The sequence below is a fragment of the Blastopirellula marina DSM 3645 genome (assembly GCF_000153105.1).
In the GTDB taxonomy this organism is placed as follows: Bacteria; Planctomycetota; Planctomycetia; order Pirellulales; family Pirellulaceae; genus Blastopirellula; species Blastopirellula marina.
This window is the reverse complement of record NZ_CH672376.1, coordinates 1,743,146-1,839,951: the sequence shown is the minus strand read 5'-3', so window position 1 is coordinate 1,839,951 and position 96,806 is coordinate 1,743,146. Positions and strand designations below refer to the sequence as shown.

Below are 96,806 nucleotides of genomic sequence, written 5' to 3'. Positions count from 1 at the left end.
GCTCTAGCCCTTGAGCGAGCGTGCGAAGAAACGCCTCGTAGTCTTCCGCTTTGCGAAAGATCGCCTGTCGGGCGTTCCCGCGATTCAGGGTGTGATAGATGGCGCCTGCTTCATCGGCACGTTTTTGGCGAGGCATTTATCGAGTCTCAGCAGTGGAAAAAGGTAGACTGGTTGAGAGGATGATAAGCGATTTGAAGGGGGATTGAAAGAGAAATGACCCCCGTCCCCTTTTCTTAGCCGTCCCCTTTTCTTAGCCGTCCCCTTTTCTTAGCCGTCCCCTTTTCTTAGCCGTCCCCTTTTCTTAGCCGTCCCCTTTTCTTAGCCGTCCCCTTTTCTTAGCCGTCCCCTTTTCTTAGCCGTCCCCTTTTCTTAGCCGTCCCCTTTTCTTAGCCGTCCCCTTTTCTTAGCCGTCCCCTTTTCTTAGCCGTCCCCTTTTCTTAGCCGTCCCCTTTTCTTAGCCGTCCCCTTTTCTTAGCCGTCCCCTTTTCTTAGCCGTCCCCTTTTCTTAGCCGTCCCCTTTTCTTAGCCGTCCCCTTTTCTTAGCCGTCCCCTTTTCTTAGCCGTCCCCTTTTCTTAGCCGTCCCCTTTTCTTAGCCGTCCCCTTTTCTTAGCCGTCCCCTTTTCTTAGCCGTCCCCTTTTCTTAGCCGTCCCCTTTTCTTAGCCGTCCCCTTTTCTTAGCCCGACCTAACGACTGACGGTTTCGTAATTGCCGGTGGCGTCTACTACCTCTTGAATAGGGAATAGTTCAGTGTTCATTCACTATCATTCGCTCTACGCAGGGATCATAGCATATGCGATTCTATTGCTGTTAGGTGTGCCGGTCTTCGTAGGTGTATTGGGGATCGCTGTTTCTCTTGGAACCGAATACGAACAACTGAAGGTGCGGCTCAAGAAAAATGACCGTGCATACACATTTGCAGTCGCGAGTTTTCTACAGGCTTCGGCACTTTTTCTCGCCTATGCAATTTTGTACGCCATCATTTATGGGAGGGCATCCATGATGTAGACAGCACTGATCTCACGGCTATCGCGCACTCTCTAGTTCTGCAGCAGTGGTTTCAATTTTCGTCGAATTCAATGGCGATCCCCGCGACAAACGGCTCGTCCGGGGGCGAAAAAGGGGACGGGGGCGAATGGCACGAGATTAATTCTAAGCGGCTGTAGCATAACGGTTTCGGGGCGTTTGCATTAGCTTGTATTCCTTAGGCCGTCGCTTGAGTTCTCGCGGTTCGTTGCGGTCGGGACGGTTGCCGACTTCGAGCTGGCGGATCGTTTGCAGGAGGTTGCTCCACTGAGGGTCTCGCTGTTTGGGATTCCAGCGGAGCGCGGCGGCGAATTCTTCGACGGCTTGCAGCGCGCCGTTGAAGCTCAGACGCCAAGGGGGCAACTGGAACTTCAGCGCCGTCGCCAGCATCGCGGCACGCACCAGGTTGTAGCCGATCATGTGGCAGTGCAGTTCTTTGCGAACCATCGCTGGACTCTTGCAACGGAGGTGATCCATCTGCATCTGGATTTTCAAACTGCGGATATGCAGTTCCGCTTGCCAGCGGCGACGATACAAATCGGCCAGATCTTCCGCCGGATAAACGTCGCCTTGCAACAGCGTCGTCGCCAACGTGATTCGACGCGTACGAAAGCCTCGCTGCGTCACTTCATATCGCAAGTGACGAACGAGAATCGACGATGGATATTGGTCGTATTCGTCCGTCGTCATCCACGTCGGACGCTGCGGCTTGGCATAGCCCACGATCTGATCACAGTCGCCTTGTCGCAGTCCTCGACGAAAGTCGATTTTGCGACGATGATGCGCGCGAGCCACGATGTCGATCCCGCGCAGATCCGATAAAGCGAGCAACCAGAAACTGGCGTAGTACCGATCGGCGAGCACGATTTCTCCCGAGTGAAACTGCGACAAGAGCGTTCGTAAGAGCGACGTCTCGCCCGTCTCTTTCCCTGCGTAACGCCCCATCGCAAACATCGTCGCCGCTCCTGTCGCCAGTGAAAAAACTTGCACGATCCGCGCCAAGGGAAAGCCGCACCCAGGCTTCTGGTTTTCAATTTGCGGAAAGGCGGTTTGATTCGCTCGCGTGTCGGCCATCGTGACGGTCGTACCGTCGACGATGATTACTTCGCGCCCCTGGAATCGCCAATCGCCGAGGCCCGCTTCGTCGCACTTTCGCGCCGTCCAAGCGAGCAGCCGTTGGAACAACGCAATCGGCAAACGTCGCCGCGCTTGGCAGTATGAAGTCGTATCGCCGCTGCAGCGCGACAACCCCTGCGCCATGCGCCAGGCGTTGAGCCGCGTCACGACTTGCTGACAACTATGATCGGCGGATAGCGTCTGCATCACGAACATCCAAACGACGATCATCGGCGAATAAATGCGCTCGCGAAACGAGAAGCCGATTTCGTGACAGATCGCGGCGACAACGCCGCTGGGGAGCAAGAGCTCGCTGGATAAGTTTGAAACGTCACGGAACTTGCTTTGTACATCCTGCGGCGAAGCGTTAAAATGATCGGACACGGCGGGGCCTCCTGAAACGGCGATTGTTACACCACCAATTCAGCGAAGCTCCGCCGTCTTTTTCAATCATCTTGCTTAAATTGCAGTGATGACCACTTGCTGTCGCAAGATCTTGCGACAGCAACTTCCGCCGATTACCGCATGCTGGGGCGGAGGCTTTAAGCTCGTGCCATTCCCCCCCGTCCTCTTTTCTTCGTTATGGTTTTGGTCGACCGCATTGAACTGCTTAACCGCAGGCCGCATCAAGACTTATTTCTTAGAAAGGGAAATCGTTACCGGCGTTGAGTGCCATTCGCGCCTGTACCGAGAATGCTCATTTCGATCGCTCTTATTCCGGTCTCAACACTTGAGCTAGTTCTAGTACGATCTCCTGGGACATGAAGTCGTATCGTTTCAACTTGCGGACGGCATCAAGTCTCGCTTGAAGGATATTCCGAACACCGGCAGTAACGTTCAGCGGATCGGAATTTTTCCGCAATCGATTCAGTAAGTACGCCTGCCCTGATTTTCGAGACGAAAGGAGCGTTAGCATCCGCATGCCGTGGGCTGGATTCGGAGCACGAAGAACGTGCTCCCGATACCACAACTCTATTTCCAGGGTCGGGATCATGTCGATCTGATCCAGCCGCACAAGCGTGTCGGTTGCGACTTGCGATTGAATCGTTTCAACCCGATAGTTTTGCACGATTTTTTGACAAGCCGTCAAATGTTCGGTTTGACAGGGCCATTGCCACCGAGCTCGAAAGATCGCTTCAACAAACGGATCCTCAAATTCTTGCGCAAACTCACCCCCTTCCGCATCGAAAGGTGGATGGCCCAATTCGGCAAGTTTGGCAAGAAATCCAATTCGTTGACCAGGGCTCCTCGCAAAGATGTCGGCGGCAGCGAGCTCCCTAGCCCGTTGCACCAATTGGTACATCTCGATGGGAGAGGTCACTCGTTCCGCCTCTTGCCAAAGGATCGCCTCGTCGTCGATACCCAGCAGTTCGCCGCGGCGGCGGTAGCGTTCGTCGATGACCCATGACAGCCGTCCATACATTTCTTCGAAGCAGTCCGCAAAGCCCTCGACGTTTCCGACTTCCCAAATTTCGCTTGGATAGCGAGCCGCCAGGCGAAATTTTAGGCGCTCATCCGCCGATTCATAAGTCTGCGCAAGTTCTGCAGAAGCGTCATACTGGGGGTTCGTGGATAGGCCAATGATTTCCGCAAATCGATGCGATTGCTCCTCCCCCTCACTTCCTGATAACGGAGCCTGCCGCCAATCGAATTCACCTTCAGCTATTTTGCAACTCTCACCTAGCCTCTTCTCGATTACATTCGCCGGCAAAGATGCAAATGCACGAAGCTTCTCCGAGGGGCTCAGCGAAAATCGATTCCAACATAAACAAAGCCCCAACTGAGGATCCGACATCGCGACCTCCGAAAGATCCGTACCAAGTCGCAATGCGTCATTCGGGGTTCTAAGGCGTATCCGGATCGGACATTCGTTCGCCATGCGTGCAGAAAATGTCAAACACTCGCCATCCCATCGAACATTCTTAGATTCGAAATCCCAATTGCGTCTCACGAGGCTGGATAGATCAAAATGGATCTCACCGGCATCGGCCAGCGGAGTTCCTGCGATTTGGTGCTCACCGGTCAGCTCACTGCCATCGACTTTCATCGCCCAATATGCGTTCGCCTGAATCCATGTTCCGTCATTGCTAAGCAGGAATCCCTTGTCGTCAAACACGCCAATTTTGATTGAGCCCGTTTTGTCGGCACTAACAACCGACCGATGTTCGGGCGACCACTCGACTACACTACGCAGCAAATCAGATGGCTGACGGGTCGCCGCACCGTGCCCTAATAGGCGTCGCTGAAAACGGCCGCTCTTCGTTAGCGCAGAACCGAATACGATATCTGCGTCGGTAATGGCTTTTAGAAACGCTCCAGGCCTCTCCGGAAGCAGGTTCAGACCTGATCCCTTAGACACGCGAGCGTAGATCATCGGCCCTGATTCAGCAGGAGTTGGCTGTGCGTACAGCAGCGACGGAAGCAAAGCAACGGATAGCAATAGATAGATATGTTCCTTCATGTCTTATCCCCTCTCAATGCCACTTATCTCAACAGGAAAAACTGAAAAAAACTGTCTTTTGTCTTGTCGCCACTCCCAAGGTCCTTCGAGAATCCAAAGGTAATGTCAGCTCCTACCGTACCAATTCCAGTCTCCTTGCTGTATTCTAAATCCCCCTTAAGCCCGATTTTTCCAACGCTTCCTAACGAAATATCATTTACAGTAACTTCGCCGGATCCCTTTAATCCATTTTGATCGAAGCTACCGAGTTTGAACTTAACCTGAGATGCTATCACAAGATCTGTAAAGTCGGCAGGGAGACTGGGATTCTGATTCCCACTTGTCACCAAGGATCGAAGATCAAAAAATATTGATGTCAGTTTGTTGTTTTGATTGCCGCCAATTAAGTTCAAGACATCCGCAGGATTTCCCCAGCTAACTTCAAATCGCTCTTCCACGGCCTCTTTGAATGCCTGTAGTTCTATTATGCCATCGTTTAATTGGCTGAAGAAAAGGGGTCGCTGAAGAAAAGGGGTCGGGGGTCATTGTTTTCATGCCGGGTGCTTTCGAGTGCTATCGCGGATAAGAAAAGCCCCAAAAAAGACCCCCGTCACCTTTGATCGTTTGCGTCACCTTTGATCGTTTGCGTCACCTTTGATCGTTTGCGTCACCTTTGATCGTTTGCGTCACCTTTGATCGTTTGCGTCACCTTTGATCGTTTGCGTCACCTTTGATCGTTTGCGTCACCTTTGATCGTTTGCGTCACCTTTGATCGTTTGCGTCACCTTTGATCGTTTGCGTCACCTTTGATCGTTTGCGTCACCTTTGATCGTTTGCGTCACCTTTGATCGTTTGCGTCACCTTTGATCGTTTGCGTCACCTTTGATCGTTTGGAGCGGCGGTCGCATCCGGCAGCGACGCTTCGTTGGCTTGTGAGCTGGACATGCTCTTTGCCAGAGTGGCTTGCATCGCTTCGTCGATGCTATAGCCATCGTTGATGAAACGAGTGCGCAGCCCCATTTCGTTTTCATGCAAGTCGCTGACCGATTCGTCGTCATTCCAGAGCGTGTCGGTAGTTCCGGCCGCATCGTACTGATGATAGGCCGTATCGAGTCCGTCGTATTCGCTCACCAGGTCGCCGAACTCATCGTTGGTCGACGAATACTGGTGCTGCACGTCGTCATCGTCGTCGGTCTCTTGCAGCAATCGCTCGAAGTCATAGATGAACTTCTTGATGTCGCTGGGAGTCTCCTTGGCGGTGCGCCGGCCTTGGGCGTTGTAGGTGAACGTGACAAGCCCCGCGGTCGGTTCGGCGCCGATCAGGCGGCCGTCAAGGTTCGCAAAGACGCGATAAGAGCATGGCGCCGGGGCTCATCATAGAAGTCGTTCACAATTCTCTTGAAGCACAGGCTCGGAGTTCTTTGCTAGATCAATTTCGAGAATGTCGCTTAACCATTTGCGAAATGGCGTTCCATGATATCCAGCTATTTCACGCCCCCTGCCTGCGAACGTCGTGACGCTCACATCGTTTTCAAAGGCCCCCCTGTGGTTTACGCTTCCATGATTTCGAGGCGGCCAAGGAAGTCGTCAAATGATTCGGCGATCTGATACACGTTTTGAAACATTATCTCTGGCGGTCTGGGCACACCGAAATCTTCTTCATAGTCGTCCTCGTCAAGCGGTTCGTTCGCCTGGTCCCAATAAAAAACGGCTCCCATTTCGTTTCCTTTGATGCCAAGGCAAATCTGACCTGCTCCACCATCGTCGCCTATTGGGATAAGACTATCGGGCATTCGGCCAGCGAAGAACAGAATCCTTACTCGAAGACCATAAGGGTCACTCTCATCCATTTCACTACCATACAGTGCATCCACCATTCCTCTGCCGTCATTAGAAATATGTGAGGGCAGATGGGTCAACGATCGGTATACGATATAGGGGTTGTCGGGCGATTGTCCATTAAACGTACACGCACCATAAGTGGACAAGAACTTACGGTAGCAATCAGGAAGACGGTTTCCAATCTGCCTCTCGATAGCGATGATGCCAGATTCATTCATTGGACACAGTTCGTTTCCAAAAATAGGCCTGACTCCACCAAGTCGCTCAAATATTTGCTGCACGTTCATCGTGATCCCTCCAAACTATTGACTCCGCAAGTCAAAGGCACCGCCCATGTGCCGCACACCGTGAATAGGTGGAATGGCACTTGGGTTCCCATGCAATTCCCACGGAATTAACTGGATGTCATTTCCTCCTGCATGGTGCGGGCTGAGTCTTTCAGTCCGCAACCAGTCTTTTACCTGCTGTGGCGTCCATCCCTTGTCCTCTGCAATCGTTCTTATCATCTTTGGTATGTCCGTCTGGTGGACACCTTTAAGGGGTTCTTTCGACGCGAAGTTGCCCTTCGACCACTGTGAAAAATCTGGCCTCCCTTGATGGAACGGTATCACATCACTAGGTTTCAAACCGAGCACGGGTGCCATGGCCACGGCCTTGCGTGGCCATGCGTGCGTCTGGCAATTAAGTAAGCGACCAAAACTCACGAATTTTTGCCCATTCCTGCATCATAAAACGGTAGTGATCAAACTACCTGTGCGCCCATTCATGGCCACGCAAGGACGTGGCATGCATCCGGGGCCCCCTCCTTCCGGCTCGCCTCGATTTGATAACAGCACGTTACCAATCCCTTGATGCGGACGTTTTTCGTGATAGTGCTCGACGTACTCACGAACGGGGGGACGGAAAAGGGGACGGTCTTTTTCGGGATTTATCCTATCCCAATCGCCCTCAATGTTCCCGGCATGAAAACAATGACCCCCGTCCTTTCTCGTCCCCTTTGTTTCTTCCAATCGTCGTTTTAGGAAGCCGGTTCCGCCGTGTGTGATCAGTTTAAAGCGTCACCTCAGGAAGTACAAAACTCGGGTGGCGTTGCGTGGTAATGACGGTCCATCGATAGCCGCGGACGCGGCCTGAGTCTCGCCCAAAATTGTCTCTAGACAATACGCACGGCTTTGGGGTCGATTGGGGGATGACCATTTTGCAGCGGTCGGTGATGGCGGTCGCGGCGGGGACTGCTGCGCGGTTGGGGTGACGCTGCACTTACTGAGTAACGTTGCCCGCCGCTTGCGGATGGATGCCCAGATCTGGCGATCCAACCCTAAAGGGTCCGCTCCCCCAAAACGGTCTGGTCCGGTTCACCTAGTCGCTCAGAAAAATAAACGAAGCAGTCCAGTCCACATTGTGAAACTAATCACGAAGGCGGAGAAAGCCCGGATGTCGCAGGAAGCACGCGTTAACGTAGAGGCAGTCCGGGAGGGGGAATCGTGGCCCTATTTCCCTGGGACGCCGCCTTGGGCGATGAATAAAAATGTCGCGGTCCGGTCCAACGTTGTCCGATCCGATCCGATCCGATCCGATCCGATCCGATCCGATCCGATCCTGTCCGATCCTGTCCAGTCCTGTCCTGTCCTGTCCTGTCCTGTCCTGTCCAGTCCAGTCCTGTCCAGTCCAGTCCTGTCCTGTCCCAACTTATCCGTTACTAGGAATGGAGGCCGCATACCCTCGGCTTGCGCACTCGGGCTAGTGTTGAATTGGTTCCACTCGATCGATCAGAAAAAAATGGAAGCGGTCCTGTCCTGTCCTGTCCCAACTTATCCGTTACTAGGAATGGAGGCCGCATACCCTCGGCTTGCGCACTCGGGCTAGTGTTGGATTGGTTCCACTCGATCGATCAGAAAAAAATGGAAGCGGTCCGGTCCGGTCCCATTCGGTCTGGTCTTGGCCGTTTGGGCTGGGGGACCGGAGTTTCGTCATTGATTCGTCAGCCACTAGACCGACGATTCGGCCAGCGTCGGGCGTTTTGTTCCCATGACCTCCAACCGGACCAGCGAATCTCGCTGATCCAACGGCGCCGACATAATGCGACGGATCGTCTCTTGATCGTCGGCCGACGGCAAACCCCATTCCGGACGATGATCGAACAACGTGGTCGCCGCCAGCGCTTGCAGGCGATCGTCGAGCACATCGAAATGATCGAGCGTCACCAACGACGGATGGACCACGCCGCACGCACGGCTCAGCCGCAGCAGTTCTTTGCGCAGCGTCGCGACATAATTGGCCACGCGGAACGATTTGAGCGTCGGATCGAGCCCTCGTTTCAGCCACCAGTTTTGCGTCGCGACGCCTGAAGGACAGTGCCCCGTATGGCAGCGCTGCGCCTGGATGCAGCCGATCGCCAACATCGCTTCGCGAGCGACCGAAATAATGTCGCAGCCAAGCGCCATCGCAAACAAACCTGTTTCTGGAAAGCCCAGCTTGCCGGAACCGTTGAACACCACATGGTGATGCAAGTCGAACTTGACAAACTCGCGATAAACTCGGCCAAAGCCGATCTTGAACGGCAAAGCGACATGATCGGCGAAGACCAGCGGCGCGGCGCCGGTTCCCCCTTCACCGCCATCAATCGTGATAAAGTCGACGCCGCGATGCGTGCGGGCCATCGACTCGGCCAGGTCGGTCCAGAAGTGAAGTTCTCCCACCGCCGACTTGATGCCGATCGGCACGCCGGACGCGTCGGCCAACTTCTCGATAAAATCAAGCATTTCGTCGACGTTGCGGAACGCGGTATGGTTGGATGGACTGGCGCAGTCGCGACCTTGCGGAATCCCACGGATACGAGAGATCTCGGCGGTGATCTTGGCCGATGGCAAAAAGCCGCCGACGCCAGGCTTAGCGCCTTGGCTCAGTTTGATCTCCACAGCGCGAACCGGATTGGCCGCGACCACTTCTTTGAACATGCCGAGATCAAAATTGCCGTGCGAGTCGCGACAGCCAAAGTAGCCGGTCCCGACCTGCATTATCAGATCGCCGCCGCGCTGATGATAAGGACTGATGCCCCCTTCGCCGGTATTGTGCAAACAGCCGGCCAGTTTGCTGCCGATGTTCAACGCTTCGACCGCCGGTCCGCTCAACGAGCCGAAGCTCATGCCGGAGACATTGACCACGCTCTTGGGACGAAACGCAAAGCGGCGCCCACGATAGGCGCCCATCACTTTGGCGCACGGGATCCGGAATTCTTGATCGAACTCTTTCTCACCGGGGTGAGGATCGTGGATCGGAAACGCAGCATGCTTGATGATCAGATGGTTCGGCGACGACTCAAGATCGTCATCGGTGCCGAAGCCGAAGTAGTTGTTTTCTCGCTTCGAAGAAGCGTAAACCCACGTTCGTTGATCACGACTGAATGGACGCTCTTCGTTATTGCTGGTTACGATGTATTGACGCAACTCGGGCCCGATCGCTTCGAGCCAATAGCGGAAGTGGCCGATGATCGGAAAGTTTTTCAAAATGGCATGCTTGGTCTGCCACAGATCGTGCACCGTCACAATCGCGGCGACGGCGACGATCACGCCTAGAACAATGAGGGTCCACATTTTTCCCTAGCCTCTTCTTTCGCCCTGCAGCGACGAAAATCACTGCCCTGCAACACCTTACAATTATACGACGTCGCCCAGCGGCGTTTGTTCGTCGAATTTGCGAATCTGCGGCATCTACAGCCGAATTCGTCTCCCTAACCGTCCCAAACGGTAAGATATCCGGCAATAGCACTTCGTCACGGCTAGTTACCTATTTGTCGCGAGGCTCCGCCGCTTGATCCGCCCCCGCACGCCACCCCGATCCGAAACGGACCTAGAGCCGGACTTACCACCGCCGCGATTCACGCTTCGCAGCTTGGGGATTGTCTTTGTGCTGTTGGGAGCGGCCTTCTTGCTGATGAAATGGGTCAGCCCAGTCGCTTCCGCCGGACTCCTACTACTAGCGATCTCTGTATTCGCGCATATCGCCGGCAACTATATCGGCACGCGGCTTCAACGAAAGCGGATCGCGCCGACAGAATCGGCGCCGCTCCCCAGCGAAGATCCGCTGACCGCCGACGAATTCGCTCCGCGCATGCAATTGGGAGAAACGACGCACATCAATCGGATCGGCTATGGAGTGACGATCGCGATGGCCGTTCTGGGCGCAATCTTAGGCGTGATCGCCGGCAGCTATTGGGCGCCACGCGAGATCTGGTTTCCCGCGGTCTTCGCCGTCTGTCTGGCCAGCGGCGCAGCGCTCGGCGGGATCGGGGGTTTTACGATCTTTCATTTCGCCTGGCAGCTCTTTCAGAGTTGGCGCCAGGCGATGCGACATTCGCGGTCAGCGTCCAAGCGACGCTAATGCTACTCGGTAACGCCGTAACCTTCGGGCGCTTCGACCTTGTGCACGACGACGATGTACTCGGCCGACTGCATGATGCCGCCGCCGGTCACAAAGACGACGCGATCATTCGGCTTGAGCAAACCGGCCTCAAAGCCCCACTTGTCGACAAAGCGGCGCAACTGGATGCCGTTGTGCACCGGAGCTCCGTCGATCGGAATGATGCCCCAGTAAAGCGACATCCGACGCAAAGCGGCCTTCGAGTCGCTAACGCCGATCGTCGCAATGCAATCGCGAATCTTCGCTTTGGTCAGCGCGGTGCCGCCGGTGCGGGTCGCCATCACCATCAACTTGGCGTTTAGCAGGTCGGCGGTTCGCGTGGCGCCGGAGACAACCGCCTGCGTCACGGGATGGACCAGGCCGATCTCTTCGCCGCGAATCGCATTGGACAAATCCTCGCACAGCATCTTTTCGGTCGCCAACATGATGCGATTCATCATCTTGATGACCACGATCGGGTGCTCGCCGACCGCAGTCTCTTGAGACAACATGCAAGCGTCGGCGCCATCGAGGATCGCGTTCGCTACGTCGGTCGCTTCGGCACGCGTTGGACGCGAGTTTTTGGTCATGCTGTCGAGCATCTGCGTCGCGACAATCACCGGACGGCCGATTCGCGTGCAGGTTTTGACGATCAGCTTTTGCGCGGCGGCGACTTCGGCCACGTCGATTTCGACGCCGAGATCGCCGCGAGCGACCATCACGCCGTTGGAGACTTCGACGATTTCTTCAAGGTTGTCGAGCGCTTCACGCTTTTCAATCTTGGCGATCACCATCGCCCGCGATTCGTGCGCTTGCAGCAGATCTTTCAGTTGTCGAATGTCATCCGCTTCGCGGACGAAACTCAGACTGACGTAATCGAGATCGGTTTCGGCGGCCCAACGAATATGGTCGCGATCACGCGGCGTGATCGTTTCAACTCCCAGCTTGGTCCCCGGCAGGTTGATCCCCTGACGGCTGCGCAAGATGCCGCCGGCGACCACCACGCAGGTGACCGAATCTTCCGTCTTCTCGACCACTTCCATCGTGATCGTACCGTCGGCCAGCATCACGTTATCGCCCACTTTGACTTCGTCAATAAGCGGTTCGTAGTTGCTGACCAACTCGTTTGGTTCGGTAGCGACGTCGCCGCGAATAAAGCGGTACATCTGCTCTTCGACGCAGTAGATCGGATCCTGCACCAACGTGCCGAGACGAATCTTCGGGCCAGAAAGGTCGGCCAGCGTCGCGACCGGGCGTTTTAGACGTTCGCTGATTTCGCGAATCGTCGTCGCAACGCGAGAGTGTTCGTCTAATTCGCCGTGGGCAAGGTTGAGGCGAAAGACGTCGACTCCGGCCAGAATCATTTGTTCCAGCATCTCGGGCGTATTACACGCGGGGCCAACCGTCGCCACAATTTTGGTGCGGGCACGCTGGGGAAGTAAGCGGGCTGCGGACATATCGCCGACCTTCAAAATGCAAAATCGTGTTCTACCAATTCGATGTACTCTAGTTCATTCCTTAGAAAGTGACGACTAGGGATAGCGACGGTTCCTGCCCCCATAACTACCGTCTTTGCTAGTCAACTGGCGTAAATTACCACCTCTCCGCTGTTAACGGAATTTAGGCATTCATTGTCCCTAGTTAACGCGTCGCGTTTCTCCATCGCTCATGCCCGTTTGGGGGGAATGATTGTTCATGAAAAAGGCTTCACGTACCCGAGAAGTTGAATTGCGGTTATTTGGTTTTTTTCGCTGACAATTGCCTCGAATCCCCCCACAAAAACTGGATTGGAAGTTTTTGAGCGGGTACACTTAGCACATCAACGCCGCAAAGGCGTAAACAATTGAGAAGTATTTACCACTGATGCGGACACCTGCCTTCGTCACGCCTGCTCCGACGAGTCCGCACCCAATCTTTGTTCGCTCTAGGAGAGACGCCCAGTGAGTCAAGCGAATCATTCCGACCGCCGCCAGTTTCTGAAAACCGGCGCCATCGCCGCCGCCGGCGTTGCGGTTCCTTACTACTTTGCTGGCGCAAACGCTCAAGCGGACGAGCCGAAAAACGAGTCGGCTAATGATCGACTGACCATCGGCTGCATCGGCACCGGTTCGCGCTGGGGCGCCGTTGGGCCGAACGCGATGAAATTGGGCGATGTCGCCATCGTTTGCGATGTCGACGCCAACCACGCCGAGCAAGGGCGTAAGCGTTGCGAAGACGCGAACAAGCAAAAAGGACGCGAGCGAAAAGTTGACGTCGTCGAAGATTATCGCAAGGTCTTGGACCGCAAAGATATAGATATCGTGACGATCGTCACGCCCGACCACTGGCACTCGAAAATCGCGATCGAAGCGATGAAGGCCGGCAAAGACGTCTATTGCGAAAAGCCGCTAACGCTGACGATCGACGAAGGGAAGAAGATCTGCAAGGTCGCCAAAGAGACCGGTCGCGTGTTCCAGGTCGGCACCCAGCAACGCAGCGAAATGGGCCAGCTCTTCCTGAAAGCGGTCGCGCTGATCAATCAAGGTCGTATCGGCGACATTCAAAAGATCCACGTCGCGATCGGCGGCGCGCCTGATAGCGGCCCGATCCCAGTCGCGGAAGTGCCGAAACAGCTCAACTGGGAAATGTGGCTCGGTCAGGCCCCGCTCGTCGACTATCGCTTCAAGGGAAAAGGAAACGGCAATTCCCGTTGTCATTACGAATTCCGTTGGTGGTACGAATACTCTGGCGGCAAAATGACCGACTGGGGCGCTCATCACATTGACATCGCCCAATGGGGTCTCGATCAACAAAATGTCGGCGGCCCGGTCAGTCTCGAACCGATCATGGTCCAGTTTCCGACTCCCTTCCAAGACGGCATGCCGACGCAAGACGATCGCTACAACACGGCGACCAAGTTCCATGTTCGCGCGATGTACCCCGGGGATATCGAAGTCAACATCCGTGACGAATGCAACGAACTCGGGTTTGGCAACGGCATCCTGTTTGAGGGAACCAAAGGCCGCTTCATGGTCAACCGCGGCAAGTTGGTGGGCGGTCCGGTCGAAGAACTGAAAGACAATCCGCTTCCCGCTGACGCGATCCAAAAGATTTACAAAGGGATGACCCCAGCGAGCGGCAACGCTCACATGGCCAACTTCTTTGAATGCGTCAAACTGCGGAAAGACCCGATCTCCGACGTCTACTCGCACCATCGCGCGATGACGACCTGCCATCTGGCCAACATCGCGTTGCGTCTAGATCGCACGGTGAAATGGGACGAAAAATCAGAGCAAATTGTCGGCGACGACGACGCCAACCGTTGGTTGAGTCGCGAAGCCCGCAAAGGATACGAAGTCACTGCGTAGTGAGAGAACGCCCCGTTCTCGCAACACCCCGGGCCTCGGTTGGGCAATTGCCTGCCGAGGCTTTTTCGTTATCATCGCGAAGGATTTCTCTTTTCTCCTTGGGCGAAACGCGGCCGGATGACCTATTGGAACGAAAAAGTGGCGCTGGTGACCGGCGCCTCACGCGGACTGGGACTAGCGATCGCGCGGCGACTCGTCCGTCAAGGAGCGACGGTCATCCTCACCGCGCGCGATCCAGCCGATTTGGCCGCCGCCGCCGAGTCGCTGAAAGGTCTCTCCGGCGCAGCGATTCCGATGGCGGCGGATGTGACCTCGGATGACGATGTCAAACGGCTCGAGAAAGAAATCGAGTCACGTTTCGGCCGACTCGATTTGCTGGTCAACAACGTCGGGATCTCGTCGCGCGGCAAATTGCTAGAGACGCAACTGGCCGACTTTCGCCGCCAATGGGAACTGAACGTGATGACGGCGATTCGTTGCGTTCAAGCCTTTGCCCCCATGATCACAAAGCGCAAAGGACACATCGTCAACATCGGCTCGTTGGCCTCCAAAAGCGCCGCTCGTTTTATTGGTCCTTACGCGACCACCAAATTTGCGCTGGCCGGTTTTACCCAGCAACTTCGGCTGGAACTTGCCGACCAAGGGGTCCACGTCCTGCTGGTTTGCCCCGGTCCAATCGCTCGCGAGGATGCGGGCGCACGCTACGACGATCAGGCCAGCGAGTTGCCTGCCGAAACGCGTCAGCCAGGCGCCGGCGTCAAACTGAAAGCAATCGATCCCGCCCAACTGGCGACCGCGATATTGCAGGGCTGCGAGCGCCGCCAGGCCGAGCTCGTCATGCCCTGGAAGGCGCGGGTGCTGTTCGCCGTTGCGCAAGTATCTCCGCGATGGGGAGATTGGTTGCAGGCGAAGTTTTCATCACGCCGCTCGCGCACGTAAGCGAACTCAACATGCAACCAATTGGCGCCCAATTGTAAAATATCTTCGGCCGGCGAAATTCCAGTCGGTTGAACGCCGCTAGTCAACGCTTTATGATGCTCACTTTCTCTCTATTGATTTGATCGAATAAGAGGGGCTGTGAATACGCGGTTTACTATTCGCAGGCCTTCTTCCCTAGCCACTCCATCTCCCATAAAGAACCGTCATGGCAGCGTTTCCCGAAGTCGACAAGATTCAATACGAAGGCCCCGAGTCGAAGAACCCCTTGGCCTTCCGCTGGTACAATCCGGACGAAGTGGTCGAAGGCAAAACGATGCGCGACCACATGCGGTTCAGCGTCGTCTATTGGCACACGTTCCGCGGCTCCGGCGCCGATCCGTTTGGTCCCGGCACGGCGGTGCGACCTTGGGATGACGGCAGCAACTCACAGGAAAACGCCGTCAAGCGCGTGAGCGTCGCCTTTGAGTTCATCGAAAAGTTGGGCGCTCCGTACTACGCGTTTCATGATCGCGACGTTTCGCCGGAAGGCGCTTCGCTGAGCGAAACCAACAAGATCTTTGACGCGGTCGCCGCCGCCCTAAAAGCAGAGCAAGAGCGGACCGGCATTAAGCTGTTGTGGGGAACGGCCAATCTGTTTAGCCATCCCCGTTTTATGCACGGCGCCGCGACCAGCTGCAACGCCGACGCGTTCGCTTTTGGCGCTTCGCAAGTCAAAAAGTGCTTGGAAGTAACCAAGGAGTTGGGAGGCGAGAACTATGTCTTCTGGGGCGGTCGCGAAGGTTATCAAAACCTGCTGAACACCGACATGAAGCGTGAGCTGGACCACCTGGCGAAATTCTTTCACCTAGCGGTCGACTACGCCAAAGAGATCGGCTTTACCGGACAGTTCCTCATCGAACCAAAGCCGAAAGAACCGACCAAGCATCAGTACGATTTCGATTCGGCCAACTGCTTGGCCTTTCTCAAGTCGTATGATCTCGACAAGCACTTTAAGCTAAACCTAGAAACCAACCATGCGACGCTCGCTTCGCATACGATGCAGCACGAGCTGGAGTACGCCGGCATGAACGGCATCCTTGGTTCGATCGACGCCAACACCGGCGACCTGCTGTTGGGCTGGGATACCGATCAGTTCCCGACCAACTACTATCTGACGGCCGAAGTAATGCTGTCGATCTTGAAGTATGGCGGCCTTGGCTCTGGCGGCGTCAACTTCGACGCCAAAGTGCGTCGCGAAAGCTTTGAGCCGATCGATCTCTTTTATGCTCATATCGGCGGCATGGACGCGTTCGCCAAGGGGCTGAAAATCGCGGCCGCGATTCGAGCCGACGGCGAGTTCGAAAAGTTCACCAAGCAGCGCTACGGCAGCTGGGACAGCGGCGTCGGCGCCGAGATCGAAGCCGGCAAGCACGATCTGAAGTCGCTAGAAAAGTATATGCTGGCCAAGGGAGAAGCCGCGGCTAACGTCAGCGGACGTCAAGAGTTTCTTGAGAACCTATTCAACCGCTATATGTAGACCGTCGCTGCAACCAGCGAGCAGGGAAATCGCCGCCAGCGGGAATACGCTGGCGGCCTCTTTTTGCGTTACGCTAGAACAAATCCAAGCGCCGTGCGCCGCAAGCAGAATTATCGTTTCAAAGAGCGAATAATCTCGCTGGACGACAAGACCAACGCCAGTTCGCCGCCGCCCAACTGGGCGACACCGCCGATCGCGCGGACATCAGGCAAGATGTCCTGCAGGCTGTTGACCACCACTTTTCGTTTGCCAACGACCTGATCGATCATCAGACAGGCGTCCCCTTGCTTGCTAGTCAGCAGCACCGCCGACAATCGCTCGCTCTTCTGCCGCGACTCGTGCGGAATGTCGAGCATTTCGGCCAGTGAAATCGCTGCATAGGTTGTACCGCGAAGCGTCACCACCGGCGCTCCGCCGGCGGTTTTCAGCTCTTCGTATGGCAGATCGAGCACTTCACGAACGGCGTCGAACGGCACGACGAAGCGTTCTTCCCCTTCGTGGATTAACAGTCCATCAATCACCAGCACGGCCTGACGAATCGGAATCTCAATCGTAAAACTCGTGCCGACGCCCAACGTCGACTCGACGCGGATCTCGCCGCCGTTCTCTTGCACCATCGTGCGGACCACATCCATGCCGACGCCGCGTCCGGAGATTTCGGTCACTTGCTCGGCCGTGGAAAGACCGGGATGGAAGATCAGCTCGATCGCTTCTTGATCCGACATTCGCTCGGCATACGACTCGCTGATCGCGCCGCTTTGGACCGCTTTGCGGCGCAAACGATCGGGGTCTATTCCGCGTCCGTCGTCGCGGATCGAGATCAGCACATGCGTACGGGTCGCCTCGGCGGAGAGCCAAAGATTGCCGACTTCGTTCAAACCGCGCGCCTTGCGATCAGCCGGTAATTCCAACGCGTGATCAGCGACGTTTCGAATCATGTGCGTGAGCGGCGCATCCAGTTCTTCCAGCAGCGACTTGTCGACTTCTAAATCTTCGCCGGCGAGCTGAACGTCTAGTTTTTTATCCAAGCTGTTGGCCAACGTGCGAGCCATCCGCGGGAACTTGGAGAACATTCCGCGAATCGGTACGCGTCGCAGCGATACGACGCTCTTCTGCAAGCGGTTGGCTTGCAGATTGAACGAAATATTGACTTGCCGTAACTCTTCAACCAGCTCGCGGAGCTCACGAGAACTCGTCATCCGGCTTTGAATGTCTTTCAACCGTTCACAAGTGATGAACAAGCTGGAAACGTCATCCAAAAAGTTATCGATGCTTTCCTCGTTGACGCGCAGGAAGCGGGTCTTCTTGGCGTTGGCGCCTTTCTTCTGAGCGGCGTCCTCGTCGTCGTGTTCCGGCGCTTCGGCGGAGTGAGCTATCGCCGGCGACGGCGTATCGGGCTCTGGCGGCGCTTGCAGCTTCAGCGCTTCTAGCGCCGGTGAGAGTTGCTCCCAAATGATGCTTAACAGCATTCCGTCGACGCCGATCCCGCTGTCGTAAATTGCCTTGAAGTTACGACCGGCGTCTTCGAGCGTCGCCTGCAACGCCGAATCTGATGCGTTGCGAGCACACGACTTCAATTCGGATAGCAATTCCATCAAAGCCGTCGAACGATCATCGTCAAACGATTCAGTTTCACTCTGGATGAACAATTCGATTAGCTTGCGAATCGAACACGTCAATTCGACGTCGCCGAGCGTAAATTCCAACGGAAGCAATTCAGCCGGCGTAGAAACCTGTTTTGTTGATTCAGCGGGCGCCGAGAGTTGCCCCAATTCGCGAATTCGATCGGCCCAGTGGAGCGATTCCGGAAATCCGGCTGCCGACATTTCGTCAGCCATCTCCAGCAATTCGGCGATCAGCGCGTCGCCTGCGGCGTCTTCATCAGCGCCTTTGGTTTTCGAGAGTACGGCGACCTGCTCCAACAGCTTTAGGTCCGCTTCGCTGAGAGTCTCTTCGTGCGTTTGATTTTCAACCGCATGCAGCAATTGGTCGAGCGAATCGATCCCTTCAATCAGCGTGCGACAGAGTTCTTCGGTCAGCGGCGTCCTTTGGTTGCGTACTTCGTCGAGCGCGTTTTCTAGAGAGTGGGCGAATTTTTTTATCGCCGTCAAACTGAAGAAGCCGGCGTTGCCTTTGATGGAATGGACAGTTCGGAATACCGAATGGACTGCTTCTACATTATTCGAATCCGTTTTGAATGCGTTAAGCAGTCCCGGCAATTCCTGAATGGCATGCACCGACTCGTCGATGAATCCCACTAGAAGTTCGTTGTTGGCGTCGTGTTCGCTCATAATGATTCAGCTTTACCGCTGCGCTGCCCGCGCATCAGGAATTGTTTTAGGTCAATTGCCGCTGTTTCAGTTCATGCAACGCATTCCACCAACGTAACTGCTTTTCGAAGGCGGCTTCGAGCACTTCCACTAATGGGTCAAACTCTACAACGGGCTTAAATAGACATGACTCGGCGCCGTAACGCATCGAATCCAGTACGGTGGATAACGTCACCAGACCGGTCAGCATAACGACCTGAATGCCTCCATCGTATTGTTTGATGTCCTGTAGCAAGTCAAGTCCATTGATACGCGGCATCTCGATATCGAGGATGCAAACGCGAATCGAGCTGTCGAGCAAAGTTTTCATCGCTTTCTCTGGTTGATCCAGAGAAATCATCTCGAAACCAGCACTCGATAATTGCCGGCCGACCAGCCGCAATATCTGCGGATCGTCATCGACATGCAAAACTTTCTTGTTCATTCCGGTCATACGCTCCCGAGAATTGCGATTCCGACATCCGGCAGCCAGATCGCTTTTCACCTACCGCTGAAGACCGTCCCTGCGACGGATTCTCTTGGTAGGCGAGACATGTAAGCGTAGGGAACGATTTGGAGCGCGGCGGCGAAACAGCCGAAAATTCGATTTTCCGCTAGACTTATGCCGTCACAACAGGCCCGAATTCACCTTGCGGACGTCACGGCCGTCACAATCGCGCTAACCAACCTGAATCCCGCGGGCCGCGAGATCTTCCCGCAGTCGATCAGCGCCGATAAACAGCACTGCGTCCAGTCCGCACTCCAGCGCGCCGGCGACGTTCTCGGGACGATCGTCGACAAAGAAAATCGACTCCGACGCGACTCCGGCTTGGTCGATCGCCGCACGATAGATGCCTGGATCCGGCTTCATCGACTTCGCTTCGTAGCTCAACACGTAATGCTGAAAGCATTCGTGCAAAAAAGCATAACGGCCAGCGCTGCAAAAATCCCAATGACACGCGCACGTGTTCGACAAGATCCCCAACCGGCGCCCTTGCCCATGCAGAGACTGGGCGATTTCGATCACCGGGTGATTGAGTTCAAAAATGTCGCTCGCGGCCCAGGCCAACTTGTCCTCGCTGGGCGAGCGGCCAGTCTGCTGACAGAAGTAGGCATGAAATTCGGCCGTGTTGATCTCGCCGGTCTCGTAGCGAACCTGCATGCCGCTAAAGAAGACGACGTCGCGCACCTGCTCGACCGGCGCATCGGCGACCTGGGCCATCTGCCGACAGGCCCGGTCATGGTCGAAATACAAGAGGACGTTCCCCAAGTCGAAATAGAAAAACTCGATCGGCTGCGAGCTCATAGTTTTTTCAATTGCAACTTGCGATACGACGCTTCGGCCGCCGGACCAGAGTGAATCTGCAAACCGATAATCCCGGTTCGGGCAATCGCATCATCGGCTTCGGTGTAGTCGACGGTCTGCAAATCGTTGACCCAGATCTGAATCTTGGCGCCCTGGCAACGAATCTTCAAGCGATTCCATTCGCCGCGCTTCACCGTTTTGGCGACCTCTTCGGCCGGGCCTTCCGCCACAAAAATCTTGCGGCGCGATTCGTCATATAGCGAACCCCAAATCAATCGCACAGGCGTGCTGCCCATGTCGCACTGGTAGCCGATCACCTCGTGATGATTCGGAATCCGCTGACTGCGAAACTGCACGCCGGCGTTGGTTCCCTGACCAACCAGCTTGGCCTCTAAGGTCAACTCAAAGTCGCCGTACTCTTCCTTCGTGCACAGGAACTCATTGTTCGGAATCGCTTTCTCTAATGACCCGGCGACAACCGCTCCGTCGGCAACGTGAAACCACTCGCTCTTTCCTTCCCAGCCTTCCAACGTCTCGCCATCAAAAATCGGCGTAGCATCGGCGGCCGACAGCGAAGCGGCGGATAGCGCTACAAGCAGCAGCGAAAAGCAAAAGCGGGGCATGAGCGGGACTCCGGAAGAAAGTCGGCAAGGCGTAAACTTCCTTCCAGGATAATAGAGCGGCGAGCGGCAAGCTAGAATGCAGCCGCGAATCTTAGAAGAAGGAAACACGCCGTTTTGCTTTGCTTATTCCTTCAAAAAAGAATACGTTACGCTCGAACAATTCACCATCGACAATAACGCCCAAGATTCCTTCACTATCTTCCGGCACTTCGGACGGTTCACGCAGAATCAAAAAATCCGCGCCAGCTTGAGCAACGCCTAAACGTTGTCCTTGAACGTCCAGATACATCTCGACTGTTGCGGATTGTTCGCTCATCCGATAATCCCCCACGTCTAATCCTGAAGTTACGGAAACGACGTTTGGATTCTATCAGGCAGATCTAACGATTTCTTGTTGCCCCCTAGCGCCGCACATCAAACCCACGCATCCGCGGCGCATCATACTGCGCTTGCGGCAAATAATTGGTCGGCTGCGACGGCATCTGGTTGACCGGCGCATTGACCGGCGGCGCCATCGTGTTGTAGGGCTGCACGGGATAGGACGTTGGCGGCGCGGCCTGATAGGCAGGCTGAGGTTGCGCCGGATATCCGTTAGACGGGATGTAGCCCGGCGTCACGCCTGCGGACGCCGCTGGCGGCGCGTTACCAGGCGGCATCATTTGCAGATTGGGATCGGCCAGGTTGATCGACCGCGCGTCGCTGCGCTGCGGCTTCATAAAGACATTCGGCGACGACGGCGGCTGATTGATCCGATAGTCGTAAACGTTAATCGTAAACTCCATTTGTGCCGGCGGCAGTTTCAGATCAATCCGATGCGGCAACGAAACGCCGGTCGTTGGATCAAAGCGATGGGCGGAAGCCAAGGCCGACGCCAACGTGTTGCCTGCTTGATCGTAAACATGCTGCTGCAGCACAAAGCCATAGGTCTTGTCGATGACGGTCGACTTGGTGATCGTCCCGCTCGGACCGCTGATCTGCGTTCGTATTTCGAGGTTTCCGTCTGGCGTGGGATAAGGCCCTTGGTGATTGCCGCCGGGCTCAAAGATCACCAGCCCCATCGCCTGCGAAATCCAAGTTGGTTCGACCGGCAACAACTGCCGCGCGTTGCTGTACTGATACTGGTCGTGCCGGCAATAAACGAGTCCCGGCCAACCGTCGACGGTGGACCATGCCCAGAACTCTTCGTTGTTGCTGCCGAAGTCGAGGACCTGTCCCATCAGGGCCGCTTCGCCGGTCAAGCGAAAATTGAGCGGCGGCGCCATCGAGATATTCGCGCGAATCGCCGGAAAGCCATGCAACGAGATCGTCGCGCCGGTCGTTTCGGCGGTTTGCACGCGGGCCGTGTTGCCGTTGACCTGGGCGATGACTTGTTCCAGCGTCGGCTGCGTGGCGAACGCGATCGGCGCGTTGTTGACCGGCATCGGCCGCAACATCGCGGGACAGCCAGCACCCATCGACATGCAGAGGACGCCGCACCAGAGGAGCAGCCAGAAAGGTTTCGCGTACACGGCTTCCATGCCTTTCGCGGATCGGCTTTACACCGCCGATTCGAGTAGTTGAGCGATTTCGATTTGAATTTCGGCGATCCGCGCCGCACCCGGGTTGGCCACCGGCACTTCATACTGCATCTCGCGCTTCGCGCTAAAGACGACCAGCATCTCCGGCCCCTCCCCTTCTCCGCTCGCATCTTCCAAACGCAAGATCTTGCGGCGGATCATCAGCAGCGCCATCACGTACCGCACATCTTCTTTGGTCGGGTCTTCGGCCAAACTTTCAAAGTAGTCAAGCATCACGTCGCTGGGCGCCCAATCGGGACCGCGTGATTTGCCAGAAGGCAATTCGGACTTCCACCAACCGACGGCTCCTTCTGGCGCTCCTTGCCAGGCTTCGGCTGAATAGTCTTGGCGCACAACCTCGGCGCCATCGCGGACCAAGACCGAATAAAAGGTCTCGCCCGGCGAAAGTTCTCGATCGGTCGCCGCACAACGGCGCGTGCACCGCTGAACATCAAAATCCATCATCGGTAGTCATTGCGCACGAGTGCGCCTGGGCAAAATTTTACAGACCATCACAAGCCGCCCATTTCAGACCGGCGGCAGATAGTACGTGATTCGCCGCCGTCGTTCAATACGCAGTATAGAAGCGGGAGTCGCTTCCTCCAGAACCAATTGCAAATCGGACCGCACGATAGCACTTGGGGCACTTCCCCTCGTAGTGCGTACCTTCCCGATTCTTGTAGATGCGCACATAAGTGCTGCAGCAGGTGAACTGCACGCCTAAAAAGTCGCGGCGTGTCGGCCCCCCCGCCGAAGATCGCGGATTGGGATCACTGCTAAAATCAATCGATTCGCCCGGCATAGCGAGACTCCTCTCCCTCGTTTTCTCCTACCGTAGCGCGAATTCTACCGCTCTCCCGGCCCGCAATCCTAGGTTGATTTGGCCCGAAAACGACCAATCGCCCTCAAAATTCAGCCTCAGAACCTCCCGCTGCGGTTGTCTTAAAGTTCGATGAAGCCCCTCTTTCGGTCGGCGGAATCGACAATTGCCGGTTGACTGAACCTTCTGGCGCAGTTAAAGTCCCTACAGAAGCTTGACTACTTTTGTAGCCCAAAACTAACCAATCAAAAACGATGTCCCGCATTTCGCTATTACCCCTGCTACTACTAACCGGTCACCGGCCGCAGGGGACAGCGTAGACAGCGCTTGCATCAAACGTTTAGCTGGAAACCCCAAGGCCCCCCGAATTGGCCCTGGGGTTTTTTTATTGGATTTACTGCAGATGACGTCCCGTATTCTCCCTGACGTACCGAATTTTGCGAATGGCGGTTGCCTGCTGCTAGCCGCGCCGGCGCCCGGCCGGCCCGCTGATTCGATACATTGTTGAATATCCACCTTCGTCAGGTTTACTTGAGATACCATGTCCGACCAACGCACTATCAAGATTTTTGACACCACGCTTCGCGACGGCGAGCAATCTCCCGGCGCTAGCATGAACTTGCCCGAAAAGATGGAGATCGCCCAGGCGCTTGTCGACCTGGGAGTCGACATCATCGAGGCCGGCTTTCCGATCGCATCCCCCGGCGACTTTGAAGCGGTTCACGAAATCGCCAGCAACATTCGCGGCGCTTCGATCTGCGGTCTGGCGCGCTGCAACGACCGCGACATCGATCGCGCCTGGGAAGCTTTGAAGTCGGCCAAGTCGCCGCGCATCCATGTCTTTCTCGCTACCAGCGCGATCCATCGCGAGTTCAAGCTGAAGATGACGCCGGACGAAATCGTCGAACGCGCCATCTCCGGCGTCGCGCGAGCCGCCGGCTATTGCGACGACGTCGAGTTCTCTCCGGAAGACGCTGCTCGAACCGAGCCTGACTTTTTGTGCCGCGTAGTCGAAGCGGCGATTAAAGCCGGCGCCACCACGGTCAATATTCCCGACACCGTCGGTTACGCGACCCCGTCACACATGGGCCGCGTGATCAGCGACTTGGTCAATCGCGTGCCGAACATCGATCAGGCGGTAATCTCGGTTCACTGCCACAACGATCTCGGTTTGGCGGTCGCCAACAGTTTGGCCGCGGTCGAAGCCGGAGCCGGTCAGATCGAATGCACGATCAACGGCATCGGCGAACGAGCCGGCAACTGCGCCTTGGAAGAGATCGTCATGGCGATGCGAACGCGCAATGACTACTACAATGTCGATTCGCGCATCAATACCGAGCGTCTCGTTCCGACCAGCCGATTGGTGTCGAGCGTCACCGGCATGCAGGTGCAGCGTAACAAAGCGATCGTCGGCCGCAACGCGTTCGCGCATGAGGCCGGCATCCACCAAGATGGCATGCTGAAAGAACCGTCAACCTACGAGATCATGCGTCCCGAGGACGTTGGTTTCGCCAAGACCGACCTGGTGCTCGGCAAACATAGCGGTCGCGCCGCATTGGCCGATCGAGCGCGCAGTCTCGGCTACCACTTGACCGGCGAGCAATTGCAGGTCGTCTTTGAACAGTTCAAAGAGCTGGCCGACAAGAAGAAAGAGATCTACGACGGCGATATTTCGGCCCTGTGCGAACAACAGATCCGCGGCAGCGACTTGACCAGAGAATGGTCGCTCGTCTCGCTGGAAGTTTCGTCCGGCACCAAGCGTCAACCGAACGTGAAGATGACCCTCGCTCACGCCGGCGAAGAACATTCGGCCGAAGTCTCTGAAGGAGACGGGCCTATCGACGCCGCATTCTGGGCCGTCGAGCGCATCACCGGCGTCAAGCTGAACTGCAAAGACTTCCAAGTCCGCAGCGCTACGTTAGGCCGCGACGCCCAAGGAACCGTCACCGTCGACATCGACCACAATGGAACGATCTTCCGCGGCCGCGGCGTATCCACCGACACCGTCGAATCAACCGTCCTGGCGATCCTCGACGCCGTCAATCGCATCTGCTGGAAAACCGCCCAGCCGGCGTAGAAGAAAAGCGGAAACGGGAAAGCGGCGGAAGAGCAATGCATTCTCTTCCGCCGCTGCAGGTATTTTCTTGTTCCGCTTTCCGTCAGCTCGCCACAAACCCCAGATAGTAAAAAACCCAGCCTGTCACCGCGGTCATCGTCATGCCGATCGCCGCGAGCCGGGCCCAAAACTTGTGGGTGTTGCTATAGCTGTTCGGCATCACTGGGCTCGGGAACTTCCCAATCGCCATCACGATCACATAGATCCAAAGCAGCGGCGTTGGAATCGCAAAGGCCAAGTGAATGTACAGACTCGTGTCGACCGTCCCGGACGCGTAATACGGCGACGGTTCGGCCAGTTCGCGCCAGTTCGTGAAAAATCGCATATCAACCTCGAACGCGATCACCGCCAACAGCAGCACGACCCCCAAAATAATTTGCACCCATTTATGCAGGTTGTACATTCGCCGAAAGCGAACGAGTGCAATGCTGACCCCCATGATCACGATCACGCCAAACATCGCCAAAAAGACGAAGTCGAGCATCACCGAACCACGAGTCGGCAGAAATCCATAGTTTTGCGCAAACAGCGATAGCATCCCTGTCGCCCCCAAAAGTGAATGCTTGTGAATGCGGATAGTTTAGCGAGAATTTGCGGCCTCGTAAGCGCCTGCCCGCTTTTCCCTTATCGGCAGTCCCGTGGGAGCGCCACAAACCAATCGCCCCAATCACAGCAGGAACTTCCGCAGCGAAGTTGATTTGCAGCCTATACTTGTGACGATTGCAACCGATCGCCAAAATAACAACTCGACGGAAAAGCGGAGAGCGGAAAGCCGAAAGCGGAAAAGCCCCCCGTAGGGTGCGTCAAGACGCACCTTCGGCGTCGCCCGAATCTCTCTAGTTTTGAAGTTGCACGATTAGAAAATTCAGCAGTCTCTCTCTTCGTAGCCCGAAAAAGTAAACAACTCGAACACTAGCCCGAGGCGCAAGCCGAGGGAAACAGTTCTCACCAACCCCAAACCAACCAACAACTCAAGATTCAGCGCCACCCCCATAGGCGCCCGACCACGGCCGAGTGGCGAAATTGGCAGACGCACAGGACTTAAAATCCTGTGGAGGGTAACCTCCGTGCGGGTTCGATCCCCGCCTCGGCTACTTAGCGACGCTTTCGCAATCACGATTTTCGAGAAACGCCAGACGCTTCGTGCGGCTGGCGTTTTTTTGGTGGGACTGCCCAGTCGCAGAGGTCCGGCGAAATACTTCTCGCATGACTTCCAGCTGACGACCGCAATCTTGCCCTGGGAATCCCAGAAGTAGACATACCGATTGAAGACTCTGGAAAGCAACGCGGCGCTTATCTATCTGGCGATCTAGGATAGCCGGCTTGCGCCTTGTTGATATCCCCATCGCGAAACGTCTTGATCGCGAGCTTCGACAAGTTCATCGCCGCCGAGCTGGAGATCCGATTTTCCTTTTGTCCCGCTACGTTGAGCCGTGAGATTGCAGGGCAGTCTTCGTCGACTTGATGACCAGAATTTCTACCTGGTTGTCGCCGCTTGAGCGGGATGCCGCCGTATCTTGCTTTCGCTCGTCCCTGGGCGCGGATCGTGTGGTGATATACGCCACAACCTAATAGCACTTTGGGCCATTCCAAAATAGCCATTCCTACGGATCTCGCGTAATTGATACATTCACTACAATCCAACGCATGAAGTGGCCACTTCTACTTTTGCCTAACGCAATACCAGTTGTTGAGATTGCGTGACTCCCTCCCAGGTATTCGGTTTTTGGAGAATTAACATGATTCGCACTGTATGCTCACTGTTTGTGGTTGCCCTCGTCATGGTCGCGACCAGCAACGTTCAAGCTGCCGAACCCACCAATGGCAACATTGACAATAGCGCTCTTTCCGCGATGGGCCTGCCCGGCCTGGAAGTGATGAGCGACGCCGAAGGCGAAAAAGTTCGTGGTACGTTCGCGTTGGCTTGGGGACTTGGCGGTGCTTATGTCAACGGCAACCCGGCCGCCGGACAAGGCTCTAACTACCTTGGCGCTGGGTTCTTCGTCGCTGGCGGTAGCGGCAGCAACGGCGCCAGCATCACCAACTTCGTCTTGGGCATTCCGGTCAGCGGCACGACCGTTTCGTCGTTTGGATCGTCGTCCGCCTACGGCTTCTAGTCGACGAAAAGCTTGAAGTTACGAGCGTCTGTGTGTCTGCTCGCAACAAGGCCGCCCTGCGTTTTTCGCATGGCGGCTTTTTTTATAAAGACTGCGGACGCTTGGGAACCAGCGGGGATCAACAGCGACGCATGTCTGTTCCTGGGCGAGTTGAGAATCGACCGCTGGAACAGCTTTCTGCGATGCGACTTTCCCTGCACACGCGGTGACTCCACCATCCGACGAGCGCAGCCAGCGAGTGAATCAACAGGGCGGGCAGGAAAGTTACAGATCAGTATTTAAACGTCTTTTCTGGTGCGGTCCGCAATACCTGATTGTTAAGCCAGCCGCGATTAACTTCGGCCATCGTGATGCCCAGTCGTGATTTCTTGGAGAGAACCTCTCCCCGTTTGGCGACGACCAATACGGCGTTTTCTATCCAGATATCGGCGAACTGCCCTAACGGCATTCGCAGGTTGCCGCGCGCTGGGTCGGCCAGATAGACCCAGCCATTGACGACGCCGCGGACGACGACAAAATGGTTACTCTCTTCCAACTTAAGGGCGACAATCACCGGCAGCTTTACCTTGGTGAGTTCTTCCGGCGTGATGCGTCCGATGGTCGAAAGATAGCCAACCTTGACCGCGGCCATACGCAAGTCGGAAATCGCCAAGCCGTTTTGCACTCGCTCTAGCAATTGCTCTTGCGTTAGATTTTCTTCTAACACGTTCAATATCTTTTGCTCGGTGACTCCGTCTCCCCAATAGTATTGAGAGATGGTCGCCAGAGCGGCCGCTCCGCACGAATAGTCGCGTCGTTGCTTGACGATGTTCTGATCGCGAATATCTCTCCAATTGCGCGCATAAGCATAAAAGCTGCGCTGCGAGTCGCGTACCGGCGGACCCGTTTCAGCGACGACCGATCGAGTTATGATCATGGTCGTCGCGAGCACGCCGAGCAGCAAAGTCGAGCGGAGCGAAGAGGCTAGAACTGTCATCAAATCAACTTCGTTGGAGGTGACTTAGTAGGTCCAAACAATGCCGATTACCGAATCGGGAGCATCCGGCGTCATGCCGATTTCCGCAAACGGTTCAATGATTTTCCCACAGCGATAGGCGGTCATCGCGAACCGCAATCGCAACGGCTCACGCAAAGTGCCCGGCACGCCGACGCCGTTCAAGATGGTCTCTGTTTGGAAGATTCCCAAAAAGGACGTACTGAACGTAATGCGATCGTTCACGGCAAAGCCAACGCCCAGGTTGTAACTAATCTGGTCGCCAAAGAAGATGTCCTGACCGAGAATCGTATCCTCGTATTGATGGCGATAGCCAACCCCGTAGTAGACGATTACCGGATCATAGCGATTGATGCAAAGGAGCTGGATCGACGTGGCCCAGACGCCGTTGCCTAATGAAGCGTCGGTTAGGCCGTTGAACGGAAACTGTCCATCGCCAGTCGGCAAAGTAAGTCCCAGCGAAAGGATCACATCGGGCGAGAGGTGCTGATAGCACCCTTTTCGCAAGTGATAGTTCACCCCTAGCTCGGTATCGCCGATGCCGCCGTTGCTGGTCGATTGATCAAACAATCCCACCGACGAAACTTCGGTATTCGCCCAGCCAAGCGGCGCCGCGATCGAAACTTGCGTCCGTTCCGTAATGCCATAGCGGAATGCGAGTGGTACAAACAGCGATCGCTGGCGGAAGTCGACGCGGGCGACTCCACTGGGAGCCAAGCTGATTGGCGCGTTGTAGTCATTCTTGGCGTAGACCAAACCAACATCCAACTGGTGCTGACCTGGTTTCAACAGGACGCTGGCCGATCGCAAAAACTGGATATTGAAATCCTCCAGCTCTTCACCGTAGCTGGAATCCGCTCCGGGCGGGACAGGCGCAACAGGGTCTTGCAACGCAACCGGCACGGAGGGCGCTGATCCCTCTGATTGCAGCGCCTCTTCAAAGTCAATCGCGACGAAAACCGGCTCGTTCGAGAAATACTGAAAGCCATCTTCCGTCTCGGCAAGTTGTGCGAATACCGGTCGCCCTGTCGAGACGAGTGCAAGCAGCGTCGCCCCGACGAGAAACATCGATTTGTATTGCAACAAGCGTTGCAAAGCTATATACAGCGGGAGCATTGTTAATATCCTTAACCGAAAAGTCCGCTTGGGCTTCGCCTGGCGCCTGCTCCACTTTTGTGCCATGGAGTCGACGTCAAAATCCCAAGCGACTAGGCTGTGACCTCCTCACGATCAACACGACGCACTTCGTCCGGCGGTCCCGTTAGCAGCAGCCGAAAAATCGGCGACTGCTACGGACCGAATTCAGAACCGCTCTAGGACAGGCAGAAAGTCTGCCTGGCCTTGGACGGCGTTAACTTGGGGCCGATGTTACGCGACTACCAAGTAATTCCAGACGAGAGTGCGAAACCAACCAGGTTGATGGAACTTTCCGGCGAAGAAGCCGAAACGTACATGCCTGAGACGCCCGAATCGAAGACGCCGGCTTCGGCGAACGTTTGACCAGAGGTCGAACCCCAGTATTGGTATTCAAACGCACCACGAAGGAAGAATCTCGCATTGCTGCAGGGCAGGCATCGCGACCATTGGGCGCCGGCTTGTAATTCACCGATCCAAATGTCATCGCTTTTGCCGGAGACTGCGCCCGTCGTGAAATTCGCCCCGCCGAACGGCGTACCAACTGCGGCGGCTGCCGACGAGCTCGAGTAAGAGTTGCCCCACAGGCACGACCCTCGCATATTCCAAAACAAATCAATTCCGTAGCAAGTAGGACGTGAGCCGGCGAGGGAGAAGGTAAGACCATCCCCTTCAAACTTGGAGATGCTCGACGAAGCGCCTGAGTACAGAGCGGTCTGGCCGCCGATGATGGTCGGCCGGTCCACTTGGGCGATGAAGTTCATCGCACCCTGGGAATCACGCAACGCATGGCGATAGCCAAACGACGTCGTCACATTCCAGTCGCAATAGCAGAAGTTACGAATCGCTTCGATGTCGAGCGCTTGCATCTGGATCGTATTGGCCGCGTTGAACCCGGTCGTGTCGCCGGTAATCAGTTGCGGCGTAAAGAGGTCCGTGTTGGTGGCGCTGGAATTCAATTCCCAGTAGCGGACCTGTGCTCCCCAACCACAATCGTTGACGAACCCAAGCCACACGCGAGGCGCGGGAACGAGATTCTCGATACCCGAACTGTCTGTCGTAAATGCGTTGTTCGCACCGCTCGCAAGATCCGCGAATTCCCACGTCTGAACGCCGGTGCTTCCGATCGGCGCCAAAAAAGTGGCTTCCACGCCGAACAGAAAATGTCCTCCTCTTGAACCAGAATTCGCACAACACGAATCCAAATCACAGCAACATTCGCTTGCGGGGTTCGAATACTGCGTCATCATCTTGCTCGAGTCGAATTCATCAGCCTGCAACCCGGCGCCTGTAAGCACCAAGCCGCCGACGACGAATGCTCGAAGCATCTCGTACATTTTCATTACTGAGTCCTTTCAACTTTAAAATTGGCGACCGACGCACTAAGCGCGCCATACTGGCGTGCTCCTGGGTAACGAGTGCTATCGGCCGCTCACGGGATTCATTCTGCTGTCGGTAACCAATACGATGGTGCGAATGGTTCGGCAGGAACGAAAACTTCTTCCTCCATGCGATCGCCAGGCAAGTCGGCGGTGACCCGCTTGGTGCAATCAATCATCGACGACAGTTGGACACCCCCATTAGTATCTATTTCCATATAAACGCATCTTTCTTTGGGAAACATGGGGCTTGTAGCGGACTCCGCCACGGCCCTTGTAGGCATATCTCATACTTTTGGATCAACAATCTTTTACTCCACCCATAAAAGGCGATTTCCTCGAGAAAGATGGTATTGACTTGCCGCGCTAGAAGGCTTGTCAACAAGCCAAGAAATCCGGCGAACGGGCCGTCAAGACGACTCGAGAGCTTGAGAAAAACCAGGAAAACCCAGCTCTTTACGACGACAATTTTCGCTCAGAAATAGCGTCTTTGCGTTGGCGAAGTGACGTCGCAGCGCTCGTGTGGCGAGAGCTTCACGACCAGCGAGAGGGCCGCCTCAAAAGCGGCTCGTCGATTCCTAGTCAGAGGAAGCGGTCGGCGACAGTTCAGCAGAAAGCAGGAAATGCGGAATGCATTTTAGAAATGCGGCGAAAATTAAACGGTGTTACAAGGAAGCGGAGATTCGCGACCATTCTCCAGCACCCAATGCACGGCGTGACGAAGAAGTTCCGCTCCGGAATGAAAACCGAGCTTCTTCTTAATCCGTTCCCGATAGGTGTCGATGGTATTGCCGCTCAAGTGAAGCCGTTCGGCAATTTCACGCGACGCCATGCCGAGACCAATCAGCTCGAATATCTCGAGTTCACGGTCGGTCAAAGCGCCAAGCGTCGACGAAAGGTTTTGAGCGCCTCCCTGGGCGGTGATTCGCAGCATCCGCTCCGTAACTTTCGCGCTCACATAGATTTTTCCATCACTTACGCTCCGCAGCCCTTCCAGCAACACCCCGATGGGCTCTCGTTTATTCACATATCCACTTGCGCCGCTTCGCAGTGCCCGCTCGGCGTATAGGTCATCGTCGTAGCCCGATACGACCATCATTTGAATATGCGGATATCGCGACTTGATGTTGCGGATCAGCTCCAATCCGTTGCCGTCATCCAAACAAATGTCGATCAATGCAATATCTGGCGTTTGCTTTTCAAGCAGCTCCAGCGCTTGGTTGACGCCGCTGGCTTCACCGCACACCGAGAACCCGCTCTGATCGCGGAGATGGTACGCCATACCATCTCGGAAAAGGGGCTGACCGTCGACAATTAAGATCTTTTTAGCGGTTCGCTGATGCATGAAAAATCTCTTGTATAGGGCGCCACAACGACCCCACCATCGCTTCAGTTCTCACGCATGGTGAGCCCGGTTGGGATTGAGAAATTTATGGGGAGAGTAATTTCTCAACAAGGTTCCCAAAAATCAATCAAACATCGGAACCCAATTGTCGCCGGACCTACCTGTCTTTCCATCCAAAGCAAACCCCTTTTCAATGCGGCTGCTACCGCAAATACTGCCTGTCTGGGGATCAATGAAACAGCCCGATGGTGGCATCCACTTCAAGCCATGTTATCAGGGTTTTTTCGGCTGTCAAATAGGGCGATTAAGACTAACTCCATGTCACAGATTTCATTCAATTCGTGTGGCGGATTCTACCACAAATTAAGTAGATCCTTATTTTCCGTAAAAAGTAGAACCTGTCTCTGCTTCGATCCAACTTTAATTAATCGACCTTTTGAACGCATGCTATTGTTGCGCAGGTGAAGCGTCCTTCAACCAACACCGAAAGTAACTTAGCCACCATCTAACCCCCCAAAAAAGCTCGCCCACAAATTCACCAATGATCTCGAAGATGTGAGCGAGCACGGAGAGGATGCAACTCGCATCCAACGGCAAGACCAATCGGCACTTACTGTCCGAACTGCCAAGCCATTCAGCATTAATTATCGACCGGTTCAAGACCGCCGATGCAGGGCGACGCACACTATTTTTGCGTGGCGGCGCCCACCACATCGGCGACTTCACATCGGTTTCATCATTCTGCTGAACTGGAAAGAGTCATGTCCGCCTCCATTTTTCCTTCTGATCCAAATGGCGAACCGACGCCCAACAAGTTCGATCGCCCCCTTGCCCGTTCCGCCCACTCGATCGACGACGGGACGCAGTTGGCCGACCTGCTAGAGCAGGAGCGTCAACAAATCGGCCAAGAACTGCATGATATTGTGCAATCAGGATTGATTGGCCTGTCATTCATGACGCAGCGACTGATCGACTCTCTAGCGGCCGAAGCGGCGGACCCGATCGAAGCGAAACGCAACGAATCCTTAAAGGCGATCGCTGTTCAGATCGCCAACGCACTTAAGGAATCGGTCGAACAAGTTCGGCTGATCTCGCATGGGCTGGTCGCTAGGCTAGAGTCCGCCGAATTGCTGCCCCAAGCTTTGGAAGGCTTGGCGAGCCGAACGCATCAACTCTATCAAATGGATTGTCGCTTCGCTTGGGACCAGCGCGGTGAGACCTCCGACATTGATGTCGCAACTCAGCTTTTTCGAATCGCTCAAGAGGCGATAACCAACTGCGTCAAACATAGCGGCAGTGATCGCATTGAGATCTCGCTCGCGCAACAGGACGAAGGCTTGCTGCTGCTTATCCGCGATAACGGGCGCGGTGTCGGCGATTCTCACTCGCGCGCTCCGGGTAGCGGACTTGCCATCATGCAGAATCGGGCGCAGAACATTGGAGCGCAGTTAAGCCTGCAATCTGACGCCAACGGCGCCACTTTGCATTGCTTCTGGCGACCCGCCCAAAGCAGCCCAACCCCCCAACAGTGACATCTTCCGTGTGAACAACAGCTTAGCGCTTCCCCATCGCCCAATTCAACGCCTCCTGCATCAACTGGACTCTTCCTTTTACCCGCAACTTACGACGAATCTTCTCTCGATGGGACTCAATTGTGTGCACGCTTAGATGCAGCTGTTTCGCAATCACGCCTGAAGTCATCCCACGGCCAATCAGCTGAAAAATCTCGAGTTCGCGATTCGAGAGACGCTGCAGCGCGTCAACGGCAGCCGTTGTTTGGGCGGCGACGGCCTGGTGAAGTAGGATTTGCGTCAAGCCAGGACTAAGAAATCGACCGCCGTTCAGAATCGTGCGAATCGCGGTGACGACAAGGTCGTTCGCTTCCTGCTTGTTGATATAGCCCATCGCTCCGGCACGAAGTGCGCGCTCGGCGTACAGCGTTTCCGAATAACAGGAGAGAACCAACGTCTTTACCCTTGGACAGGGTCCAGCGATCTGTTTGATTAACTCAATTCCATTCCCGCACTTTAGCGAAATATCGGCGATCACCAAATCGGGATTCGTTTCCCTGATCAGGCGATACCCTTCGATCTGATTATCGGCTTCACCACAAACCAGCATGTCGGACTGCGTCGAAATTCGATGACTGAGCCCAACTCGAATTAATGGGTGGTCTTCAACAATCAGGATCTTTGCGCACCCCTTGCCCGTCGTCTTCATTGTCGCCCTTTGTCAAATGTTCACACATAGCTGGCCAGCTATATTTGATTCTGGCGGCGCCTTGCAATATTCCTCCATGAACTCGACGCCAGAATCGTCTTTCCGCCAATCTATCGCTCCGCGGAACGCGGATCAACAAATGCCTATTCTTATCATGGTATTCTGACAAACTTACCGGTCACGGATTTCTCAAGTTCGGTAAAGTTTCTGCGTATTTCAGACACGGCACCTCTTGCCTAGCCTGATCCGAGGCCGGCGAGAGTTCGCGGCGACAGTGATGCACGATCTTCCGAGAGCGATTTCATTTTTCCAATAATCAAGACAGGCGCGCAAAACCAGGATGAAACCAGAGCCTTTGATCAGTACGCTGCGCGAACTAAATTTTGGTCCTATTTCCAAAATCTCAATGATCTTCCAGCACCCATTGCATTGCTCGTCGGATCAATTCGGCGCTTGACTTTGCCGAAATTTTACGGCAGAGTCGTTCCCGATGCGTATCGACCGTGTGCACGCTCAAATTCAATTGGCTCGCGATTTCGGCCGAAGTTTGGCCGTGACCGATCATCGTGAAAATTTCACGCTCGCGATTGGTGAGTCGATTTATCGGGTCAGACGGAATCGAAGGAATTACGCCGTCAGATGGAGGAAATTGCCAATCGGTCGCTCCCCACAGCGGAAAACGCTTTCCTTCGAGAATTGCTCGAACCATATCAATTATCTTGTCGATCAACTCCTGCTTATTTAGATAGCCGCACGCACCGGCGCGCAACGAGCGTTCCGCGTACAGCGACTCGTCATAGCCGGAGACAACGAGCGTCTTCGCCTGGGGATCACACGCAAGAATCTGCTTGATCAAATTGATCCCTTGCCCGCTGGCGAGCGAAACGTCCACGATCGTTAAATCAGGTTTTTGCTCCCGAAATAGCGCGAATGCGCCGCTTTCATCGCTCGCTTCGCCGCAAACTTCCAGATCGCAATGCGCGTTCAAAAGGATCGTCAGGCCTTCGCGAACAAGCGGGTGATCGTCAACGATTAAAATCTTCGCAACACTTAACGTGGTGGCCATTGCAGTACGAAACACTTTAGATAGCCCCCGGTCGTTTGCGCGATACCGCATCGCACCTAGGTTTACTCTAATCAAACCTGCAACGCAATTCATGGAAAAAGCGAAACGCCAATCGAGTCAATTTTATGGTGACGTGATTTCTCTACCTAGCGAACAGGATGTCAGACAAAGATTTCCCCGCCTCATCACGCTGCATTCCTGTTTTACCGGCGGCAATGACGGCATGTAAAATACCTGTCCCGCACTGTGCGTTTGATTCTTAGGCCGTCAGTCGCGTAACCTTCGTTCAGGCTCAATCCCCGACTCTGCGACTTGCTTTTCTCTTGCATCGCACTGGCGACGCGCGTCTGCCTACCTAGGCTTCTCTCATCCTTATTGACGGGACCCGCGAGGAGATTTGTTTGCAAATAGGTTTGCTGAAAAGCTTTCCTGTTTCGATTCTCATGCCGATATCGGCAAAACTTCATATCCGGACGGTCCAATAGTAGAGAAACATTGCCCCTGCTCTTTTGGGAGGGTCTTGCCTGTGAATCACAATGGCGTGCTCGGAATCCTGGTTCTTTCCTGGGTCTTGGCGCTTGGATGCGGGTCTTCTGGTCCGCAGTCGCAAGCTGAATTCATCGCCGCCTATCGCGCTGCGCATGCGTCTGGCGATCAGGAAAACGTCTACCGGATGATTGCCTGGATCGACGAAGTTCGGCCCGAATTGGAGGATCCGTACGAAGGAGGCGATCCAGCACGACGGATGACGCGCAAAGCGATCCATTGGTCGCTGATCGACAACTCCACCAACGGCGAGATTCGCTCGATCGACGTGATCGAGACGCCAGAGGAACACGAAAATTCAACGATCGTGCCGCAGCCGCTCTATTGGCTCAACATCACCACGCGGGAAACGAGCAAGAAAAAAGGACCCGGCTTCGACATCCACAACGGCTACGTTCGGCTACCGGTGATTGAGTGGAATGGAGTTCACTATTTTTACGGGTCTCCCCACTACTCGTTAGAATCGCCGATTGAACTCGCCGACTCGAACAGTTCACACGACCGGGTGAAATAGCCGGAGATTCTTGCGGCCGTCAACAGCTTGGCTGGCCTGCTCAACGATAAAAGATCGCCAACCAAACGGTCGGCTCGTCAGGCGTCGTCCAGGCGACGCGATGTTGCTGATGGGCCGGTAGCAGGATGGCCTGGCCCGGGCGAAGCTCCAGCGGGCTCGCTGCTCCTTTGATTTCGAGTCGTGCGGCGCCGGCTAATAGCAAAACCCATTCATGCTCGTCTTGGTCGTACCAAAAGTTGGGCGGCGAAGCGTGCGCGTGCGAAACGATCCGCTCGATCCGTAGCCGCTCGGTTTGCAAGAGCGTCGCGACCAATTCATTGGGCAGGTTCGCCGGCAGGTCGACCAAGAGGTCTGTGATTTGCATTACTTTTCGCCTATTTCGCCCTGGGATCGATTTTGCGTGCCATTGTAGCAATCTGCGGACGGCGCCTGGTTGCGCGGCGTTCAATGCGGATGCGATGCCGCCAAAAATAGCCGACCGATCGTGCGGGATGCTGCTTTACTAAGGGTCTGGACTGCCATAATCGGAATCGGCACGCGCATTGCGGCTTAGTCTCTTCGCTACCTGCTTCCGACACCCTATACGCCTACAGAGTCATAAGCAGCCGTTGGCTGCTGATCTTTGACTTAGCATTTATTTGTACAAAAAGGAGTTCGCCATGACTAACAAGAATGAACGACAACAAGTGATTGATACGCTGCGCGGTTTGATTGATGACATTCGGCATGCGATGCTTGTGACCGCGGACGGCGCCGGACATCTACGTAGTCGTCCGATGTGCACAGCGGGTCACAAATTTGATGGCGATATTTGGTTTGTCACTGTCGCCGATGATCCGAAGGTCGCCGAGTTGACCGCCAATCCGCAGGTCAATGTTTGCTATGGTTCGCCGACGCATGACGACTTTGTCTCTCTTTCGGGTCGCGCAGAAGTGGTGAAAGATCAAAAACGGATCGAAGCGCTTTGGAACGACCACCTGAACGATTGGTTCCCGGATGGAGTAGAAACGCCGAACTTGGCGCTAATTCGGGTCGACGTGCATGAGGCCGAATATTGGAAACATCATTCCCGCGGCGTCCAAGGAATGGTTCGCTCGCTCTTTACGAAGACGAGCTCGAAGTCAGGCGAAGAAGATCACGAGAAGATCGCGTGGGAAGAACACGCGGCGATCTCGTGAATCGCGACGAGCGCCATGCGACGCCGAGGATTAAAGCAAGTGCCGGGAAACACGGTATGAAAGGAGACGAGCGATGAAAGCGATTTCAACCGCTGAACTGCAAAATCTGAAAGAGCGCGGCGAAGCGATAACGTTGATCAATACGTTACCAGCCGAGAGTTTCGCCGAGACGCATATCCCCGATTCGATTAACATTCCGCGCGACCAAGACGATTTCGCCGAAAAGGTGGAACAAGCGGTCGGCGGAAAGAGTCAACCGATTGTGGTTTACTGCGCCAGTGAAGACTGCCCCTCGTCGACCAAAGCGGCGAAGGAACTCGAATCGCAGGGCTTTACTAATGTCAGCGATTACGAAGGAGGCGCCAAGTCGTGGAAGCAGTCAGGCCACGAACTGGCCCACGCCTAACATCGGCTTGCGAATAAATATCAAGAGGCGAAGCGGCGGCGAGAACCACTCGCCGTCGCTTTTTTTTGATGCGCTCTCAGCGGTTTCTCTACTCCGGCTTAACGCCGATCGCGGCTCGGACCGGCATGGACCAGATCTCCATATCCAGTTCTTTTTCGATCGTGAATCCGGCGGCGGCGACAAGCGTCACCACATCAATGGGCTGACAATCGACGATATGAGGAAAGTGCTGGTGCATCCAGATATAGGTCTTTTCGAGGGCGCTCGATTTGTCGCCGGTTTTGACGGTCGCCATCGAAACGACGCCGATCTTGCCGCCGGGCTTTAGCGCTTTTAAAATCTCGCCCAGCACCGACGGAATATCAGACTCGTCGAATAACTCCAGCGTAAAGCTCATAAAGGCCGCATCAAAGCTGTTGGGCGGAAAGTCCAGATTCCGCGCGTCGCCGATATGCAGTTCGATCTGATCGCCGAGATCGGTTTTGGCGATCTTCTTCTCGGCCACCTTTTGCATGCCAGGCGAGATATCGACGCCGATCACTTTGCCGGTCGGTCCGACCAACTTCGCCAAGTCGATCATCGAGTTGCCGGTGCCGAAACCGATTTCTAACACCCGATCGCCAGGCTTTAACCCCAGACCGCTCTGTCCCATCTCGCGGGCCTTGTGCTCGCTAGAATCGGCGATGAAATCGTAGGCGCCGCTAATGCGGTCGTAAAACGATTGATTCGTTTGCTGGTGCTGATCGGGCATCGACAGATCCTTTGGGCAGGGCGAGAACAAGAAACGAGTCTGTGGATCGGAGCGCGACGTTGCGGCGCTTCCGTGCTCGGTTTGATTTTGCCAGACGGCGGCGCAGAAAAAAAGCGGACGGCTCACAGAACGAGCCGCCCGCGGTAGAAACTGAAAGAATCTCCAACCGGTTAGCTATTGGAAATCGTAATGTTGGAAAACTGACTGACGGCGTAACCATCTGCGTCGTCATCACAGATCAACGTCAAGTAATCAAAGTTGCCGGTGAAAAACTTGCCGATCTCAATCGTCCAGGTATTGCCGACGATCGAGATATACGGCGAAGCGTCTGACTTGGCGTTCAACCCCCAGTTTTGCGAACCAGCGGTCTGAAAACTGCGACTGGGATCCGCTGTTCCCAAAGTCGCGTCAGTCGCGAATCCAATCCCATGGATTTCGCCGATCGAATCGCTCTCGAAGGTAAAGGTCAACACGGTCGTCGACGTGATCGTCACGCCGCCGTCCAGCGCCAGCGCCTTCCAGCCGTTTCCTTCGATCCGGATCGTATCGCCGTCGATCCCGACGATGCTAGGCGCAGTGTCCTGACCGCCGCCGAAGCTCATAAGCTCGACGGAAGCCGCCACACCGTTGATCGTCACCGTGGGCGTATAGGTCGCATCAAAGATCTTGATGTTGCTGAAGGTCGCTTTGACCGCATCGGACAGATCGTCGTCGTTGACGATCGTCAAGAAGTCAAATGATCCGGTGAAGTATTGCCCCACCGGAATCTGGAAGACGTCAGCCGTAGCCGGGTCGTTGTCATGATCGACCAGCAACCGATCAATGTTAGTCGCATTGATTCCCCAGTTTTGCGAGCCGGCGACGCGGAACGTTTGACTGGGAGCAATATTCGACGCATCGTTGGCGAAGCCGATCGCATGAATTTCGCCGAGCGTCTCGGCGTCAAATTCAAACTGCAAAATCGTGTTCGCCGTGATCACGATATCTTCCGGCAGGTCGATCTTCTTCCAAGAGTTTCCTTCGATCGTGATCGAATTGGTCTCGCTATCGATCGTCACCTGATTGATCGCGTGATCTTGGCTCGTGCCGTAAGAGGAAACGTCCGCCGTGACATCCGATCCGCCGATGTTGACCGTCGCGGTCGGCACTTCCTCAAACAGACGAATGTTAGAGAACGAGGACTGAGCCGAAGCGTCGACGTCGTCATCGTTGATCAGCACAATCCGCGTAAACGGGTTTTCGGCGGTGCTCGTGTAGAACTGACCGACCGGAATCCGAACCTTGTTGGTCCCCTCGACGCGTAGCGAGGTCACGTCGATTCCCCAATCTTGCGTTCCGGCGATGCGGAACGTCATGCCGGGAGCAATATCATCATCAACATCAAAGCCGATCGCGTGGATCTCTCCTTCGCTCAATAGATCAAAATCAAACTCGAGAATCGTATGCTCCGTGATCACAAATGAGCCGAGCACTTGCTTCCACGTATTGCCGGTCAGCGTCAGCGTAGCGCCATCTTCCGAGACAGCCAAACCATCCGGCGTTTGATCTTGCCCGCTGCCGCCATAGCCGACGACTTGTTCCGGCGTAAAGACCACTGTGGGTGGATCGATCGGCGGATCGACCGGCGTATCAGGGACCTGCGGCAATTGGAACCCAAACCGCCGCGCAAAGATATCGACTTCGTCTCCGTTGACCGTTTCCGTTCCCGAAGTAAACAGGGTGACGATGTCACCGCGGCTATTCATCGACAAGCTCAATTCAACCGCAGCCGAGCCGTTGTAAAGATCGGTCTGTCCAATGATGTCGGTCGCCGCTTTCTGGAAACCTACCCAGCTGCCGTTTTCAACCTGCTTGGCGTACTGCACCAGATAATAACTGGCCAGGACATCGCTATTCAGCAGTTCCTGATAGCCGACCGCAAAGTTGCCATTTTCGTCGATGTCGATGCGTGCGAAACGCTGACGACCGGTAACGCCATTTTGGTCGGTTCCCGTGACCATGATCTCGTTGGCGAAACTAGGAAGCGTCGGCGTAACCGCCGCATTACCCGAAGCAGGCGTCAGCGTCGCCGAACCGAAGCCGGAAAATACCTGCACGACAATTTCTTCTTTATTGTCGTACGCCGGTCTGAATCCAGTCGCGTTTTTGCCGGCCGAAGGAATTCGCCGCGTATACGCGAACGCGACTTCGCCTGCTTCGTTGACCGACACGTCCGGCGAATCATAGCGCACGGTGCTATACAGATCCGGGTTGGTGATCGCAACCTCAATCGCATCGACTGCGACCACGCCGCCCGCTGTGATATCAAAGCGACGATAGCGGATTTGAGCGGAACTCGCGGCCGACCACGCGACGATAAAGCGTCCGCTATTGTCGATGGCAACTTCGTGCCCAGACGCCGACGCTTGATCCGTTCGCACGAGGAAGGTCGAACCGGTTGTCGTCGTTTCGTCAAAGTAGAAATCATCGAAAGCGACGCCGCTCACGACGCTGTTTTGACTCCAAACGGCGACCATTTGTCCAGAGTCATTGATCGCGAAAGTCGGCTCATTCGCTTGCTGATAACCGACGATAACCTGACCGCCGACCAGGGTTCCGTCGGCGTCGATTCGCTGCATCCGAAACGGCGACTGCGTTCCGTCGATCTCTCGCCAACCAACGACCATTTGTCCTGCAGCGTTGCTGACGACCTGAACCGTATCAATCTGATTCGGGCTGGTCGTCAACAAGACTCGCGGTCCCTCGAGAACGCCCACATCGGTACGCGCGGGATTCAATGGGTCGCCGGCCTGAACGCCGGAATAGCGCTGTAAGTAAACCGAATATTCGCCCGGCGTGGCGCTATCGATCCAGACGGCGACATAATCCCCATTTTCGAGAACCGTGATTGAGTCGCCGGTATAGCCAAGTCTCTGTACGCCTGCGCTGCCGTCAACGACAAACGGATCATCCGGGTCCGCAATGGGGGCCGGAAAGAGAGTCGCAGCTGGATCGCCATCCATGACTTCGCGACGTTCCAGAAAATCAATTTGGGGAATAAAACGTTCGGTTCGGCGGCGCTTTGCGTGCGCAGCACTTCCCGAAATGCGTCGCCAAAGCGACACAAGTTGGTGAGGGGACATAGATGTCAACTCCGATCAAAGATAAGGGGGAGGAACAACGATCGGGAAGCGAATGCGGCGAGTAATTCGCGTAATTCACTTAACGAGCCGATCGTAGTCGACTCCAATTCTCACGTCGACATATTCTGTTGCGATTCATCGAATCTTGCGCGAATCCGGCGAAAAGATTCGTTGAATCATTACAGTTCGCGTCCCCGGTCAGAGAAGCAATTTTGATTGCGTTAACTTTGCGTCGCAAACCCTCAAAAGTGCTATAGCGCCACTGTTAGTAAAGCTCGTCCGGCTGAGCCGATTGAAACGGGCGCTGACTCCGAAACAACTGCAGCCGAGTTTCCATCGACAGAAGATCGCCCCCCTGCTGCCGTTGCAGTGCGATCGCCTTTTCGCAAAGCTGCGCCGCTTCGGCGTATTTCCCTTCGGCGGCCAGAATGGTCGCGGCCAAGTCCAGCAGCAGCAATTGCGGACCAAGGCGCGCGATTAACGACTCGGTCAGTTGCTTCGCTTCGGCCAGATTACGTACTTCGTCTGACGCCGCCGCCGCGCGCAGCCAGGCCAGACGCAGCGTAATTTCGAGATCGTCCGGCGACTGCTTCCGCCAATCCTCAAACGCATCGGCGGCTTCGCGCAGCCGACCCTGCTGAAAATAAACAATCCCCAACTCGCGCCGCCAAGGCTGCGACGGCCCTGTCAGCGACACCGCTTTGCCCAACTGCTGCTCGGCGTCATCCAGTTTCCCCAACTCACGCAGAGAAACGCCGGCCATGCCGTGTGCCTGAGGATAGCGATCAGGACGCAGTTGCGTCGCCGCGATCAGCGCTGCGGCGGCGCCGGCGTGTTTCCCTTGCTGTTGCCACAAAGCGCCCAGCCCGATGTGCGCTTCAGCGTCAAGCCGGAGCGTCTCACTGTTCCGAGACTTCCGTTCCGCCAATTCGTCAATCGCGTTTTGAAAGCGCTGTTGCGCTTCCCGAAAATCCCCCGTGCGTGCGGCAATTTCGCCTAGTTCGATATCTATCGCCGCCGTCGATCCGCCGCTCACGGCGATTCGCGCTCGTGAGTTTTCCAAGATTGTGATCGCTGCGGCGGTCCGGCCGTCGTCTTTCAGGATCTTCGCGAGGTTATGATGGGCGCGAACATGATCTGGACGCAGCTCAACGACGCTTCGCCAGACGCTTTCGGCCGAACGATAAACCCGGTTGCGCTGGAGAGTCATCCCCACAAATAAGATCACAACGCTCGCCGTCAGCACGATCGGCAGATAGCGTAGCGACTGCTGTGCGGCGTCGGACGAGCGAAGCCAAAGTTCGTATCCGCCGATGACGCACAACAGCACGATACAGGCCAACGGCAAATACATGCGATATTCAAACGCCGGATCGGCGATCGGCACAAAACTGGACGATGGCGCCAAGACGCAAAAGAACAACAATCCCACGACGCCGATCGGCGGCCAACGCCAGAGCGCGTAAGCGGTCGCGATCAATAGCCCGACAACAAACAGCCCGGTTGCGAAATAGTCGGAAAACTGACGAGCAATCGGCCACTCGTAGTCAAAGCACAGCGGATACGGAAACAAGGCCAAGCGGATGTAATACGTGATGACCTGCGACTCGGTGCAAAGGTACTCCCACCGCGTAACCTGATCCGCGCCAGAGACCGATGTATGGAGCGTCGTGCCTTCCTCAAATGCGGGCTGAAGCTTCACCGTCACATACGCGGTGACGATCACCATGCCCACGTAAGCCCAACCCCGTTTTCGCAACAGCTCGCGCCAACCCGCTGCGAAGATCGCTCGGTCCAGCGCAATCGCCAACAGCGGCGCCGACACGGCGACTTCCTTGGTGCCGACGGCCAGACCGCACATTGCAATCGCGGCCGCAGCCCATCGCCAATCGTTCGCCAAACAACTTCGTACGATGCAGTAGAGCGTCAACAGATAAAAGAGGGCCGCTTGCGATTCATAGCGCTGAATCAGATAAGTAACTCCCATCGTCCCCAGCGGATGAACGGCCCATAGCATAGCGACCACAAACGCCAATTTGGCTGCGACAGCCGCGTACCGTTCTTGAAAGCAGGGCGCCGCAAGCAACCGTCGCACCAGGTCGAACAAGACAAGCGCTGTCGCCAAATGAACGAGAAAATTTCCGACATGAAACGCCTGCGGACCGCCGCCGATCAGCAAATAGTTGAGCGTGAAGGAAAGATTGCCGACCGAGCGAACGCGACCGGCGGCGACCGCGCCGAGTCGACTCCGCAGATTAGCCAAGTCGGGCGCTTGATCCAGTTCTAAATATCGCGCGTCGTCCAGGACGTAACCGCCCGAGTAGCTATTGCCATACGCGATGCAGGTGACGATGGTCAGCAGCAAAGCCAAACCAAGAACTCTCTCCCGAGAGTCGGACGCGTTTTGACTTTCCATCGGTCCCTTGCACAAACGATTCGGCGCTCTGTTCTAGCCTTCTTCGAGCGTCTGCTCTTCAGCGCCGCGACTTGCTTCTTGAATCGCCAGGTAACGGACCAGATCGGTGATCTGGCGTTGTAGGCGAAGATAGCGCGAATAGAAATAGAAGGTCGTCGCCATGAAGATCAAGACGAACGAATAGAGAATGACGTCGGCGCCGCGGCCGATTCCCACAAAACTGGCCAAGCGACCGATTTGATTCGGAAAGAGAATCGCCAGCGCGGCGGCAAACCAAATGACGCCCCGAAACAGTCCCACCATGCGGACCGCTCGCTGCTGACGAATGTTCACCAACTCGTAACAAGCGGCGCCAATGATGAAGGTGATCGCGAGCCACTGAAACGGAGTCAACGCACGAGCCTCCCGAGCAGAAACTGAGCGGCGATTTTTACCGCGGCCGAGTTACTCTGCCCCTTTTCGAGAGTCGCGACGTTATACCGAATCGTAACCGGCACTTCGCTAAACCGCAGCTGAAACTCGCGGATCTGGTCCAAGATTTCCGATGCGTGGGCCATTCGGTTTTGCGTGATGCGAATTGTCTGCGCCGCTTTACGCGACATCGCGCGAAAGCCATTGTGCGTGTCGGTCACCGCGATCTGCGAAAAGAGGCGGGTAAACCAAACCGCTCCTTTCAACATCACATGCCGCGTCCACGGCATATCAATCGTCTTGCCCAAAAAGCGAGAACCCAGCGTAACGTCGACCTCGCCGCGGCGGATCGGTTGGACCAGGCGCAAGATATCGCCGGCGTCATGCTGGCCATCGGCATCGAAGGTGACGATGATCTGAGCATCTTGCCGCAGCGCGAAATCAATTCCGGTTTGCAGCGCGGCTCCTTGCCCCGAGTTGATCAGATGCCGCAGCACCCAAACGGGCGACTCTGCGGCGATCGCCGCCGTATCATCCGCCGAGCCGTCATCGACCACGACGACATTGGGAAACGCGCTGCAGAGCGGTGCGAGCGTTTTGCCGATGCGAGCCGACTCGTTGTAAGCCGGAACGATGATCCAAATCGCCGAATCGTCGATCAAGCGGGAATCGGGCAATGGATGTCTCTTGGTGAGAGAAACGGGAAACTCAGTACGGATCGCCTCATCCTATCGGCCTTTTCTAACTTGGCGATTGTTTCCTTCCGCAGCACGCGGATTCCCTTCATAACTTCTTCGTTTTCAAATCGGTTCTTAACAAAACTGCCGCCGGCGCCATTTTGACACAGTCAAAATTACAGTCAAAAAAAGCCGCCGCTCGCAACTGCAATTCACGACGGCACTTGCGACAAACCCTTAGAAATTGGCACGCCGCTTGCTTTTTATCCAAGCGTCACCAAACGTCGAAGCGATGGTAAGCATGCGGCGAACGAGCGTTCGCCCGCTTCGATCGGTTTTCGTACTTAGGGAAAGAGGAGGAACCAATCATGGTCCGTGCATTAACAATGTATCATCCGCGCAACTTCGCCGACCTGCGCCGAGAGATGGATGGGCTTTTCGGAACGTTGCTCAACGCCGACGCCCAGTCGGCCGTCGCCGCTTGGACGCCGTCCTTGAACGTCGCCGAGACGGAAACGTCCTACGAAGTGTCGGTCGAGATTCCCGGAATGGCCGCCGAGGACGTTCAAGTCGAACTGAAAGAAGGTCTACTGACGATCGCCGGCGAACGGCGACAAGTCGAAGAATCGGACGACAAAAAGTTCCATCGCGTCGAACATACCTATGGCAAGTTCGAGCGCAGCCTGCGTCTGACGTCGCCGGTGGACGAAGATAACGTCACCGCCGAGTATCACCAGGGAATCTTGAACGTCACGATTCCGAAAGCCGAAAAAGTGCGACCACGCAAAATCGAAGTAACGGCCAAGTAAACCAAGCGTGGAGCCGAGAAGAGGCGATCTCTGCGCCGCGACTGTCATCGGTGACAGTCGCGGCTTTTTTTGCGCGTCAACGCGCACCCTAAATTTGGTAACTCAGTAGGCAAAAATTGTCTCTTGACGAAGCGCACGGAATTGCGGTCGATTACACGCCGAGGAAGAACAACCCACGCGTAATCGTTCGTTGGCCAACCGCATCAACGACGCGGCGCTTGGCTGCGCGCTACGAATTCCCATTTCTGAAAGAATCTTGGTAGTTGAAAAAATATCGGTAGCGCGGATAGGGCAAGCGAATTCCAGCCCCCAAGCTCGATCAACATCGCCGCTTGCGCAACCCACCGACCTGGTCGACTAACCCCAAAAAACATGGAGTCCTGTCCAGTCCCATCTGCCAACCCGAAAAAACATGGAGTCCTGTCCAGTCCCATCTGCCAACCCGAAAAAATATGGAGTCCTGTCCAGTCCCATCTGCCAACCCGAAAAAACATGGAGTCCTGTCCGGTCCCATCTGCCAGCTCGAAAAAACATGGAGTCCTGTCCAGTCCCATCTGCCAACCCGAAAAAACATGGAGTCCTGTCCGGTCCCATCTGCCAGCCCGAAAAAATATGGAGTCCTGTCCAGTCCCATCTGCCAACCCGAAAAAATATGGAGTCCTGTCCGGTCCGCTGTGACGAGGGAGCGATAGTGAACGGTGGGAAACCACCGAATCGTTATTGATTAGGCATTGGCGTGGCGCCCATTCCCCATGCTGGCTTTGTGCGCAACTACGGCGTTTGTTGCACCACCGCAGGGGAACTTGAGCCCCGGCACGCGTTGGGCGATACTAGCAGTTCCGCGCCCCTTTGACCTTCGAAAGCAACTCTCCGCATGTCTCAGCCCCTCAATTGGAATAGTCGCCGTTTAACGCGTGGATGGCAAAAAGGGATCACCGCTTTTTATTACGGCTTGGGACTGACCGACGCCGATTTTGACAAACCGCAGATCGGGATCGGCGTGCCGCTGCTGGACGGCAATCTTTGCAACGTCCACGCCTATCAACTGGGCCAAGAGCTGAAAGCAGGCTGCGAGCAAGCGGGACTGATCGGGTTTCCGTTTGGCACGCCGGCCGTTAGCGATAACATCACGCAAGGACATGAAGGGGGCAACGCCAGCCTTCCCTCGCGTAATATGATCGCCAATGCGGCTGAATGCGTCGTCAGCGCCCATGGCTACGACTTTTTGATCGGACTGCACAATTGCGACAAAAACGGGCCCGGCTTCGCCATGGCGTTGGCTCGGCTCAACTATCCCGGGCTGATCGTCAACGGCGGCAGTATTAAACCTGGTTGCCATCTGGGCCGCGACACGTCGATCTTGGATGTCTACGACGCCCAAGCGGCGGCTTCCGTGGGCGCAATGACGGCGGACGAAGCGGATCAGATCTTGCGAACCGCTTGTCCCGGACCCGGCGGGTGCGGCATCGCCGCTTCTTTTAATACTTGGGGAATCGCGATCGAAGCGATCGGGCTAGGGCTTCCCTACTCCAGTTCGATCCCGGCTGAAGATCCGGCCAAACGCGAAGAATGCCGCAGCATCGGCCAAGCAGTCAAGCATCTGCTGACCGAGAACATTCGCCCCCGCGATATTTTGACCAAAAAGGCGTTTGAAAACGCAGCCGCGGTGATCGCCGCCGTGGGCGGCTCGACCAACGGCGTGCTGCACCTGATCGCGCTGGCCAAAGAAGCCGAAGTTGATTTCACATTGCGTGACGTGCAGCGGATTGTCCGCAACACGCCGGTCCTGTGCAGCTTCGCTCCGCGCGGCAAACGCACGATGTACGACCTGCACAAGCTGGGGGGTACGCCGATGCTGCTGAAGTACTTGATCTCGGTCGGCATTGTCGATGGTTCGTGCCTGACCGTCTCGGGCAAGTCATTGGCCGAAAACGTCAACGGCGCGGCCGATGTTCCCGCGGATCAAGACTTGATCGCGACGATCGAAAAGCCGTTCAAAGAATATGCCGACATGCAGATCTGCTTTGGCAACCTGGCGCCCGGCGGCGTGGTCTTCAAAGTATCGAGCATGCGTGACCCAAAATTCAGCGGCAAAGCGATCTGCTTTTCGGAAGCCAAGGATATCGTCAACGCGGTCGAAGCGAATAAGATCACGCCGGGAACCGTGATCGTGCTTCGTTATCTGGGGCCGGTCGCTTCGGGGATGCCGGAAGTGTTGGTCGCGACCGCGGCTTTGGCCGTACCGCATCTGGACGGCAAAGTAGCGTTTCTGTCAGACACGCGCGTCTCTGGCGTATCGCACGGAGCGATCGGCGTTCACTGTGCTCCGGAAGCGGCAGTCGGCGGGCCGATCGCGTTGGTGGAAGACGGGGATGAAATCTCGTTTGATCTGCTCGGCGGCGAGATCACGCTGCACGTCGGAGCAGACGTGTTGGCGACTCGCGCCGCCAACTGGAAGACGCCTGACCTGCGGCACAAACATGCCTATCTGGCCGACTTCGCCGCAACCGTCTCGCAAGCCGATAGCGGTTGCGTCAGCAAAGCGTTTCACGACGTCTCGTAAAGCGGCGTTACTGCATACGAATCTTCGTACGTTGCGATTGGCCGTTACGAAGCAGCGTGACCTCAACCTCTTGTCCAGGCTTCGTCGCATTGGCGAGCCTGGCCAACAGACTCGATTCATCCAGGTTTTTGTCGACCCCGGCTATCCATGTGATCACGTCCCCCACTTGGACGCCGGCCTTGAGCGCTCCTCGATGATCGCCGTACTTGCCGACATGACGCACTTTTAGTCCTAGCTGATCGTCCGCTAGCCCCAGGGCTTTCCGATCTGAGGGCTCTAGATCTTTTAGCCGCATTCCGCCCAAGACCTGACGCGATAGATCCCAACTGGTGACGCGCCAGGAGATATCCCCCTGCTCTTTCCAATCTTCCGGAAGAGGAAAATCCATTTTGATCATTAACTCACCCCGACGCAGCGTGACATCGAGCGATTTTTCCTCCTGCAGATGATGCAACGTCCATTGGATGTCGGCCATCGAGACCATCGGTTGCCCGTTGAGCGACAGGATCTCGTCGCCGGCCAGGAAGCCGGCTTTCGCGGCCGGCGAGTCAGGCGTCACTTCCGTGACAGTAGCGGCAGTTTTGGGATCCATGATCAGGCCAAGAATCTTCGGATGCGGATAGGGAAACAAGATCTTTTGCGGGATCGCTTGCCCCTCCAACCGATAGGTGACCCGATAGCTCTCGCCAACTTGATGACAATGGATGCAGCTCTTGACCACTTGGCCGTCGTAGTCGAGCTCTTCACCGAAGTCCCGTTTTTTCAAATGCGGAAACTTCTCGGCGGTCGAAACTGGCGGCTTGTCACCTTTGGTTTTAGCGACGAACTGATCTTTGTTCAGCGGGTAAATCTGATGCAGGATCAATCCTTTCTCGAGCGTCGCGGCCAAGCCTTCAATCGCGACGTCTCCCTCTTCTTCGGTTTGATGCGAACGCGTTCCATAACGGCCATAGATCGTCCCGTCGGCGTTCATCAAAAACGCGGCGAACGATTGATCGTAGTCGAATTGAAACTTCGCCAAGTCGACGCCGTTCATCCGCACAATTCGCGCACACTCGTACTCTTGCATGATGCGGCGCACCGCCGAATCGCGCTCGATGATTTTTTCGTCAAGCTGAGCGCACGCTTCGCAGGGGATGCAGCGAAAGATGACCAGGATCGGCTTGCCGGAGGACTTCGCCGCTGCGGTCGCGCCCGTCAGATCGTTGTAGTGCCAAGTGCCATCGGCCAGGATATCGCGACGATCATTACGGACTTTCGTTTCACGATCCTTATTCTGAGCCGCAGCGAATGAGCCCAGACTGAGCAGAACGAAAAGTGCGAGCCGGGCGCGACGCACCGGGACGATGCCGTTTCTCATGGTCGATATCCTGAAAAACTGAGAGAGGTCTGCTTTCGCAATGGTAACTATTTTTTCAGCGGTTCGCCATTGTCCGCCTCCTGTGCGGCCGGTTTTTCCATAACCCCCCACCAAGGGAAGGCAAGCGCAGACGAGCAGGCTCACGAGCGGTTAAGATCGCATTCGCAACCTTGTACTAAAAATTCGTCCTCAGCGTGTAAAACTACGATGGACCTAAAAGAAAAGCTTGGATTCGGCGCACCACAGACCAAAAAGCAACGCAGCGCCGAACGGAGTCGTTTGATTCGCTACATCAACTTACAGATGATTGCGAATGAGTTGCCCCCTCCGCTGCATGAGAAAGAGACGGAGTTCGCTGATCTGGTCAAAGGGTTGTTGGCGAATTACCACGAAAAATCTCGTTTGCTGCGCGACGTCCCGCCGCCGATCGATTGTCGTATCGAAGCGTTTCTGAGCGACTATTTCTCGGACACCGACGTCGGCCCGCTGCAACTGCCGCGACGTTCGTTCGTCTTGGATCGTCACGGCGTCGCCCGCGAGTTGTCGCTACCGGTCCAAGGAAACAAGTTCGAGAGCGAACTGGTCAAGTCGTATCGGATCGAAAACGGCGTCCTACACAATCCGCGCCACGATCGCCGAACCACCAAGGGGACCTTCCACGTTTGCGAAGGAGGTTTGCCGATCGCCGGCGACAAGTACGCCGTGCCGAAAATCGCGTTTGCCCGCATGTTTCAGATCGCGATGTCGCCGCCGCGCAAGTTTTTAGAGCTTCCATACACGTCCGATCACGAAGACAAAGCGTACAGCTTCGTTTCGTTGCTGCTGCGTCCAATCGTATGCCCCGAAGTCCCCGGTTATACGCCGGAGAAGACGATGGAAGTTCGCTTCTATGCGCCGGGACAACTGGTCAGCAATCTCGATTTCGTCGAATCGATTTTCGGCAACGCCGGCGATCCTTTCATCCCGAAAAATGACGCCGCACTGGACGCCGAACATTGGTCGGGACATACCGGCTGCGTGATTCTCGCGCCGCAGCTAGAAGGGGTGACCAAGAAGGAGCTAGGGCTCCCCCACTTTGATGACGCGACTGCGCGTCAGCGTCAGGACGGCATGTGCTGGAAAGACGAAACCGAAAAATACAACAACGGGCAGCCCTTCAAAGCGACCTGTCGCGACCAGCGCGGCGTGATCGTCACGTTGATCGCCGATAACTACTACGGCTATTGCAAAAAAGAAGTCAAGACGCAGCTAAGTTACGCCGCGAATCTCTATGGCAATGTCGAAGAAGAACATGCCGGCGGCGTGGTCGCATACACCAGTTGGAACTTGGGGGAAGAGTTTCGCGTTAACAGCCAGCGCTACAACGGCCGTACGATCGACGATGTCGCCAACGACTACGGTGAGTGGATCGACATGCAGCCCGAAGGCTATGGCGTCGACAAAAACTTCGCCGACGTCATCTACATTCCCGAAGATGCTCGAGCGACCATGCTGGAGCAAAAAATCAAATGGACCCGTGACGACGAGGAACGTTCGATTCCTCTGCTGCCGGGCAAGATCTACATCGCTCCGTCCGGCTACAAAATCCGGATGGAAAAGCACCCCGCGGCGCCCAGTTGGCGATTGATCGGCACAATGGCCGAAGGGGTCAACTGCCACAAGCCGTGCACCGTCAGCGGCGGCGGGAAAAGCGAAATCAGCAAATCGGCCGCTGACTATATGTTGTATGGGCCGATTTTTGTCGCCGATATCGATAAAGATTTGGCGCTTATCGACGACGTATTCAACCACGACTTCAGCGATCGCTGGGCGAGCGATTCGCAGATCAAACCCGACTACGCCGCGCGTCCCAGTCGCTCAGTCTTGTCGCCGGAACGTTCGCTCGGAAGCGTGATCAAGTTGCTGACGCCGTCGACCGATTACACCGAGAAATACAACGAGTGGCTCGCATCGATCCCGAATCACATCTACTCGATGTTATTCATCATCAAACGTTTCCAGCAGCCGGACTGGGATGAGAATTGGCGCGCCAATTTCAGCGTCGACATCGTCAACGGCATGCCGGGGCATGAGTTGAAATATCGCGATCGCACGTTGGTCGGCACCTATTTGCGCGTCGGACTATCCGAAACGCAACAATGGCGCACTTACAAATTGCGACAAGATTTTTACGCCGCCGATAAAGTTCAGACCGAAGACGATATCACCGCGTCGGTCGTCGCTCCGGCCAATGCGATCACCAATCTTGATCCGCAACTGACCGCCGACAGCTACAAGTTTTTGACCAATTGCGAATACCGCTTGTTCCAGCGTCCCGATGACGCCGTTCATCGCGGGCTCGACAAGCAGACGGAATACGACTTGTCGCTTGATGGGAACTTCATCTCGAACTTCCAACCGTTGACGCGGGAAGAGGTCGCCAAGATGGCCGAACAAATCGCCGACTTCGATTCGTTCACGCTGCCGATGCAAAACTTCCTTCGCGGCTTTCTGGAAGAGGATCAATATCCCAGCGAGTACGCGGTCTGTTCGGCGTTTCCGCGTCTGATCGACGGACAGCCGAGCAAGAATCCTCGCTACTTGCAGACGCGTCCCGACATGGCGAATCCCATTTTCCGCTATGTCGGCGAAATGGGAACGCGGCTCTATCGCAAGATTCCCGGCAATCAACCGGTGCCGACGCCGGTCAACGCCGTCTTGTGCGGTCGACGCAACAATCCGCCCGATGCGGCGGCCGGCATTCGCAGCCTGGCGGTCTATGGGCCGATCCACTATCAGGAACTGCCGGAATTGTTCATGGATTTCGTCTGCTCGCTGACCGGCAAGAGTCCTTCGACCACCGGCGCCGGCAGCGAAGGTGCGTTGACCAAAGGTCCGTTCAACGCGCTGCGTCCCGCCGCCGATCTGAACAACGCTTTGGTGAGCTACATCCTGACCGGCTTGGCCGGCTATTCGTCAGCGGCCGGCTACATCGGACCCCATGTTCGCGTGGATCATGACATTAGCTTGCTGATTCCAGAAATCTGGTGCCGCTTGACGCCCGAGGAACGCGATCCGAAGTTCCTGATCGATGGCGGAATGCTCGAGAAGATCGAAGACTTCACGCACGACGGCGAGACGATCCTGGCCAGCCGATTGGGCTATCGGATCACGCGGCGGTTTGTGCGGACGTTCTTTGGACGCGTCTTCGACAATCCGCTCAAAGTGTTCGATGACTCGATTCTCCGTCCTGAGACGCAAGATCCGGTTTCCTATGCGGACGGCGTCAAGCATATCGTCGAAGCCCAACAGCGCGTCGCTGAGCGCCATTTGCAGGATGGCTCGGCCGAGGAGGCGTGTCCTCCGCTGCGAGCGCTGCTGATGATCATGGCCGAAGGCTCGTACGAAGGGAAAACGACCGCCGATCCCGAGATTCGACAGATGTTCACCAAAGAGTATTTGCTCGCCAGCGATTGGTATCGCCAGCGTTTGACGACGAAACAGCAGCGCGATACGGCGCTCTGGACGCGACACCTAGCCGCCATCGACAAGTTCGTTTCCGATTCACGTAACGCCGAATCAGCAAGCGAACTCGACCTGGCGGCCCGACGAGAATACGCCGCAGCTCAATTGGGTATCGCCCAATCGGCCGACTATCTCGCCGCACTCAAAGGTACGCTCGGCGCTCATCCGTTCGACTAAGGCGCTAGTCGGCGACAGATTCAGCACTCGTCGGCGTCGCCGATTTCGGGGTTGACTGCAGATAACCGGCGATCGTTTCCAGCAATAGGCGGCGATCGATCGGCTTGGTCAGATAATCATCGACGCCGGCGTCCATGCAACGCTGTCGATCATCGCTCATCGCGTGCGCCGTCAGGGCGATGATCGGCGTACGGATCGCTTCCCTACGCAGCGTACGGGTCGCTTGGTAGCCGTCCATAATCGGCATTTGCATGTCCATCAAGATCAGATCAAACGGGACTTCTTGGTTGCGCGCCGTCAGCGTCATATCAACGCCGTCACGTCCGTCGTTGGCGATCGCCACTTCGGCGCCGGCTTTCTCGAGGATCAAGCGAAGCAAACGCTGATTGTCTGGCCCATCCTCCACCAGCAAAATGCGTCCGCACAAGGCGAACTTCTTCGCCGGTACGCTGCTGACGCTCACCGGAACCCAATTGAAATCGTCGGCACAGTTGCTGATTTTGACATTCGACAAATCGCCGGTCGCGATCGTGAAGTGGAAATAGCTGCCATGTCCCAAGCTGCTTTCGCAACGCATCGATCCGCCCAATAGTTCGGTCAATCGAATGCTGATCGACAAGCCAAGCCCCGTGCCGCCGTATCGGCGGCTCATCGAATTGTTGGCTTGTTCAAACGGTACGAAGACACGTCGCAGCTCATCTTCCGTCATGCCGATACCCGAGTCGACCACTTCAAACTCTAAGCGGGGATTGTCGGAGCCGATGTCGATCAATTTCGTCCGGAGCGATACCGTACCCTTGTCGGTAAACTTGATCGCATTGCCGATCAAGTTGATCAAGATTTGTCGTAACCGAGTCACGTCGGTCACAATGGTCTCTGGCAACGGTCCGCAAAACTCGTTTTCTAGTCGCAACCCTTTTTGCGAAGCGCGCAAATGCATCAGCGCCAAGACGTCCGATACGATCCGCACCGGCGAAGCAGGCTGCATGTATACGTCCAGCTTGCCGGCTTCGATCTTGCTCAGATCCAAGACGTCGTTGATAACTTGCAGCAAGTGATGTCCGTTACGCAAGATAGTGTCGAGGGCAAATACTCGCTCTTTTGGCGCTCGTTCGATCTCACCGGTTTCTCGTAACTCTTCAGCATAGCCGATGATCGCCGTCATCGGCGTGCGTATCTCATGGCTCATATTCGCGAGGAACTCGCTCTTCGAGCGATTCGCCGCTTCCGCCGCGCGACTCGCTTCCACCAGCTGTTCGTTCGTCAATTTCAATTCTGTCGCCGCTTTGATCAAATCGGCGGTACGTTGCTCCACCAATTGATTGAGCTGATCCATTCGCATGCGGGCTTGCTGCGTCAGTTGCCATTTCCGCGTCAACGCAATCGCCAACTGACGCGCTTCGATCACGTCAAACGGCTTTTTCAAGATCACCAGTTGGTCGGTTTCGCCCAACTCTTGCAGCAGCGATTCCCACGAGTGATCCGAGTAGGCCGTGCAAATGACGACCTGAAGATCGGGATGGGCTCGCCAGATCTGTTTCACAGTTTCCAGCCCGTCCCAACCCGGCGGCATTCGCATATCGACAAAAGCCAGCGCAAACGGAAATCCACTTCGCTCGGCTGCAGCAACCTTCTCAAGCCCTTCTTCTCCCTGGAAGGCCGACTCGATTTCGAAGCCAAAATCAAGTTCGGTTGGCTCCAGCGTCTCTTCTTCGAACAAGAGCGCCTTGATATCGCTTGGTGCGACGTTCAGGTTGGTTGGTCCGGCGAGAATGCGACGAAAGTCGTCATGAATCGCCTTGTTATCGTCGATCACCAAAACGCGACGATTGATCTTGTTCTCGAATTTTGCGTCTACCACTGCGCATGCCCCCATGCAGAAACTGCCCCGAAGCGATCGTTTGCCAGCAATTGCTGCTCGCAGCGTATCGCAACTTTTCCGCAGCAACGTCAGATACGTCGCTTGGATAGTCTACGACGCGTCGCGTACCGGGAGTCGAGTTGCGCATGGCCGCACCCACCAAAACAGTGGCGGTGAACTGGTGACGCCGATTTTGACGAAAATGCACGATCACTTTTTCTTCGCAGGCCGAAATGCCAGAACGCGGGTGGGATCCGTTGTGAGATAAGGGCCTTCCAAAAGATCAAGACAATAAGGAATCGCCGGAAATACTGCATCCAGACACTCGGCGATCGCCTTCGGCTGCCCCGGTAAATTGAGGAGCAACGATTGTCCGCGAATTCCGGCCGTTTGGCGAGAGAGAATCGCCGTCGGCACTTTCTCCAAAGAGACCTTGCGCATCAGTTCGCCAAAGCCAGGCATCAGCTTGTCGCAAACCGCTTCGGTCGCTTCAGGAGTCACATCACGCAACGCCGGACCAGTACCGCCGGTCGTAATCACCAAGCAGCAATGCTCTTCATCGCAAAGCTGCCGCAACGTTTGCTCGATCCCGGCGCGATCATCCGGGATCACGCGCGGCGCCGCGATCCAATCGGATGTCAGGATCTCGCTCAGGTAGGCCTGAATCGCTGGGCCGCCGCGATCCTCGTACTCACCGCGACTAGCGCGATCCGAGACCGTGACAACGCCGATCTTGGCTGGCGACTGTGCGTTCATACTGTTGACCTATCGGCATTTAGTCCACGGTGACCGAACTGAGCGAAGCCGACGACGTCTCGCCTACTTCGCCGCTGAGACGAGCTTCGGCGAACGCTTCTTCCGTCTCCCAGATCACAACCTTCACCGGGCGCACGTTCGATTGATCGAGCAACTCAGGACAAACATAATCCAGCAGATAGCGAGCCATGTTCTCGGCGGTCGGATTGTAGGGCATCACGAAATACTTGCACGGCACGACTTGCTTAATCGCATTGATGCCGTTCTCATCCTGTTCGCTGAGCAAGAATCCATGATCCCAATGTTCGTCCAGCCAACCCTTGAACTTCGCCTTCAGGTCGGCGAAATCAATCACGCGACCGACGTCGTCCACTTCGTCAGCGGTGACGTAAAAGTCAGCGACGTAGTTATGGCCATGAAAGAATTCGCACTTGCCGCCGTGCTTGTACAAGCGGTGACCCGCGCAAAACTTGATGCGCCGCATAATAACCAGGCTCATCTTTCCATCTCCCTCAAAACTCAATTGCTTATGAAATGAATTCTACCGGTTCGGTTCGCGGAGGCGAAACCGGTTCTTGATTTTGAAATCGACGCCGATCGGCGCCTTGAGGGCGTTTGGCGACCGCCAACAACGCCCCACCCAGCAGCAACAGCGGAACGACCACGCACAAGCTGGCGACCGACCAGGCTTCGCCTGGCAGCCAAACTTGCTCGCTCCAAAATCCCCAAAAACAGATATAGCCGAGCGTGACCGCCGTCATCAGCAGTTCGAAAAATCCGCGGCGGACAAAACAACCTTGTCGCGATGCAAAGTAACTCGCCGCGCCATAGAGCGGCAAAATCAAAGCTGCGATCGTCACCACCGCTTGCCAGCCGAGAAACAGGCCGGTCATGCTGAGCATCGTCGGCAGCGCCCAGCCGCGGGACAAGTCATCCTCGGCCCGATTTTCCCAATACCGCACCGCCAGGCCCAGCAAAAGGCCGATCACTGTTCCGATCAACGCAGTTATCAGTTCGGTCAGTCGCGGCGAAGCATTCAAATCCCCAGCGGCAAGTGGATGAAGCCCCGGCCAAATCAGCGCAGCTCCAAAACCAACCAGCGCTGCCACCAGGATTGTCGAGCGGGGAATCCGCTGACGATCCCACGCAATCAACGCCCACGGCAACAGCCAACAAAAGAAGGCGGCGTGGTAAGCGTATAGTCGAATGATCGGCCAGCGCGTTTCAAACACGACACCGGCGAAACCGCGTCCGCTAGTGATGGCTCCGCCCGGCAAATTGCCGCCGCCTGTCAACAGTTCGGCAATCAGCAACACGACAAAGATCAATCCCATCGTCGTTTCGACCAAGGGATAGCGAGACGATATCGGCAGCCGACAGGCGCGACACCTTCCTCCCAGATTGATCCAACCGAGCACCGGCACATTGTCCAAGGCGCGAATCTTCGTGCAGCAGAATGGGCAGTTGGATGGTTTGTCGACCACCGATTTTCCGCGGGGCAAACGCCAAACAACCACATTCAAAAAGCTGCCGATCACGGCGCCAACGCTAAAAAACCAGCCAAAGCCAAACAACCCCATCATCCAGTCGCGCATGATCGCCAGCCGTTCTAGCCGGTCCATCGCTTCGCTCGGACGATTGGGGGCCGAACTTCGCACCAAAAATTCGATCACGGGCCACGCTATCAAAACCGTGACGAAAATCACGATCGCTGCGCCGACGATCTGTCGCAGGCGATTTTTTTTACGAGCCATGACCATTTCAACGCAACTTCGGATTATTGATGTGACGCTCCGAGTCGCGGCCTGTTTTTTTGGCCAGGTTCTTTTCGAGCGCGGCGGTCAAGTCGACCCCCGTTTGATTGGCGATGCAGATCAGCACAAACAGGACGTCGGCCAACTCGTCCGAAAGTTCACCGCGACGATCCCCTGCTTTAAAGCTTTGCTCACCGTAGGTTCGCGACATGATGCGCGACAGCTCTCCCACTTCTTCGACCAGTTGCGCCAAGTTTGTCAGTTCCGAAAAGTAGCGCACGCCGATCGTCCGAATCCACTCGTCCACTTCGGCCTGGGCCGATCGCAACGTGATGTCTGAGGATGCTTCGGACGTCATACGCTCTTCGCAATCTTTGGGGAGGCGACAAACAGAGGGACAGCAGCGGATCAACTAGGCGGTCAGTCCGCCGGGAACGCCCTTGGTGACGATCGCGACGGCGTCGTGCGGATGAAGACTCTCGAAGTGACTCGCTTGGATACGATAGTCGTGGATTCCTTCGAGCGAGTCGACGGCGTTTTTCAAACGTCGTGCGGCGTCTTCGCAGAACATCAGATTCTCGCCGTTCAGCCGCGCGAACTCTTGTTCGTCGGTTCGCTTGACGGCTGCCTGAACTGCGGTGTTCAGCGCACCTTCGGTGCAGGTAATTAGTTCATCGATCGGCAGGTCGTCGCGTTGACCGTCAAGTTCGATCGTAATATCGGCATGGCTGCGCTGGCTGTGCGGCACCGCCATCAAGGTTTCGTTCGAGCCGAGCCAATTCAAGACCGATGCAGTCGACAGCCAGTGATGTCCGAAGAATTGCTCTTCAAATTGCTGCTGCAACAGTTGACGCGCCAGCGCCGCCGAACAAGGACAAGCGCTGGAGTAAGTCAACCGAACATGAACCCGATAGGTCACTTTGCCGCCGCTCGACCAGGCTTCGATCTTGACCGGATAGCTGCGCCAAGCCGAATGATCGCTCAGCAGCGATTCGCGACGCACCATCAGCTCGTAGCTAAAGCGGAGATAGCTGGTCGCGCTGATGTCGCTGTGCGTTTCCAGGAACCGTTGCAAGATCGTTTCGATCTGGGCGCGACCAAACTCGTCGTCAAGCGAATCTTGAAGACAGAGGTAAAGCCGGGACATGTGGATCCCCTTGACCTCGGGATCGTCCAGACTGACATACGCGTCAACGCGAGCCGGCGTTCGAATCACGTCGCCGTTGGCGTCACGCAAGCGAATCGCGACTTCTATGCCGGACATCCCCACGCGATTCAGCTTGCCTTGCACGATGGGCGCCGCGTCGGCGGCGACATCGGGCAACATGCTTGTTCGCGTATCCAAGGAGAAAGGCCTGACCGCTGGCGCATCCACCAAGTTTGCAGAAGACGTATTGGACGAAGGGAGATCAGTCGACATAGATTTCTCAAATCGCAGGGGCGTAACACCAACGGGTTAGGGGTGCGCAGATTGATCCTGGATCTCTGGCCATAATCTAACCGCAGATTTGCGGAGCGCAATAACCCGTTCAACAGGTTAGATGCAACATGCCGCGAGAAGTTGCATGGGGAGCTAAATCAAATCCAGGGCCTATTTTAGCGATTTTTTAGCCGGCGTGCCGACTGGTTCCCCAATTCACCGAGATTCGCGAATTCCGGCTGTTACAATTAACCACGGAGCGGCGCCAAATCGACGCTGCTCCATCTCCTGTCATTGTACTCCACCGGTCGATCAGAAAAGTGGTGATCACCCCATGACGAGCCCTTTTGGACGCTTTCCCGAGACCCGCCTTCGCCGAAATCGCCGCCACGAATGGTCCCGACGGCTGGTTCGCGAGAACCAGCTGACCGTCAACGATCTGATTTGGCCTTTGTTTATTCAGCCCGGAAAGGGGCTCAGAACGCCGATTACATCCCTTCCCGGCGTCGATCGCTTGTCGATCGACCTGCTGGTCGAAGAGGTTGGCCAAGGCGTCGCGCTGGGAATACCCGTAATCGCGATCTTTCCGGCGACTCCTAGTGAGCTAAAAACGGCCGAAGCCGAAGAAGCGATCAACCCGGACAATTTGGTATGTCAGGCAGTTCGAGCGATCAAACAGGCCCATCCGGGGATCGGCATCCTCTGCGATGTGGCGCTCGATCCCTATTCGAGCCATGGTCACGATGGACTAGTCCGTGATGGGTACGTGGTCAATGACGAGACGGTCGAACTGCTCTGCAAGCAATCAGTCGTCCAGGCCGAGGCCGGCTGCGACATTATCGCTCCTAGCGACATGATGGATGGCCGCATCGGCGCCATCCGGCGTGCGTTGGACGCAGCAGGCTACGAGAACGTCCAGATCATGGCCTACGCCGCCAAGTACGCGTCGGCGTTTTATGGGCCCTTTCGCGAAGCGGTCGGCTCATCCGGCAACTTGGCCGGCGGCGACAAGAAGACTTATCAGATGGATCCGGCGAATACCGACGAAGCGATCCGCGAAGTGGCGCTCGACCTGGCCGAAGGCGCCGACATGGTGATGGTCAAACCGGGGATGCCGTATCTCGATATCGTGCATCGCATTAAGACAGAGTTCGGCGCTCCCACCTTCGCCTATCAAGTCAGCGGCGAATACGCGATGCTGGCGGCCGCCGCGGCGAACGGTTGGCTCGATCGCGACAAGACCATGCTGGAAAGTCTGCTGGCCTTCAAGCGTGCCGGCGCCGATGGAGTATTGACCTATTTCGCCAAAGAGGCGGCCCGGCTGCTCAGTTAGCCGCTCCCTACGGCGACGAAACGGGGCTCACGTTCTTGCAGCGGTCGAGCCGAAGACTTAGGCTAAACTAGTTAGCAATAGACGGCTATTAAAGGCAAATTACCTTGCTTTTCGAAAATCGAGACAAAACGCCCCCTACCCCCGCCAAGCTGTTGCGCGGTTGGCTCGAGCCGATCGTCGCTGACGCTCCCCTGGCCTGGCTGGACGATCGAATCGCGGCGGTCGCGGCAGGTGATGAATCTGCACTTTATCTGGGGTTTGGCTTTGCACCGCGCAAAGTTGGCAAGCAACCGCTAGAGCTCTCGGCATTGCAGCTGAAATTGGCCCAAGAGGCCCGCAGCGGCTGGGATCCATCCCGCTGGAGCGTGGGTCAGGCGGCGAGAACCTTGCTACTGCTATCGATCCCGCACGAAGATCCAGAGCCCTACTTTGGGCGATTGGAAAAACTGTTCAATGCGGCCGAGTTGAACGAATCGGTCGCGTTGTTTCAGGCGCTGCCGCTTTTGCCGCATCCCGAACTGCTCGTGGACCGCGCGATCGACGGACTACGAACCAACGTCAAGTTTATTTTTGCAGCAATCGCTCATCACAATCCGTTTCCGGAAGAAAACTTCTCGGAAGCGGCCTGGAATCAAATGGTCCTGAAAGCGTTGTTCATCGGCGCCGAGTTGGACCCGATGGTCGGCATTGATCGCCGTGTGAATCGAGCGCTGGCCGAAATGCTGATTGACTACGCTCACGAACGGCGCGCCGCCGCACGTCCGATTCCGGCCGAGTTATGGCGGATGGTCGGTCCGTTCGCCGATGAAACGGCGATGGAAGATATGGCGGCGATCTTCGCGTCGGGGACCGAAGTCGAGCAGGCGGCGATTGCACTTGCGCTTGCCGCCAGCGCCACCGATGAAGCCGATAATATCTTGCGCACCAGACCGCAAGTCGCGTCGCAATTGAATCAAGGTAAGCTCACCTGGAGCGGCGTTTGCGCCGCCGCGTACGCGAATTAATCAAAAGGGAACAGCATGCGTTACATCGACCCACACATTCACTGCTCGTCGCGTACGACCGATGACTACGAGCGAATGGCCGAAGCCGGCATCGTCGCCGTGATTGAGCCTGCGTTCTGGCTGGGTCAGCCGCGCAGCAACGCCGGCTCGTACCATGACTACTTTTCGAGCCTGGTCGGGTTCGAGCGTTTTCGAGCCGCGCAGTTTGGCATCAAACATTATTGCACGATCGGCTTGAACGCCAAAGAAGCGAACAACGAGCGGTTGGCCGAGGAAGTGCTCGACATGCTGCCGTTGTTTCTCGCCAAAGAGAACGTGGTCGCGGTGGGCGAAATCGGCTTTGACGATATGACCGCCGCCGAAGAACGAGCGCTCCGCGTTCAATTAGATCTGGCGAAAGAACTGGACCTGCCGGTGATGATTCATACGCCCCACCGCAACAAAAAGCGGGGGACCTATCGCAGTATGGATATCATCGAAGAGCATGGAGTCGCGCCGCATATGGTGGTGATCGACCATAACAATGAGGAAACGGCCAAAGAGGTCCTCGATCGCGGCTATTGGGCGGCGTTCACCATCTATCCCAAAACGAAGATGGGGAACCAACGGATGGTCGAGATCGTCAAACAATATGGATCGGATCGGATCATCGTTGACTCCTCCGCCGATTGGGGCATATCCGACCCTCTCGCCGTGACTAAAACAGCAAGTTTGATGCTTAGTCAGGGTATCGCCGACGAAGATGTTCAGCTAACTTGTTATAAGAACGCCATCGACGCCTATAATCAAAGTGGACAATTCAACGAGGCGGACTGGCTGGAACCCACACCCATCGATGAGCAAAAACTGTTTGAAGGGAATAGCGTTCTGCGGGGTCAACGCCCTGACTCGCCCCCCTCTCAAGAGAATGAAATAATCTCTTAGCGAACCGGAACTCGCGAAGAGAATCGACAATTCGAGATACGAGAAGAGGCCGATGCCGCACTAGTGCGACATCGGCCTTTTTTTTGGTTTTTTAGCACTAAATGATCGCGCGCGGGTCCTTAAGAAAAGGATGGGGGAGCATGATTGTGAGAAAAAGCGGAAGTGACGACGTCGGGACGACGAAACGTCGCGAAGTAGTCTTTGAGAACTTGGCGGATGTAGTGGACGAGTGTCGCCGACTGACCGTTGTCGGATATCACCATGTCGGCCAATGGAACCTGGGTCAAATTTGTCAGCATCTCGCCGCCGGCATGAATCAATCGGTCGACGGGTTTGAAGATCCGCCGCCGTTTTGGATGCCGATCGCCAAACCGTTGATCCGCATGTTGGTGCTGCCGACAATTCTGAAGGGAGGCGTCATCAAAATGAAGGCCACCGCCCCCAAGTCAACGCTGCCATCCGCCAATGCCGACGATGAAATCCGCTTGGCCGAGCTCGAAGAAGCCATCGCTAGGATCAGTGATGAGAACGTTGAGTTCGTCGAGTCGCCGATATTTGGCAAGCTGACAACCGATCAGTGGCGCAAGTTCCATCTCTGGCACTGCCAGCATCACATGAGCTTTCTGATCCCGGCCAACAAGCGCTGAGCAGACTCCTCTATTTCTCAAAGCGGGCCGACAACCAATCGGCCCGATCTTTCACATCTCCGCGATCTGCGAAATCAACCACCAATGCGATCGCGGTCGCACCGGCCAGAGGCACGTCGATCGGTTCTGGCGGCATGCCGCCGCGGATGATCTCGCTTTGATAGGCCGACTTCCAAGCGCCGTCCGCGCCAGACAGATAGACGCGAAAGCGAACGCTCCCTGCGTCCCCCGATGTTCCATCGACCGCGATCTCGGCCGCAAATCGCTGAAATCCTTGCGGTACAGGCGCAGCTAACCGCGAAGTGCTATGCACGCCCAGCCCTTTGCGATAGGCGACGCCGTTCACGCTTAGTTCGCCCCCCAGTACGTTTCGATCGCGTTGAAAGCTCCATTGCGTCGTCAGAAAGGAAACCTGCTTGTCCTGAAGCTGCGGCATGTCCGAAAGATACATGACCTGCTTCGACATCGGAGCAGCGTAAACCAGGTCGCGTTGCAAGCGAGCCCCCGGAATCGATTGCAGGACGACATCGCGGGCGACTTCGGCCGACATGCTCTTGGCGGAGAGCGTCAGCTTGCGAACCGGCAGCAGCGAGCCGTCGCTCGTTCCGATCCAGCTGTCCATCGACTCTCCTGAGTTGGGAGTCAGATTCGGAGCAAACAAAATCGCCGCAACCCGCGTCCGATCGACCCCCAGCGAATCAGTCGCGGTTTCTAGCTGAATGGATTCCGATTTGACAGAGGCAACGAGTCCCGAGATCACATCGCCGTTTTCGAGCAGCAACTGATCGTCGATGCCGGCATAGTCGTTGATCCGATCAAAGAGGGACTGTCGTTTTACGTCGTCGAGCGGAAGCCGCAAAGCGATGCCGCGAATGAGTCGTAGCGGCAGCTTCACTTCTTCAAACGCTTTGGTCGGAAACCCGACCAGCTCGCGTCGCGCCAGCGCGATGTCTTGCAGCACGATGCGCCCTCCTCCATGCAGCACGATCAGCGGCGTTTTCACCACGGCCGCCGGAGCCCCAAAGCGGATGATCTGCGAACTGGGGATGGTCTCCTTTTCGCCGTCGATGGCGAAAATCCACTGATCCCCATCGACCGCGGTGAGCTGTGCGTCGCGGCGAACTTGACCAAGCTCAAGCAGCGTCCGTTGGGCCAAGACCAACTGCGGAGCGGCGGCCAGGATGACCGCAAAAAAAGGTAGACAGAGACGAGACATGAGCGCCTATCGCTGGAAGATCGGCAAATAGTTGTTCGGCATTTGCAGCACGATGCAGGCCATCGCCGTTCCATATTCAGGACAAATAAAGTCAGGCCAATAGCCGCCGGCGGTCTGCCGACTGAGCAGATACTCGCGCACTACGGGATAGTATTGACGCCACAGCGCGTCGCCTGCATGCCAAAACGCTTGGGACGCGTAATATTGTCCATAGAAAAAATGGCTGTTGCTGCGGATCTCACGCGGGTTCTGGAGATTTTCGACCAGGTACTGCAATCCGCGTTCGACTTCTTCGCCCGAATAGATGCCGGCGCTGTTCATCGCGACGACTCCGGCGGCCGAACGGGGAAACGCGCTGGGCCCTCCGCTTTGCAACATGTACATGAATCCGCCGTCCGGATTTTGACTCCGCTTCACGTAGTCGACGCAACGATCGACCGTTTCATTCGGCACATAAATGCCTGCATTGCGCGCCGCGCGCAGGGCCATCATCTGACAAACGGTGACCGAGATGTCGGCGTCTTGCCGGACCGGTTCATACCGCCAGCCGCCTTCGATGTTTTGCGTATCGACGATCAACTTGATCGCATCAACCAACTTCTCGCGAACCGTCGAGTCGGACGACATGCCGTAAACTTCGGCTAGAAACAACGTCGCGAAACCATGACCATACATCGGACCATGCGTCGCAGCGCCGGGGATCGCGATAAAGCCTCCCTCTTGCGAATTCGCGAGAATATACTCGATGCAGTAGTCGATGCTTTGGCCGTACGGCCCCCGTCCCGGCGAACTGCCATGCGACATAAAGGCCATCCCCGACAACGCGACAACCGCCGTGTTGGCGCGATAGCCGTCAAATCCATACGCGCCGCGAGCGCGCCCATCTTTGATCTGGCGATCAGCCAGATAACGCAGACCAGCGTCGATTGCGGCGCGGGCTTCCGGCGTCACCATCTCCGCCGAGCGCGACAACTCGGGCTCGACCTGCGCAAGACAATGGCGCGCATTTAATGCGAGCGGCGCGGCGGCAAGCGCTGTCAGAAACTGTCGTCGGTTGGATCTCGTCATGACCTCTCCCTAGGATCGACGGCCAATTGGCGGTTCGAGAAGCTGCGGTTCATCGACCCTCTTGCTCCTGTTCCGCCAGACGACGGAAATACTCTTCCGTCAGGCGTTCGTATTTTGGCAGGAATTTTTCGACCGACGCATTCTGCAGTTGCTGTCGCACGCGTTCGGGCAATTGACCCCAGACTTCTTTAATCAACGCGCCGCGCGCTTCGAGCGGCAGCAGTTGGTATTCACGATCTTGCACTTGGTCGCTGCTGTCGGCGGCCTGCTCATTTTCACGCTGCTGCTGCGACATTTGCTCTTCGCCTTCGCCCTCTTGCGGCTGCGTCTGGGAACCGCCATTTTGCGGCGACTGCTGACCTTGCTGTTGTTGCGATTGCTGCTGCTGTTGTTGGTTTTGTTGCTGTTGCTGCTGCTGTTGTTGTTGATTCTGCTGTTGCTGTTGTTGCTGTTTCGCCTGATCGATCAAATCGTTCAACTGCTCGATGATCGAACGCTGCAACGCGAGCGTATTGTCCTCGGCCTGACCTTGTCCGATGCGATCTTGCACCGTTTGCATCTGTCGACCGATGTTGACCAGCGGATTCTCGGGGCCGAGTCCCAGATCTTCGCCGTCCACTTGGCCGCCAACGTCGGGCGCAGCGCCTGCGGCGGCGGGCTTTGCGGGATCTTTCTCACCAGCGGAAGATTGGTCTCCCGACTTTGGCGGCAGTGCGTCGGGAATTTCCAGTCCATCGAACAGATCGTCGCCGAGTCCTTCTAACAACTGTTGATCGAGCGTCGCCTGATCCGTCGCATCATCCGCGACGAGCGGCAACGCGATCGCGAGAAGCGTGCAAGTTGTGAGTATCGCTAAGATTCGCATCACAGTTTCTCTACCTCAGCGTTCGGATCGCTCGCGGGTTCGCCTGCCGACTCATCCTCTGCGTCGTCGATCTGAAAGAGATCTTCCTTGGCTGGCTCTGTTAATTCTAACGCCAATTCGGCCAGTTCGCCCTGCTCTTTCGCCAAGCGAGCCAATTCTATTTCCAGTTCGACAGAGGGGGGAGACTCTTGCTGCAACCGAGCGGCCGCCTGGGTGGTCAGTTCGTTCAGCCCTTGCTGCATCAGTTTCAACAGCTTGAGTTGGGCGATCTGGCTAATCCCATCTTGGTTACCCCCTGGTTGCGCTCCTTGTTGTTGGCCCGGTTGTTGCCCCTGGTCCTCCTCTTGCGGTTGATTCTCTTCCGCATCGCTTTCGTCGAGCGCCGCTAATAATTGCTCGAGCCGCATCGCGGATTGATCCGCGGTTCGCTGCGTCGAGTCGGACAAATCGCGCGCATCCAAACCGCGAGCCGTCTCCCGCATCAAATCCGCCGCAGTCGTTAATGACAAATGGAACACGGCGGCCTTAGAAATGGAACGCGCGAAATCTGCGGTTTCCCCCATCAGCCCTTTTTGCAACTGCGAAATCAACCGGATCGATTGAGTTTGAGCCTCTGTCGGAGCGCGATCGCCGACGATTTCGCGAAGCCGCTCGATCTCGCGGACGACCGTTTTCTGCTGAGTGACCATCGACTCGATCGATTGCCGCAGACGTTGCGATTGTTCTTCGGCGAGGTCTTTCTCGACCTGCTTTTGTTTTTCGGCCAGCTCTTGCTGCGCTTGCTCGAGATCGCGTTGCGCCTGATCCTGTTCTTCCAAGGCGGCGGCCGCATCATCGTTGTCGGCTTGCTCCGCCGCTTTTTGCAGCTTTTGCGCTGCGTCTCGCACCGCGTCGGCGGCTTTCTCGGCTCGCAGTCGCTCGAGCTTCCGCGCCAGTCTTTCCGCTTCGGCTTGCAGGTTCTCGGCTTCCGCCGCGAGTTGCTCTAATTGGCGACCACGCTCGCCGGCGTCAGGGTTCTTGGCCGCTTGCTTCAGTTTGTCTTCCAGCCCTTTTTGCTTGGCCTTCAATTCACGCAGCTCTTGCTCCGCTTCTTTCAATTTGTCCGCAAGCTGCTTCAAGCGGTTCTCGCGACGATTGTTCAAGATGTCGAGCATCTCGCCCAATTGTTGATCGACTTCCGTTTGGGCGGTCGCAGCTTCGCCGAGTTGATTTTGCGCCAGTTGGGCGCCTGCGGAGCGCATTTTTTGCGAGATCGATTCCTGCCGCTGCTGTTCGATCGCGTCTTTCAACGTTTCAGCCGCCGCCGGTTCGCTCGCGGCGAGCTGCTGCTCCATCTCCCGCATGCGCGATTGAATTCGATCCAGCTGATTCGCCAAGTCGGCCTGGTCGGTCGCCAAGCGTTTTCGTTCCGAACGTTCAGCCGGATCCAGCGACTCAGGCGTTTTACCAATCGTCGCCGCTTGTTCGGCCTGCGTTCGCTCTTGTAATTCTTGTTGACGTTCACGCAGCCCACGTAGATCGAGCGCGAAGCGACGATAGGTGTCCCATTGCGAGAGCCCGGCGATCATCTCTTCCAGCTGACGCTCGGCGTCACGCTGCTTCTCCACCGTTTCCGATAGTTTGCCGCGCATCTCGACTGCTTGAGCGGCGCGTTCGGCAGGCGAAGAGTTTTCCTCCAGCTCAATATCCCGTTTCGCTTCGCCCAACGTATTTTCGATGCTCGCCAATTCTCCCTTGGCCAATTGTTCGGTTCGCTCTTTGAGGGCCGCGAGCTGCTGTTGGGTATCGGCGTCGTCGATTCCGTTTTGCTCGATTTCCCGCTCGATCTTCTCAATCTGGGCGGTGACGCCAGACTGGGAATCCGAGATTTCGCGGCGCACGCGGCGCTGACGCAGCTCGGCGTTTTGCAGGCGTGAGCGATCCTGCGGGCCCAGCGGTTTCCCTTCGGCGGCGGCGATTTCGACCGCCGACGTTTCGCTGCGCGCTTCCGCTTGCGCTTGGGCCGCTTCCCCCAGTTGCGTGATCAAACGACGCTGCATCGCGACGATGCGCTCTTCCATCTGTTCCGGCGTGACGATCGAAATCCGCCGCGGCAGGCTGACTCCTTCTTGCGGTTTCCGGTCGTAGGCGACCAACGTCGCTTCGAGAACATCGCCTGGCTGAAGTCCTTCTAGTTTCGCCAACTGCCAATCATGCTGCAGCGAAACGGGAGGCAGTGGATTGGCGCTGATCGACGCAAGCGATGTCGCTCGCGCCGCATCCTCGGGCGCCTGCCATAACGGAACTTCGGTTGCGCCAGCGTCGGTCGCACGCAAGTTCATAAATCGCAATAGCACTCGCTCTAGCCCCAGATCATCTGAGCCTACAGCGGCGATGTCGATCTTGGCGGTTGGCGTTACAAATATGTTTTCTTCAGGTCTGCTCCAGACCAACTCGGGCGGCTTGTCGGAAACGGCGCGAGCTTGATAGCGATCTCTTTCGGTCCGCACCAATCCGCCGGCCGTTTCGACTTCTAGCCAATAGACGCCGGACGCGGTCAGCTCGAAAGGTTCGGCGGGATCACTCGCCAGCGAAAGCTGATCACTGCCGACGGCAAGCGAAATCGTGCGGCGCCCCGCGGAGCTTTCAAAGTAGAGCCGCGCTTTTTCGATCGGTTGATCGACCCGCCCTTGAAAATCGATTTGCGATCCTTGCAGCGCCAAGATGACGCGCGGCGACGCGACGCGCTCCCATTCAGCGTAGGCAGGCGGGGCGACCGTGACTTGAACGTCGACAATCTGCGGAGGATTGACCGCGCTGAGGGTGCGCCACTGCATCGCGTCGTCATCACCCCCGTAGGCGCGATAGCGCAAATCGGAAGTGACGTTCGATAACGTCCGTTTCATCAGCGATTTGGCGAAGTCGAATTCCATCGGCAGCGACTCGATTCGATCTCCTCGATCGACTTGCAAAGTGACTCCCTCTGGCAATTTTCCACCGCCGTCGATCACTTCCAGCGAAACGCTTTCTCCCACCGCGACGCTGCCGGGCGGATCAAGAAACTGCAACTGATGGACGCGCGGCCACTGCGCGTCGCTCCAAGGCGCCGCTAATCGGGTTATCGCGATCCGCGCATAGCGAGGCGCCGCGACAGCCAGAATGGATGTCAGAGCAATTGCCGCGATCGCAACGAGCGCCCCTTTTTTGTAGAGGTCGCGGTTGATCGCCGCGTCGAGATCGTAACTCTGCAGTTCCGCTTCGGTTTCGGCGACCACATTTCGCTGCAGCGCCAACGAACCGGTTGCGGCGCCGTTTTCGAGAAACTCGAGCGAGCTCGAAAGTCGATCGCGAAATTGAGGAAAGAACGCTTCGATCCGCTGCGCCGTCGCCAACAAATCAGGGCGCCAACTCCAGGCAGTTCGCAAAAAATAGATCGCCGCCGCCAGGCAACTTCCCCAGGCGGCGATCGAAAAGAAATAGCGAGTGCCTGGCTCTTCGCTATGAACCAGATAGTCAAGCAGCGCGACGCCGCCAACGACGCCCAGCAGCGCCGCGACGCACCAGAACAGCGCGCGCCAACGGACGATCCGCACGGCGCGGTTCCGGATGCGTTCTATCTGCGTAACGATCGGGTGCTTCATGTCTTATCTATGGTTTAACGAACTCCGCTTTCACTATACCGGGCTTAGTGCGGCGGCTTCCAGTCGAAAACGCCGCGGGCTGCCGTTAAAGCATCCCTCCGCGCTTACGTAACAGCCATTCCCCAATAATGAGACTGACGAACAGAGCCGCTAGTTTCCAGGAATTCCAAACCGGAATCGGCGAGAGCGTTTCGATGCGGACTTGGCGCCCTGGAGGCAAGTCTTTCAGCAACTGCGTCGCGTCTGAAAATGTGTAAAACTTTCCGCCGGCCGCCGTTGCAGCAGCGCGTAGTTCGTCGAAGTCGGCGGCCAACCGCGCCATTTCGCCGGCGGTCGCTTCGATACGAAAACTCGTCGCCGCCTGCTCGGTCGCATTCGACATGACCGGCTCTGCGATCCAAGCCCGATACTCCCCTTCCGGCAAGTCGCTGATCGCGGCTTCAAACGTATCACGGCTTCCCGAAGCGCGAGCCAGCGAGACGCGCCGTTGTCGGCCTCCTGCTTGCTCGATCATGACGGTCACCCCCTGGTCGCTGGTCGGCGCTTTGCGATCATCAAAAAATCGGACGCGTAAGCGGACCGGTTCGCCCCGTTCGTATTCGTTTCGATTCGCGGCCAATTCGGCGCCCCAACCGCCTCCTAAGATGGAAGCTCGCGCGAGATACCGAACCGACTGCATCCAAAAGGGATCGTGGTATTCCCATCGCCACAGATCGTCGCTGGCTAAGAACATCACTTTGCCCCCACCGACAAACTGTTGCATCAACAGCGGGATCGGTTCGCCTTTGGCGTCAAATCGATCGCGCGCGGTCGCCAGCACTTGAGCGCCCGGTTTAAGCGTCGCAAACTCCGGCAGCCAATAAAGCTGGGCGATCGAATCCCAGCGCCGCAGCGTTTCGCTGGTGTTCGAACCAACCTGCAGCGGCGGCGAGGCCATCCCTAGATTCGTCAACTTGACCGGAATCGAATCGGTCAGCGGCGGCGCCGGACGCTGGGCCCCATCCATTTGAAAGGGGAAGAGCGAAGCCAACGGCGTTCCGCCATATTGCCACGGCAAGTACTGGTCGCCGGCGACGAAGATCACGCCGCCTCCTTTTTCGACCACAAACTTGGTCAACAGTTCTAAATTAATGCGACTTAAGAACGCGGGATTCGCGTCGCCGATCACGATGACGTCGTATTGAAACAGTTCGTCCTGACTCGCCGGAAAAGCCCGCTCGGCCACCGCGTCCTGGTCGGCGTATTCCATATCGGAATCTTGCAGAATCGCGGTCAGATCAAACGCATTCTCGGGACGACCGCTCGCACTAGCCGGTTTCAACTGCCGCTCAAACAACGTCTTCAAATAGCGATATTGAAATCGCGGCTGCGAATCGACCAGCAGCACTTTGATCGCATCATCGCGAACCGCAACTTGAGCGGTCGCTTCGTTGTCGCTAAGATCGATCTCTTCGTCGCCGGCTTCCACCGAGACGACAAAGGTATAATCTCCTTTCTTCGTCGGGCGAAACTGCAAGTCCAACTGCCGGGTCATCTCGTCGCTTGCAACAGGGACGGTTCGCTCGGCCAGGACTTTAGGATCGTCTTTCAGACGCAGCGTTACCCGCGCGGTTTTGCCTGCCATTCCGGCGGCGCCCAAGCGGAACTTGAAACTGAGCGGATCTCCGACAAACGCCGCACGTTCGACATCAAGATCTTCAACCCGCAAATTCAACTGGCGCTGGCGACTCCCTAATCCGACGACATACAACGGAGCGCCGCGCCGCCGCGCAACCACCGCCGCATCGGCAAGCGACTTTCCTTCGGTCGTAATTCCATCGGTCATTAACAGGACCGCCGCCGTCGGCCGCCCGCGCTGTTGCTGGAAGATCTCGGTTAGGCTGTCTCCCAACCGACTTGCCGGACGATCGGCGGTTGCGGACGCTAACATCTCGTTCCATTGCTCGGCGTCCCCGCTCCAAGCGCGGCCGCTATCACTGATAAAGTAACCCTTCAAGCGGTAATGCGGCAGTAACTGGCTGAACCAATCTTCCGCGAGCAACAACGTGCGTCCTTGATTCCAACGTGACGCTTCCTGATAGCCGCCCGCCGAAAGTCGCGACTCGACCTGAGACGCTTCTTCGCCTGATAGCGCATCGACATGCGACATGCTTTGCGAGTCGTCCAGCGCGATCACCAAGTCAGGCGTGTCGGTGCGGTAAGGACGAAGCGACAATCCATACAGCATAAACAGGATCAGCGCGACCAGCGCGATTCGCATCGCCGCCAACGTCGCTTTGTACCATGGCTGTTTGGTCGTCCGTTCGCGGTAATAGATCGATGCGACGAGAGCGCCTCCGCCCAACAAAATGGCGATCGTCACCCAAGGCGCCCACGGAGCGATCCACTGAATGCTGGATTGCAATCCTTCCGCTTCGTGCGCAGCATCGCCGGCGAAAAACCAATAGACCCAGCGATCAAAAGCGTTGTTCATAGCGCGGCCGATCCAAACTTCCAGGCAAGAACCGGTTCTAGTAACAACAACGCGAGCACGCTGATCAGAAGGATGCGAAACAGCGGAAATCCATCGGCAATTCCCGCTGCAAAATAGGCGCTGTCATCCGAGTTCGCCTGAAACAACACCGGCGGCAGATCGTCACGGGCAACCTTTGTCAGATCGCTTTCGACGGTTTGCAAATTGGCGGCGAATAATTCGTCGGCGTGGGGCCGATCACTCATTTTCAAGCGATAGACGCCGCTCGTCTCGGTTTCATCAAACGCCCAGCTACCATCGGGTAGGCGGCCGAGACGCTGCGTTTCGCCGCGCGGATTGGTGATCGCCGCAGTGACTGCGGACGAACTGGACGTCAGCCGCCCTTGCAGCACTTGGCCGACCATGATGTTTTGTCGATCGCTCTCTCCCCGCACCAACTGAGCAAGCGTCTCTTGCACCAGCGGCGGAAAACTGGGCCAGGTCAGCAGCGCCGACCAAGGCTGCCCCGATCTGGTCGCCGTCGAGATCGCCGCCGGCAAACAGATCACTGCGACGTTGTCGGTCGCTTCTCCTTGATCGCTGGCGGCTGCGCTGCCCAACACAATCGCCGGATCGCCGGTATCGAACCACAGCGCCGTGCGAGCAGTTTCGTTTCGCTTGACGCGGAAGTACCGCCAGATCGGGGTCGACAGCAAACCGCCCCCTTGCTGTCCGCGAAATGGCTCGACCAACGGATGTTCGTAACTGCGCGGGTCAAAACGATAATCTCCTTCGGCGCTGGCCGACTCTAATGTTACCGGCAACAAAGGGGTCTCCTGCGATCCAAGCAAGCGGTTGTAATTATCGGCGTCGGCGTCGGGTCCCAGGAAAAACGCGATCCCCTTCCCTGTCGCCGCGTATTCGGTCAGTACGCCGGCCTCTTGCGCTGTAAAGCGAGCCGCGTCGGCGACAAAGATCGCGGCGTAAGGAGCGAGATCGATTTCGACCAGCGCCGATTGGCTGACCACTTCTGGCGCGATCGAAGCTTCGGCGCGATCGTCGGGACGTAGTGCGAATCGTAGAAACTTGGCGGCGCCTGGACTGCCGGCGACGCAAAGCACGCGGACTTGATCCTTCGCCGATGCGACAATCCACCGATGGTCATCAATCGGCAACGCATCTTCGTCGAGACGAAACTCAATCGCGTGGTCCCCCTGCTTTTCAAAGCGATACGAGAACTGCGCCGACGCCGCTTCGCTAGTCGTCAGATCAATCACCTGCTGTCCGACCAAAGTCTCATCGACAAACATCCGCACGCTCTTGCCGCCAGACTCCAGGTCCCCCTCACGACGGATATCAATTTCAAAGGTGCTTGGAGCGGCCAAGGTCGCGAATGGCTCGAGCATTTGCACGTTCTCAATCAACGCATTTCCGGCAGCGGACTGGCCGACGTCGATCAGACTCAAGCTTCCCTTTTTCGCCAACGCTTCAAAACGGAGCGCGGCGCCGCCGGCAGTCGCGTCTTCCCAGGTCGTCTTTTGCAAGTCGCTGAACAGGATCACCCGCGAGCGCGTCAGTCGCGGATGATTGGCGTGAGCGTTGTCCAAAATCTTCTCCACTTCGGCCAGCGTCGTCTCGAGGTTGGCGCCCTCATGGGCGATTTGCATCGCGTCGATCTCTTGCAGCACGTCCCCCACGTCATAGGCGGGATCGCCGATAACGACCAGCGGCGGTTGTCCCATTCGGACCAGCGTATAGCCGTCTCCTTGCGAAGTCGCTTCGACAATATGCCGCGCTTCCGTTTTGGCCGCATTAAACCGCGAGCTTCCGTTCTCCTGATAGTCCATGCTGTACGAGCCATCGATCACCAGCACGGTATGTCGCGCATCCAGCGATGCGGTCGCGGCCAGCGGCGAACCTGAAGTACAGGAAATATCGGCCAGCGCCAGCGCAAACAACAGCATGATGGCGCAGCGCAGGAGCAACAGCAACAACTGTTCGATCTGAATCCGCCGCGAGTTCTTTTTCATCGCCGCGATCAAATACTGCATCGCCGCCCAAGTCGTATTGCGATGTCGACGTCGATTCCAGAGATGAATCAAGATCGGCGCAGCCGCCGCCGCTCCCCACGCCAACATGCCGACGCTGGAAAGTAAAAACGGGCTCACGGCCAAAAGCGACACAGGCAATGTTTCCTTACGTATGCATCCGAGCCATGCGACCTGACAAAAACGCGTTCAACACCACATCCAGCGGCTGATCGGTGCGAACCTGCAAATAGTCGATATTGGCGCCGCGAGCTTGAGCTTTCAGCGAATCGATCGCCGCATTGATTTCACGCAGATACGCTTTGCGCAGCGATTGCGGATCGACCAGCAGCTCGGGCATCTGTTCCAATCCCTGAAACATCGTCGGCTGTTGAAATGGAAAATCGAGTTCGGCCGGATCCAACAAATGGACCAACACCACATCGTGTCGACGATGCCGAAAGTGCTTTAGCCCGGCGATCATCGTGTCGACATCGTCAAAAAAATCGCTGATGACCAGTACGACGCCCCGTTTACGGAATCGTTCGGCGAGTTGATGAAAGATCGGACCGGTCGCCGTTTTTTGCCGCGGCTCGGTACGATCCAACACGTCAAAAAACTGTTGCAATTGCGTTGGACTGCTGCCCGGTTCGATCAGCGTTCGCACATCGTCATCAAAGGTCGCCAGCCCGACCGCGTCTTGTTGGTGCAACGTCAACCAGGCCATCGTCGCCGCGATGCACTCGGCGTACTCCAACTTCGACAAAGCCGCAGTAGGGCCGCGATACGTCATGCTTTCGCTGACATCCAGCACTAGGTAGGCGATCAAGTTCGTTTCGTCTTCGTACTGCTTCAGATAGAACTTGTCGGTCCGGCCAAACACCTTCCAATCGAGATAGCGCAGGTCGTCGCCGGGCGCATACTCTCGGTGCTCGGCGAACTCAATGGAGAAGCCGCGAAAGGGACTGCGATGCGAACCCGAGACGAACCCTTCGACAATATGTTGGGCCCGCAATCTCAAGCCATGCAGCTTAGCCAGCGTTTGCGGATCTAAACGCTTTGTCGGCTTGTTCATCTGCGGCGACCGTAGGCACGAGTTCGATGAGCCGACGAATCAGATCATCGGTCGTGATCCCTTCCGCGTCGGCAGTAAAATTGGTTCGCATGCGATGTCGCAGCACCGGCAGAGCGACGGCTTGCACGTCCTGCGTCGTGACAAACGTTCGCCCTTGCAGCACGGCGCGGGATTTTGCTCCCAACACCAAATATTGGCTCGCCCGCGGTCCGGCGCCCCACTGAACATACTGGCCGATAAAGTCGGGCGCTTCGTCCCTCCCTTTACGGGTCATCCGCACAAGTTCGATCGCGTAGGCGGCGACATGGTCGGCGACCGGCGCTTTGCGCACCACATGCGTCAACTGCGCAATATCTTCGCCTGACAACGTGGCCGTGATCAGCGAGTGATGGTCGGTCGTCGTGCGGCGCACGATTTCCAACTCTTCGGCGGCGGTCGGATAGTCGACCTGGACATGGAACATGAAACGATCCAACTGCGCTTCTGGCAGCGGATAGGTCCCCTCTTGCTCGATCGGGTTTTGCGTCGCCAACACAAAGAAGGGACTCGGCAAGCGATGACGCTGACCGCCGGCGGTGACCTGGTGCTCTTGCATCGCTTCCAACAAGGCCGCTTGCGTCTTGGGAGGCGTGCGATTGATCTCGTCCGCCAAAATGACGTTGGCGAAGACCGGCCCAGGAATAAATCGATACTCACGCTGGCCCGTGGCGCGATCCTCTTGGATTACCTCGGTCCCGGTGATGTCGGACGGCATCAGGTCAGGCGTAAATTGGATTCGATTGAAATCGAGCGACAGCGATTCGGCCAAACTTCGAATCATCAACGTCTTCGCCAACCCCGGCACGCCCACCAACAGACAGTGGCCTCCGGCGAAGAGCGAAATCAGCAATTGCTCGACCACCTCTTGCTGGCCCACAATGACCTTCGACAGTTCTCGCGTGATCTGTTCGTAGGCGGCGTTGAGCCTGCGAACGGAATCGATATCTTGTTCTTCCAACATCGTTACTCCGGAGGTACTGCAACTCGCCGTCGGCGAGCGATGAATCAGGGAGAAGGACCACTGGATACGTCATTCTTCAATACGGTCAGCTGCGTCGCTCCGGCGATCACCAGGTAGTCACCCGAGATCGCCAAATTTCCTCCCGTCAGCCCCAACGCTTTCAAATCAATCGGTTCTCGCGCGGCGACTACGTTTTCGTCCTGATCGACTTGCTGTTTCAGGACGTAGATCGCCTCTAAGGTGGGCCAGTATATTGTATCACGCCCCAGAATCCCGCGTCCGTAACCCTGCGGAAGACTTTCGGCCTGCAGATTTTGCGGATCACGCGGATTAGGGAACTGGCTCCGAATCCGTCCCGAATCGAGTCGGATCCAATAAATCTGGTCGCCGCTGACGATCAAATCCTCTTGGGTCGTTCCCAGCAAATGCGCTGCTTGAACGCCGCCGGGAACGGTTTGCCACTGAAGTTTCCCCGTCGCCGCATCGAGCGCCATGATTCGATCGCTATCCGCCGGCATCACAATCACCATATCTCCGGTGACGACGCATGGATTCAAGTCACGAAGCAGTTGTTGATTCGCCTGAATCAAAGTGCCTGCTACCAACGGTCCGCGCGGATAGATAGTTAACCACTGGATCTCGCCGGTGGCGGCGCTGATCGCGGAGACCGCGCCGCGATTGGTGTTGTAGTACAACACGCCGTCCGCCATGGTCAACAAGTTGTGGGAACGTTGCCCCGCTTTGTCGCCTAGGACGAGCCCGGCGCCATACGGCTCGGTCGAGCAAATCGTCCGTCGCCAGATGCGCCGCGCTGTCGACGCGTCGTAACAAGCGACCGCCGATTCGCTCCGCACGCCGTTTTTGGTCATCGCGACATACAGCCGACCATCGTCGATCAGGCCGGTCCCTTCAAACTCCCATTCATCTTCGCCTGTCTCGTTGGCGGGGATGATCGCCGCGATTCGCCCTTCGGCCCCCAGATCGATGATAAACGTCTCGGCCGACTTGGCGAACTCCGACGCACGCTCGGTATAGACCGAGAGCGAGTTCCCTTGCCGCGCCGCCATCAAACGTCCCTTGGCTGAAAGCGTATAACGCGGTGCGCCGATTGCTGATTCCACTTTCGCCAGAGTACGGTCTTGCCACTGATTGGTGTTTCCCAAATGCAAGCCGTTGGTGATGTCAGGCGTACTGCGATGGAACGCGCCGTAGTCGGCGCTTTTTCGATCACGCGTTTCGCCGCTCGGCCAAGCTGGCGAGCCGTCGTGCAGTTGGAAAGCCCGCAGCCGTTTGGCGTCATTCACAAAGAGATGATCGCCAACGGTGATCGGATAAAAACTAAGCGGCGTTTCTCCACTCAACGACGTTTCGGTCAATCCCGGCGTGCGGATCGTTGCGGCCTGTTTCGGAAATTTGATCGACCAGACGACCATCCTGGCGTCGGGCGCATGATCGGCAATTGCGCTGCGCGTCGGACTGCCGGCGAACGTATTCCAATGATTGACGTAGGAGAGCGCATATTGCGCCCCTTGCGACGTCGCGAGAATCGTTTGCAGCGCCGCGTCATAAGGTTGCCGCTTTCCGGCGATCCAACCTTCCGCCTTCGGAGCAAGCCGTCGCAGCAGATCCAACTCGATCGCGGCGCGCGTCACGTCTCCTTCCAGCGCCGAAGCAAGCGTCAACCGCGCCAACAAGTCGGCCAGCGGGATATCGGACTGGGGAACCGAGCGATGCGCCGAGTGGCGCTTCGGCTGCAACAATAACTGGACGATCTCCGCTTCGTCTCGTTTCCAATCGACGCCGTCCACGGCGACCCACAGCGGTTGCCCCGGCAGCGCGTACAACAGCGACTTCTCGTCGTAAGGTGACCGCAGTCGCGGATCGATCTGCTCCCAGGCGGCTCGCGCTGCGGCGAACTCACCGCGTTCCAGTCGCATGTCTCCCAGCGCCAACAGCGCTTGGTCGGCATCGCTCGCCAAAAAGTAGCGTTCGATCGCTTGCTCTAAAGCGCCCAGATCATGCGCGGAGATCGCAGCTGCAAAATCTGCTTTGGCCGAGATGTCCGTCTGATCACGATACGGAATCAGCAACTCAGGCTCACGCCGCGCGATTTCGGCTAACTGCGTATGCAGTCGACGACGCAAACCAACGTAGAACAGATATTGATCGCCGGTCTGGAGCGTCAACGAATCAGCCTCGAAAAGCTCGTCGCCGTGCGCCGACACCAAGCGGCGGTAGCCTTCAATCGCTTCTTGCCACTGGCGATCACGCAGTCGTTGCTCGAGCTGAACCAGCAATTGTTGCGATTCGTTGTTCAGTTTCGGCAGGTCGACCGTCAACGAGAACTGCCCTCGCGACGGCGCCGCTTGCGGCAAAAACCGCAACTGCGCATGAGCGAGATTTGCCTGCGACAGCCCAACCACGATCACTGCGGCCAGCAGCGAGATACGCTTGAGAGATAAAGGGGACTTCATACTCGGCCGGAGGGGAAGGAAGGAGGGCGCCGCGAACGGGACAATATTGCTACTGCTGAAAGTATAGGGCCCAGGCAGGAGATCACAAAATCAGGGGGCCCAATCGCGCTAGATCCGCGGATCACCCAATAATACCCGTCCCAAGTAGAAAAGGGCCGTTCCAAACAGAAATCCTGCTAACATCGTCCGAAACGACAGCACCTGCTGAAATTCTAACAGCATCACCAGCGGCAAAATGACGAGCCCGGCGATTTGCAACATTCGACCGCAGAGATACCGCATGCGACATTTTGGCGTTTGCCATCAGGAAAGGGGGAACGCTACGATCATAGTCGCAAGTTCGCCGCTCCCCATCTGTGGGAAAGAAAGAAGGAAACGATGAGATTTTGGACACTTGTGCGGAGAAGCCTCACCCTGCGCTGTCCGGTTTGCGGACAATGCCGACTGATGAAAACCTGGTTTACCACCTACGACCAATGTCCGGAATGCGGCGCTCGCTTTGAACGAGAGCCCGGCTTCTTTTTAGGCTCGATCTATTTCAACTATGGCCTGACAACGTTGATCGTCGCGGTCGCTTTTCCACTGCTGTTATTCAATGGGTTGGCGGATTCGAAAACCTTGTTGTACGTGGCGCTCGCGTTCGTTTTGATTTTTCCCCTGATCTTCTTCCCATTCGCTCGCAGTCTGTGGGTCGGGCATGATCAATTCTGGGATCCGCGAACCGACGTCAAAGAACGACTTCCGTAACTTTACGCATCGACCGGCGGCTGCGTCGGAACTCCCAATGCCGATTTGCGCTGCGCCAATTCAGCGACCGATTCGTCCGAGCCGGCGGCGATCGCCGCGGCAGTCTTGGAGCGAATCGTCCAAAACACGTAGGCGGCGAATGCTCCGACCAACGTGAACGGCATCGCCATCATAAAGATGATGCTCCAGCCGTAAGCGTTGACAAAGCGCTCGCCCAATCCGGTCTTGCACGTGGGACAAGCCTGAGCGGCTGAAACCTGGATGATCAAGACAACAGCGAGCGCCAGCATCATCGACGCCCGAGGAGACTTCGTCAGTCGATAGTTCATCGCTTCTCCATCCTCGACGCCGGCTAACCAGCGTTCAGTTGCGGTGGATAGATCTGGTAAAGCATCAGGTAAACGAAGACGCCGGTCACCGAAACGTACAACCAAATCGGAAACGTCACCTTCGCTAGTTTAAGGTGTAAACGCCGATTGTCACGCAAACCATAGTAAATCGTCGCGACCGCCAAAAAGGGAACCGCCGCCGCTAGTACAACATGCGTCAACAAGACGGCATAGTAAAAGTAGCGCACCGCCGCCGGTGGATAGCTGGGAAACGTTTTGCCGTGTCCTTCCAGCAATGCGTGATACGTCAGGTAGCATCCCAAAAAGATCACCGAGACGCCAAAGCAGGAGAGCATCGTCCACTTATGGGCGACTTCCTGCCGTCGCTTGATCAGCACCAAGCCAACGATCAACAAGACCGTCGCCAGCGCGTTGAGCGAAGCGTTGACATGCGGCAGTATCTGAACCAGATCCAAGTGAATTACTCCTGCTTAGCGGCGGTTGCGGCGGGCTGCGACTCTTGATCTTCGGTCGACTTCGGCTCAACTGCTTCTGCCGACTTCTTCGGCTGCGGGCCCAGCACTTCGTCCAGCTTCTTCCGCAGTAGCTGCATCTGGATTGGATTGATTGCAATGTACGAGTCAATCACTTTGCCGTCCGGCCCGACCAGATAAAGCTGCTCGCTGTGGGTCTGCGGTTTCACGATCGCGTCAAAATAGTTAGCGCCGATCTGCTCAATATATTTCAGATCGCCGGTGCAAAAGTACCAAACGTCCGGCTTCGCTTCAAAACGCTCGGCGTAGCCGGTCAATACGTTGGGCGTATCGTTCGCCGGATCACAGGTGATGCTAACGATCTTCAGTCCGCGATCGGCGTACTCAGCCTGCAGGCGAGCATTCTCGAGATTCAACAGCGTGCAGGTCGAGGGGCAAGTCGTAAAAAAGAAGCTGCCGAGCCAATAGTCTCCTTCGAGCGACTTGCTGTCAAACGGCTCCCCGTTGCGTTCGGTCAATGTAAACGACGTCATCGGTTCAGCCGGCTGCGTCGCTTCCGGCTCTTCGGCCAACAGTTCTTTGATCAACTTGCGAGCCGCTTGAAAATCGGAGGTTTGCGTCGCCAGAAAACTGCCGCGTAACTTTCCATTGCGATCGACCACCAACATGCGCTCGCTGTGCGTCTGCTTGGCGAAACCAACGTGAAATTGCTTTTCGGAGATCTCCTGAATCGTCGCCAAGTCGCCGGTCAAAAACTTCCACTGCTGTGGATCGGCTTCAAACATCTTGGCGTACTTCGCCATCACTTCCGGCGTATCGTTGACAGGATCGCAGGTGATGCTGACAAAGCGAACGTCGTCTTCTTCAAATTCTCCGGCTAGCGCGGCGACTTGCTGATTCAACAATCGGCAGATCGATGGACAGGCCGTAAAAAAGAAACTGCCGACCCACACATCCCCGTTCAGCTCGCTGGAATCAAACGGCTCTCCGTTGGTGTCGATCAACTCGAACTCGCCCACATAAGCGTCTTCCGGAACGGTGACGTTGTCGGCCGGGTGATCCACATCGCGCATCGCGCCGTTGCGATTGGCCGCATTCGCGGCGAACCAGACCATCATTCCCCCAATCAGGACAAACATGATGGCGAAGAAAAAGGCGAGTGATTTATTCATTAGGCGTCTCCACTTCTGGGTTCGGCTGCGGCCCAACAAGCCCAGCCGAGCATCAATGCGGCGAACGCGATCGTCACGACCACGCCGGTTACGGGACTGGGGGACCAATAGGCTTCGACCGGAAGCCCGCGACCCGGCAACGGAGCGTCGTCGCCCATCCCCCAGTACATTATCTCTCGTAGCGATGCAATTGCGTAGGTCACCGGATTCAGACGCATCACCCAGTGCATCACCACCTGACTCCACGGGGATTGCGCGTTAATCCACGGCACCGGGAAAAAGGCGCCCGATAGCAGCCAAAGCGGCATCAGCAGCAGATTCATCACCGCGTGAAAACCTTGCGTCGATTCCATTCGCCAGGCGAGCAAAAATCCGAGCGACGTCAAACCGATGCCGACAATTAGCAGAAAGACCGCCATCACGAGAAAGTTGAGCGGCCCCAGATTCACTTTCAGCGTCAGCGCCAGCAGCAAGAAGAGGACTCCTTGCAGCGTCGCCAACAATGCTCCTCCCATCACTTTGCCCAGCACCATCGACCAGCGCGGAATCGGCGCCGCCAACACCGACTGCAGGAACCCTTCGTTACGATCTTCGATGATCGAGATCGTCGCAAAGATCGCCGTAAACAAGACGATCAGCATTAGCGTCCCGGAAAAGTAGTATTCCAAAAAGCTGACGCCAGCCGAGGTCGCGGCCCCAGGCAATTGAAACGTGCGGCTCATCCCGGCGCCAAACAACAGCCAAAACAGCAACGGCTGACCAATCGCGCCGATGATCCGGTTGCGTTGCCGCAAAAAACGCACGATCTCACGCTGGCAAAGCGACCACGCGGCCAACAGCGGTTTCGGCTCGATTGGCGCGACAGTTTCACTTGCCATCGGAGGCCTCCTCGCGCCAATATTGGCGCCCCGTCTTGTCGATGAAGACATCTTCTAAGGTTGGCTTGCCGAAAGTGATCGATTCGATCTGGTCCCCCAGCGACTGCATGATCCGCGGCGCCAATTGAGATGCGTCCGCCGATTCAAAACGAACGGCGCTCTCCATCACGCGCACCTCTTCGGTGACGATCTGTCGCAATTGCCCCGCCAATGCTTCGACGTCGCCGCGCGTGGTGATTGTGACCGAATCGCCTCCGACCGACGCTTTCAGCGCCGCCGGGCGGTCGAGCGCAACAAGGGTCCCCTCATCCAGAATCGCAATCCGATCGGCCTTCTCCGCTTCTTCCAGCAAATGGGTCGTCAGCACGATTGTCACCCCCTGCTCTGTCCGAATCCGCTGCAAATATTCCCACAAGCTGCTTCGGGCGCCGGGATCGAGTCCCGTGCTTGGCTCGTCCAACAACAGCAACTGCGGGCGATGGATCATTCCCTTCGCCAGTTCGACGCGGCGACGTAGTCCGCCAGAAAGTTGTTCGGCCAGGTCGCCTGCTCGATCGATTACGCCGAGTCGCCGCATCATGCGATCTTCGGCTTCTCGCGCGGCGGCGCCGCTGAGTCCGTAGAGCGCCGATTGCTGTCGCATGTTCTCAGCGACGGTCAGCTTTTTATCGAGACTGGGAGACTGAAAGACGACGCCGATCCGGCGACGAACTTGATCGCGCTGCGACGCTAGATCAAAACCGAGCAAGTCAATCTTGCCTGCTTGCAGCGGCGCGAGCGTCGAGAGCAGACGAAAGAGCGTCGTCTTCCCCCCGCCGTTGGGACCGAGAAAGACGAAGATCTCGCCTGCTTCGATCTGCAATGACAGGTCGTTCAGCGCTCGTCGCGCACCATAACTGTACGAGACGTTTTCGATGGAGATTGCGGCCAAAGACATGCTCAATGTCCAGGCTGCGGAACAGCGGAAGCGCCTTCGGCTGAATGCGTTTCCGGCTCAATCGGCTGTGGAGTGTGATTCCAACGCTCGCTGCTGTAGTGATAGGTGCGATAGCCGATATCGGGAATCAACATGCAAACCAAAAACAGGGACATCATCGCGGCAGGAACGGTCAACACCCATTTCCAGTTCGCTTCCCAGATCAAGTGCATAAAGAAGGCCATGACTAACAGGGCCTTGCTGCACGATACGGCCATCATGAAGGCGCGGCTGACGCTGACCGGAATCGCGTTATGCCACATCTCAAAATAGGTCAAAAACGAACAGCCTGTCAGTACGCACAAGGCCAAGAATACGGCCCAATACTTGCCGGTGCCGCCATGCTCATGATCATGCGCATGGTCCGCTTCGTGATGTGGTTCCGCGTGTTCGGTAGGCGACATCGTCGGAGATTCCTTGACGCGAGTTAAAACAGGTAGAGAATCGGGAACAGAAAGATCCAGACCAGATCGACAAAGTGCCAATAGAGTCCGGCGGCTTCGATAAAGTTCGCTTTGCCCACGCCCAGCGTCGCCGGCAGAGCGATCGCAAAGACGATCAGTCCGACGATCACGTGAAGCGCATGAAAACCAGTCAACAGAAAGTAGGTGCTCGCCCACATGTTGCCGCTGGGAATCACAAACGGCAGATCGAGCCAATCGTAGGAATGATTCACGCCGTGATGCAAGATCGCCGCATCATCGGCGGTCAGCAAGTCGATCGTTGCGATGCGGGTTTTGAGCAGCGACAGCTCTTGCGGATCCGGCGTCTCCGCCTTACTTAATTCGTCCAATTGCGTCGCCAGCGTTGTTTTTTCTGCTTGCAGACGCGTGAGTTCGGCATGGTCTTCGTGCGGATGTTGAATCGTGTAGGCGATGCTATCGATCAGCGCCTGCGCTTCGACCGGATTGGTGGCCTGCGTCGCTTGACGCGTGTTCCATTGGACCAAGCCGTTTCGCAACAGTTCCAACACTTCGCGACGCTCTTTCGCGACGGGGTCTTCGCTATCGACCGGATACTTTTTCGCTTCATCTTCTAACGCTACTTTGAGCGCCGACGCGTAATAAACGTCCGGCTTGTCATACAGCAAGCCGTGGGGCTGGGCGGGATAGATGCCGTGCGCGAACTTCTCTTTGTATTCGTACGCTTTGACTCCCAAAAACGAGAGTCCCAGCACAAACGTCAAGCACATCCAGGCCTTCGCGAGTCCCGTCTTGTTCGCCTTCGCGGCTTCCAGCGACAACACGACCGACAGGCTGGAACAGATCAGCACAAATGTATTGAAGGCGCCGATCGGCTCGCTCAGGTGAACGTCATGCGGCGTCGGCCAGGTCGGCGCGCCGAAACGCAGCACAATGTAAGCGCCGATGAGCCCGGCGAAAAACATGATTTCGGTCGAGAGGAATAACCACAAGCAAAGCTTGGCGTTGGGGATCGGCAACGCTGGCTGGTATTCCAGTTGGATATGACCATGTTCGTGATGATCGTCGTGATGCTGCGACATTGGTCTGTTCTGCTATCAAAGTCACAAAATGGGGAATGCCAACAACACGCCAAGCATGGCCGGCAAGTAAACCAACGACGCCCACAGCAAGTGCCGCGCACTGCGATCATCGCGACGCATCGAAAATCGAAGCGCCAACAACAGCTGCCCAACGCCAAGCGCTAGCGCTGCGGCGACGCACCAGGGCGCCCCATCCAACGGAGCATTCAAAAACGGCACGATGCTGACCAGCGTCAGCGCCAAAGCGGCGCCAATCGCTTGGCGACCGGCGCGTACTCCGGTCGGATCGACCACCGGCAACATCTGCATACCCGCTTGGGCGTAATCTTTGCGATAGATCCACGCGATCGCCATGAAATGCGGAAACTGCCAAAAGAACAGAATCGCGAACAACGCGGCCGCACGCAGATCAAACGGAGCTCCCATCGCGGCCCACCCCATCAACAGCGGCAATGCGCCGGCGACCGCACCGACCGCCGTGTTCCAAGGGCTCGTTCGTTTCATCGGCGTATAAACGACGACATACAACAGCCAAGTCGCGGCGCCGATTGCGGCGACCTTCCAACCGACCGTCGCCAGTAAATAGGAGACGCCGATCGAGCCGAGCGCGGCGCCAAAGATGGCCGCCCCATTCGCGGTGATGCGTCCGGCAGGAAGCGGCCGTTCACGCGTTCGCTTCATCAGCAGATCGCTGCGGCGTTCGAGCCATTGATTCCAAACGCAACTGCTGGCCGCGACCAAAGCCGTTCCAAACACCGCATGGAACAATCGCCATAGATCAGGCTGTCCCCAGGTTGCGACGCATCCGCTGACGGCGACCGCCGCGAGCAACATCACCGCAATTTTTGGTTTGGTTAGTTCGACATAGTCGGCGGCGATCGCTAGACGACCGGCGCGACGTTCTTCAAAAGCGATGGGAGTCGTACTCATATCGTGACTCCCTGAAGCGTCGATTTGTCCGCAATTTGCGAAGCCAACGACGCCGGTGAAGCCGAATAATAACGGAAACTGTACAGCGCTATGGCGACCGTCACGCCGACGATCAGCGAACCTGTAGCGACATGCGCGGTTACGACGCCTGCTTGAGCGACGCTTTCAGCGTTAATAACAAAACTAGGAATCAAATCGCCACCCGGTAGGAAAGTTGGCCAGCCATATTTGAACGTCCAGGCAGCAACGCCCAGCCCAATCTGCACTATTACTATCAACGATGCGGCCAGTGACCACCACCGAACGGCGATCGCGCGGGGATGATTGCGCCAAGCCGTAGTCGTCAACGCAACGACATGCGCCATGACGAGAAACGCGAGGAACACGTGAAAAACAACCGCGATCCGAAAGTCGCCGTGGTTTCCTCCGGCCGGCACATGCCGCAAAAAAGAGCCGATCAAAAGCTGCACGTAGGCGAGTGATGCGGTCATGACCGCCAACAATTGCAACGAGCCGCTCCCCTCGACTTGGCTGGGCTGAATCGCTCCCCAGCGCCGTGACGTGAAGACGGCTAATGCGACGGTCAGTCCGAAAAACGCCGGCCCAAAACAACCATGAATCCGGGCCAACAGCACTTCGTCCTGGATCACGCGTGCGCCTCCCAAGATGCCTTGCGCGATCACTGCGATCAATGCGATGATCGACAATATCAGCATCCAACGGCGTTTGTCGCAGAGGGCCACCACAATCACCAGCGCGATCGCGACCATGCCGACCACCGAACCGAGCAAGCGGTGCCCATGCTCGACAAACAGATCGAACGGTCCCGCGATCCATTCGCTGATTGGATAGAGGAACAGGTTATAGCCGTAAGTGTTAGGCCAGTCAGGCACGGCCATGCCTGCTTTCTTGGTCGTCACCAGTCCGCCAACCCAGATCAACGGGAAGGTGGTGCAGACCAAGAGCAGCGCCACGCGGTGCGGCCATGCGGATCGAATTGTCGGTTGCGTTTCAGTCACAATAAATCAGCAAGTTACGCCAGGTTATCTCGGTCTTGTTTCGGCGGCATCGTCTGCGGATAAAAGTCTTCTTCCGTCTCTGGCGAGCCATATTCATACGGGCCGCGATAGACGATCGGCTGGAAGTCGAAGTTACCGTGTCCCGGAGGACTGGGCGCTTGCCATTCCAGACCATTGGCTCGCCAGGGATTGCGGCCTGCCTTCGGTCCCCAAAAGAGGCTGTAGAAAAAATTGACGGCGAAGATGATCTGCACAGCGACCATGCAGATCGCACATACCGTCATAAACTGGTTCATCGTCAGCAAATGGCTGAAGGTCGGGTAATGGTAAGGATCAGCCAAGCGGCGAGGGAAGCCGCCGACTCCCAAAATGTGCATCGTGAAAAAGGTGCCGTTCAAAAAGATGAACGTCAGCGCGAAATGAATCTTGCCGGCCGTTTCGTTCATCATGCGGCCAAACATCTTCGGGAACCAAAAGTAAATCGAGCCGAAGACCGCCATCGCCGTGCCGGCGAACAACACGTAGTGGAAGTGGGCGACAATGAAGTAGGTGTCGTGAATCACGATGTCGACCGGGGTGGCCGCCATAAAAATGCCGGAGAGCCCGCCGATCACGAACATCGAGACGAAGCTCAGCGCGAACAGCATCGGCGTGGTGAACTGCACTTTGCCGCCGTAAACGGTGCCGAGCCAGTTGAACGTTTTCACCGCACTGGGCAGCGCGATCATCATGGTCGCGACCATAAAGGTCATGCCGAGGCCGGGGTTCATCCCCGAAACGAACATGTGATGCCCCCACACGATAAAGCCGAGCCCTGCAATCCCGCAGATCGAATAGACCATCGGCTTGTAACCAAAAATCGGCTTGCGGGAGAAGCAGGCCAAAATGTCTGAGACCATCCCCATCGCCGGCAAGATCATGATGTAGACCGCCGGGTGCGAATAGAACCAGAACAAGTGTTGCCATAACAGCGGCTGCCCGCCGCCCGCCGCCATCGGCGAGTTATTGACCACCAAGCCTTCCGGCAGAAAGAAACCGGTGCCGATCAAACGATCGGCCAGCATCATGAAGCCTGCGGCCGTCAAAACCGGCAGCGCAAAAGCTTGCAGCAAAGCGGTGATAAACATCGCCCAGATCGTCAGCGGCAAACGAAACATCGTCATGCCGGGCGCACGCATCTGAATGATCGTGGTCATGTAGTTGACCGAGCCCAACATCGAGCTGACGCCGACCGTCGTCACTCCCAATAGCCACAACGTCTGCGCAGCGCCGCTACTAGGCGCCGAGGTCGTCATGTCCGAAAGCGGCGGATAACTGGTCCAGCCGGCCGCAGCGCCATGGCCGTCGCAAAAGAACGCTCCGCCGAAAAAGAAAAACGCCGGCCACATGAACCAGTAGCTCAGCATGTTCAACGTCGGAAACGCCATATCGTCGGCGCCGATCATCAGCGGAATTAAAAAATTGCCAAAGGCGCCGGCCAGGATCGGGATGATCACCAGAAAGATCATCACCGTCGCGTGCATCGTCACCAAGACGGTATAGAACTCGGGCGCGATCTGGCCTCCCTGCTCAGGAAACAACATGCCGCCGATGATCGGCATATCGGACCAGGGCCAGGCCAACTGCCAGCGAATGCCGAGCGCCAACATGCCGCCGACGACAAACCAAATCAGCGTCGAGAAGAGAAACTGAATCCCGATGACTTTATGGTCTTTCGAGAAAACGTACGTCGACAGGAAATGTCCGACGGTCATCTCGTCGGCAGCGGCCTGCGTATGTGAATCGATTGTCGTAGTGCTCATCGATTATTCTTCTTCCTCAGGCAGGCTGAACTGCGAAGTCTCCTGTTCGGCGTAAGCTGCCGAATACCAGCGATCAAACTCGGCGGCGTTATCCACCGTAATCCGACCGCGCATCTTGTAATGTCCCCAGCCGCAAAGCTCGGCGCAAACGATGTCGCTTACTCCTTCTTTCACTGGATGAAACCAAACGTATTGCCGCATGCCCGGCACGACGTCTTGCTTGACCCGCATGTTGGGCAGGAAGAAACTGTGCAGCACGTCCATGCTCTCGATCTCGATGACAATTTCTTCGTCAACGGGAACATGCAGGTCATTCAATACGTGCAAATCGTCCGGCGTATCGAGCCGACCATCTTCGCCCGGGTATTGAATCCGCCATTCAAATTGACGTCCAGTCACACGACATAGCGGCGGCTTGATCGCGCCGTCCGCCATCGTCGGGCGTCGCATCCGCGCTCCGGCCCAAGCGTCCATTTGGTAAATCGCAATAAACAGCAGCACGACCGCCGGCAAGATCGACCAGATTACTTCCAACGCATGACTACCATGCGAGAAGACGACCGGATCCGCGTTGGTCGCGCCGTCGTACCGCCAGAGAATCCAGAACAGAACGGCGCCTGTGCCGATAAACACGACGCCAGTCAAATAGAGGATGACGTAAAACAAATGGTCTTTGACATGGTCGCTGACGTCGAGCGACGGAAACCAATGTCCCGACGAAAATGCAAACGATCCGCCGCTCATCGGCCACCAATCGTTCATCGCCGACACGAAGGTCCAGACCCCGAAAATCGGGACTGTCAAAAACAGAATGCTCCAAACTCTACCCACGTTGTCTCTCCCTCGAACGTCGGCTTCAACCGACGATGGCCGAGCTGCTAGTTCCGCACGCGAACATTTTCCGGTTGATGCGGCTCGTTTTCGCTTAAAGCGTCGTACGGCAGTCCATATCGCACAAAGTCGACCAGATGCCAAATTTCTTCATCGGTGACAATCGGCGGCGCCGCCGGCATTTTCGCCCCTTCGATACCGTTCCGAATTCGCCAAAAGATATCGATCGGGCGTCGTCCGCCGCGGAAAACCCCTTGCCGCAAATTGCGAGGTCGAAGCTTACGCGGCTCCAGTGCGCCTAACGCCAAATATCCTTCCAACGTGCTGGGATCATTCGGGTCGTAGTAAAACCGCGTCCAGTCGTCGTAAAAATCAGCTTCCGCCGTCTGCCCATCTCCCAAGGCCGATTCGCCATGACAGCCTGCGCAGCCGGTTTTGGCCGAGAAGAAGAGTTCTCGCCCTTTGGCGATCGACTCTTTCATTTCCATCTCTGGCTTCTCGGCGATCTCCGTCACTTCATCGCCGGCATTCATCCATTTTTCGACGATCGGACCAACCACTTCTTCGACGATATTCTCACGCGACTCGAAGAAGGCGACTTCCTCTAGGAACTCCGCTTTTTCTTCTTCCAGTTCTTCTTCGGTAAGACTCTCGACGTATTCCTGTTCTTCGGCGTTGCGCTCACTCGCAGGCTTCACCACCGCAGGCAACAGTTCGCCAAACTCCGCTTCGATCAAGTAGAGTTCGGTCTGACCGCGAATCGACAGGTACTTTACATAGTGGGTCAGCGCTTCGATTTCGTCGCTGTCGAGCAGTTTAAAACTGGGCATCGCCGTACCGGCGGCGCCGTCGCGAATGATTCGATTCAGATCTTGATGCGTTGGCTCTTGCCCAGAAGCGGTTGATTTGAACTTGAACTTGCCTGGCCGATAATCGCGGGGATACGGATTCAAAAAGGCGGCCGTCGGACCGGCGCCATCTCCGGTGATTCCATGGCAATGAACGCAATGCTGTCGATAAAGACCACGCTGCTTGCCGTTCTCGTCGCTCCCATACGGACCGGCCGCCATCTTGATCTTTTCGAGGTCCAAAACGTCTTCGATGCCGGGGACCGGCGGCAACACAGGGTTGTCAGGCGTACCAAACGAGGCCTCCAGAATCTCGGCGATCGGCTGCAGTTGATACTGAGTCGAAAATGTCGCTTCGCTTTCGAGCTCACGTTTGTGCACGGCGATCATGTTCAGCTCGAACTGCGCGGCTGGCGAAAAGCAGCCTGCAGTCGCGATGACGCCGATCGCAAGCAGCGTCCAACGCGCCCAATCGCCGCGCCTCATATTGCTGTAAACTGCGTTCATGCTGGTAATTTCTTGTCGCATCATGACGTATTGCGAAGCGTTCCTTCCCAACAGAAGAAGCGGCTAAAACGTGGAAGCATCCACAACGACCGCTAGTTCGTTCTTCGACTCGTCGGTCGGATCTAGCGTCATCGTAAACTCACCTTTGCGCCACGAGACCGGTTGTCCGTTCACCGTGGTGGGCGACACGCCGCTCGGTTGCGTTTCGTGCCATACTCGAACTTGAATCGGCGCTCCCGCCGGCACATTGGCGATCTCAAACGAACCATCGTCGCCTGAAATCGCATAGTAGCCGTTGGAGCGAATCAAAATGTAGGCCTTCATCCAGGGATGAATGCTGCACGTGACTTCAAACGGATCCTTCTCGCCGGCAGTCGGTTTGTAAGTCGTCGAAGTTCCGCCCGGCACGTTGACGTTGGAAGCGGTGTTTCGCCGCGGCTCCATTTTCGTGTTATGCGCGATCGGATCGCTGTTCAATATCTCTAAGGTTTCGGTCGCTTGCATGCCAAAGACATGATCGACGAACTCGCAGGCCTTCTGATCAAACTTGACTTCATCCGTCGCGCCTTTCGCATCAGGATGAACCCAATCGTCAGGAACCTCGACCATGACAACCATGTTCTTGATTCCTTTGGACTGCGGATCAACCACCACTTGCGGCGCGTAAATCGTGACGTTGTTGGGATTGCAGACCGCCGTATCCTTGGTCACGCTCAGCACCGGATTGGCCGGCGGCGTTCCCTGAATCTGAAATTGCCCGCGAAGCGTGACGAACTCGGTCGGCTTTTGCATCACCGGCTCGGTCGGCTCGGTGGTCGCCGCTTCTTCGTCGCCGCGAAGCGCCTCCCGAATCGCCAGAACGCGACCCGGCCGAGGAACGACCTGCCGCGCGATTTCCGTGTCACAACCGCCGGAAACCCAAGCGGTGATCAAGACAATTATCAGCAGAGGGATTCGCTTCATCACGCAACCTTTAATTCGGCTGGCGATGAAGGCCGAGCGATGATTAACGCCATCGCTCGCCCCCTTCGCCGAAAGCCTATTTCTTCAACTTGTCAGCAGCGACGGTGATGACGCCCAGGTCGGTCGCTTTCCCGTCCTCTACCTTGATTTCGTATTCGCCTTTGCGGTCTTTTTCGGTCTTGCCGCCCATCTTCACTTCTGACAGGTAACCGCCGCTGGTGTGCCAGAACTGGAAATTCCAGTCGCCAGCCGGCACGTTTTCGATCGTGAACGTGCCATCTTCGGCCGAAACGGCGACGTACGGCGCTTCTTTGACCACGATGAAACCGGTCATCCAGGGATGGATCGCACAAGCGGCGACCATCGGGACGCGTTCTTCCGAGGGGAATTGATGCATAAACGAACCGCCAGCAGGAACCAACGTGTTGAACGGGTTGTTGGCGAAGCCGTCGACCTTAAAGTTGTGCGCGATCGGATCGGAGTTTTTGAACTCGACCTTTTGCGACGGACGAACGACAACCACATGCGGCACGTAGGCGCACGCCAGGTTGTCGACTTCGATCGTATCGTTGGCGGTCGCTTCGTAGCTCGCATGAACCGGCGGTTGCGGATCGCGACGACCCAGCGAGAGCCAAACGCAAACGTTCTTCAGTCCGCCATCGGGACCCACCAACAGCGACTCATCCACCAACGGCGGATTTTTGTCACAGACCGCTTTGTCTTTGGTAATGACCAAGGGCTCAGGCGGCGCAACTTTGCCGTCGACGACAAATTTGCCGGTGATCGTACCCCAACCTGCGGCGGAGACGGCGCTGCTGACGCATAGCGCCAGTAGAAGTGCGGAGCTGAAATGTAGCAATTTCACGGTGGGAATCTCCTTCGGTGTTCTTACTGTTCCATGCACGCGGCCGCGTCGAACCACGCTAAAGCTTTTCATTATAAGCAATTCTGTCGCCGCCGCCCATGCATTTCGCCGCACCCTTTTAGGGGGCACGAAAAACAGCCCTCGGCAACCGCTTATTCGACGCCGGTTGCGGCCTCCGGCGGGGGTGGAGCCGCTGCTTCGACCAGCGGCGTCACCTGGCTATGCGCTTTGGCGAATTCGTCGTAATTCATCAACAAATCGGTCAAAGCGTCGATCTGATCGAAGCTCGTCCCATGGTACAGTTTTTGATCAATTCCGCCGTAGTTCGCCGCTGCATCCGGCAAGTACGGGATATTCACCGGCATCGCCGTGTAAGGCAAAATCGCCGAGGGTTGTGAAATCCAGTCCCGGACATAGCGAGGACGCAGTCGCGAGTATACCTGGGTCAGGTCAGGCGCAAGCGCCTTGGCCGAACCGACCGGGACAAAATCTCCGACGATATGACATTTGACGCAGTAGTTGCTGTTCACGATGATTCCCATCGCGTCTGTCAAACGATTTTGCGCTGGCAAACCTTCTTTTTCTAAAAGCTGATCATATTTCGCTTGGGCCGAACGCAAATAATCGGCGCGACGCAGCTTGTCGAAAGCATAGGGAAACTCGGCGTCATCGCGAGCGGCGAAGAAGTTCGCCAACTTGCCGGCTTCGTCCGAAGTCATATTGAACTTCGGCATTCGGAGCACGACGGCGGGACGAATCGGATACGGATCCAACAGGAAGTCATGCATCCAGCCGACCTGGGCTTTCTTCCCCTGGCCGACCAGCGGCGGCGGCAACCAGGCCCAAGCTTCGCTTCCTTTGGCGTTCGGATTCGACTGCTGCTCTAGCTCCAACACTCGCGGCAACAGCATCTTGGTCAAAGCGCCCCCATCGGTCGGATAGCGCCGGCGAATGAAGTCCGCCGGTATATCGGTTCGCAGTAAACCAACCGGATAGACGTTGCCGTCCAGCACCACCGGATCCCACAACTGAAACCGATAGCTCAGTCGCGCCGGATCGTAGTCGAAATCCGCTTCGACATCGTATCCCTCATCATCGACGACAATCGGCAGGCCATCGCGATCGCCTACTGCCGGCAAGCCGACGATCGTCGCATGCAGATTGCCGGCCGCATCGACCGCGCGCTGCGAGAGATCAATATCGGCTTGGCTGAAATGAGGTTCGACGTAGGGATAAGTGGGCGCCGTCGCTTGAGGTTCAAAAAAGCCCGGCTGGAAGGTCAGATCCCACTTCTCCATGCCGACGATGTGACACCCTTTGCAGTTGTACTTCTCCAGGACGACGCGACCTTCGTCCATCGCCTTTTTCCGCGGCGTGGGCGTATAAACGTATTGCGGCGCCGGCGGCTGCGCCACCAAGCCCAGCACAAAGGTGATGATCGCTTCGCGCTGCGCATCGTTTTCAAACGGGAACTGCGGCATCCGCAAGCGGTCGTTGTAACTCTTATTTTCGGTCTTCTTATAGTCGTAGCTCCGCGGCTCACGCAGCTTTTGCTCGATGAAACCGATCCGGCTGTGAGAGCCGATCTGCTTCAGATAGAACTCGGACGGCCAACGAGATTGGTCAATCAACTTGGCGTCGTCGTGCGCCGCAGCTTCAGCGTGATTCTCGTCATGCTTCTCCGCCGGGTGCTCGAGACTGGCCAGCCCCCCTTCGACAACTCCGTAGTCTTGGGCGCTGGTCTCGCTATGATCGGCCGGATGCATATGGTGATGCAGGTACTCATTGATATGCTCGAACGCCAACTTCGACGTATCTTTGCGTCCCCAGTCGGTCAGCGCGGTTCCGATCGGTTTGAAGTCTTCAAAGCCGGGGACATCGTGACATGCGTAGCAACCATATTTGCCGATCGCTTTGCGACCGATGTATTGCAGTTTTTTCTCGGTCGAAATCCCACCGATCAACTCGACTTCGGCCCCCTTGAGACTCGCTCGCTCTTCTTCGGCGATCCCCTGCTCCATGACCTGGGCGATTTTCGCAGCGTTGTAGGTCGCTCCCAGGTAGTCGGTTGTTAGTTGATCCAGATATTTGGGATTCGGCGTCAGTTGCGGATCGGTCGGCTCAAAATCGCCGCCGGTCGACAGGAGAAACGCGACGACATCTTCCGCAGGATCGGTCGCGGTCCCATCGGCCTGTTGCACCGGATCGAGGAACAAATTCGGCATCTTCGTCCGCACGTGATACCGGGTCGGATCTTTCAACCAGGTATACAGCCACTGTCGGCCCGCCGCGCCGCGCAGCTTGCCGCCCAGTCCGGTCAGGTTGGGGCCCTGATCGGCATGCGACGCCGGAAAATCTTCGTGCTGATGACACGCGAGACAACCGCGCGTTTCAAACAACAGCTTGCCGCGCGTGATCTTGTCGGTGTCGCTGCCGACCTGACCTTGCTCGGTCCGCAGATATTCAAACTTCTGACTGTTGGCGGTCAGGTACTGCACGATCCCCAGGATCTCGATCGGCTCAAAATGCTCCGCTTCTTCCAGCGAAGCCGATCCCTTGTCGAGATGACTCCAGAGCCCGAAGAACTGCGGCATCTTCGTATCGGGTCGGAAATGGCTCGGCTTTCGAATCCAATCGTACAGGAACGGCGCCTCCAGCTTGCTGGCGACGTAGCGCAAGCTCGGCCCCACTTTTCGAAGTTCGCCGGGAGCTTCCTGATCTTTCAGTTGACTCGCGACCTCGCGGACCGCCGGTTCATACTGCGGCTCTTCCGCCACCTTGTCGGCTTCGATCGCCTTGAAGACATCCTCACGAACGACATTATCCTCGGGGTGAACCACCACCTCGGCCAACTTCGCTTTCATCGAATCATCAAACTGATCGCCATAGACCGCCAGCAGTTGCTGAGCGGTCGCAAAGTAGTTGGGCTCGAGACGCAAGTCAGGCCCAATCGTCTTGCCGTGTCCTTCGTTCCCCTTCACTTCGTGACAACCAAAGCAGCCGAACTTCAAGATTGCGTGGTACCCTTCGACCACCTTCGGCGCAGGGGGTTCTGGAAATTGCTCGCTCGCTTCCAGCGAAACGACGTCGTGATGACATTTGATGCAACTCGACTCCACAAACCGCTGCGAATGCATCGGATAGAGCCAGAAGTGATTGTCGAACCAGCCGTACTCTTCCTTCCAGTTCTGCATCTCTTTCAGCGAGTTCGGCGTATGCGACGCCCATTTGAAGTCGGTCGCGTTTCCTTGCCCGTCGTGACAGATCGTGCAGCCGAACTTGCCCACTTCGTGGGGACTGAGCGAGCCGACAAACAGATCCAACCGCGGATGCGAAGCATAGGGATGCTCCAGGCCGCGACTCACTTTGATTTGAATCGAATCGCCAAACGGCGCGCTTTGCA

The 96,806-nt window shown here is 56.4% G+C and carries 78 protein-coding genes and 1 tRNA gene (1 of these 79 cut by a window edge); 20 read left to right on the top strand and 59 right to left on the bottom strand.

The window, feature by feature from the left end:
• Positions 1-749 precede the first annotated feature (749 nt).
• Positions 750-1,007 carry a hypothetical protein gene (locus DSM3645_RS09350; protein ID WP_002651882.1) on the top strand — a complete coding sequence of 86 codons (258 nt, stop codon included), beginning with the start codon at positions 750-752 and terminating at the stop codon, positions 1,005-1,007.
• A 144-nt stretch (positions 1,008-1,151) separates the two neighbouring features.
• On the opposite strand, the gene DSM3645_RS09345 is transcribed toward DSM3645_RS09350, so the two are convergent.
• From DSM3645_RS09345 to DSM3645_RS09315, 6 genes are all read right to left on the bottom strand, one after another.
• On the bottom strand, positions 1,152-2,525 hold the full coding sequence (locus DSM3645_RS09345) for an IS4 family transposase (RefSeq protein ID WP_002651881.1): 1,374 nt from the start codon (positions 2,523-2,525) through the stop codon (positions 1,152-1,154).
• A 328-nt stretch (positions 2,526-2,853) separates the two neighbouring features.
• Complete coding sequence (locus DSM3645_RS09340; RefSeq protein WP_002651880.1) at positions 2,854-4,602, bottom strand: hypothetical protein; 1,749 nt, start codon at positions 4,600-4,602, stop codon at positions 2,854-2,856.
• Positions 4,603-4,625: 23 nt separating this feature from the next.
• Positions 4,626-5,039 carry a hypothetical protein gene (locus tag DSM3645_RS09335; protein WP_040351729.1) on the bottom strand — a complete coding sequence of 138 codons (414 nt, stop codon included), beginning with the start codon at positions 5,037-5,039 and terminating at the stop codon, positions 4,626-4,628.
• A 418-nt stretch (positions 5,040-5,457) separates the two neighbouring features.
• On the bottom strand, positions 5,458-5,787 hold the full coding sequence (locus DSM3645_RS09330) for a hypothetical protein (protein WP_002651878.1): 330 nt from the start codon (positions 5,785-5,787) through the stop codon (positions 5,458-5,460).
• A gap of 344 nt (positions 5,788-6,131) precedes the next feature.
• Entirely contained in the window at positions 6,132-6,710 is a 579-nt protein-coding gene (locus tag DSM3645_RS27990; RefSeq protein WP_081444774.1) for an SMI1/KNR4 family protein, read from the bottom strand.
• 1,701 nt (positions 6,711-8,411) lie between these two features.
• Positions 8,412-10,016, bottom strand: coding sequence for an FMN-binding glutamate synthase family protein (locus DSM3645_RS09315; RefSeq protein WP_002651874.1), 1,605 nt, complete (start codon positions 10,014-10,016; stop codon positions 8,412-8,414).
• 217 nt (positions 10,017-10,233) lie between these two features.
• On the opposite strand from DSM3645_RS09315, the gene DSM3645_RS09310 reads away from it, so the two are divergent.
• Positions 10,234-10,803, top strand: a complete 570-nt coding sequence (locus DSM3645_RS09310) for a hypothetical protein (protein WP_131282379.1) — start codon at positions 10,234-10,236, stop codon at positions 10,801-10,803.
• Positions 10,804-10,805: 2 nt separating this feature from the next.
• Here the strand turns inward: DSM3645_RS09310 and pyk are convergent, their stop codons facing one another.
• On the bottom strand, positions 10,806-12,278 hold the full coding sequence (pyk, locus tag DSM3645_RS09305; protein ID WP_002651872.1) for a pyruvate kinase: 1,473 nt from the start codon (positions 12,276-12,278) through the stop codon (positions 10,806-10,808).
• A gap of 483 nt (positions 12,279-12,761) precedes the next feature.
• Between pyk and DSM3645_RS09300 the strand changes: the two genes are divergently transcribed.
• The 3 genes from DSM3645_RS09300 (at position 12,762) to xylA (ending at position 16,623) form a co-directional block, all read left to right on the top strand.
• Positions 12,762-14,168 (top strand): Gfo/Idh/MocA family protein, encoded by a 1,407-nt coding sequence (locus tag DSM3645_RS09300; protein ID WP_002651871.1) that lies wholly within the window; start codon positions 12,762-12,764, stop codon positions 14,166-14,168.
• 117 nt (positions 14,169-14,285) lie between these two features.
• Complete coding sequence (locus DSM3645_RS09295) at positions 14,286-15,107, top strand: SDR family NAD(P)-dependent oxidoreductase (protein ID WP_040352340.1); 822 nt, start codon at positions 14,286-14,288, stop codon at positions 15,105-15,107.
• Between the two features lie 205 nt (positions 15,108-15,312).
• Positions 15,313-16,623, top strand: coding sequence for a xylose isomerase (xylA, locus tag DSM3645_RS09290; RefSeq protein ID WP_002651869.1), 1,311 nt, complete (start codon positions 15,313-15,315; stop codon positions 16,621-16,623).
• A gap of 110 nt (positions 16,624-16,733) precedes the next feature.
• Here xylA and DSM3645_RS09285 read toward each other — a convergent pair whose 3' ends face one another.
• The 7 genes from DSM3645_RS09285 to DSM3645_RS09255 form a co-directional block, all read right to left on the bottom strand.
• Positions 16,734-18,914 (bottom strand): chemotaxis protein CheA, encoded by a 2,181-nt coding sequence (locus DSM3645_RS09285; protein WP_002651868.1) that lies wholly within the window; start codon positions 18,912-18,914, stop codon positions 16,734-16,736.
• 46 nt (positions 18,915-18,960) lie between these two features.
• Positions 18,961-19,377, bottom strand: a complete 417-nt coding sequence (locus DSM3645_RS09280) for a response regulator (RefSeq protein ID WP_002651867.1) — start codon at positions 19,375-19,377, stop codon at positions 18,961-18,963.
• 234 nt (positions 19,378-19,611) lie between these two features.
• Positions 19,612-20,238 carry an HAD family hydrolase gene (locus tag DSM3645_RS09275; protein WP_002651866.1) on the bottom strand — a complete coding sequence of 209 codons (627 nt, stop codon included), beginning with the start codon at positions 20,236-20,238 and terminating at the stop codon, positions 19,612-19,614.
• Positions 20,235-20,861, bottom strand: a complete 627-nt coding sequence (locus DSM3645_RS09270) for a 3-keto-disaccharide hydrolase (protein WP_002651865.1) — start codon at positions 20,859-20,861, stop codon at positions 20,235-20,237. Before DSM3645_RS09270 ends, DSM3645_RS09275 begins: the two co-directional genes overlap by 4 nt.
• Before the next feature lie 91 nt (positions 20,862-20,952).
• Entirely contained in the window at positions 20,953-21,177 is a 225-nt protein-coding gene (locus tag DSM3645_RS30210; protein ID WP_131282373.1) for a hypothetical protein, read from the bottom strand.
• Between the two features lie 85 nt (positions 21,178-21,262).
• Positions 21,263-22,369: a hypothetical protein gene (locus tag DSM3645_RS09260; RefSeq protein WP_131282369.1), complete on the bottom strand. Its 1,107-nt coding sequence runs from the start codon at positions 22,367-22,369 to the stop codon at positions 21,263-21,265.
• A gap of 27 nt (positions 22,370-22,396) precedes the next feature.
• Entirely contained in the window at positions 22,397-22,882 is a 486-nt protein-coding gene (locus DSM3645_RS09255; protein WP_002651863.1) for a hypothetical protein, read from the bottom strand.
• Positions 22,883-23,778: 896 nt separating this feature from the next.
• Between DSM3645_RS09255 and DSM3645_RS09250 the strand changes: the two genes are divergently transcribed.
• Positions 23,779-25,314 carry a 2-isopropylmalate synthase gene (locus tag DSM3645_RS09250; RefSeq protein ID WP_002651862.1) on the top strand — a complete coding sequence of 512 codons (1,536 nt, stop codon included), beginning with the start codon at positions 23,779-23,781 and terminating at the stop codon, positions 25,312-25,314.
• A gap of 82 nt (positions 25,315-25,396) precedes the next feature.
• Here DSM3645_RS09250 and DSM3645_RS09245 read toward each other — a convergent pair whose 3' ends face one another.
• A complete protein-coding gene (locus DSM3645_RS09245) occupies positions 25,397-25,891 on the bottom strand; it encodes a DUF420 domain-containing protein (RefSeq protein WP_002651861.1) in 495 nt (164 codons plus the stop codon).
• 470 nt (positions 25,892-26,361) lie between these two features.
• Between DSM3645_RS09245 and DSM3645_RS09240 the strand changes: the two genes are divergently transcribed.
• Positions 26,362-26,447 (top strand) — tRNA-Leu (locus tag DSM3645_RS09240).
• 645 nt (positions 26,448-27,092) lie between these two features.
• A complete protein-coding gene (locus DSM3645_RS09235; protein WP_040351725.1) occupies positions 27,093-27,470 on the top strand; it encodes a hypothetical protein in 378 nt (125 codons plus the stop codon).
• Positions 27,471-27,741: 271 nt separating this feature from the next.
• Here DSM3645_RS09235 and DSM3645_RS27985 read toward each other — a convergent pair whose 3' ends face one another.
• From DSM3645_RS27985 to DSM3645_RS09210, 4 genes are all read right to left on the bottom strand, one after another.
• A complete protein-coding gene (locus tag DSM3645_RS27985) occupies positions 27,742-28,446 on the bottom strand; it encodes a C39 family peptidase (protein ID WP_050769336.1) in 705 nt (234 codons plus the stop codon).
• Between the two features lie 24 nt (positions 28,447-28,470).
• Entirely contained in the window at positions 28,471-29,580 is a 1,110-nt protein-coding gene (locus DSM3645_RS09220; RefSeq protein WP_002651856.1) for a hypothetical protein, read from the bottom strand.
• A gap of 260 nt (positions 29,581-29,840) precedes the next feature.
• Positions 29,841-30,614 (bottom strand): hypothetical protein, encoded by a 774-nt coding sequence (locus tag DSM3645_RS09215; RefSeq protein WP_237564786.1) that lies wholly within the window; start codon positions 30,612-30,614, stop codon positions 29,841-29,843.
• Between the two features lie 1,018 nt (positions 30,615-31,632).
• Positions 31,633-32,322: a response regulator gene (locus DSM3645_RS09210; RefSeq protein ID WP_002651854.1), complete on the bottom strand. Its 690-nt coding sequence runs from the start codon at positions 32,320-32,322 to the stop codon at positions 31,633-31,635.
• A gap of 761 nt (positions 32,323-33,083) precedes the next feature.
• On the opposite strand from DSM3645_RS09210, the gene DSM3645_RS09205 reads away from it, so the two are divergent.
• Entirely contained in the window at positions 33,084-33,854 is a 771-nt protein-coding gene (locus tag DSM3645_RS09205; protein ID WP_002651853.1) for a sensor histidine kinase, read from the top strand.
• A gap of 22 nt (positions 33,855-33,876) precedes the next feature.
• On the opposite strand, the gene DSM3645_RS09200 is transcribed toward DSM3645_RS09205, so the two are convergent.
• Positions 33,877-34,542: a response regulator gene (locus DSM3645_RS09200; protein WP_002651852.1), complete on the bottom strand. Its 666-nt coding sequence runs from the start codon at positions 34,540-34,542 to the stop codon at positions 33,877-33,879.
• A 403-nt stretch (positions 34,543-34,945) separates the two neighbouring features.
• The gene (locus tag DSM3645_RS09195) at positions 34,946-35,608 is read right to left on the bottom strand and encodes a response regulator transcription factor (protein WP_002651851.1); all 663 of its coding nucleotides are present in this window, start codon (positions 35,606-35,608) and stop codon (positions 34,946-34,948) included.
• Between the two features lie 526 nt (positions 35,609-36,134).
• Here DSM3645_RS09195 and DSM3645_RS09190 point away from each other — a divergent pair.
• The gene (locus tag DSM3645_RS09190; RefSeq protein WP_002651850.1) at positions 36,135-36,668 is read left to right on the top strand and encodes a hypothetical protein; all 534 of its coding nucleotides are present in this window, start codon (positions 36,135-36,137) and stop codon (positions 36,666-36,668) included.
• Between the two features lie 40 nt (positions 36,669-36,708).
• On the opposite strand, the gene DSM3645_RS09185 is transcribed toward DSM3645_RS09190, so the two are convergent.
• Entirely contained in the window at positions 36,709-37,032 is a 324-nt protein-coding gene (locus DSM3645_RS09185) for a cupin domain-containing protein (protein WP_002651849.1), read from the bottom strand.
• A 295-nt stretch (positions 37,033-37,327) separates the two neighbouring features.
• Here DSM3645_RS09185 and DSM3645_RS09180 point away from each other — a divergent pair, with 295 nt between their 5' ends.
• Positions 37,328-37,846, top strand: coding sequence for a pyridoxamine 5'-phosphate oxidase family protein (locus DSM3645_RS09180; protein WP_002651848.1), 519 nt, complete (start codon positions 37,328-37,330; stop codon positions 37,844-37,846).
• 73 nt (positions 37,847-37,919) lie between these two features.
• Positions 37,920-38,252, top strand: coding sequence for a rhodanese-like domain-containing protein (locus DSM3645_RS09175; RefSeq protein ID WP_002651847.1), 333 nt, complete (start codon positions 37,920-37,922; stop codon positions 38,250-38,252).
• An 88-nt stretch (positions 38,253-38,340) separates the two neighbouring features.
• Here the strand turns inward: DSM3645_RS09175 and DSM3645_RS09170 are convergent, their stop codons facing one another.
• The 5 genes from DSM3645_RS09170 to DSM3645_RS09150 form a co-directional block, all read right to left on the bottom strand.
• Positions 38,341-39,003, bottom strand: a complete 663-nt coding sequence (locus tag DSM3645_RS09170; protein ID WP_116344467.1) for a class I SAM-dependent methyltransferase — start codon at positions 39,001-39,003, stop codon at positions 38,341-38,343.
• Positions 39,004-39,173: 170 nt separating this feature from the next.
• Positions 39,174-42,125, bottom strand: a complete 2,952-nt coding sequence (locus tag DSM3645_RS09165) for a hypothetical protein (protein WP_131282363.1) — start codon at positions 42,123-42,125, stop codon at positions 39,174-39,176.
• Between the two features lie 265 nt (positions 42,126-42,390).
• Positions 42,391-44,496 carry a tetratricopeptide repeat protein gene (locus DSM3645_RS09160; RefSeq protein WP_002651844.1) on the bottom strand — a complete coding sequence of 702 codons (2,106 nt, stop codon included), beginning with the start codon at positions 44,494-44,496 and terminating at the stop codon, positions 42,391-42,393.
• 78 nt (positions 44,497-44,574) lie between these two features.
• Positions 44,575-44,934 carry a DUF2304 domain-containing protein gene (locus DSM3645_RS09155; RefSeq protein WP_002651843.1) on the bottom strand — a complete coding sequence of 120 codons (360 nt, stop codon included), beginning with the start codon at positions 44,932-44,934 and terminating at the stop codon, positions 44,575-44,577.
• Positions 44,931-45,629, bottom strand: a complete 699-nt coding sequence (locus DSM3645_RS09150) for a glycosyltransferase family 2 protein (protein WP_002651842.1) — start codon at positions 45,627-45,629, stop codon at positions 44,931-44,933. Before DSM3645_RS09150 ends, DSM3645_RS09155 begins: the two co-directional genes overlap by 4 nt.
• Before the next feature lie 368 nt (positions 45,630-45,997).
• Here DSM3645_RS09150 and DSM3645_RS09145 point away from each other — a divergent pair, with 368 nt between their 5' ends.
• Both DSM3645_RS09145 and ilvD read left to right on the top strand, forming a co-directional pair.
• Positions 45,998-46,438, top strand: a complete 441-nt coding sequence (locus DSM3645_RS09145) for an Hsp20/alpha crystallin family protein (protein WP_040351723.1) — start codon at positions 45,998-46,000, stop codon at positions 46,436-46,438.
• An 874-nt stretch (positions 46,439-47,312) separates the two neighbouring features.
• Positions 47,313-49,001, top strand: coding sequence for a dihydroxy-acid dehydratase (gene ilvD, locus DSM3645_RS09140; protein WP_002651839.1), 1,689 nt, complete (start codon positions 47,313-47,315; stop codon positions 48,999-49,001).
• Positions 49,002-49,008: 7 nt separating this feature from the next.
• Here the strand turns inward: ilvD and DSM3645_RS09135 are convergent, their stop codons facing one another.
• Complete coding sequence (locus DSM3645_RS09135) at positions 49,009-50,361, bottom strand: Trx7/PDZ domain-containing (seleno)protein (RefSeq protein ID WP_002651838.1); 1,353 nt, start codon at positions 50,359-50,361, stop codon at positions 49,009-49,011.
• Between the two features lie 207 nt (positions 50,362-50,568).
• Here DSM3645_RS09135 and DSM3645_RS09130 point away from each other — a divergent pair, with 207 nt between their 5' ends.
• Positions 50,569-54,042, top strand: coding sequence for a hypothetical protein (locus tag DSM3645_RS09130; RefSeq protein WP_002651837.1), 3,474 nt, complete (start codon positions 50,569-50,571; stop codon positions 54,040-54,042).
• A 4-nt stretch (positions 54,043-54,046) separates the two neighbouring features.
• On the opposite strand, the gene DSM3645_RS09125 is transcribed toward DSM3645_RS09130, so the two are convergent.
• From DSM3645_RS09125 to folE2, 6 genes are all read right to left on the bottom strand, one after another.
• Positions 54,047-55,903 (bottom strand): response regulator, encoded by a 1,857-nt coding sequence (locus DSM3645_RS09125; RefSeq protein WP_002651836.1) that lies wholly within the window; start codon positions 55,901-55,903, stop codon positions 54,047-54,049.
• A gap of 210 nt (positions 55,904-56,113) precedes the next feature.
• Positions 56,114-56,659 carry a molybdopterin adenylyltransferase gene (gene mog, locus DSM3645_RS09115; protein ID WP_002651835.1) on the bottom strand — a complete coding sequence of 182 codons (546 nt, stop codon included), beginning with the start codon at positions 56,657-56,659 and terminating at the stop codon, positions 56,114-56,116.
• Between the two features lie 19 nt (positions 56,660-56,678).
• The gene (locus DSM3645_RS09110) at positions 56,679-57,158 is read right to left on the bottom strand and encodes a 6-pyruvoyl trahydropterin synthase family protein (RefSeq protein ID WP_040351721.1); all 480 of its coding nucleotides are present in this window, start codon (positions 57,156-57,158) and stop codon (positions 56,679-56,681) included.
• Between the two features lie 28 nt (positions 57,159-57,186).
• Positions 57,187-58,413 carry a prepilin peptidase gene (locus DSM3645_RS31625; RefSeq protein WP_315849854.1) on the bottom strand — a complete coding sequence of 409 codons (1,227 nt, stop codon included), beginning with the start codon at positions 58,411-58,413 and terminating at the stop codon, positions 57,187-57,189.
• Between the two features lie 7 nt (positions 58,414-58,420).
• The gene (locus tag DSM3645_RS09100; RefSeq protein WP_002651832.1) at positions 58,421-58,771 is read right to left on the bottom strand and encodes a nucleotide pyrophosphohydrolase; all 351 of its coding nucleotides are present in this window, start codon (positions 58,769-58,771) and stop codon (positions 58,421-58,423) included.
• Between the two features lie 54 nt (positions 58,772-58,825).
• Positions 58,826-59,758 carry a GTP cyclohydrolase FolE2 gene (folE2, locus tag DSM3645_RS09095; RefSeq protein WP_202594931.1) on the bottom strand — a complete coding sequence of 311 codons (933 nt, stop codon included), beginning with the start codon at positions 59,756-59,758 and terminating at the stop codon, positions 58,826-58,828.
• Positions 59,759-60,167: 409 nt separating this feature from the next.
• Between folE2 and hemB the strand changes: the two genes are divergently transcribed.
• The 4 genes from hemB to DSM3645_RS27975 all read left to right on the top strand — a co-directional run bounded on the left by hemB (position 60,168) and on the right by DSM3645_RS27975 (position 63,741).
• Positions 60,168-61,166 (top strand): porphobilinogen synthase, encoded by a 999-nt coding sequence (hemB, locus tag DSM3645_RS09090; protein WP_002651830.1) that lies wholly within the window; start codon positions 60,168-60,170, stop codon positions 61,164-61,166.
• Positions 61,167-61,270: 104 nt separating this feature from the next.
• Positions 61,271-62,170 carry an EboA domain-containing protein gene (locus DSM3645_RS09085; RefSeq protein WP_002651829.1) on the top strand — a complete coding sequence of 300 codons (900 nt, stop codon included), beginning with the start codon at positions 61,271-61,273 and terminating at the stop codon, positions 62,168-62,170.
• Positions 62,171-62,185: 15 nt separating this feature from the next.
• Positions 62,186-63,094: a TatD family hydrolase gene (locus DSM3645_RS09080; protein ID WP_002651828.1), complete on the top strand. Its 909-nt coding sequence runs from the start codon at positions 62,186-62,188 to the stop codon at positions 63,092-63,094.
• Between the two features lie 140 nt (positions 63,095-63,234).
• Positions 63,235-63,741 carry a DUF1569 domain-containing protein gene (locus tag DSM3645_RS27975; protein ID WP_002651826.1) on the top strand — a complete coding sequence of 169 codons (507 nt, stop codon included), beginning with the start codon at positions 63,235-63,237 and terminating at the stop codon, positions 63,739-63,741.
• Between the two features lie 10 nt (positions 63,742-63,751).
• Here the strand turns inward: DSM3645_RS27975 and DSM3645_RS09070 are convergent, their stop codons facing one another.
• From DSM3645_RS09070 to DSM3645_RS30420, 10 genes are all read right to left on the bottom strand, one after another.
• Positions 63,752-64,957, bottom strand: a complete 1,206-nt coding sequence (locus DSM3645_RS09070) for an NPCBM/NEW2 domain-containing protein (RefSeq protein WP_002651825.1) — start codon at positions 64,955-64,957, stop codon at positions 63,752-63,754.
• Between the two features lie 6 nt (positions 64,958-64,963).
• Positions 64,964-66,025: a prenyltransferase/squalene oxidase repeat-containing protein gene (locus tag DSM3645_RS09065; RefSeq protein WP_002651824.1), complete on the bottom strand. Its 1,062-nt coding sequence runs from the start codon at positions 66,023-66,025 to the stop codon at positions 64,964-64,966.
• A 49-nt stretch (positions 66,026-66,074) separates the two neighbouring features.
• Positions 66,075-66,893 (bottom strand): hypothetical protein, encoded by an 819-nt coding sequence (locus DSM3645_RS30425; RefSeq protein WP_237564785.1) that lies wholly within the window; start codon positions 66,891-66,893, stop codon positions 66,075-66,077.
• Positions 66,890-70,510 (bottom strand): hypothetical protein, encoded by a 3,621-nt coding sequence (locus DSM3645_RS09055; protein ID WP_002651822.1) that lies wholly within the window; start codon positions 70,508-70,510, stop codon positions 66,890-66,892. Before DSM3645_RS09055 ends, DSM3645_RS30425 begins: the two co-directional genes overlap by 4 nt.
• 85 nt (positions 70,511-70,595) lie before the next feature.
• Entirely contained in the window at positions 70,596-72,983 is a 2,388-nt protein-coding gene (locus DSM3645_RS09050; RefSeq protein WP_002651821.1) for a hypothetical protein, read from the bottom strand.
• Positions 72,980-75,145 carry a VWA domain-containing protein gene (locus DSM3645_RS09045; RefSeq protein WP_002651820.1) on the bottom strand — a complete coding sequence of 722 codons (2,166 nt, stop codon included), beginning with the start codon at positions 75,143-75,145 and terminating at the stop codon, positions 72,980-72,982. The genes DSM3645_RS09050 and DSM3645_RS09045 overlap by 4 nt, the downstream gene beginning before the upstream one ends.
• Before the next feature lie 13 nt (positions 75,146-75,158).
• Positions 75,159-76,064, bottom strand: coding sequence for a DUF58 domain-containing protein (locus tag DSM3645_RS09040; RefSeq protein WP_002651819.1), 906 nt, complete (start codon positions 76,062-76,064; stop codon positions 75,159-75,161).
• Positions 76,021-77,064, bottom strand: a complete 1,044-nt coding sequence (locus DSM3645_RS09035; protein WP_002651818.1) for an AAA family ATPase — start codon at positions 77,062-77,064, stop codon at positions 76,021-76,023. Before DSM3645_RS09035 ends, DSM3645_RS09040 begins: the two co-directional genes overlap by 44 nt.
• Before the next feature lie 44 nt (positions 77,065-77,108).
• Complete coding sequence (locus DSM3645_RS09030) at positions 77,109-79,538, bottom strand: outer membrane protein assembly factor BamB family protein (protein WP_002651817.1); 2,430 nt, start codon at positions 79,536-79,538, stop codon at positions 77,109-77,111.
• Positions 79,539-79,646: 108 nt separating this feature from the next.
• Positions 79,647-79,820 (bottom strand): hypothetical protein, encoded by a 174-nt coding sequence (locus tag DSM3645_RS30420; protein WP_154657802.1) that lies wholly within the window; start codon positions 79,818-79,820, stop codon positions 79,647-79,649.
• 165 nt (positions 79,821-79,985) lie between these two features.
• On the opposite strand from DSM3645_RS30420, the gene DSM3645_RS09025 reads away from it, so the two are divergent.
• Complete coding sequence (locus DSM3645_RS09025; protein WP_002651815.1) at positions 79,986-80,285, top strand: DUF983 domain-containing protein; 300 nt, start codon at positions 79,986-79,988, stop codon at positions 80,283-80,285.
• Positions 80,286-80,287: 2 nt separating this feature from the next.
• Here DSM3645_RS09025 and DSM3645_RS09020 read toward each other — a convergent pair whose 3' ends face one another.
• The 15 genes from DSM3645_RS09020 to DSM3645_RS08950 form a co-directional block, all read right to left on the bottom strand.
• A complete protein-coding gene (locus tag DSM3645_RS09020) occupies positions 80,288-80,614 on the bottom strand; it encodes a hypothetical protein (protein WP_002651814.1) in 327 nt (108 codons plus the stop codon).
• A 23-nt stretch (positions 80,615-80,637) separates the two neighbouring features.
• Positions 80,638-81,090 (bottom strand): DUF420 domain-containing protein, encoded by a 453-nt coding sequence (locus DSM3645_RS09015; protein ID WP_002651813.1) that lies wholly within the window; start codon positions 81,088-81,090, stop codon positions 80,638-80,640.
• Positions 81,091-81,095: 5 nt separating this feature from the next.
• Positions 81,096-82,280, bottom strand: coding sequence for an SCO family protein (locus DSM3645_RS27970; protein WP_002651812.1), 1,185 nt, complete (start codon positions 82,278-82,280; stop codon positions 81,096-81,098).
• Complete coding sequence (locus DSM3645_RS09005) at positions 82,280-83,158, bottom strand: ABC transporter permease (RefSeq protein ID WP_002651811.1); 879 nt, start codon at positions 83,156-83,158, stop codon at positions 82,280-82,282. Before DSM3645_RS09005 ends, DSM3645_RS27970 begins: the two co-directional genes overlap by 1 nt.
• On the bottom strand, positions 83,148-84,095 hold the full coding sequence (locus tag DSM3645_RS09000) for an ABC transporter ATP-binding protein (protein WP_002651810.1): 948 nt from the start codon (positions 84,093-84,095) through the stop codon (positions 83,148-83,150). The genes DSM3645_RS09005 and DSM3645_RS09000 overlap by 11 nt, the downstream gene beginning before the upstream one ends.
• Positions 84,096-84,097: 2 nt before the next feature.
• A complete protein-coding gene (locus DSM3645_RS08995; RefSeq protein ID WP_002651809.1) occupies positions 84,098-84,538 on the bottom strand; it encodes a cytochrome C oxidase subunit IV family protein in 441 nt (146 codons plus the stop codon).
• 23 nt (positions 84,539-84,561) lie between these two features.
• Positions 84,562-85,638, bottom strand: coding sequence for a cytochrome c oxidase subunit 3 (locus DSM3645_RS27965; RefSeq protein ID WP_002651808.1), 1,077 nt, complete (start codon positions 85,636-85,638; stop codon positions 84,562-84,564).
• A gap of 21 nt (positions 85,639-85,659) precedes the next feature.
• The gene (cyoE, locus tag DSM3645_RS08985) at positions 85,660-86,568 is read right to left on the bottom strand and encodes a heme o synthase (RefSeq protein ID WP_002651807.1); all 909 of its coding nucleotides are present in this window, start codon (positions 86,566-86,568) and stop codon (positions 85,660-85,662) included.
• The gene (locus DSM3645_RS08980; protein ID WP_002651806.1) at positions 86,565-87,542 is read right to left on the bottom strand and encodes a COX15/CtaA family protein; all 978 of its coding nucleotides are present in this window, start codon (positions 87,540-87,542) and stop codon (positions 86,565-86,567) included. The genes cyoE and DSM3645_RS08980 overlap by 4 nt, the downstream gene beginning before the upstream one ends.
• Positions 87,543-87,601: 59 nt before the next feature.
• On the bottom strand, positions 87,602-89,389 hold the full coding sequence (locus tag DSM3645_RS08975) for a cytochrome c oxidase subunit I (RefSeq protein WP_002651805.1): 1,788 nt from the start codon (positions 89,387-89,389) through the stop codon (positions 87,602-87,604).
• 3 nt (positions 89,390-89,392) lie between these two features.
• Complete coding sequence (locus DSM3645_RS08970) at positions 89,393-90,220, bottom strand: cytochrome c oxidase subunit II (RefSeq protein ID WP_040351720.1); 828 nt, start codon at positions 90,218-90,220, stop codon at positions 89,393-89,395.
• 47 nt (positions 90,221-90,267) lie between these two features.
• Positions 90,268-91,575: a c-type cytochrome gene (locus DSM3645_RS30630; protein WP_202594930.1), complete on the bottom strand. Its 1,308-nt coding sequence runs from the start codon at positions 91,573-91,575 to the stop codon at positions 90,268-90,270.
• 63 nt (positions 91,576-91,638) lie between these two features.
• Positions 91,639-92,538 carry a hypothetical protein gene (locus DSM3645_RS27960; RefSeq protein WP_002651802.1) on the bottom strand — a complete coding sequence of 300 codons (900 nt, stop codon included), beginning with the start codon at positions 92,536-92,538 and terminating at the stop codon, positions 91,639-91,641.
• 76 nt (positions 92,539-92,614) lie between these two features.
• The gene (locus DSM3645_RS08955; RefSeq protein ID WP_002651801.1) at positions 92,615-93,403 is read right to left on the bottom strand and encodes a cupredoxin domain-containing protein; all 789 of its coding nucleotides are present in this window, start codon (positions 93,401-93,403) and stop codon (positions 92,615-92,617) included.
• 152 nt (positions 93,404-93,555) lie between these two features.
• A protein-coding gene (locus tag DSM3645_RS08950; protein ID WP_002651800.1) for a c-type cytochrome crosses the window boundary here: on the bottom strand, positions 93,556-96,806 show its 3' portion. The gene runs 1,420 nt beyond the window's last position; 3,251 of the gene's 4,671 nt are visible here — the last part of the coding sequence; its start codon lies off the right edge, out of view — the gene reads right to left on this strand; it ends in the stop codon at positions 93,556-93,558.

Excerpts from the sequence above, each read along its gene's own strand:
- DSM3645_RS09315 (WP_002651874.1), bottom strand. The coding sequence starts at position 10,016 with ATGTGGACCCTCATTGTTCTAGGCGTGATCGTCGCCGTCGCCGCGATT.
- mog (WP_002651835.1), bottom strand. The coding sequence starts at position 56,659 with ATGAACGCACAGTCGCCAGCCAAGATCGGCGTTGTCACGGTCTCGGAT.
- DSM3645_RS09080 (WP_002651828.1), top strand. The coding sequence starts at position 62,186 with ATGCGTTACATCGACCCACACATTCACTGCTCGTCGCGTACGACCGAT.
- DSM3645_RS09185 (WP_002651849.1), bottom strand. The coding sequence starts at position 37,032 with ATGCAAATCACAGACCTCTTGGTCGACCTGCCGGCGAACCTGCCCAAT.
- pyk (WP_002651872.1), bottom strand. The coding sequence starts at position 12,278 with ATGTCCGCAGCCCGCTTACTTCCCCAGCGTGCCCGCACCAAAATTGTG.
- DSM3645_RS09030 (WP_002651817.1), bottom strand. The coding sequence starts at position 79,538 with ATGAAGTCCCCTTTATCTCTCAAGCGTATCTCGCTGCTGGCCGCAGTG.
- DSM3645_RS09200 (WP_002651852.1), bottom strand. The coding sequence starts at position 34,542 with ATGAAGACGACGGGCAAGGGGTGCGCAAAGATCCTGATTGTTGAAGAC.
- ilvD (WP_002651839.1), top strand. The coding sequence starts at position 47,313 with ATGTCTCAGCCCCTCAATTGGAATAGTCGCCGTTTAACGCGTGGATGG.
- DSM3645_RS09070 (WP_002651825.1), bottom strand. The coding sequence starts at position 64,957 with ATGTCTCGTCTCTGTCTACCTTTTTTTGCGGTCATCCTGGCCGCCGCT.
- DSM3645_RS09110 (WP_040351721.1), bottom strand. The coding sequence starts at position 57,158 with ATGAGCCTGGTTATTATGCGGCGCATCAAGTTTTGCGCGGGTCACCGC.
- DSM3645_RS09285 (WP_002651868.1), bottom strand. The coding sequence starts at position 18,914 with ATGAGCGAACACGACGCCAACAACGAACTTCTAGTGGGATTCATCGAC.
- DSM3645_RS09050 (WP_002651821.1), bottom strand. The coding sequence starts at position 72,983 with ATGAACAACGCTTTTGATCGCTGGGTCTATTGGTTTTTCGCCGGCGAT.
- DSM3645_RS09025 (WP_002651815.1), top strand. The coding sequence starts at position 79,986 with ATGAAAACCTGGTTTACCACCTACGACCAATGTCCGGAATGCGGCGCT.
- DSM3645_RS09135 (WP_002651838.1), bottom strand. The coding sequence starts at position 50,361 with ATGAGAAACGGCATCGTCCCGGTGCGTCGCGCCCGGCTCGCACTTTTC.
- DSM3645_RS09055 (WP_002651822.1), bottom strand. The coding sequence starts at position 70,510 with ATGAAGCACCCGATCGTTACGCAGATAGAACGCATCCGGAACCGCGCC.
- DSM3645_RS31625 (WP_315849854.1), bottom strand. The coding sequence starts at position 58,413 with ATGGCTCGTAAAAAAAATCGCCTGCGACAGATCGTCGGCGCAGCGATC.
- hemB (WP_002651830.1), top strand. The coding sequence starts at position 60,168 with ATGACGAGCCCTTTTGGACGCTTTCCCGAGACCCGCCTTCGCCGAAAT.
- DSM3645_RS09175 (WP_002651847.1), top strand. The coding sequence starts at position 37,920 with ATGAAAGCGATTTCAACCGCTGAACTGCAAAATCTGAAAGAGCGCGGC.
- DSM3645_RS09065 (WP_002651824.1), bottom strand. The coding sequence starts at position 66,025 with ATGACGAGATCCAACCGACGACAGTTTCTGACAGCGCTTGCCGCCGCG.
- DSM3645_RS09130 (WP_002651837.1), top strand. The coding sequence starts at position 50,569 with ATGGACCTAAAAGAAAAGCTTGGATTCGGCGCACCACAGACCAAAAAG.
- DSM3645_RS27990 (WP_081444774.1), bottom strand. The coding sequence starts at position 6,710 with ATGAACGTGCAGCAAATATTTGAGCGACTTGGTGGAGTCAGGCCTATT.
- DSM3645_RS09250 (WP_002651862.1), top strand. The coding sequence starts at position 23,779 with ATGTCCGACCAACGCACTATCAAGATTTTTGACACCACGCTTCGCGAC.
- DSM3645_RS09035 (WP_002651818.1), bottom strand. The coding sequence starts at position 77,064 with ATGTTGGAAGAACAAGATATCGATTCCGTTCGCAGGCTCAACGCCGCC.
- DSM3645_RS09170 (WP_116344467.1), bottom strand. The coding sequence starts at position 39,003 with ATGCCCGATCAGCACCAGCAAACGAATCAATCGTTTTACGACCGCATT.
- DSM3645_RS09275 (WP_002651866.1), bottom strand. The coding sequence starts at position 20,238 with ATGAGCTCGCAGCCGATCGAGTTTTTCTATTTCGACTTGGGGAACGTC.
- DSM3645_RS27975 (WP_002651826.1), top strand. The coding sequence starts at position 63,235 with ATGATTGTGAGAAAAAGCGGAAGTGACGACGTCGGGACGACGAAACGT.
- DSM3645_RS09100 (WP_002651832.1), bottom strand. The coding sequence starts at position 58,771 with ATGACGTCCGAAGCATCCTCAGACATCACGTTGCGATCGGCCCAGGCC.
- DSM3645_RS27970 (WP_002651812.1), bottom strand. The coding sequence starts at position 82,280 with ATGAATAAATCACTCGCCTTTTTCTTCGCCATCATGTTTGTCCTGATT.
- DSM3645_RS27965 (WP_002651808.1), bottom strand. The coding sequence starts at position 85,638 with ATGTCGCAGCATCACGACGATCATCACGAACATGGTCATATCCAACTG.
- DSM3645_RS30630 (WP_202594930.1), bottom strand. The coding sequence starts at position 91,575 with ATGAACGCAGTTTACAGCAATATGAGGCGCGGCGATTGGGCGCGTTGG.
- DSM3645_RS09255 (WP_002651863.1), bottom strand. The coding sequence starts at position 22,882 with ATGATGGATTTTGATGTTCAGCGGTGCACGCGCCGTTGTGCGGCGACC.
- DSM3645_RS09195 (WP_002651851.1), bottom strand. The coding sequence starts at position 35,608 with ATGGCCACCACGTTAAGTGTTGCGAAGATTTTAATCGTTGACGATCAC.
- DSM3645_RS09235 (WP_040351725.1), top strand. The coding sequence starts at position 27,093 with ATGATTCGCACTGTATGCTCACTGTTTGTGGTTGCCCTCGTCATGGTC.
- DSM3645_RS09180 (WP_002651848.1), top strand. The coding sequence starts at position 37,328 with ATGACTAACAAGAATGAACGACAACAAGTGATTGATACGCTGCGCGGT.
- DSM3645_RS09205 (WP_002651853.1), top strand. The coding sequence starts at position 33,084 with ATGTCCGCCTCCATTTTTCCTTCTGATCCAAATGGCGAACCGACGCCC.
- DSM3645_RS09020 (WP_002651814.1), bottom strand. The coding sequence starts at position 80,614 with ATGAACTATCGACTGACGAAGTCTCCTCGGGCGTCGATGATGCTGGCG.
- DSM3645_RS09220 (WP_002651856.1), bottom strand. The coding sequence starts at position 29,580 with ATGCTCCCGCTGTATATAGCTTTGCAACGCTTGTTGCAATACAAATCG.
- DSM3645_RS09295 (WP_040352340.1), top strand. The coding sequence starts at position 14,286 with ATGACCTATTGGAACGAAAAAGTGGCGCTGGTGACCGGCGCCTCACGC.
- cyoE (WP_002651807.1), bottom strand. The coding sequence starts at position 86,568 with ATGAGTACGACTCCCATCGCTTTTGAAGAACGTCGCGCCGGTCGTCTA.
- DSM3645_RS09005 (WP_002651811.1), bottom strand. The coding sequence starts at position 83,158 with ATGGCAAGTGAAACTGTCGCGCCAATCGAGCCGAAACCGCTGTTGGCC.
- DSM3645_RS30210 (WP_131282373.1), bottom strand. The coding sequence starts at position 21,177 with ATGAGCGAACAATCCGCAACAGTCGAGATGTATCTGGACGTTCAAGGA.
- DSM3645_RS09340 (WP_002651880.1), bottom strand. The coding sequence starts at position 4,602 with ATGAAGGAACATATCTATCTATTGCTATCCGTTGCTTTGCTTCCGTCG.
- DSM3645_RS27960 (WP_002651802.1), bottom strand. The coding sequence starts at position 92,538 with ATGAAGCGAATCCCTCTGCTGATAATTGTCTTGATCACCGCTTGGGTT.
- DSM3645_RS08995 (WP_002651809.1), bottom strand. The coding sequence starts at position 84,538 with ATGTCGCCTACCGAACACGCGGAACCACATCACGAAGCGGACCATGCG.
- DSM3645_RS09040 (WP_002651819.1), bottom strand. The coding sequence starts at position 76,064 with ATGAACAAGCCGACAAAGCGTTTAGATCCGCAAACGCTGGCTAAGCTG.
- DSM3645_RS30420 (WP_154657802.1), bottom strand. The coding sequence starts at position 79,820 with ATGCGGTATCTCTGCGGTCGAATGTTGCAAATCGCCGGGCTCGTCATT.
- DSM3645_RS09210 (WP_002651854.1), bottom strand. The coding sequence starts at position 32,322 with ATGCATCAGCGAACCGCTAAAAAGATCTTAATTGTCGACGGTCAGCCC.
- DSM3645_RS09145 (WP_040351723.1), top strand. The coding sequence starts at position 45,998 with ATGGTCCGTGCATTAACAATGTATCATCCGCGCAACTTCGCCGACCTG.
- DSM3645_RS09245 (WP_002651861.1), bottom strand. The coding sequence starts at position 25,891 with ATGCTATCGCTGTTTGCGCAAAACTATGGATTTCTGCCGACTCGTGGT.
- xylA (WP_002651869.1), top strand. The coding sequence starts at position 15,313 with ATGGCAGCGTTTCCCGAAGTCGACAAGATTCAATACGAAGGCCCCGAG.
- DSM3645_RS08975 (WP_002651805.1), bottom strand. The coding sequence starts at position 89,389 with ATGAGCACTACGACAATCGATTCACATACGCAGGCCGCTGCCGACGAG.
- DSM3645_RS09280 (WP_002651867.1), bottom strand. The coding sequence starts at position 19,377 with ATGAACAAGAAAGTTTTGCATGTCGATGACGATCCGCAGATATTGCGG.
- DSM3645_RS09270 (WP_002651865.1), bottom strand. The coding sequence starts at position 20,861 with ATGCCCCGCTTTTGCTTTTCGCTGCTGCTTGTAGCGCTATCCGCCGCT.
- DSM3645_RS09165 (WP_131282363.1), bottom strand. The coding sequence starts at position 42,125 with ATGTCCCCTCACCAACTTGTGTCGCTTTGGCGACGCATTTCGGGAAGT.
- DSM3645_RS27985 (WP_050769336.1), bottom strand. The coding sequence starts at position 28,446 with ATGACAGTTCTAGCCTCTTCGCTCCGCTCGACTTTGCTGCTCGGCGTG.
- DSM3645_RS09000 (WP_002651810.1), bottom strand. The coding sequence starts at position 84,095 with ATGTCTTTGGCCGCAATCTCCATCGAAAACGTCTCGTACAGTTATGGT.